This is a genomic window from Nocardioides aromaticivorans (genome assembly GCF_013408525.1).
Taxonomy (GTDB): domain Bacteria; phylum Actinomycetota; class Actinomycetes; order Propionibacteriales; family Nocardioidaceae; genus Nocardioides; species Nocardioides aromaticivorans.
In genome coordinates, this window is record NZ_JACBZM010000001.1 from 3,612,430 (window position 1) to 3,723,138 (window position 110,709).

Below are 110,709 nucleotides of genomic sequence, written 5' to 3' on the forward strand. Positions count from 1 at the left end.
CGCATCTCGTCGGCGGACAGGTCGTCGCGGAAGGTGAGGGCCCCGGCGTGCATCGAGATCTGGGAGATCCGATGGGCGAGCACGTCGTGCATCTCCCGGGCGATCCGGGCGCGCTCGGTGGAGCGGGCCTGGCTGGCCCGCAGGTCGCGCTCGGCCTCGGCGGTCTCCGCGCGCTGGCGCAGGGTCCACAGCAGCTCGCGGCGCGAGCCGATGAACATGCCCCACGCGGTGATCGCCAGCACCACGGCGACGGTGACGGCGAGGTTGAGCCACCAGGGGTCGACCGAGTCGGCGTCGCTGGGCTGGACGGCGTAGTAGACGAGGCTGAACACGACGTTGAGCACGCCGACGGTGATCACCTGCCACCAGCGCCGCCGGGTCGCGAGCGACACCGTGGCGAGGGCCGCCGGTCCCGCCGAGAGCGAGCTGAGCGGAGCCATCAGGATCGTGACCACGGCGATCGCGAACGGCCAGCGACGCCGGAAGGCGACGAGCACGAACGCCAGCAGGCCGACGAGGAGGTCGGTCCAGAACAGCAGCGGGTGCCGGTCGAGCTGGGCATCCATCACGGGTGACCAGACGAGGAGGCCCAGCGCGAGCGCCAGCGCGTAGCGCCACAGGTGCCCGTACCAGCGCAGCCGCGGCTGGTACTCCTCGGGCACGGGCTGGTCCATGGGTCGAGCCTAGGGTCCCGACGGCGGGTGGGGGAGCGTCCCCGGGACGTCGTGCCCCCTACTTAGGTCGGGGTGGGTTCGGGCCGCGGGTCCGATGTTTGGCGAGCCGTCATCGGGCAGGCTGGGGCCATGATCACAGTCGACCGACTCACGGTCTCGTACGGCGCGTTCACCGCCGTCGACGACGTCAGCTTCGTCGCCCAGCCGGGCCGCGTCACCGGCTTCCTCGGGCCCAACGGCGCCGGCAAGTCCACCACGATGCGGGTCATGGTCGGCCTGACGCCGCCCACGCGCGGCCACGTCACGATCGGCGGCCTGCTCTACCGCGACATCCCCAACCCGGGTCGCCACGTCGGCGTCCTCCTCGACGCGGGCGCGCAGCACGCCGGCCGCACCGGCCGCGAGATCCTGGCCATCGGCGCCGAGACCATGGGCCTGCCGAAGACGCGTGTCGACGAGATGCTCGCGCTGGTCGGCCTGACCGACTCCGAGGCCAAGCGCCGGCTGCGCAACTACTCGCTCGGCATGAAGCAGCGCCTCGGCATCGCGCACGCGCTGCTCGGCGACCCGTCGGTGCTGATCCTCGACGAGCCGGCCAACGGCCTGGACCCGGCCGGCATCCGGTGGATGCGCGGCCTGCTCAAGGGGTACGCCGACCGCGGCGGCACCGTGCTGCTCTCGAGCCACCTCCTGCACGAGGTCGAGCAGATCGCCGACGAGATGATCCTGATCGGCCACGGCCGGATCGTCGCGCAGGGCGACAAGCAGACCCTGCTCGCCAACGCCGGCGGCGCCGACGTCGCGCTGGTGACCTCGCTCGACAACGCAGCGCTCGGCGCGGCGCTCACCTCGGCCGGTCACGCGGTGGAGCCTGCGGGCAGCGGCCTCAAGGTCGCCGCCTCGACCGAGCAGGTGGGGCGTGCCGCCCTCGCTGCCGGCGTCGTGCTGACCGACCTCCGGTCCGGCGGCGCCGGGCTGGAGGACCTCTTCCTCGAGCTCACCTCGTCGACCCAGCGCGACGCCTTCCCGAACGGAGTCCCGGCATGAGCAGCCTCGCCGCACCCCCGCAGACCCTCGACGTCTCGAACACCCCGGCGGTGCCGTTCGGCCGGCTGGTCAAGGTCGAGTGGCGCAAGATGCTCGACACCCGCGCCGGGCTCTGGCTGCTGATCATCTCCGCGGGCCTGCTCGCGCTGATCTCGGGCATCGTGCTGCTGGTCGTCGCGCTCGCCGACGTCACCCCGCCGAGCGCCAACGACTGGCTCAACATCATGACCATCCCGGTCTCGATGCTCGTCCCGGTCATGGCGATCACCATCGTCACCCAGGAGTGGAGCCAGCGGACCGCCATGGTCACCTTCGCGCTGGAGGCCAGCCGGCTCCGCGTGGTCCTCGCCAAGCTGGTGGCGGTCATGGCGCTCGGCGCCGCGACGATCGTGCTCGCGGCGGTGCTCGGCCTCGTGGGCAACGTCGTCGGCGCCGCTATCGCCGGCACGGACGCCGACTGGAATGTCACGGTCGGTGCCTTCGGCTGGGCACTGGCGACCCAGGTCCTCTACCTGCTGATGGGCTTCGGCTTCGGCCTGCTGCTCCTGAGCAGCCCGGCCGCGCTCGCGCTCTACTACGTGTACGTGTGGATCCTCGAGGGTGGCGTGATCATCCCCGGCATCATGTACGTGCTGTGGTTCTCGTTCGACTGGGCGCAGTCGATCCTGCCGTGGATCAGCATGCGGCTCTCGATGCTGCCCTTCCAGCTCAGCGACGACGACGTCCGCACGATCGAGCAGGACCTCGGAGCCACCCTCGACACCGGCGCCCTCGGGATCGCCCGCGTCATCACGTCCGTCCTGATCTGGGTGGGGATCCCGCTGCTGCTCGGCACCTGGCGACTGCTGCGCGCCGAGGTGAAGTAGCCCCAGCACTTCACCCACCATTGCCGGACACGTCACCGTGGCGGAGCCTGCTGCTAGCAGGCTCCGCCACGGTTTCTGTCGTGGGCAACGGATACCTGCGCTTCGCCGCCCTCGGCGACAGCACCACGGTCGGCCTCGGAGACCCGGTCCCCGGCGGAGGCTGGCGGGGCTGGGCCCGCCTGCTGAGCGAGGCCCTGCAGGCGTCGTACGACGTCTCCTTCTGCAACGTGGCGATCTCCGGCGCGACGGCGGCGGTCGTGCGCGAGCAGCAGCTGGCCGAGGCGGTCGCGCACCGGCCCGACCTCGCGTCGCTGCTCGTGGGCGTCAACGACACCTTGCGGTCGACCTGGGACCCCGCGCGGCTGCGGGAGGACCTCCTGCACGTCGCGGCCGAGCTGACCGGTGCCGGCGCGACCCTGATGACGGTGCGGTGGCACGACCACGGCAGCATCCTCGGCCTGCCGCGCCTGGTGGTGCGGCCGATCACCGAGCGGATCGAGGTCGTCAACGAGGTGTACGACGAGGTGCACGCGACCTTCGGCGGCCTCCGGCTGGACCTCGCGCTGATGCCCGAGGTGCTGGACAGGGCGAACTGGTCGATCGACCGCTTCCACCCCTCCGAGGTGGGCCACCGGGCCCTGGCGCGGGCGTGGGCCGAGCGGCTGCGGGCCGCCGGCTTCGAGCTGCCGCTGCCCGGTGCGACGCCGGAGGGCGGCTGCCCGCCGAGCTGGCGGCGCGACGTGGCGTGGATGGTGGCCGAGGGCGCTCCGTGGGTGGGGCGTCGCGCGCGTGACCTCGGTCCGTGGGCCGTGCGCAGGGCTGTCGTGGCGATGCGCTGACGCCTCGGTAGGTTGGGGCCCATGAGCACCCGCGAGGACGGCCGCGCCGACGACGAGCTGCGACCCATCACGATCACCCGCAACTGGCTCGACCACCCGGCCGGCTCCGTGCTGGTCGAGTTCGGCCGGACCCGCGTGCTGTGCGCGGCGTCCGCCTCGGAGGGCGTCCCGCGCTGGCGCAAGGGCTCCGGCCTCGGCTGGGTCACCGCCGAGTACGCCATGCTCCCGGCGGCCACGAACACCCGCTCCGACCGCGAGTCGGTCAAGGGCCGCATCGGCGGTCGCACCCACGAGATCAGCCGCCTGATCGGCCGCTCGCTGCGCGCGGTCATCGACAACAAGGTGCTCGGCGAGAACACCATCCAGATCGACTGCGACGTGCTCCAGGCCGACGGCGGCACCCGCACGGCCGCGATCACCGGTGCGTACGTCGCGCTGGCCGACGCCTGCGCGAAGCTCGGCGTCCCCGGCGCGCTCACCGGGTCGGTCGCCGCCGTCAGCGTCGGCATCATCGACGGCGTCCCGCGCCTCGACCTGCCCTATGTCGAGGACGTCCGCGCCGAGACCGACATGAACGTCGTGATGACCGGCGACGGCAAGTTCGTCGAGGTGCAGGGCACCGCGGAGGGCGCGGCCTTCGACCGCGCCGAGCTCGACGCGCTGCTGGCGCTGGCCGAGAAGGGCTGCGCCGACCTCACCCTCCTGCAGCGCCAGGCCCTGGGATCGTGAAGGTCCTCGTCGCCTCGCGCAACGCCAAGAAGCTCGAGGAGATGCGGCGGATCCTGGCCGAGCACCTGACATCCGTCGAGGTCGTCGGCCTCGACGACGTCGAGCCGTTCGAGGAGCCGGTCGAGGACGAGCCGACCTTCGAGGGCAACGCCCTGCTGAAGGCCCGCGCGGGAGTGGCCGCCACCGGCCTGCCGACCATCGCGGACGACTCCGGCCTGTGCGTCGACGCGCTCAACGGCATGCCCGGAGTCCTGTCCGCCCGCTGGTCCGGCCCCCCGAAGGACGACGACCGCAACAACCAGCTGCTGCTCGCGCAGCTGGCCGACGTCCCGGACGAGCGGCGTACCGCCCACTTCGCGTGCGCCGTGGCGCTCGTCCACCCCGACGGCCGTGAGCTGGTCGTCGAGGGGCGGATGGACGGCACCGTCATCCGCGAGGTGCGCGGCAGCGGCGGCTTCGGGTACGACGTCCTGTTCGTCGCCGACGAGCAGCCCGGCCGTACGACGGCCGAGCTGAGCCGCGAGGACAAGGACGCGATCTCGCACCGCGGTCGGGCGCTGCGCGAACTGGCACCGCTGGTCGCCGACTTCCTCGGCTGAGACTTGCGCGTGCCGGAGGCGGGACTCGAACCCGCACACCCGAAGGCACGGCATCCTAAGTGCCGCGTGTCTGCCAGTTCCACCACTCCGGCTCGAGCGCGCCCGAGTCTAGGGCTTCGGCGCAACGACAGCGGGCGAGGCCCGGAGGCCACGCCCGCTGTGCGCTTCGATCAGGGAGGACCCGGTCAGCTGGTCCACACCCAGGTGCTGAGGATCTTGTCGAACTGGTCGAGCACGTCGTCGTCGCCCTCCTTGAGGGAGACGGTGATCGAGTAGCCCTTGTCGCCGCTGATGACCAGGTGCGAGCGCTGGACCACGTTGACACCGCCGTCGTTGGTGCGGGCGATGTTGACCGTCAGCGCGGTCTGGCCGCCGATGGAGACGTTGGCGCCGTCGTTGACCTCCGCGGTGGAGTCGCCGGAGACCAGCGCCTTCTTCCAGTTGTCCTTGAGGTCGTTCGGGTCGGTGTAGCCGTAGGACGACTGGGTCTCGACGATCACGTTGCCGCGGGCGGTGTTGAACGTGTCGCCCCACAGGAAGACCTTGTCGAGGGTCTCGAGGTCGGAGTTCTGCGCCTTGAACTCCTCGGTGCCGTCGGTCCAGCCCTTCGGCACCTGCAGCGTGTAGCCGAGTCCCTCGAAATGGTCGCCGCCGATGTCGGGGACACTGCTGCCGTCGTCCTTGCCGTCGTCCTTGCCGTCGTTGCCGGACGAGGTGTTCTTGTCGTCGCCGCCGGCCTTCTTGTCGTCGTCGCCGCCGAGCGCGACCGCGGCGATGATGCCGCCGACGACCAGCACCAGCACCGCGACGACGGCCGCGATGATGATGCCCGTCCTGCCCTTCTTCTGCGGGGCCGGCTGGGACCAGCCGCCGCCATAGGGCTGCTGGGGCGCGCCGTAGCTGCCCGCGACGGGCTGCACCGCCGGCGCCGGCTGGTGCGGCGGCGACACGATGGGCTGCTGCGGGTGGGCGACCGGCGAGGTGACGGGCGACTGCAGCGGGGGCTGGACCGGCGACTGGACCGGCGGGCCGGGCGGAGGCGGCGGCGCCGCCGTACCGGCGTCCGGGTCGAGACCGGTGACGAGGCCCTCGGGGACCTTGCCGAGCGCGTAGCCGAGCACGGCCACGGCCCACTGGCAGCCGCGTACGTCGGCGCTGCCCCGGTCACGCGCCAGGCGCTGGCCCGCCGACTCGACGGCGTCGGCAGGGTTGGCGCCGCTGTCGAGCATGGTGACCATGCCGTCGAGCGCGCCGAGCCGGACGGCGTCGGTGAGCAGGTTGATCGTCCCACTGGAGGCCTGGCCCTCGTCGAGGTAGTCGTCGAGGGAGCCGCGGAACGCGGTCGCGTCACGGAACAGGTCGTGGCCGTGGTCGCGGGCGAGGTCGGCGAGCGCCTGGTGCAGCTTCATGGATGTCCTTCGGGTGGGTCAGGGAGCTCAGGCCGACAGGCCGAGGTCCCTGCGGAGCTTGGCGACGTGGCCGGTCGCCTTGACGTTGTACTGCGCGAGCTCGATCGCACCGTCGGCACCGACGACGAAGGTGGACCGGATGACGCCCTCGACAATCTTGCCGTAGAGCTTCTTCTCCCCAAAGGCGCCGTAGGCCTTGTGCACGGCCAGGTCGGGGTCGGAGAGCAGGGTGATGGTCAGGCCGTCGCGATCGCGGAACTTCGCGAGCTTCGCCGGGGCGTCCTTCGAGACGCCCACCACCGTGTAGCCGGCGGCCTGCAGCGAGTCCAGCGAGTCGGTGAAGTCACAGGCCTGCTTGGTGCACCCGGGCGTCATCGCCGCCGGGTAGAAGTACACGATCACCTTGCGGTCACCGGAGAGCAGCGACGCGAGGCTCACCTGCTCACCGGTGTCGGAGGTGAGGTCGAAGGCAGGGGCGGTGTCGCCGGGGGAGAGGCGGGCCTGGTCGCTCATGGGATGGGAACTCTCCTGATGGGCAGGTGCTGTTGCAAATGGCATGCAATAAGGTGGTCGTCGTTCGTGACCATCCAACTACATCCATGCCGATGATGTGGGACAGCCTTCCCCGAACAGGAGCAGCGCCATGCACGTGCCTGACGGATTCCTCGACGCGCCGACCTCGGTCGCCACGGGGGTGGTCGCGGCCGCGGGCGTGGGGGTCGCGCTGCGCAAGGCGCGTGCCGAGCTCGACGACCGCACGGCGCCCATGGCCGGGCTCGTCGCGGCCTTCGTCTTCGCGGGACAGATGATCAACTTCCCCGTCGGCGCGGGCACGAGCGGCCACCTGCTCGGAGGGGCCCTGGCCGCCGTGCTGGTCGGGCCGTGGACCGGAGCGCTGTGCATCAGCGTCGTCCTGCTCGTGCAGTCGCTCTTCATGGCCGACGGCGGGCTGACCGCGCTCGGCACCAACATCACGCTGATGGCGATCGTGGGTGCCTTCGTCGGGTACGCCGTCTTCCGGCTCGTGCTCGCCGTGCTGCCCCGTAGGGCGGGGTCGGTCCCGGTGGCCGCGGCGGCCGGCGCGTTCGTGTCCGTCCCGACCGCGGCCGCGGTCTTCACCCTCCTCTTCGCGATCGGCGGCACCGCCGACGTCGCGACCGGCAAGGTGCTGGCCGCGATGGTCGGCTGGCACGTCGTGATCGGGATCGGCGAGGCGATCGTGACCGGCCTGGTCGTCAGCGCCGTGATCGCCTCCCGCCCGGACCTCGTCCACGGCGCGCGGGGCCTGGCCACGCGCGCACCGCTCGTCACCTCGGAGGCAGCCGCATGAGGGGCACCATGACCCGCCAGCGCAGGTTCCTGGCCATCGGCCTGCTCGTCGCCCTGCTCGTCGCGGGCGTCGGCAGCTACTACGCCAGCAGCCACCCCGACGGCCTCGAGTACGTCGCCGGCAAGACCGGCTTCCTCGACAGCGCCGACGACCCGGTCGACACCGGCAGCCCCTTCGCCGACTACGGCACGAAGGGCGTCGACGACGAGCGGCTCAGCGGCGGCATCGCCGGCGTGGCCGGCGTCGGCCTGACCCTGCTCATCGGCGGCGGCCTGTTCTGGGTGCTGCGGCGGCGCCCGGCGCCGCAGCGGCAGGACTGACGGCCCGGCCATGGGCGCAGGTCACGGCCACCGGCTGCACTTCCACGGCCACTCCGTGGTGCACCGCGCGCCGGCGCACCTGAAGGTGCTGGCGCTCCTGGCCTTCGTCCTGGTCGTCGTCGCCACGCCCCGCGACTGGTACGCCGCCTACGCGGTCCACCTCGCGGTCCTGGTCGGCGTCATCGTGGCCGCGCGGGTGCCGTTCGGCTACCTGCTGCCACGGATGGTCATCGAGGTGCCCTTCCTGCTGTTCGCGGGGCTGATCCCGTTCATCGCGGAGGGCCCGCGCGTCGCCGTACCGATGCCGGGCGGGTGGGAGCTGAGCCTCTCCGAGTCGGGGCTGGTCGCGGCCTGGGGACTGGCAGTGAAGGGCACGCTCGGCGTCCTCGCCTCGCTCACGCTCGCCGCGACGACGGAGCCCACCGACGTCCTGCGCGGCCTCCAGCGCCTGCACGTCCCCGACCTCCTCGTGCAGATCATGTCGTTCATGGTCCGCTACCTCGACGTGGTCACCGGCGACCTCGGCCGGATGGTGACCGCGATGCGCTCGCGCGGCGTCGACCCACGCTCCCCGCGGCACTGGCCGGCCCTCGCGCGCACCCTGGGCGCCCTCTTCGTGCGCTCCTACGAGCGCGGCGAGCGGGTGCACCTCGCGATGCTCTCCCGCGGGTACGACGGCCGCCTCCCCGATCCCGAACCGACTGCTGGAGCCGCGCGATGACCCCCGTCCTCGACCTGCAGGGAGTGGCCTTCGCCTATCCCGACGGCCACCAGGCCCTGTTCGGCGTCGACCTGCACGTGCACCCCGGCGAGCGGGTCGCCCTGCTCGGCCCCAACGGAGCCGGCAAGACCACGCTGGTGCTCCACCTCAACGGCATCCTGTCGGCGGAGTCCGGCCACGGCGAGGGCAGCGTGTCGGTCAGCGGGCTGCCGGTGACGAGGAAGAACCTGCTCGAGATCCGCCGCCGCGTCGGCATCGTGTTCCAGGACCCCGACGACCAGCTCTTCATGGGATCCGTGCGGGCCGACGTCGCCTTCGGCCCGGCCAACCTCGGGATCAAGGGCGCGGCCCTGGAGAGGCGGGTGATGGACGCGCTCGAGCAGGTCGGCATGGCCGGGTTCGCCGACCGCCCGCCCCACCACCTGTCCTTCGGGCAGCGCCGCCGGGTGGCCGTCGCGACCGTGCTGGCGATGGAGCCCGAGATCCTGGTGCTCGACGAGCCCAGCTCCAACCTCGACCCGGCCTCGCGCCGCGAGCTCGCCGACATCCTGCGCGGGCTCGACGTGACGCTGCTGATGGTCACCCACGACCTGCCCTACGCGCTGGAGCTGTGCCCCCGGTCCGTGGTCCTCAGTGGCGGCCGCGTCGTCGCCGACGGACGCACGTACGACGTCCTCACCGACGACGAGCTGATGCGTGCCCACCGGCTGGAACTCCCGTGGGGCTTCGACCCGCGCACCGTGCCGGTTGATAGCCTGCCCGGGTGAGTGACACTCCCTCTGACATCGAGCGTGAGATCGAGGAGGCGCGCGAGCGCCTCGCGGGCACGATCGACCAGCTGCTCTACCGCTCGCACCCCAAGACGATCGTCGGTCGCGAGGTGGCGCAGGTGAAGGCGTACTACGTCGACGCCGCGACGGGGGAGCCGCGCACCGACAACATCCTGAAGACCGTCGGCGGCGTGGTGGGCGTCATCGCCTTCTTCGTGGCCGTCCGCGCGATCACGCGCACCCGCTGAGGTGTCCGACAAGACCCCCATCAAGATGCTGCACGACCGCATCTTGTGCGAGACCGACACCGAGGCCGGCGAGCGCCGCTCCTCGGGCGGCATCGTCATCCCGGCCACGGCCGCCATGGGCGCTCGGCGCCTGGCCTGGTCGCGCGCCGTCGCGGTGGGCCCGCACTGCCGCGCCGTCGTGGCGGGGGACCGGGTCCTCTACGACCCGGAGGACAAGGCCGAGGTCGAGGTCTCCGGTGACGTCTACGTCGTGATGCGCGAGCGCGACATCCACGCGGTCGCCGCCGACCGGCTCGGGGACGAGTCGACGGGGTTGTACCTGTAGCCGTCGTGGGAGTTTCACCGGCCGGCCGGTGAAACTCACGCTTGGACGAGGAAACTTCGTCGTCCAAGCGTGAGTTTTGTCGTCCAACTTCGGGAGAATCACCGGCCGGCCGGTGAAACTCCCGCCCCGCTGTGACGTAACCCACAACCACTGGAACACGTTGCACCCGCATGCGCTCCCCCCGCGTGCTGGCCCTGCTCGCTGCGTCCCTCGCCCTGCCCGCCCTGGCGCTCGCCGGGCCCGCTGGCGCCGGGCCCGCTGACGCCAGCCCCAGCCCGTCGGTGGAGGCCCCGGCGCCGTACGACGCGACGATCCGGATCACCGCGCACGGCATCCCGCACATCACCGCGTCCGACTGGGGGTCGCTGGGCTACGGCAGCGGCTACGCGACGGCGTCCTCGTCGATCTGCAACCTCGCAGACACGGTGCTGACCGCGCGGGGCCAGCGTTCGCGGTACCTCGGCGGTGAGGAGCGCTACCGCGACGGCGTCTCGCTGGACGCCACCAACCTGCAGGTCGACGCGTTCGTCACGGACCTGCACAACCGCAAGGTCGTCGAGACGCTGCTGGCCTCGCCTGCCGGTCCCACGACGCGGGCGCGGGCGATGGTGAAGGGCTACACGGCGGGCATCAACCGCTGGCTGCGCGAGAACGAGATCACCGACCCGGCCTGCCGGGACGAGGACTGGATCAAGCCCGACGCGACCGAGCTCGACCTCTGGTACGGCGTCTACATGGCCAACCTGATCGCCTCGTCGGGCAACTTCCTCAAGGAGATCGTCGAGGCGGACCCGCCGACGCTCGACGACCCCGGCCTGCCCGACCTCGGCATCGACCTGCCGCTGCCGACGACCAAGGAGGAGGTCGCGGCCTACGCGAAGCAGGTCGACAAGCAGGCGCTGCTCGAGTCGTTCGGCCAGGACGACGACTTCGGCTCGAACGCCACCGCGATCGGCGGCGACAAGAGCTCGACCGGTCGCGGGCTGCTGCTGGGCAACCCGCACTTCCCGTGGGTCGGCCGCTACAAGTTCACCCAGCAGCACCTCACCATCCCCGGGCGGTACGACGTCGCCGGCGCCTCGCTCATCGGCTCGCCGGTCGTCAACATCGGCTGGAACAAGGACGTCGCCTGGAGCCACACCGTGTCGACGGCGTACCGCTTCACGCCCTACGAGTACCTCACCGTCGGCCCCGGCCCGCTCTACCTGACCGCCAGCGGGCTGCTCCGCAAGGCCGAGCGCCGCTTCGTCGACGTCCAGGTCAAGCAGGCGGACGGCTCGCTGGCGACCGTGCGCGAGGACCTCTGGCGCACACCGCAGGGCTACGTCATCGACAGCCCCTCGCAGTTCATGGGCTGGTCGCCGCTGAGCTTCTGGGCGATCCGGGACGCCAACGCCGAGCACCTGCGCACCATCGACACCTTCCTCGCGATGGGGGAGGCGACGAGCAGCCGCGACCTGCTCGCGAAGCAGGACGCCGGCGGCGGCATGCCGTGGGTCAACACGACCGCGGCCGACCGCCGGGGCGAGGTCCTGTACGCCGACCACAGCGTGGTCCCGCACGTCACGAACGCGATGGCCAACCGCTGCCTCACCCCGGTCGGGCTCCTGCTCAAGACGGTCGCCGGGCTGCCCGGCCTCAACGGCCTGCTGGCCGACGGGCTGTGCAGGTGGGGGACCGACGCGGATGCCCAGCGGGCGGGGATCCTCGGCCCGGCGAAGCTCCCTGCCGTCGTACGACGTGACTGGGTGATGAACGCCAACGACTCGTACTGGACGCCCAACGACAAGGTCCGGCTCGAGGGCTACGCCACCATCATCGGCTGCGAGAAGTGCGCGCGGACGATGCGGACCCGGATGGTCCAGCAGTACGTCGTGGACCGGCTCGCCGTCGGCAAGGAGACGCCGGCGACGCTGCGGGGCCACGAGTTCGAGAACAGGGTGCGTGCCGCCGAGGTGATGCGGGCCGGCGGCAAGCTCGACGAGGTCTGTGCCAGGACTGGGGAGACAGAGGCCTGTGCCGTGCTGAAGGCGTGGGACGGCCATTCCGACACCACGTCGGTCGGCACGCACCTGTTCGAGGCGTTCGTCGAGAGGGCGCCGACCGGGACGAACCTGTGGTCGGTCCCCTTCGACCCGAAGGACCCGCTCAACACCCCGCGGGGCCTGAAGACCGGGACGGCGGTGGTGAAGGCGATGCAGGAGGCCATCGACGCGGTCCGCGACGCCGGTGTGCCCTTCGATGCTGCGTGGGGCACGCTGCAGGTCGCCGGTGACCGGGGCGCGCCGCCGCTGCCGATCAGCGGCGGCAACGGCGACCTGGCCGGCAACGCCAACGCGGTCGCCTCCCGCAACCCGGCGTCCAACACCGACCGCTACAAGCCGATCAGCTACGGCTCGTCGCACATCCAGGCGGTCAGCTACCTGGCCGACGGCTCCGTCGACGCCCGCACGCTGCTGACCTACAGCCAGTACGAGGACCCCGCCTCGCCGTGGTCGTGGGACCAGACGAAGCTCTACTCCCAGGAGCAGTGGGTGCGCTTCCCGTGGACGTCCGCGCAGATCGACGCGGCACTCGTCCGGACGGTGAGCCTCGCCGGGAGCTAGCCTCCACCCCATGTCCGTCGAGGTCGAGAAGCACGGTCCGGTCACCGTCGTCACGCTGTCGCGCCCGGAGGTCCGCAACGCGGTCGACGCCGAGCACGCCCGCCTGCTGACGGAGGCCTTCACGGAGTTCGACGCGGACGAGTCCGCCTCCGTCGCGATCCTGTACGGCGCGCACGGGGTCTTTTGCGCCGGCGCCGACCTCAAGGCCGTCTCCGAGGGTCGGGTCGACGTCGGCGCTCCGGGCGAGGGCCCCGACGCCGGGCCGGCCGGGATGGGGCCGACCCGGATGCTGCTCTCGAAGCCGGTGATCGCCGCCGTGGAGGGGTACGCCGTCGCGGGCGGCCTCGAGCTCGCCGTGTGGTGCGACCTGCGGGTCGTGGACCCGGAGGCCGCCTTCGGCGTCTTCTGCCGCCGCTGGGGAGTGCCGCTCATCGACGGCGGCACGGTCCGCCTGCCGCGGCTGATCGGCCACTCGCACGCCCTCGACCTGATCCTGACCGGCCGGGAGGTCGGTGCCGACGAGGCGCTGCGGATGGGCCTCGCCAACCGGGTCTCCGCCCCCGGCCGGGTGCTGGAGGAGGCGCTGGCACTGGCTGCCCAGCTCGCCGCCTTCCCGCAGACCTGCCTGCGCCAGGACCGCCTGTCGTCGTACGGGCAGCACGGACTGGACCTCGACGCGGCGCTCGCGCTCGAGTGGAAACACGGGCTCGTGTCGCTGTCCGCCGATACCCTCGACGGTGCCTCGCGCTTCGCGGGCGGCGCGGGCCGCCACGGCGCGTTCGAGTAGACATTTCGGGAGGGACGACGTGGTCAAGGGACCCGGGCGCGACCAGCGTGGCCCGATGGAGCGGCTGGTGCGGATCGCTGCCTACCTGCAGGCCCACCCCGAGGTCGGGGTGCTGGGGGAGGAGCTGATCAAGGTCGCCGGGTTCGAGGGCGGCCGCGACGCCGGCACCCAGCTCAAGCGGGAGCTGGGCCACCTGGAGGCCCAGGGCTGGCAGATCGAGAACGTCAACGGTCCCGGCGAGCCGGCGCGCTACCGGATGACCACGGTCGACAACCGGTTGCGGGTCCGGCTCACGCCCGGCCAGCAGGCCGAGCTGCGCCGCGCCGTGCTGCTCGCCCGGCGCGAGGACCTGGTCCAGCGGCTGGGTCTGCCGGCGGGGTCCGCCGGTGACGAGCTGCCCGTCCCGGCCGCCGTACGGGCTGCGACGCCGGACGCGCTGCCCCTGGTGGTGGACGCCGTGCGCGACCACCAGCTGCTGTCCTTCACCTACAAGGGCACCCGGCGCACCGTGCACCCCGAGTCGGTGCGCAACCAGAACGGAACCTGGTACCTCCGTGCCGTCGAGGACGCGGACCTCGCCGAGCCCGTCGTGAAGGCGTTCGTCGTCTCCCGGATGTCGGGTGCCGAGGCACACGCCCCGGGGAGCGCGCAGCGGGTCCCGGCCGTGCGCCACACCGGGCTGCACCCGATGTCGTGGGAGATCGACCCGCCCGTCGAGGTCACCCTCCGCACGCCCGCGCACTACGAGGACGACGTGCGACGCTGGCTCGGCGAGCCCGAGGGCGTCGAGCCCGACGGCGACGGGGCGGTCCGGATGCGCTACCGGGTCACCCACCGCGCGGCCCTGCGCACCCGCCTCAACGAGCTCGGCGACCGGGTCCGCATCGTCGAGCCCGAGGAGGTCCGGGCCGAGGTGATCGCGGCCCTCGACGCCGCACGCGGAGGTTCCACCCGATGAGCACGCCCAAGTACGTCGAGCGGTTCGCCCGCCTGCCCAAGGTCTTCGAGCGCCTCCAGCGCCACCCCGACGGCCTGCCGCTGGAGGAGCTCGCCGCCGACTTCGACATCTCCGTCCCGGCGCTGCGCGAGGAGCTGCTGGCCTTCTACACCGCCGACATCGGCGGCCGGTGGCTGCTGACGCGACCGGAGGTGCTGGAGTTCCTCGGGCCCGACGGCGACACCGAGGACCCGGGCACCGCCGGGATCGTCCGCATCGTCGCCGAGGTGCCGGCCGACATCGGGGTCGAGTACGTCGACGCCGGCGAGCTCGGCCTCGCCTACACCGCCGCGCTGGCCCTCCTCGAGACCGAGCCGGACAACGAGGAGCTCGGCCAGGCCATCGACGTCCTCACCGAGACGATGTTCGGTCCGTCCGCGGCAGCAGGCGGGCCGACGCCCTCCGTCCCGAGCTGGAACCGGCTGCTGCCCGTCTTCCGCGAGGCGCTGTCCGCCGGTCGCGCGGTGCGCATCGTCTACTCCCGCGCCTGGCACCCGGGGGTGACCGAGCGTGAGATCGAGCCCTACCAGCTGGTGCAGACCCGGCGCGGCTGGGAGGTCGACGCCGGTCCCGCCGACGACGAGGGCCGGTTGCGGACCTTCCTGCTCTCGAACATCCGGTCCGCCGAGATCGTCGACCGGTCGTTCACGGCGCCGGACGACGTGGCGCAGCGGCTCGCCGAGCAGCGGGCGACCACCCGGGTGCGGGTGCTGCTGCCGCAGAGCGCCCGCTGGGCGGCCGACTTCTACGCCGAGCAGGTCACCCTCGTCCAGGACGACGAGGAGGACGTGGTCGTCGACCTGGAGCTGCTGCCGCCGGTCGAGCGGCGCGTCGGGCGGCTGCTGCTCGCCTCCGGGCCACTCGCGACGGTGATCGACCCGCCCGAGCTGGACTCGGCGGGCGTCGTCCTCGCCGAGGAGCTGATGGTCCACCACTCGTCGTGAGGCCCCGACGGTCCTAGGCTGCGAGCATGACGCTGGCCCAGAACCTCGTCCGGATCGCCCTCGGCACGACCATGGTGGGAGCGGGGGTGACCCACCTGACGGTGGCCCGGGAGGAGTTCCGGGCGCAGGTGCCGGAGTGGTTCCCGGTCGACGACGACCTGACCGTGCTCGGCTCCGGTGTGGTCGAGATCGGCCTCGGCGCGGCCTTCGTGGCGCTGCCGAAGCGCCGGCGGCTCGTCGGCGGCCTGCTCGCTGCGTTCTTCGTCGCGATCTTCCCCGGCAACATCGCGCAGTACGTCGAGGGGACCAGCGCCTTCGGGCTCGACACCGACCAGAAGCGGCTCGCCCGGCTGTTCTTCCAGCCGGTCCTGGTGCTGCTGGCCCTGTGGGGCGGGGGTCGGCTCGGCCGGCAGCGGGGCGCGGGCGCGGACTGAGCGGCGAGCCGTCGGGAGCGGTTGTCGGCGCCGTGGCCTAGGGTGGGACCCGAGCGGCTCAGGACGGGGGCCGTGCCAGCGGGTCTCGCGACCCCTCGGCCGGAAGGCCCCCTGTGCAACCCAACAGCCCTGTCCTCGTCGAGCTCGACGGGGACAGCCTCCCCGGCCTGTTCCTCAAGGCGACCGCCGACGGCACGCGCCTGCTCGTCACGTTCGAGCAGGACGGCCACGTCTCGACCACCTGGCTCCCGGTCGAGCAGGTGCGGCTGGTCGAGGCGTAGCCGGGTCGGGCTCAGCCCTGGGGCGGGTGGTCCCCGGCCTGTCGCACCTGCTGGTTGGTCGAGTCGACGATCTCCTGCGCGATGGCACGGAGCCGGATGTTGCTCGTCGACGACGCGCGCACCAGGAACTGGAACGCCCGGTCCTCGGTGAGGCGGTAGCGCTCCATCACGATGCCGACCGCCGTGCCGATGGCCTGGCGTGAGGCCACCGACTCCTTGAGCTGGTGCTCGTGGCGCGAGCGGCCGAGCGCGATCGCGGCGTGCGCGGCGAAGAGCTCGGCGAGCTGGATCGCGTCGGGATCGATGCCGGGCTCGACGGCGTAGAAGTTCAGCCCGCCGAGCGCGCCGTCGTCGGTGTAGAGCTGCAGGCCCATCTGGGCGCGCAGACCGAGGCGCGCGACCTCCTCGACGTACCGCGGCCACCGCGTCTCGGTCTCGACGTCCTCCATCACCGTCACGCCGCCGTGGGTGATCGCGTCGTAGCAGGGGCCCTCGCCGAGCTTGTACTGGAGCTCGTCGACCTCCCAGACCAGGCGGCCGGTCCCGGCGCGGGTCTCGATCGTGCCGGAGTGGCCGTTGCCCTTGCCGGTCACGGAGATGCCGACGTGCTCGAAGCCCGGCACGGTCTGCTGGGCGGCGTGCACGATCGCGTCGAGGGTGTGCTCCAGCGACTGCTGGCCGTCGATGGCGCGCGCGGCGTCGGTGAGTGCGGAAGCGATGCGGGTGGTGTCGGACGTCACGGTCCCTCCTCGTCGTGGAGCCTTCGTGGTACCCGCGAAGGGCCCCGTCGATCCGGGAGAACGACAGAGGGCCCGGTCACGTGACCGGGCCCTCCGTGTGCGGTACACCCCCTCGGACTCGAACCGAGAACCCGCTGATTAAGAGTCAGCTGCTCTGCCAATTGAGCTAGGGGTGCATCTGGTGAAGCGAGATGGAACATTACCAGCGGCGGGGCTGGCCGGTGAAATCGGGAGGCCGCCTGGTCAACCGCGGGACTCCAGCACGGCCTGGGCCGCGTTGTGCCCGCCCAGGCCGCTGACCGCCCCGCCCCGACGGGCGCCCGAGCCGCAGAGCAGCACGGCGTCGTACGACGTCTGCACGCCCCAGCGCTCGGCGGGGGTGTCGAGCCGGGCCCGGGCGGGGGCCCACGGCCAGTCCAGGTCGCCGTGGAAGATGTGGCCGCCGGGCATCGCGAGGTCGGCCTCGACGTCCTGCGGGATCTTGGCCTCGATGCAGGGCTCGCCCGCCGGCGTGCGCATCACGACGGACTCGATCGGCTCCTCGAGCACGGCGTCGAGCGAGGCGATCGCGCGGCGCAGGGCCTCGGCCCTGGTCGCCTCGGGGTCGGCGTCGAACAGGCGGGCCGGCGTGTGCAGGCCGAAGTAGGTGAGCGTGTGGGTGCCGGCCGGGACGTCGCCGAGGATCGACGGGTCGGTGAGGGAGTGGCAGTAGACCTCGCCCGGCAGCGGGTCGGGGAGCTCGCCGCGTGTCGCGGCCGCCCACGAGACCTCGAGGTCCGAGGCGGACTCGGCGAGGTGGAGCGTGCCGGCGAACGCGACGGCCGGGTCGATGCCGGAGCGCAGCCGGGGGAGCCGCGAGAGCAGGAGGTTGACCTTGAGCTGGGCGCCCTCGGGCTTGGTGGCGGGATCCTCGCCCTCGCCGAGCAGGATCCGCAGCACCCACGGCGCGACGTTGGCCAGCACGTACCGCGCCTGCACGCTGCGCTCCCGCGTGCCGTCGTGCCACCGGACCTCGGCCCCCTCGCCGGGGCCGCCGGGGAGGATCGCGCTGACCCCGGCGCCGGTCACGATCTCCGCGCCCGCGTCGCGGGCGGCCCCGGCCAGCGCGTCGGTGACCGAGCCCATGCCGCCGACGGGGACCCGCCACTCGCCGGTGCCGTTGCCGATCAGGTGGTAGAGGAAGCAGCGGTTCTGGACCAGGCTCGGGTCGCGCAACGACGCGAAGGTCCCGATCAGCGCGTCGGTGCCCACGACGCCGCGGACGAGGTCGTCGCGGAAGCGCCGCTCGATCGCCTCGCCGAGCGGCCGCTCGACGACGTCGTGCCAGATCTGCGGGTCCACGGCAGCGCGGACCTCGGCGTCGGTGGCCAGCGGCCGGGTCAGGGTCGGCGCGACGGCTCCGGCCAGCCCGGCCACGCCGTCGTAGAAGGCCCGCCAGGCGTCGTACTCGTCGTCGGAGCCGGTGAGCTCGCGGAACGAGCGCCGGGTCGCCTCGCCCTCCTCCCGCTCGACCAGCAGGCCTGTGGCCCGCCCGTCCCGCACGACCGGCGAGTACGACGCCGTCGACCGGCTCACGAGCCGGAGGTCGAGCCCGAGGTCGGTCACCACCTGCTGCGGCAGGAGCGAGACCAGGTAGGAGTAGCGCGACAGGCGGGTCGGGAAGTCCGGGAAGGCCTGTGCCGAGACCGCCGCACCGCCGACGTGGTCGAGTCGCTCGAGCACGAGGACGGACAGTCCGGCGCGGGCGAGGTAGGCGGCAGCAGTGAGGCCGTTGTGGCCGCCCCCGACCACCACGGCGTCGTAGCGCGTCATGGACCGACCCTATGCGCAGGGGGTGGACGGAATAGCCCACCACGGCATATGGTTGACATGGCAACCAATCCGCTCGACCACCACGGAGGTGGATCCCATGCCCGCGATCACCGTTGACGACCTCACCGTCCTGCCGCGCCTGAAGACGCCCGGCCTGGGTGACCAGCCGCGTCCGGTCTGGCAGGTGACCACCGCTCCGCAGGGCTACGAGGGGGAGGGCTTCCCGGTGCGGCGCGCGTTCGCCGGCATCGACATGAAGCACCTCGACCCGTTCATCATGATGGACCAGATGGGCGAGGTGGAGTACGCGCCCGGTGAGCCCAAGGGGACCCCGTGGCACCCGCACCGAGGCTTCGAGACCGTCACCTACATCATCGACGGCGTCTTCGAGCACCAGGACAGCCACGGCGGTGGCGGCACGATCACCAACGGCGACACCCAGTGGATGACCGCCGGCAGTGGCCTGCTGCACATCGAGACGCCGCCGGAGTGGCTGGTCCAGCAGGGCGGGCTCTTCCACGGCATCCAGCTGTGGGTCAACCTCCCGAAGTCCGACAAGATGAACGACCCCCGCTACCAGGACATCCGCTCCGGTGAGGTCGCGCTGCTGACGAGCGACGACGCCGGCTCGCTGGTCCGGGTCATCGCCGGCAGCGTCGACGGGCACGACGGCCCCGGGTCGACGTACAGCCCGATGTCGCTGGTGCACGCGACGATCGAGCCCGGCGCCCGCCTCGACCTGCCCTGGCAGGTCGACTACAACGCCCTGGTCTACGTCCTCAACGGCTCCGGCACGGTCGGTGCCACGGACGCACAGCCGGTGCGGATGGGCCAGACCGCGGTGCTCGGCGCGGGTGACTACGTCACGATCACGGCCGACGAGCGGCAGGAGAGCCGCTCGCCCAAGCTGGACGTGATCGTCGTCGGCGGCCAGCCGATCCGTGAGCCGATCGCGTGGGCAGGGCCGTTCGTCATGAACACCAAGGCCGAGGTCATGGCAGCCTACGAGGACTTCCAGAAGGGTCGCTTCGGCCTGCCGATCGGCGGCTGACGCCGGGGCCCGGGCCGCGGGCTCGTAGGGTCGGGCCATGGCCCGGCTGTTCCGTGACGCGTACGGCGTGCCGCACCTGCGTGCGGACTCGGTGACCGACCTGGCGCACGGTCAGGGCCGGGTCACCGCCCACGACCGCGCCTGGCAGCTGGAGTGGCTGCGCCTGCGGGCGACGAGCGGGACCGCGGCGGTCGTCGGCGGCGAGGTCGCGCAGGCGTGGGACGCCTTCGCCCGCGGGGCGCGTCTGGAGGAGACCGCGCGGCGCGCGTACGACGGCTGCACGCCCGAGACGCAGGCCTTCACGCGTGCGTACGCCGCCGGCGTCAACGCCGGCCTCGCCGCGTCCGGCCCGGCGGCGGTGCCCGAGCTCGCCCACCTGGGCCAGGTGCCGGGGGAGTGGGAGCCGTGGACCCCGATGGCCACCTTCCTCGCCCAGCAGGTGCTCTTCGGGACGATCGGCTCGCAGCTGTGGGACCGCCTGGCGCGTGAGGTGCTCGGCGACGACGCCCGCCTGCTGAGCCACGAGGGTCCGCAGGCCGCCGGCAGCAACGCCTGGGTCGCCGGGGGAGGGCGCACCGCCTCGGGCTTCCCGCTGATCGGGGGCGACCCGCACCGCAACCTCGAGCAGCCGGGGGTCTACCAGCAGGTGCGCCTCGTGTGCGAGGACCCGGACGACAGCTTCGACGTCCTCGGCTACACCTTCGTCGGCGTGCCGGGCGTCCAGCACTTCGCGCACGCGAGCGAGGTGGCGTGGGCGATCACCAACGCCTGTGCGGACTACCAGGACGTCGTCGAGGACGGCTCGGGACTGCCGCTCGGCAACGGGCTCTCGGTGCGGACGGCGTCCTGGGTGCTCGGCGCGCTCGGGTTCGACGCGCTCCTGCCGCTGCTGCGGGCCCGCACCGTGGACGACGTCGACCGCGCCTTCGACCACTGGGTCGAGCCGGTCAACAACCTCGTGATCGCCGACCGCGGCGGTGCGCTGCGCTACCGGATCGCCGGCCGGGTCCCGGTCCGCGACGACGCCGGGGAGTGGGTCGGCTGGCTCGGCGAGCCGAACCGTGCCGACGCCGGCCCCGACGGCGTCCTCGTCACGGCCAACGAGCGCCGCGGCCCGGAGAGCGCCGCGGTGGGCTCGTCGTTCTCCCCGCCGTACCGCGCCGAGCGGATCCGCGCCCTGCTGGGCGATCGGGTCGGGCTCACCGCGGAGGACTTCGCGGCGATCCACGACGACGCCCTGCTCCCGACCGTCGGCCTCCTGTCCCGGCTCGTGCCCGGCGCGTTCGACGACTTCGACGGCGTGATGGCGGCGGACTCCGCGCCTGCCGCGCGCTTCGCGGCCTGGCGTTCCGCGCTGGTACGACGCCTCGCCGCCGAGCCGGCCCTCGCCGGCCTCCTCGCTCCCGGGCCGGCGCACGACCACGGCCCGCTCTTCGCCTGGTCGATGGATCCCGTGGTGCACCTCGGCCTGGCCCTGCCGACCCTCGCCGCCGAGGCGCTGGCCGGGCGAGCGCCGTTCGGGATCGACCTGCCGGCCCTGGCCCGCGCCGCGCTCGACGACATCGCCGGCGCCGATCTCCCGGCGAGTTGGGGCGAGACCCATGTCGCGCAGCCGACCCATGCGCTCGCCGAGGCCGGCTTCGACGCGGGGATCCCGCTCCTGCCGGTCTCCGGTGACCAGGACGCCGTCCGCACGATGGGCTCGTGGCCGGGCATCACCGACGCGGCGACCCGCGGCGCGGTCGCCCGCTACGTCTGGGACCTGGCCGACCGCGGCGCCGGTGGATGGGTCGTGCCGACCGGTGCGTCAGGCCTGCCCGGGCCGCACCACGCCGACCAGCTGCGTCCGTGGCTCGAGGGCCGGCTCCTGCCGATCGTGACCGACTGGGATCAGCTGGTCGAGGACAGCGCCTTCGCGAAGAACGCCTCCGCGTAGGGGTTGTCGTTGTAGCGCTCGACCCGGTCGTAGCCCGCGCGCTCGTACATCGCGATCGCCTCGAGCAGGGTCCCGTTGGTGTCGAGCACGACCCGCACGTAGCCCTGCGCCCGAGCGAGGTCTTCGAGGTGGCGCAGCATCCGCGACCCGAGGCCGGCGCCTCGCCAGTCGCCGTCGACCCACATCCGCTTGATCTCGGCCGTGCCGTCGCCGGCCGCCGGCAGCGGCCGGATGCCGCCGTAGGCCACCGGCGCCCCGTCGGAGGTCGCGATGACGTACGTCGCCCCGGGCTCCGGCGTGTCCGGCCCGCCGGGGTCGAACCCGCCCGGGAAGCGCTCGTCCAGCTCGGCGAAGTAGCGCCGGGTCGCCTCGCGTGCGGCCGGGTCGTCGCTGGCGACCTCGCGGAGGCGGACCGTGGCCGCCCGCACCAGCAGGTCCGCCGTGGCCAGCGCCCCGGCGAGCCGCTCCTGCTGGCGAGGGGTCAGGGGAGCGACCAGCGAGCCGGCGCGCTCCTCGGAGCGACGCTCCAGGTCGTCGTACGCCTGGCGCCCGGCCGGCGTGAGCTCGACCAGCCGGCGCCGCCGGTCGGCGTCGTCGACGACGGTGGCGACCAGGCCGTCGTCCTCGAGCCGGCGCAGCATCCGCGAGAGGTGGCCCGAGTCGAGGTCGAGGAGCTCGCGCAGGTCGCGCACCCCGACCGGTCCGGTGCTGCCGATCTCGAACAGCAGCCGCGACACGGCGAGGGGGCGGCCGGAGCCGAGGAAGGACTCGTCGAGCACGCCGATGCGCTGCGTGTAGGTGCGGTTGAAGCGGCGCAGGACCTCCGTGAGCATTCTCTGACCTTAGTCAGACAATGTTGCGAGGTGCAACGTCGCTCGGCGGCGTAGTGTGGTGCTCCCTCGTCTCGGAAGACTGGAGCCCGTCATGGTCTGGTTGTACGTCGCCCTCGCACTCGTCGTCGTCCTGGCGGCCGGGTTCCTCTACGACCGCCGTCGCCGTGCGGTCATCCGTGGCGACAGTGCGTCGCGCCACCGCGACCTGGGCCGGGCCGTCGAGCACGACAACAGCGGGCTCGAGCGCCGCATCCGCGGCGGACAGGGACTCTGAGGACGAATGCAGATCGGCCGGGCTCAGAGGAGCCCGGCCGATCTGTCTCGGGGTGAGTAACGGGACTTGAACCCGCGACATCTGCGACCACAACGCAGCGCTCTACCAGCTGAGCTATACCCACCATGACCCCGAAGGGCCGGGCAAGAGTGTAGACGCAGTCCGCTCCGAATCAGGAATCGGTGTCGGGATGTGTCGCGCCGAGCCCGGTGATCGAGCCGCCGTGGCGGGCCGCGGCCTCCTTGGCCGCATCACTGTCCGGGCCGGGGAGCGGGACGAAGACGGTGTCGCGGTAGTAGCGCAGCTCCTCGATGCTCTCCTGGATGTCGGCGAGCGCGCGGTGGTTGCCCCGCTTGGTGGGGGCGTTGAAGTACGCCCGCGGGAACCAGCGCTTGGACAGCTCCTTGATCGAGGAGACGTCGACGATGCGGTAGTGGAGGAAGCCGTCGAGCTCGGCCATGTCGCGGGCGACGAAGCCGCGGTCGGTGGCGACCGAGTTGCCGGCGAGCGCGGGCCGGCTGTCGGGAGCGCAGTGCTCGCGCAGGTAGGCCATCACCTGCTCCTCGGCCTCGCGGAGGGTCACGCCCTTCTCCAGCTCGGCGAGCAGGCCAGAGGTCTCGTGCATGTTCCGGACGAAGTCGATCATCTGGTCGAGCGCCTCGGCGGGGGGCTTGATGATGACGTCGACGCCGTCGCCGAGGACGTTGAGGTCGAAGTCGGTCACCAGGGCCGCGATCTCGATGAGGGCGTCGTTGCGGAGGTCGAGCCCCGTCATCTCGCAGTCGATCCAGACCAGTCGTTCGTTCACGATGGTGCACCCTACGCCTGCTCGCCGACGGCCGTGCGCGTGCTCTCAGGTCCCGCTCAGAGGCGGCCACTACTCTCGGCCGCGTGAACGGAACACTGGCCTGGGTGGGCCTGCTCGCCCGGCTGGTGACCGGAGGTGTGTGGCTCGTCGCGGGCGCGCTCAAGATCACCGAGCCGGACGCGAGCATCAACGCGGTCCGCGCCTACCAGCTGCTGCCGTCGTCGCTCGCGGAGGCGGTCGGGCTGGCGCTGCCGGGCATCGAGGTCGTCATCGGTCTCGCGCTCGTGGTGGGCGTGTTCACCCGCGGCGCGGCGGTGCTGTCCGCGCTGCTGTTCGCGGCGTTCATCATCGGCATCGCGTCGGTGTGGGCGCGGGGGATCGAGATCGACTGCGGCTGCTTCGGCGGTGGCGGCGCCGACCCGGGCGCGTCCTCGGCGTACCCGTGGGAGATCGCGCGCGACGCGGCCCTGCTGGCGGCGTCCGTCCTCGTGGTGTGGGTACGACGAACCCGGCTCGCCCTCGATTCCGTACTGTTCGAACCACGCGCCACCGGCGCTGCTGAAGGAGATGGGAACTGATGGCGTCCGACAACTCGAAGGCCACCGCACGCGCGCAGAAGGCGGCTGCGGAGCGGGCCGCGCAGGCGAAGCGGGAGGCCCGGCGCCGGATCCTCACCATCGGTGGCGTCGTGCTCGCGATGGTCATCATCATCGGCGGCTCGGTCGCCTTCAGCCTGGTGAAGAAGAACGAGAGCGACAAGAAGCTCGAGGACGCCGCCAGCGGCCGCAGCGACTACGGCGTGACGATCGGCCCGGACGACGCGCCCAACAAGGTGGTCATCTACGAGGACTTCCTCTGCCCCTACTGCGGTGAGCTGGAGAAGCGCACGCGCGACGACCTCGCCGAGCTGGCCGCGGACGACAAGGTCCAGGTGGAGTACCGGCCCTTCGACCTGCTCAGCCAGCTCGGTGACTACCCGATCCGGGCCGCGAGCGCCTTCTCCGTGGTGCTCGAGAAGTCCGGCCCGGAGGTGGCCAAGAAGTTCCACGACCTGCTCTACGAGAACCAGCCCTCCGAGAAGGACCCGGGCGCCGTGACCAACGACGACCTGGTCGACCTCGCCGTGGAGGCGGGGGCGAAGGAGGCCGACGTCGCGGACGCGATCCGCAACGTCAGCAACGAGGACTGGGTGACCGAGGCGACCGCCGAGGCGCAGAAGGCCGGCGTCTCCAGCACTCCGACGATCCTTCTCAACGGCAAGGTGTTCGACGACGGACGCACGGTCGACGACCTCGCGGAGAACCTGATCGCGGCCCTCGACTGACGGTCCTAGGGTGGGACCGTGCTGAGTTCCTTCATCGCCGGCCTGCCCAAGGCCGAGCTCCATGTCCACCACGTCGGCTCGGCCTCGCCGCGCATCGTCTCCGAGCTCGCCGAGCGCCACCCGGGCACGGTTCCCTCGGACCCCGCCCTGCTGAAGGACTTCTTCGCGTTCCGCGACTTCGCCCACTTCATCGACGTCTACCTCGCGGTCGTCGACCTGGTCCGCACCCCGGAGGACGTGCGCTACCTGACCTACGAGATCGGCCGCGAGCTCGCCGAGGGCCAGGCCGTCCGGTACGCCGAGCTCACCTGCACGCCGTACACGTCGGTCCTGCCCGACGACCCGGACCGGGGCATGCCGATCGAGGCCTACACGGAGGCGATCGAGGACGCCCGGGTCGCGGCCGAGCGCGACTTCGGCCTGGTGCTGCGCTGGATCTACGACATCCCGGGGGAGTCGGGCCTCCCGGCAGCCGACGCGACGCTGCGCTTCGCGCTCGACCACGCGCCCGAGGGGCTGGTCGCCTTCGGCCTCGGCGGTCCCGAGATCGGCGTGCCGCGCGGGCAGTTCGTCCCGCACTTCGCCGCGGCCCGCGCGGCCGGCCTGCACTCGGTCCCGCACGCCGGCGAGACGACCGGGCCCGAGACCATCTGGACCTCGCTGCGCGACCTCGGCGCCGAGCGGATCGGTCACGGCACGTCGGCGGCCGCGGACCCCGCGCTGCTGGCCTACCTCGCCGAGAACCGAATCCCCCTGGAGGTCTGCCCGTCGTCCAATGTCGCCACCCGTGCCGTGGCCTCGCTCGCCGAGCACCCGCTGCCGGTGTTCGTGGAGGCCGGCGTCGTGGTGACGATCAACTCCGACGACCCGCCGATGTTCGGGACCACCCTCAACCGGGAGTACGAGATCGCGGCCGACCTCCTCGGCCTCGACGAGGCCGGCGTGGCCGAGCTCGCCCGGGCCGGGGTCGGTGCGTCCTTCGCTCCCGACGACGTGAGGGCCCGGCTGGTCGGCGAGATCGACGGGTACGTCGGGGCGGGGGTCTGAGCCGTGCCGCAGTCACCCTTCGAGCTCTTCAGCATCGACTCCCTCCTGTCGGAGGAGGAGATCGCGATCCGCGACACCGTGCGGTCCTTCGTCGAGGCGAAGGCGCGCCCGCACCTCGCCGACTGGTACGAGTCGGCGTCGATCCCCGCCCGCGACCTGGCCCGTGAGCTCGGCGGGCTGGGCCTGCTCGGCATGCACCTCGAGGGCTACGGCTGCGCCGGCACCAGCGCCACCGCCTACGGCCTGGCCTGCCTCGAACTCGAGGCCGCCGACTCCGGCGTGCGCTCGCTGGTCTCGGTCCAGGGCTCGCTCGCGATGTACGCGATCTGGAAGTGGGGGTCCGACGAGCAGAAGGAGGAGTGGCTGCCGCGGATGGCCGCCGGCGAGGCGATCGGCTGCTTCGGCCTGACCGAGCCCGACTTCGGCTCCAACCCCGCCGGGATGCGCACCCGCGCGGTTCGCGACGGCGACGGGTGGGTGCTGACCGGCAACAAGATGTGGATCACCAACGGCTCGGTCGCCGACGTCGCCGTCGTGTGGGCGCAGACCGACGAGGGCATCCGGGGGTTCGTCGTGCCGACCGACACGCCGGGCTTCAGCGCGCCCGAGATCAAGAAGAAGATGTCGCTGCGCGCGTCGGTGACCTCCGAGCTGGTCCTGGACTCGGTCCGCCTGCCCGGCTCGGCGGTGTTCCCGGAGGTGCGTGGCCTGCGCGGCCCGCTCTCCTGCCTGAGCGAGGCCCGCTTCGGCATCGTGTTCGGGGCGCTCGGTGCCGCCCGCGACTGCCTCGAGGTGGCGATCTCCTACGCACGCGAGCGGGAGATCTTCGACAAGCCGCTGGCGTCGTACCAGCTCACGCAGGCGAAGCTGGCCGACATGAGCCTCGAGCTCGGCAAGGGCATGCTGCTGGCCCTGCACCTGGGCCGGCTCAAGGACGCCGGCAGGCTGCACCCCGACCAGGTCAGCCTCGGCAAGCTCAACAACGTCCGCGAGGCCATCGCGATCGCTCGCGAGTGCCGCACCATCCTCGGCGCCGCGGGCATCACGCTGGAGTACCCGATCATGCGCCACGCCAACAACCTCGAGTCCGTGCTGACCTACGAGGGCACCAGCGAGGTGCACCAGCTCGTCATCGGCCGGGCCCTGACGGGGGAGGCCGCCTTCCGCTGAGGGCCCCCGGGAAGGCGTCAGCCCCGCGAGGCTCATACCTCCCGCGGGGCCATCTCCTTTGTACGACGCCGAGGTGACGGGCCGGGGGAGGCGCGCCGTCGTCCGGGTGACACCCGGTCGAATCAGCTGCGGACCGCCACGATCGCGAGTCGGGCGGGTGAGCGTGACCGATGGACCACTCTCGCCCACCCGACTGCGCGATGGCGCCCCCGGCAGGAGTCGAACCCGCAACCCTCGGAGTAGAAATCCGCTGCGCTATCCATTGCGCCACGGGGGCCGTGGCCCGAGGGTATCGCCCGTCCGCTCGGACGAGCATCTTGGAATATACCCATGGGGGGTATATGTTCCCGAGTCATGAACCCACGCAACGCCATCGCAGCCAGCGCGACCCTGCACTGCCTGACCGGCTGCGCCATTGGTGAGATCGCCGGACTGATGATCGGTACGGCGGTCGGGCTGTCCAGCGGGCAGACGATCGTCCTGGCGGTGGGGCTGGCCTTCGTGTTCGGCTACCTGCTGTCGTCGCTGCCGCTGGTCGGCGCGGGCATGTCCTTCGGGCGGGCGCTGCGGCTCGTCCTGGCGGCCGACACGATCTCGATCATCGTGATGGAGGTCGTCGACAACGCGGTGATGGCCGCGATCCCCGGCGCGATGGAGGCGGGCCTGGTCGACCCGGTGTTCTGGATCGGCATGATCATCGCCCTCTCGGCGGCGTTCGTCGCGGCCTTCCCCGTCAACCGGTACCTCATCGACCGCGGCAAGGGGCACGCCCTGCACCACGCCCACCACGGTGGCCACGACGGCCACGACGGCGCTGACCACGCCTCGCACGAGGGTCACGCGCCCCACGGAACGGAGCACCACGGATGAACGTCAACACCCTCGCCGCCGGCGTGATCGGCTTCCTGCTCGGCGGGCTCGTCGTGTCGACCGCAGCCTCCCTGGAGGACGACGACGCGGAGCCGGCCCACGGCGTGGACCGACCCGCCGTCGTCAGCGTGCGCTGAGCCCCGCGCCGCAGCGGGCGCGGACCCCCGTCACTCCGGCTTGTGGGCGATGGCGGCGGCCACCGCGTGGTGCACCTCGGGGTGGAACACCGACGGCATGATGAAGCTCGCGTTGAGCTCGTCGTCGCGCACCACGTGGGCGATCGCGTCGGCGGCCCGCAGGCACATCTCGACGGTGACCTCGTGCGCGCGGGCGTCGAGCAGGCCACGGAAGACGCCGGGGAACGCGAGCACGTTGTTGATCTGGTTGGGGAAGTCCGAGCGGCCCGAGGCGACGACGGCGGCGTACTTGGCAGCCTGCGCGGGGTCGACCTCGGGATCGGGGTTCGCCAGCGCGAACACGACCGGGTCGTCCGCCATGGTCGAGATCCACTCGGGCTTGAGGATGCCGGGCGCGCTGACGCCGATGAAGACGTCGGCGCCGACGAGGACGTCCTGCAGGCCGCCGCTGCGACCGTCCTTGTTGGTCAGCGAGGCGAGCTCCCGGTGGGCGGCCGACAGGCCGGCGTCACCGGCGACCAGCGCGCCGTTGCGGTCGACGACCACGACGTCCTGCACGCCGGCGGCCAGCAGCAGCTTGACGATCGCCGTACCGGCGGCGCCCGCGCCCGAGACCACGACCCGGGCGGTCCCGATCTCCTTCTTCACCACGCGCAGCGCGTTGGTGAGCGCGGCGAGCACCACGATCGCCGTACCGTGCTGGTCGTCGTGGAAGACCGGGATGTCGAGGCTCTCGCGCAGGCGGGCCTCGATCTCGAAGCAGCGCGGCGCGGCGATGTCCTCGAGGTTGATGCCGCCGAAGCCGGGCGCGATCAGCTCGACCGCGCGCACGATCTCGTCGGTGTCCTGGGTGTCGAGGCAGATCGGCCACGCATCGATCTCGCCGAAGCGCTTGAACAGCGCCGCCTTGCCCTCCATCACCGGCAGCGCCGCGCCGGGGCCGATGTTGCCGAGGCCCAGGACCGCCGAGCCGTCGGTCACGACGGCGACCGTGTTGCCCTTGATCGTCAGGCGCCGCACGTCGTCGGGGTTCTCGTGGATCGCCATCGAGACCCGCCCCACGCCCGGCGTGTAGGCGAGCGACATGTCGTCACGCGTCTTCAGCGGGACCTTCGAGGCCACCTCGATCTTGCCGCCGAGGTGGATCAGGAAGGTCCGGTCGGAGACCTTGTGCACTTCCACGCCCTCGACCGCGGCGACCGCGGTCTGCAGCTCGGCCGCGTGCTCCGCGTCCGCCGCCGAGCAGGTGACGTCGACCGTGAGCCGGTTGCTGCTCGACTCCGCGACGTCGATCGCCGTCACCATGCCGCCCGCTCCCGCGATGGCGGTCGCGACCTCGCCCACGACGCCGTGGTCGACGGTCGTGTGGAGGCGCATGGTGATGGAGTACGACGAAGCGGTGGCGGTCTTCTTGGGCACGGGTCGAGTGTTGACCCTCGGGAGGGTTACTCGGAAGTCACCGCAACGTAGTGCTCATAGTGTTCACGGGCGGGTCACCCGCGCAGCGCGCCCATCCACTCCTCGATGGCGTCCGGCGTGCGGGGGAGAGCGGCGGAGAGGTTCGCGACCCCGTCGGCGGTGACGACCACGTCGTCCTCGATCCGGATGCCGGTGCCGCGCAGCTCCTCGGGGACGAGCAGGTCGTCGGCCTGGAAGTAGAGGCCCGGCTCGACGGTGAGCACCATCCCCTCGACCAGGTCCGCGTCGCGGTAGGCCTCGGGCGCCGCGTGGCCGCAGTCGTGCACGTCCATGCCGAGCATGTGGCTGACGCCGTGGAGGGTCCAGCGGGCGTAGACCTTCGAGTCGGGCGACAGGGCCTCCTCGACGGGCACGGGCAGCAGGCCGAGGTCGGCGAGCCCGTTGGCGAGCACGACCATCGCCGCATCGTGACCGGCGAGGAACTTCGCGCCCGGGCGCAGCGCCGCGATCGCGGCGTCCTGTGCCTGCAGCACCAGGGTGTAGAGGTCGCGCTGGAGGGTGGTGAACGTGCCGCTCACCGGCAGCGTCCGGGTGATGTCGGCCGTGTAGAGGTTGGGGTTCTCGACGCCCATGTCGAGCAGGATCAGGTCGCCCGGTACGACGGCGCCGGAGTTCTCGATCCAGTGCAGGGTCGTCGCGTGGGAGCCGTTGGCGACGATCGAGTCGTAGCCGATGTCGTTGCCCATCGCCCGCGCCCTGCGGAAGAAGGTGCCCTCGAGCCAGCGCTCACCGTGCTCGAGGACCCGGTCCCACTCGCGGACACTGTCCTCGAAGCCGAGCGTCGTGGCGTCGATCGCCGCCTGCAGCTGCCCGACCTCCCAGTCGTCCTTGACCAGGCGGAGCTCCGAGAGGACCCGCGCGAGCTCGGTGTCGCGTCCCTCGTCGGCGGCGACCAGGCCGTCGACCACGGGAGAGACGCCGCGGTGGACGCGGGTCTTCGTGCCGCTGCCCAGGGCGCCGGGGAGCTCGTCGACGTGGCGCACCTCGATGCCGAGGGCGGCCGACAGCTCGTCGGCCGACGGGCGCTTGCCGGCCCACAGGGCGCCGTACTGCCGGTCACGGAAGAACTCGTCGCTCTCGCGCCCCGCGCGCGGGCGCGCGTAGAGGACGGACGAGCCGTCCGGCTCGACGACCAGCACCGCGTCGGAGGTCTGGTTGCCGCACAGCCAGGTGTGGGCGGTGTCGGGGCGGAAGCGGTAGTCGGTGTCGTAGGCACGCACCTTGTAGCCGCCGCCCGGCAGCACGAGACGCTCGCCCGGGAAGGCCTCGGCGAGACGGCGCCTGCGGTCGACGGACAGGTCGGCCAGCGGGTGGCGCTCGACCTCGGTCGGCCGGTCGTCCCAGCCGGTGCGCATGAAGGCGGCGTAGGCCTCGGGGACCGCCGGGTCGTGCTGCTCGGTCTTGAGCTGCTCGGCCGGCGCGGAAGGGGTGCTCTGGGGGGTGTCCTCGGTCACCTTTCTCACTGTACGCCGCGTCCGGACTTTGCCGATCAGGGGTTGACGGACGCCTCCCGATAGGCTTCCGCCCATGTCAATGGGCCCTCGCAACAGTGTTGCCTTCACGGTCGTCGTGACCGTGGCGGTCACTGTCGGGGCCCTGCTGACCCTGATGGTCCTCGCCCTCTCCGGAGCGCCCGGCACGACCCTGCTCGCCACCGCCCTCGCCGCACTGCCGGTCGGCCCGGTGCTGGCGGCGTACCTCTGGCTCGACCGGTACGAGCCCGAGCCGCGGATCCTGCTCGTCGCGGGCCTGGCGTGGGGCGCCTTCGTGGCCACCATGGCGGCCATCGTCATCCAGGGTGTCGGCGGTCTGTTCGTCACCTTCACCGACACCGCGTCCCTCGCCCTCGCGGCGCCGGTGGTCGAGGAGGCCAGCAAGGGCCTCTTCCTGCTCCTGCTGCTGTGGTGGCGGCGCGCCGAGGTCGACGGGATCCTCGACGGGATCGTCTACGCCGGGATGGTCGGCGTCGGCTTCGCCTTCACCGAGAACATCCTCTACCTGGCGGCGGCCTGGAACGGCACCGACGGGATGGGCCCGGGCGGCTTCGGGGCGGTCACCGGGACCTTCGTGCTGCGCTGCCTGTTCAGCCCGTTCGCGCACCCGCTCTTCACCGCCTTCACCGGCATCGGGATCGGCATCGCCGTGGGCTCGCGCAGCCGGTCGGTCCGTGTGCTGGCCCCGGTCGGCGGGTACCTCGCCGCCGTGCTCGCCCACGGCCTCTGGAACGGCTCCTCGGTCTACGGCTTCGGCGGCTTCGTGGTCGTCTACGCGGTGATCATGCTCCCGGCCTTCATCGGCGTGGTCGCCCTGGCCTGGTGGGCGAGGGAGACCGAGGCGCACGTGCTGCGCATGGCGCTCACCGACGCCGCCGGGCGCGGACTGCTCCCCGCGACCGACATCGGATGGGTGGTGGACCTGCGGGCCCGCCGCGAGGCCCGCCGACACGCACGCCGCGACGGCGGCCCGGCCGCCGAGCGCGCGATGCGCGACTACCAGCAGGCGGCCATCGAGCTCGGCTTCCTGCACCACCGCCTGCTGCGCGGCACCGCACCGCGTGACTGGCAGGCGCGTGGCCAGGACTTTCTCGGTCGCATCCAGGCGGCTCGGCCTCGGATCGCGTTCCCCGGACAGGTGGTACCCCAGCGATGACCCCCGGACACCAGGCACCGACAGGTGCCGACCTCCCCGGCGTGGGCCCCGACGACGGCCGCATGCTGACCGAGGTCGTGCGCCTGCACGGCGCGCTCAAGGCCGCGCCCCTGCCCCTCGACCTCCCCGGCGTGAGCGCGCTGCGCATCGGCCGCGACCACGTCATCGAGCAGCTCGAGGACTACGTCATCCCGCGGCTCACCGAGATCGAGGCGCCGATGCTCGTCGTCGTCGGCGGCTCGACCGGCGCCGGCAAGTCGACGCTGGTCAACACCCTCGTCGGCCACAAGGTCACCACGCCCGGCCTGCTGCGGCCGACCACCAAGTCGCCCGTCCTGGTGCACCACCCCGACGACGCCCGCTGGTTCGGCGCCGACCGCCTCCTGCCGGAGCTGGCCCGGGTGCAGCAGGCGACCGACGACCAGTCCGCGATCCAGCTCGTCGCGAGCCCGCAGGTGCCGCGCGGCCTGGCGATCCTCGACGCGCCCGACGTCGACTCCGTCGACGAGCGCAACCGTGAGCTCGCCGCCCAGCTGCTCGCCGCCGCCGACCTCTGGCTCTTCGTCACCTCGGCGGCCCGCTACTCCGACCAGGTGCCGTGGGACCACCTCAAGGTCGCGGTCGACCGCAACACCGCGGTCGCGCTCGTCCTGAGCCGCACCCCGGCCGACGACGTCGCGACCGTGTCCGTGCACCTCGCCCGGATGATGGCCGCGCGCGGCCTCAAGGACAGCCCGCTGTTCGCGGTGGCGCAGGGCGTCGTCAGCGACGAGGGGCTCCTGCCGACGTCGTACGCGGCGGAGATCCGGGGCTGGCTCGAGGCGCTCGCCGCCGACGCCGCCGCCCGGCGCGAGGTCGTCAACCAGACGGTCGCCGGCGCGGTGCGCACGGTCACCCGCAAGGCGTTCCCGATCGCCGACGCCGCCGGCCTCCAGGTCGCCGCCGTCGGCGACCTGCTCGCCGCCGCCGACAAGGTCTACGACGACGCGCAGGCCGGGCTCGTCGCGGCCGGCTCGGACGGCACCCTCCTGCGCGGCGACCTGCTCGCCCGCTGGCAGGAGTTCGTGGGCAGCGGCGAACTGGTGCGCTCCCTGGAGGCCAAGGTCGGCTTCGTGCGCGAGCGGCTCGTCAACGCGATCAAGGGCAAGCCCCAGCAGGCCGAGCGCGTCGCGGTCTCGATCGAGATGGCCGTCGAGGCACTCGTCGTCGACCACGCCGAGCGGGCCGCCGAGAAGGCTGCGGGGGAGTGGCGTGCCGAGGAGTACGGCGCCGCGCTGCTCGCCTCGACCGACGACGACCTGACCCGCGCCGGCCGCGGCCTGCGCAACCGGGCGACGCAGGAGGTGCGCGGCTGGCTCGACGAGCTCCAGGAGTTCGTCCGTCACGAGGCCGGCGACGCGCGGCACAGCGCCCGCTTCCTCGCCCTCGGCGTGCGGGGACTCTCCGTCGCGCTGGCGGTCGTCGCCCTCGCCGGTGACGAGCCGCAGGGCCAGGCCGCCGAGTCGGTCCGGCTGGGCCGCTCGCTGCTGGACACGATCCTCGGTGCGGGCGCGGCGGGCCGGGTGGTCGACCAGGCCCGCGGCACGCTCGCGCGCCGGCTGACGACCCTGATGGGTGCCGAGCGGGCCCGCTACCTCGCGCCCGCGGCGCAGTGGGAGCTGAAGCCCGATGCGGCCGACCAGCTGCGCCAGGCGGCGCGGCGCGTGGACGACCTGCGGTTCGCCGCGGCGAAGAAGGGAACGGGTGGACACCTGTGACGGATGGTCTCGAGACGGAGGCGACCGGACTGGGCGACCTCGCCACGCGCGGCACGCCCATCGGTGAGCGGGTCGACGGCCTCGGCGACGCCGTGCTGGCGGCGCGGGGCCGGGTGCCCGACGAGCTGCTCGACGAGGTCGCGGCCGCCGCGGACCGGGCCACCGGCCGGCTGAAGCTGTCCGCCCGCCACACCGTGGTCGCGATCGCGGGCGCGACGGGGTCGGGCAAGTCGTCGACGTACAACGCGCTCACCGGCCTCGAGCTGTCGTCGGTGGGCATCCGCCGCCCGACGACCTCGTGGGCGACGGCCGTCGTCTGGGGGAGCCAGGGCGCCGAGGAGCTCCTCGACTGGATCGGCATCCCGCCGCGCCACCAGACCATGCGGGACTCGATGCTCGACACCCGGCGCGAGGACAGCTCGTTCGACGGCGTCGTCCTGCTGGACCTGCCCGACCACGACTCGACCGAGGTCTCCCACCACCTCGAGGTCGACCGGCTCATCGCCGTCGCCGACCTCATGGTGTGGATCCTGGACCCGCAGAAGTACGCCGACGCCGCCGTGCACGACCGCTACTTCAAGCCGATGGCGACCCACCAGGGCGTCATGCTGGTGGCGCTCAACCACATCGACACGGTGCCGCCGGAGCGACGCCAGACCATGGTCGACGACGTCCGCCGCCTGCTCGCCGAGGACGGCCTGCCGGACGTGCAGGTGCTCGGCATCTCGGCCAAGGAGGGCATCGGCATGGCCGAGCTCCGCGCCGAGATCCAGCGCCGGGTTCAGGACAAGCGCAGCACGACCGCCCGGGTCGAGGCCGACATCGCCGCGGCCGCCGGTCGCCTCGAGGCGGCCGCCGGCTCCGCCCCGGTGCGGGAGCTGCCCGCGAAGCGCTTCGATGAGCTCGAGGAGGCGGTGGCCGACGCGGCCGGCGTCTCGGCGGTCGTCGACGGCATCGAGCGAACCCTCGGCAGCCGGGCCCGCGGCGCGGTGACCTGGCCGCCGCTGCTGCTCCTCGGCCGCGGCGGCGGTGACGGCGAGGGGATCGACGCCGATCCGCGGATCGCCCCGCTCGACCGGGCGAGCGTCGACACCGCCGTCCGCGGGCTCGCCGACGAGGCCGGTGACGGCGTGGGCGAGGGCTGGGCCCCGCACGTGCGCGCCGCCGCGACCGGGCACCTGGCCGAGGTGGGCGACCGCCTCGACCGCGAGCTCGGCAAGGTCGACCTCGGCGTCCGGCTCCCGTTCTGGCTCAACCTGGTCCGGCTGCTGCACTGGCTCCTGCTGCTGGCCGCCGTCGGCGGCCTCGGCTGGTGGGGCTACGCCGCCGTCCGCGGTACGACGGACGACCTCCAGCAGGTCGCCGGGTTCCCGCTGCCGGCGGTCGTCGGCGTCGCCGGCCTCGTGCTCGGGATCGTGCTCGCGATCGTCGGGCGCAGCCTGGTCGGCGGCCTGGCCCGCGGGCGTGCCGAGTCCGCCGACGAGCGGCTCCGCGCCGTGGTGCACGAGGTCGTCGATGCCGATGTGGTGCAGCCGGTGAACCGCGAGGTCGCCGCCTACGCGAGCTTCCGCCGCGGGATCGCGGCCGCGCGTCCCTAGCCGCGCGCCCCGCTCGACCGCCACGACGGCCCCTGCTGACCCAGCAGGGGCCGTCGTGCATCCACAACCCGGCACCGTGCGGTGGTTCCTCCACAGGCCGCGGCGGCGGGGGCGACGTGCGTCGTACCCGGGGAGTGGACTGTCCCCTCGACCGGCCACACGGGTGGCCGGACCGAGAGATCAGGAGCTCCGAGATGGCCAACGAGACGATCGTGACGGTGCAGGGGTGGGTCGCCGGCATCCCGATGGTGCGCGAGGTGGGCGGCGTGCCGGTGATCAACTTCCGGGTCGGCTGCACGCCGCGTCACTTCCACCGCGGATCCAACAGCTGGGTCGACGGCCCGACACAGTGGTACGGCGTGAGCGGCTGGCGCCGCCTCGCGACGCACGCCGGGACCTCGCTCAAGCAGGGCGACGCCGTCGTCGTGCACGGACGGCTCAACCACCGCACGTACGTCAACAAGAGCGGTGTCGAGGTCCTGGCGATGGAGATCGAGGCGTTCACGGTCGGCCACGACCTGACCCGCGGCACGGCGTCGTTCACGAAGGCCCCCTCCGCCGGCGTGCCGGCTGCCGACCCCGGCCAAGGAGGTGCGCCTGCTGCTGCGTAGGCTTGGCAGGTGGCTGAATACGTCCTCTCCCTGCGCAACGTTCGCAAGGCCCATGGCGACAAGGTCGTCCTCGACAACGTGACGCTGTCGTTCCTCCACGGCGCCAAGATCGGCGTCGTCGGACCGAACGGCATGGGCAAGTCGTCGCTGCTCAAGCTGATGGCCGGGCTCGACCAGCCCAACAACGGCGACATCGTCCGCGACCCCGATGCCACGGTCGGCATGCTCCAGCAGGAGCCGCCGCTGACCGAGGGCAAGACGGTCCTGGAGAACGTCGAGGAGGCCGTCGCCGACACCAAGGCGAAGATGAAGCGCCTCGAGGACGCCTACATGGAGATGGGCGACCCCGACGCCGACCAGGACGCCCTGATGGCCGAGACCGGCGAGCTGCAGACCGAGCTCGACAACATCAACGCCTGGGACCTCGACAGCCGCCTCGAGCAGGCGATGGACGCCCTGCGCTGCCCGCCCTCCGACGCCCTCGTCGACAACCTGTCCGGTGGTGAGCGTCGCCGCGTCGCGCTGTGCAAGCTCCTCCTCCAGCAGCCCGACCTGCTGCTCCTCGACGAGCCCACCAACCACCTGGACGCCGAGTCCGTGCAGTGGCTCGAGGGCCACCTGAAGTCCTACCCGGGTGCCGTCCTGGCCGTCACCCACGACCGCTACTTCCTCGACAACGTCGCCGAGTGGATCGCCGAGGTCGACCGTGGCTCGATCCACGGCTACGAGGGCAACTACTCGACGTACCTCGAGACCAAGAAGGAGCGCCTCAAGGTCGAGGGCGCCAAGGACGCCAAGCGCGCCAAGATGCTCGAGAAGGAGCTGGAGTGGGTGCGCTCCAACGCCAAGGCGCGCCAGACCAAGTCCAAGTCGCGTCTGGCCCGCTACGAGGAGCTGGCGGCCGAGGCCGACAAGGCCCGCAAGATCGACGCGGCCGACATCAACATCCCGCCGGGTCCGCGCCTGGGTGACATCGTCCTCGAGGCCGAGCACCTCACCAAGGGCTTCGAGGACCGGATCCTCTGGAACGACATCTCCTTCACGCTGCCGCGGGCCGGCATCGTCGGCGTCGTCGGCCCCAACGGCGTCGGCAAGACCACCCTCTTCCGGATGATCACCGGCGGCGAGGAGCCCGACTCCGGCAAGCTGACCGTCGGCCAGACCGTGAAGATCTCCTATGTCGACCAGAGCCGTGGCGGCATCGACCCGAACAAGAACGTCTGGGAGGTCGTCTCCGACGGCCTGGACTTCATCAAGGTCGCCAACTTCGAGATGAACAGCCGCGCCTACGTCGCGTCGTTCGGCTTCAAGGGCCCGGACCAGCAGAAGAAGGCCGGCGTGCTCTCCGGTGGTGAGCGCAACCGCCTCAACCTGGCCCTCACGCTCAAGCAGGGCGGCAACATGCTGCTGCTCGACGAGCCGACCAACGACCTCGACGTCGAGACCCTGTCCTCGCTCGAGGACGCGCTGCTCGACTTCCCGGGCTGTGCCGTGGTCACCTCCCACGACCGCTGGTTCCTCGACCGGATCGCCACCCACATCCTCGCCTGGGAGGGCACGGAGGAGAACGAGGGCGAGTGGTTCTGGTTCGAGGGCAACTTCGCGTCGTACGAGGAGAACAAGATCGAGCGCCTCGGCCTCGAGGCCGCCCGTCCGCACCGCGTCACGCACCGCCGCCTCACCCGCGACTAGTTGTCTGGCACGAGCGCGTCTACGCTCCGGCGGGGGCAGCAAGCTGCCGTCGCTGCGCTCCCGCCGCGCTGCCGCACCGCAGTCGCGTTCCGTAGGTCAAGCCGTGGACTGGCGGCAAGCCGACAGTCCTCGAGCGGGTGCGCGAGTGTGTCACCCGGGTCCGCCCCGGGCGCGGGCTACCTCAGCTCGCGCTCCGGGTGGGCGTCGATCAACCGGTCGCAGACCGCGTCCATGACGCGGCCGAGCGCGTCGAGGTCCTCGGGCGCCACGAGGTCGATGAGTGACTGGCGCACGGTCTCGACGTGGCTCGGCGCCGCCGTGCGCAGCATGGCGTAGCCGTCATCGGTGAGCCGGCAGACGACCCCGCGTCCGTCGTCGAGGGAGCCGGTGCGCCGCACCAGCCCGCTTCCCTCCATCCGCTTCACCGTGTGGGTCACCCGACTACGGCTGTGCGCCAGCGCCGCGGCGAGCTGGGCCATGCGCAGCTGGCCGTCGGCCTCGGAGAGGCGGACGAGGATCTCGTACTCGACGGCCGACAGGCCGTGGTCGCGACGGAGGTCCTCGTCGAGCCGATCGAGGAGCAGCGTCGTCCCGAGCAGGAAGGCTCGCCAGGTCCGCTGCTGGTCCCGGTCGAGCCACCGCGGCTCGAGGCGGTGGGCCACGGCTGCGACACGCTCCTCGCTCATCGGGGCATTCTATGACTTCGCTGTGCGTCGCGGACGGAGGTCCTTGCGCATCACGACCCGCGGGTGGCCGCTGAGCACGGACGTGGTGTCGGCGGCGTGCTCGAAGCCCGCCGCCTCGAAGGTGGCGCGCAGGCCGGCGTAGGCCATCGTCAGGTCGACCTTCGCGGAGCCGTTGTCGAGCGGGTAGGCCTCGAGGACCGGTGCGCCGCCGTCACGCGCGAACTCGATCGCGCCCTCGACCAGCCGGTGGGAGATCCCCTGGCCGCGGTGCCCCGGCCGGACCCGGATGCACCAGACCGACCACACCGGCAGGTCGTCCACGTGCGGGATCTTGCGGTTGCGCGCGAACGTCGTGTCGGACCGCGGCGCGACGGCGGCCCAGCCGACCGGCACGTCACCGTCGTAGGCCAGCACGCCGAGGGGACCGTCCTCGAGCAGCTTCGCCACGAACGCGCCGCGCTCCTGGCCGCGCATCGTGTTGTTGACCTTCGAGGGGATCCGGTAGCTCAGGCACCAGCACACGCTGGCGTCGGGGCTCTTCGGGCCGACGAGCGCCTTCACGTCCTCGAAAACGGCGGCGGGCCGCACCTCGATGCTCATGCACCGAAAGGTACGGCCCGCCGCCGACAGGCTGGTCCGGTCAGGACATGCGCTCCAGGATCATCGCCATGCCCTGGCCGCCACCGACACACATGGTGATCAGGCCGGTGGACTTGTCGTGCCACTGCAGCGAGTTGATCAGCGTGTTCTGCAGGCGGGCGCCGGTCATGCCGAACGGGTGACCGACGGCGATCGCGCCGCCGTTGACGTTGAGCTTCTCGATCGGGATGCCGAGGTCCTCGGCGGAGGGCAGCACCTGCGCGGCGAAGGCCTCGTTGATCTCGGCGAGGTCGATGTCGTCGATCGACATGCCGGCGTGCTTGAGCGCGTTGCGGGTCGCCTCGACCGGGCCGAGGCCCATGATCTCGGGGGAGAGGCCGGAGACGCCGGTCGACACGATCCGGGCGAGCGGGGTCAGGCCCAGCTCGGCGGCCTTCGTGTCGGACATGATCACGACCGCGGCGGCGCCGTCGTTGAGGGCGCAGCAGTTGCCGGCGGTGACCACGCCGTCGGGGCGGAAGACCGGCTGCAGCTCGGAGAGGGCCTCGTAGGTGACGCCGGCGCGCGGGCCGTCGTCCTTGCTGACGACCGTGCCGTCGGCGAGGGTCACCGGGGTGATCTCGCGCTCCCAGAAGCCGTCCGCGATGGCCTTCTCGGCGAGGTTCTGCGAGCGGACGCCGAAGTGGTCGAGGTCCTCGCGCTTGAGGCCGCGGATGCTCGCGACGTTCTCGGCCGTCTGGCCCATCGCGATGTAGATGTCGGGGAGCAGGCCGTCCTCGCGCGGGTCGTGCCAGACCTTGCGGCCCTGGGCGTACTCCTCGGTGCGCACCTGGGCGTCGGCGAAGAGGGGGTTCTTGGTGTTCGGGATGTGGTCCGACGTACCGAACTGGAAGCGCGAGACGGTCTCGACACCGGCGGAGATGAACACATCGCCCTCGCCCGCCTTGATCGCGTGGAAGGCCATCCGCGAGGTCTGCACCGACGAGGAGCAGTAGCGGGTGATGGTCGCGCCGGGGATCTCGGTGCCCATCAGGGTGGTGACGATCCGCGCCATGTTGTTGCCGGCCTCGCCACCGGGCAGGCCGACGCCGAGGTAGAAGTCGTCGACGTCCTTCGGGTCGAGCGCGGGGACCTTGTCGAGGGCGGCCTGCGCGATGAACGCGGTGAGGTCGTCGGGGCGGAAGTCCTTCAACGAGCCCTTGTTCGCGCGGCCGATCGGGGTACGGGCGGCGGAAACAATGACGGCCTCGGGCATGGGCACTCCTCGGTGAGCGGTGGTAGTCGGAACCAGCACAGACTAGTAGGAGTGCATTGGAACAGGTTGCAGTCGTGGCGGACGCCACACTCCCGCCTGACGGGACGTGGTCACCCGCTCCGGCCCCGGTCCCCGCATGGAAGCATCGGGGCGTGCGGCACCGCTACGAATGCCCCCTGCGCTGGGCTGACCTCGACGTGCTCGGCCACGTCAACAACGTCCGATACGTCGACTACCTGCAGGAGGCGCGCAGCGCCTTGCTCCGGGCCTGCCTGCACGCGGCGGGCGTCGAGCGGCAGGAGGGCGTCGGGTACGTCGTCGTCCGGCACGAGGTGACCTTCCTGGCGCCGTTGCTGTTCCGCAGCAGCTCGGTCCTCATCGACTCGTGGGTCACCGAGATCCGGGGCGCGAGCTTCACCCTCGACCACGAGATCTTCCACGAGGCGGAGGACGGCGGCCGGGTCGTCTACGTGCGGGCCCGGACCGTGCTCGCGCCCTTCAGCCTCGAGTCCGGGCTGCCGCGCCGGATGGACGACGCGGCGCGGGCCGCCCTGGCGCCGTACGCCGAGGAGGGCGAGCGCACCCGCCCGCTCAAGGTCGACGTGCCGCGTGAGCACGCGGCGCACTACCCGGTCACGGTGCGCTTCTCCGACCTCGACATCTACCGTCACGTCAACAACGTCGTGTACTTCGAGTACTTCCAGGAGGCGCGGATCGCGCTCTTCGGCAAGCTGCGCGCGGCACTGCGGGAGTTCCCCCGGATCAACGTCGTCGTCGCCCAGACCGACCTCGAGTACGTCGCCCCGATCACCGCGCGCGCCGAGCCCTACGACTGCTGGTCGGTCGCGACCCGGATGGGCAACAAGTCGATGGTCATCGAGTCCGAGATCGTCGACGCCTCCGGAGCGGCGCCGCGCGACGGCGTGCTGGCGAGGTCGCGCGTGGTCCTCGTCTTCTTCGACGCGACGACGCAGCAGTCCGTGACCCCGCCGCCGGGCTACCGCGAGGCGATCGTCGACTCGTTGGGCGGACCGCTCGCCGTGCCGTCGGCCTGACGGCTCACCACCCGGGCGGGAGCCCGGTGAAGTCCGGCTCGCGACCCTCGGCGAACGCGCTCAGCGCCTCCAGGTTGGCCGGGCCGCCCATCAGCTCGGCGAAGGCGGCGTTCTCGCGGTCGCGGGCGTCGCGGATCGCGGCGCGGTGCGGCTCGGTCATGGCCCTCTTCACCGCGACGAGCGAGGAGATCGGCCGGCGGGCGAGCAGGCTCGCGTGCTCGCGGGCGACGTCGAGCAGGCGATCGGCCGGGCAGACCTGCCGGACGAGCCCCATCTCCCGGGCCTCCTCGGCTGAGACCCACTCGGCCGACAGCAGCATCCAGGCGGCGTCCTGGCGGCCCACCAGCGCCGGGAAGAGGTACGACGACGCGGCCTCCGGTGCCACCCCGAGGGACGTGAACGGGCACTTCAGTCGGGCATCGGCCGCGATGAAGGCCAGGTCGGCGAAGCCGAGGATCGTCGCGCCGATGCCCAGGCCGATGCCGTTGACGGCCACGACCAGCGGCTTGGGGAAGTCCACGAGGGCGTCGACGAGCCCGATGAAGCCGTGCTTGCCCCGCTCGAACGTCGGGTCGGTCGCCATCCGGTGCATCTCGAGCAGGTCGGTGCCGGCGCTGAACGCGCGCCCGGCGCCCGTCAGCAGCACCACGGCGACCTGCGGGTCGGTGGCCGCCTCGAGCAGCGCGTCCGCCGTGGCGTCGTACAGGGCCTCGTTGAACGCGTTGAGGGCGTCCGGCCGGTTGAGGACGAGCGTGCGGACGCGGTCCTGGTCGGACACCGTGAGGATCATGGGTCCAGACTAGAACGTGTTCTAGGGCTGCGTCACTCGGTGGTCGCGAGCGGCTCCGGCGCGAGGGCCGACCGCAGCCGGCGCAGCGCCCGGTGGCGCGCGACCCGCACCGCCACCGCCGTCATGCCCAGCGCGCTCGCCGTGCTGGCGACGTCGAGGTCGAGCACCTCCAGGCAGGCGATGACGTCGCGCTCGCGGGGCGGCAGGGAGGCCAGCGCCTGACGGACCCACTCGTCGGCGATCAGCCCGCCCTCGGGTCCGGCGACCGCCTCCTCGGCCTCGGCGGTGATCAGCTCGAGGCCGCGGGACCGGCTGCCGGAGCGGCGCCACGCGTTGGCGCCGTGGTTGCGGGCGATGCCGAACAGCCAGCCCCCGAAGTCGGCGGTGTCGCCGTGGAAGTCCGCGATCCGCTCGGCCGCCACCATCCAGGTCGCGGCCGCGAGGTCCTCGGGCGCCTCGGTCCCGGGCACCGTGCGCGCCTCCAGCCACAGCAGGAGGCGTCCGGCATGGGCGAGGTAGAGGTCGCGCCATGCCAGCGACTCACCGCGCTTGGCCGCGGCGACGCATTCGTCGTCGGCGCGCACTGACGTGTTCCACCCCTGCCTGCCCGTGGCGTCCCGACGTGCCGTCCGGACCTGCAACACATTGTCGCGCCTTCGCGGCGCTTTGGGGAGGGAATCGAGCGGGTGTCTTTACTTTGTGGGGCCGTGTCCGCGGCCGTGGCCACGGCCCGGGCCGGGCCGGTCGCCGTCGGTCCCGCGGCGGTCGTCGGCGCCGCCCTTGTCCTTGTCGTCCTTGGGCGCCGAGCCGGTGCCCAGCGCGGCCGGGTCGCCGAGCTTGGCCGCCGGCCCGTCGTCGGGCGCCTCGGGCAGCCCGGGGAGGTCGGGCTTGCGTCCCTTGTCGTGGCCGACCTTGCGGCCCTTGTCCTTGACCTTGCGCTCGCCGGGGCGCTCGGCCGGGATGCGCGCCCGGTCGATCGCGCGCTCGGAGCCGTCGGCGCGGTCCGAGGCGGAGGAGTGAGTGCCCGGCAGCCCCGGGGACAAGGGGCTGCCGGGCGAGGTGGACACGTCGGGTTGTGGGGTTCCGACGTTTCCGTGACTCGGCGGGCCGGAGGGCTCCTCCTGGGTGGGGCTGTCGGCAGGCGACAGTGGGATGTCGCTGCCGGTTGGGGTGCCCGCTGCCCAGGTCGCCGCCGCGATCACGGCCACGGAGGCCGTCGCGACGATCATGCGGAGTCCAGCCGACCGAGCCGTCTGGGGGGCGACCGGTTGCGAGCTCGCACCGAGCTCGGCCAGGACGCCCAGGAACACCGGGTCGGGCTCGAGCGTCGGCACTGCGACGCGGAGCCGTTCGGTCCGGTGGTTGCTCATCTCTCGATCTCTGCTTCGCGCTGCGTGGTGGTGCTTCCTCGAGGTCAGTCCCCACCCCAGACGGGGACTGGCCTTCACGGGGTACATGTAGCGAGCGGCGCGTGGTGTTACATCGGCTCGGAAATCTTTTCGCGGGCCATCTCCTGGCGCAGCCGCTTCAGCGCCCGGTGGTGGGCCACGCGTACGGCGACCGCGCTGATCCCGAGCGCGGTGGCCGTCGTCGGCACGTCCATGTCGAGCACCTCGCGGCAGGTGACGACGTCGCGCTCACGCTCGGGGAGGGTCGCCAGCAGCCGGCGGGCCCAGTCGTCGGAGGTCGTGTCCGGCTCGGGGCCGGGGACCGTGCCGGTCGAGCCGTTGTCCAGCGGGATCCGGTCGCGTCGTACCGAGCGCCGGTGCGCGTTGACCGACAGGTTGCGGGCGATGCCGAACAGCCAGCCCGCGAACTCCTCGGAGCTGCCGTTGAACCCGGCGATCTTCTCCGCGGCGACCAGCCAGGCGCCCGAGGCGATGTCCTCGGGGCTCTCCTCGCCGGAGGGGCGCCCGCGCAGCCAGACAACGAGACGGGAGGCGTGCGCCCGGTAGAGCTCACGCCATGCATCGGAATCGCCCCGCTTGGCCGCGGCGACGACGTCGTCGTCCGTCGTCACCGCGCCTGGTCCACCAACGCTTCCTGCGGCCGGGGGGAGCGGTGGGCACCGCTGTCGCTGTCGGGAGAGGTCGGGTGCGCGCTGGCGCGGCCGCCGTTGACCGGCGGCAGGCCGGGAAGGTCCGGAACGCCATCGAGTCCCGACGGTTGGGGAACCGACGGGACTACGGTGGGAACGGGCAGCGAGGGGACCTCCGGGAGGTCGACCTCGCCCCCGGGTGGGTCGCCGCTCGGCGGCGACGGGGTCGGACCGCCGGACGGTCGGCCGGACGGTACGCCGCTGTCGCTGGGCTCGGCCGGCGTCGTGGCCTGGCCGGTCTCCTCGCCCGCGGGGTCCGACGCGTCGGTGCCAGCGGGTGAGGTCGGCGCGTCCGAGGGTGGGGTTCGGGCGTCGCCGGGTTGTGGGTCGGTCGGCTGTTGCGTGATGCGTTCCTCGGGGCGGAACGGTGAATCCGTCCCAGGCAGGGCGCCTGCTGCCCACGAGGTCGCTCCGACGGCGATCGCACCCCCCAGCACAATCGCAAGCCGTGCACCAGCCGACCGACCCGGTCGCGCCGCCGGCACCGTCGAGCTTGCGCTCAACTCGGCCAGCTGCGCGAGCAGCACCGGATCCGGATCGGCTGGGCGCACCTCGGCGCGCAGCGTCTCGATCCAGTCCGGACGGGTCATGGTTTCTCTTTCGAGTTGGACCATCGTGAACGGGCCCGATCACGATGGGGAAGGGAATCCCCTCGTGCAGTACCTGTCACGCGGTCGGCTGTGCGTTACATCCTCGCGAAAATCTTTTCGGGCCGCACCCGAACGCCGCATCGCCGGCTGCCGGGCAGGGTCGGCCGGCGGGGTCGGCCGGCAGGGTCAGCCGGCGGTGTTCACCATGAAGTTCGCGGCGTGCGTGACGTACTCCCAGAACCGGGCGTCCTGCTCCGGGGTGAGGTCGACGCTGTCGAGCCCGGCGCGGAAGTGGGTGAGCCACCGGTCGCGGGCGTCGAGGTCCACGGCGAACGGCGCGTGCCGCATGCGCAGGCGCGGGTGCCCGCGCTGCTGGGAGTAGGTCGTCGGCCCGCCCCAGTACTGCACGAGGAACATCAGGAACCGTTCCTCGGCGGGGCCGAGGTCCGCCTCGGGGTACATCGGCCGCAGGACCTCGTCCTGCGCGACGCCCTCGTAGAAGCGGGCGACGATGCGGCGGAAGGTCTCCAGCCCGCCGATCTCGTCGTAGAAGGTCTGCTCCTGCTCCACGTCGTCCATCATCCCTCGTCGCCGGTGGCGGCCTTCGGGGGAGGGGCGTCGTGGTCGCGGCGGTCCTCGCGGTGCCACACCACGCGCTGGGCGAACGGGATCTCGATGCCCTCGTGGTCGAAGCGGGCCTTGATCCGCTGTCGCAGGGCGCGGGCGACGGCCCACTGCTCGAGCGGCGCCGTCTTCACCATCACCCGGATCGTCACCGAGTCGGCCGCCAGCATCTCCACGCCGGTCACCTCCGGCTCCTCGATGATGAGCCCGTTGAACTCCTCGTCCTCCCACAGGTCGTGGGCGACCTCGCGGAGCACCCGCTGCACGCGGGCCAGGTCCTCGCCGTACCCGACGCCGACGTCGACGACCGCCCGGGACCAGTTCTGGCTCTTGTTGCCGACCCGGAGGATCTCGCCGTTGGGGACGTACCAGACCGTCCCGTTGATGTCGCGCAGCCGCGTCATCCGCAGGGTCACGGCCTCGACCGTGCCGTTGGCCTCGCCCACGTCGACGACGTCGCCGACGCCGTACTGGTCCTCGATGAACACGAAGATCCCGGCGAGGAAGTCCTTGACGAGCGACTGGGCGCCGAAGCCGAGCGCGATGCCGATGATGCCGGCGCTCGCGATGATCGGCGCGATGTCGACGCCGAGCTCGCTGAGCACCATCGTGCCGATGACCGCTGCCACGACGAAGGTGATGATGCTCTTCAGCAGCCCGGCCATGGTCGCCGCGCGCTGCTTGCGCCGTGCGGCGACCGAGGTCTCGACCCGCTCGGGCAGCACGCCCTTCTCCGCGCGACTCGCGATCCGGTCGACGACGCGGTGCAGGAGCCAGCGGATGACCAACCCCAGCAGGACCAGCCCGATCACCGCCAGCGGCTTGCCGATCAGCACGTCGGACCACTCCGCGAGGCGGCGGTTGCCGGTGACGTCCCACGTCAGGTCGCACACCTGCTCGCCGTCGGCGCAGGGGTTGACCGCGTCGGTTGCCGTGAGGAGGAGTGAAAGCATCCCGACAGTCTTCCAAATGAGTCGTGACCGGTTGGCGGCCACCACCTGCCCCGGCGGGGCCGGGTGCCGATATCCTCCTCCCGTGACCAGCACTGTTGTACGACGCCTCCTCGCCCTGTGCTCCCTCGTCGGCGTGAGCGCGCTGCTCGTCGTGGCCGGCGCGAGTGCGGCCTCCGCCGACACCCCCGAGCCCCGTCCGGGCAGCTGGGAGCCGAAGCCGGACATCGACGTCCTCCACGCGTGGCTGGTCCTGGCCGGCATCCCGCTGCTGGTGTTCGTCGTCATCACGCTGCTCTTCGTCGCGCCGGCGCTCGCCCGCGGCGCCGACCTCAGCCCCAACGCGCTGGAGCCCGAGAACCAGTGGCTCGGCGGCCCGCGCAAGGCGGCCGGCGAGCTGGCGGCGCCGGACTCCGAGGACTCGAAGGCCGGCGGCGCCGGCGGCAGCTGGTAGTCCGCGGCCATGAGCACCACGGCACTGAACGCGACCGAGCGCGCCGCGCTCGACGTCACCATCCGCAACGCCGAGCAGGCCTGCCGGGCGGAGATCTCGGTCTTCGTCGGTGCTGCCAGCGGCGACCCGCGCGACTTCGCGACCAGCCTGCACAACACGCTCGTGCTCCCGGCGCGCAGCGTGCTCGTGATGGTCGACCCCGACCGCCGGCTGGTCGAGATCGTGACCGGCGGCCACGTCCGCGAGCGGCTCACCGACGACGAGGCGCAGCAGGCCGTCGCCGCGATGACCGAGCGCTTCGCCGAGGGTGACCTCGCGGGCGGCCTCAACCGCGGCATCGAGCTCCTGGGTGAGCTCGCCAAGGACTGAGCCCGCCACCACGACGCGCAACGGCCCGGCACCCCGAGGGGCGCCGGGCCGTTGCCGTGTCCGGGGGCGCTACGAGGCGTCGAACGCCTGGGCGGCGAGCGCGCGGGCCACGTCGGCCCGGCCCTCGCGCACGTAGCGCACCGCGCCCGGGTTGACCGCGTCGGCGTTGGCGGCGAGCCACGCGTCGACGGCCTCGAGCGTCTCCGGGGTGGCGATCAGGCGCGGGAAGATGAACTCCAGCGCGACCGACGCCTTGTGCGCGCCCAGCCGCTCCCAGGTGCCGGCGACGTCGGCGAGGTAGGTCGCGACGTACGGGGCGAGCACCTCCTCCTGGCCGGCCTGCCAGAAGGAGAGGACGACGCTGCGCTGCGTCTCGTTCGGCGTCGCCGGGTCGAGCACGGCCTGCTGCCACGCCCGCTCCTTCGCGGCGGCGGTGGGCATCGCGGCGCGGGCGGCGGCGGACTTCTCCTGGCCGGAGATGGTGTTGTCGCCCGCGAGCTCGGCGTCGATCCGGGCGTCGTCGGCGCGACCGACCCGGGCGAGCGCGGTGAGCAGGCCCCAGCGCAGGTCCTGGTCGATCGCCAGGCCCTCGAGGACGAGCGTGCCGTCGAGCATGCCCTCCAGCTCGGCGATCGCCTCCTCGCTGCGCGCGGCGGCGGCGTAGGCCCGCGCGAACGTCAGCTGGTGGTCGGTGCCCGGCTCGGCTGCCTCGAGGAGGGCGCGCAGGCCCTTCTCCCAGCGGTCGGCCAGCTGGGCACGCGTGGCCGGGGCCGCGTAGAGCGTGACCGCCTGGGCGGCGTACACGGGGATCCGGCTGACGCCCCACGCGTCGGTCTCGCTGCCGATGTTGCCGAGCACCAGCTCGACGTAGTCGGTCGCGGAGAGCTCGGCGTCGCGGGTCATGTCCCAGGCGGCGCTCCACACCAGCGCGCGGGCGAGCGAGTCGTCCAGGTCCGAGAGCCGGGCGATCGCCGTGGCGCGGGAGTGCTCGTCGAGGCGGATCTTCGCGAAGGCGAGGTCCTGGTCGTTGAGCAGGAGGAGCTCGGGCTGGGCCTTGCCGACCAGCTCGGGCAGCTCGGTGCGGGCGCCCTCGACGTCGACCTCGACGTAGTCGGTGCGCACGAGGCGGCCCTCGACGGTGTTGTAGAAGCCGATGCCGACCCGGTGGCGGCGCAGGGTCGGGTGCTCCTCGGGCGCGACCTGGTCGATCGCGAAGGTGGCGTAGGTGCCCTGCGCGGTGAGCTCGAAGGCGGGGGAGAGGGTGTTCGTGCCCGCGGTCTGCAGCCACTCCTGCGCCCAGCCGGTGAGCTCGCGACCGGAGGCCTTCTCGAGCGCGGTGAGCAGGTCGGAGAACTCGGTGTTCGCGAACTCGTGGTCGTGGAAGTACTGCTTGAGCCCGGCGAGGAACGGGTCCAGCCCGACCCACGCGACCAGCTGCTTGAGCACCGCCGCCCCCTTGGCGTAGGTGATCATGTCGAAGTTGACCTCGACCGCGTGCAGGTCGACGTTGTCGGCCGCGATCGGGTGCGTCGACGGCAGCGAGTCCGCGCGGTAGCCGGTCTGCTTGCGGGCGTTGGTGAAGCCCGTCCAGGCGTCCGTGTACGACGTCGCGAGGGCCTCGGCGTGGTAGCAGGCCCATTCGGCGAACGACTCGTTGAGCCACAGGTCGTCCCACCACTTCATGGTGACGAGGTCGCCGAACCACATGTGCGCCATCTCGTGCAGGATCACCGAGCAGCGGAACTCGTAGAACGAGCGGGGCTGGCGGGAGCGGGGGAGGTACTCGTCGCGCAGGGTCACGCAGCCGGCGTTCTCCATCGCGCCCATGTTGTACTCCGGCACGTAGAGCTGGTCGTACTTGCCGAACGGGTAGGGGTAGCCGAAGGCGTCCTCGAAGAACTCGAAGCCCTGCTTGGTGAGGGTGACGATCTCCTCGCGGTCGCGCTCGAGGTACTCCTTGAGCGACTGGCGCGAGTAGTGGCCGAGCGGGATCGTGCCGTACTTGCCCTCGTAGACGTCCTGGACCTCGTAGTAGTCACCTGCGACGACGGCGGTGATGTAGGTCGACATCGGCTTGGTGGCGGGGAAGTTCCAGACCGCGAGCGGCTCGCCCTGCGCATTGCTCGCGCCGGTGGCGACGGGCTCCGGGGTCGTCGCGTTGGAGACGACCTTCCAGTGGGCGGGGGCGGTCACGTTGAACGTGAAGGGCGCCTTCAGGTCGGGCTGCTCGAACGTGGTGTAGACGCGTCGGGCGTCGGGGACCTCGAACTGCGAGTAGAGGTAGACCTTGCCGTCGGCCGGGTCGACGAAGTGGTGCAGGCCCTCGCCCGTGTGGGAGTAGGTGCAGTCGGCCTTCACGACCAGCACGTTGTCGGCCTGCAGGTCGGGCAGCGCGATCCGGCTGTCGGCGTACGACGTCGCGGGGTCCAGCGCCACGCCGTTGAGCGTGATCTCGTGCACCGTCGCGTCGACCAGGTCGGCGAAGGTGCTGGCGCCGGGCTGGCGGCAGGTGAAGGTCAGGGTCGTGGTGGACCCGAAGGTCTCGACGCCGTCGCGGGTCGCGTCGCTGAGGTCGAGGTCGATGACGTAGGAGGCCACGTCGACGAGCGCGGCGCGGGTGGCCGCCTCGTCGCGGGTGAGGTTGGTGCCGGGCATGGCAGTCATCCTCGCATCCGCCCCACATTGTCAGACAACTGACGGTGGCCTCGGCAGTGCGGCGGCGAATCACAACGGTGTAACTTCCAAAAGTCAACGCGACACGCCAGTGATTCGTGGGTTTTTCGGGGTTTTTGTTGCGTTCTGAGGCAGATGTGTCCGATGGTGTTCGACATGCGCAACCGTGGCCCGGTCCTGCGCTGGGGGACGTCCGTCGCCGCCAGCGCCCTGTTCGCGACCCTCCTGGTGGCCGTCGGCATCACCGTCAGGGACGAGACACCGGTCTCACCATCGGCAGGTGTCACCGACCTCTGCAGCGGTTGGAGCGGATGCAACAGCGCCGGCTACTCCGACGCGGGCTACGGCGCGGTCAGCGGGCGGATGTACTGGAACATGTACTCCGGGCACAACTGCACCAACTACGTGGCCTACCGGATGATCAAGGCCGGCATGTCCGCCACGCGCCCGTGGGTCGGCGGCGGCAACGCCAGCGAGTGGGGCCTGTACATGCGCGACATCACCGACCAGGTGCCCTCGGTCGGCTCGGTCGCCTGGTGGGGCCGCTACGACAACGGCAGCGGCTCGGCGGGCCACGTCGGGTACGTCGAGAAGGTCGTCTCCTCCAGCGAGATCATCATCTCGATGGACAGCTGGGGAGGCACCTTCCACTGGCGCCGGATCACCAAGGACAGCGGCCGCTGGCCGACCGGCTTCATCCACTTCGTGGACAAGAAGCTGACCCCGACCGTCACGCCGAAGGTCACCGGCACGCCCAAGGTCGGCGAGGCGCTGCGCCTCGACCCCGGCACCTGGACGCCGTCCGCGAAGCGCACCATGCAGTGGCTGGCCGACGGCGTCGCGATCCCGGGCCAGACCGGCGGCGGCCTGCAGCTGACGCCCGCGCTGGTCGGCAAGAACATCTCCGTCCGGGTCAAGGCGACCCGGTCCGGCTACGACCCGGTCACGGTGACCACGAAGGCGACGGCCGACGTCGCCCCCGGCACCTTCGAGACCGGTGAGCAGCCGGTGATCAGCGGCGAGGCGTTCGTCGACGGCGTGCTCACCGCGACCGCGGGCGGCTGGGACCCGGACGACCCCGCGATCGAGTGGCGCTGGTACGCCGACGGCGTCCGGATCCGCGGCAACGGCGGCTCGACGCTCGCCCTCAAGCCGGAGCACGACGGCGCGATGATCAAGGTCGTCGCCGTGGCCCGCAAGGACGGCTACACCACGGCGACCGCGCCCGCGGCGGCCCAGGTCGGACCCGTGCTCGCCGGCAAGATCACGGTCGCGAAGCCGCTGGCCATCACCGGGACCAACCGGGTCGGCTACCAGCTCAACGCCGTGCCGGGCACCTACGAGCCCGCGGACGTGACCGCGGCGTACCAGTGGCTGCGCGACGGCGTCCCGATCCCCGGCGCCACCCGGTCGCGCTACGTGCAGACCGTCGCCGACGTCGGCGCCACGATCTCGGTCCAGGCCACGCTGACGCGGCCGCGCTACGTCCCGCTCGCCGTCGACGCGGTCACCGCGCGGACCCAGGCGGTCCCGACCCTCAAGGTGGCCACGAGCGGCGGGCGCGGCAAGGCCAATGTCGCGGTCCGGGTCACGGCTCCCGGCGTCGCGCCCGTCGCCGGCTGGGTCGAGGTCACCATCGGCCGGCACGTGCGCAAGGCACAGCTCGTCGACGGACTGGTCCGCGTGACCATCGACGACCTGGCCGTCGGCTCGAAGAACGTCAAGGTCTACTTCCGCGGCAGCAGCAGCGTGGTCGCCAAGCGTGCCACCGCCACCGTGGTCGTGAAGTAGCCGTCGTGGGGTGAGGGGAAACTCCGCAGCGGCGCCGGGAACAACCCGGCGCCGCTGGGGAGTTGAACCAGTCATGAGCACCCCCAACCGAGCAGACCTCTGGTTCGACCCGCTGTGTCCCTTCGCCTGGATCACCTCGCGCTGGCTGCTGGAGGCGGCTCAGGTGCGGAAGTTCGACATCCAGTGGCATGTCATGTCGTTGGCCTACCTCAACAAGGACCGCGACATCCCGGACGAGTACCGCGCGATGCTCGCCCCCGCCTGGGGCCCGGTGCGGGTGCTGCTCGCTGCGCAGCAGCAGTACGGCGACAAGGTCCTCCGCCCGATGTACGACGCCTTCGGCCAGCGGATCCACCTCGAGGGCCGCAAGCTGCACGAGCAGCCCGACGGCGGGCTCGCGCTGATCGCCGAGGTGCTCGAGGAGACCGGCCTCGACGCCTCCCTGATCGAGGCGGCCACCGACGCGTCGTACGACGAGGCCGTGGCGCGCTCCCACCACGAGGGCATGGACGCCGTCGGCGACGACGTCGGCACGCCCACGATCCACGTCAACGGCACCGCCTTCTTCGGCCCGGTGCTCTCGAAGATCCCGCGCGGCGAGGACGCCGGCCGGCTCTGGGACGGCACCGTGGCCGTCGCGTCGTTCCCGTACTTCTACGAGCTCAAGCGCTCCCGCACCGGGGACCTCGACTTCTCCTGAGGACGCCGTTCGGCGGCGGAGGGGACCGGTCAATAGGATCCTCCCCATGACGCATGTCCTCTCCGCCGTCGCCTGGCCGTACGCCAACGGCCCGCGCCACATCGGCCACGTGGCCGGTTTCGGTGTGCCCTCCGACGTCTTCAGTCGGTACCAGCGGATGGCGGGCAGCGACGTCCTCATGGTCTCGGGCTCCGACGAGCACGGCACCCCCATCCTGATCGCCGCCGACGAGGCGGGGATGACCCCGCAGGAGCTGGCCGACAAGAACCACCGGCTCATCGTCGAGGACCTCGTCGGGCTGGGCGTCAGCTACGACCTCTACACCCGCACCACGACCCGCAACCACCACGCGGTCGTGCAGGAGCTCTTCCTCGGTGTCTACGAGAACGGCTACTTCGTCGAGCAGACGACCTATGGCGCCATCTCGCCGTCGACGGGCCGCACGCTGCCCGACCGCTACATCGAGGGCACCTGCCCGATCTGCGGGTACGACGGCGCCCGGGGCGACCAGTGCGACAACTGCGGCAACCAGCTCGACCCCCACGACCTCATCAACCCGCGCTCGAAGATCAACGGCGAGACGCCGGAGTTCATCGAGACCCAGCACTTCTTCCTCGACCTGCCGGCGCTCGCCGACGCGCTGACCGAGTGGCTCGACGGCCGCGAGGCGACCGGGCTGTGGCGCCCCAACGTCATCCGCTTCTCGAAGAACATCCTCGAGGAGATCCGCCCGCGGGCGATGACCCGCGACATCGACTGGGGCATCGCGGTCCCGCTGGACGGGTGGCGGGAGAACCCGACGAAGAAGCTCTACGTCTGGTTCGACGCGGTCATCGGCTACCTCTCGGCCTCGATCGAGTGGGCGCGCCGCTCCGGCAACCCGGACGCGTGGCGCGACTGGTGGAACGACCCCGAGGCCCTGTCCTACTACTTCATGGGCAAGGACAACATCACCTTCCACTCGCAGATCTGGCCGGCCGAGCTGCTCGCCTACGCCGGCAAGGGCGACAAGGGCGGCCAGCCCCGCGAGTACGGCGTGCTCAACCTGCCGACCGAGGTCGTCTCCAGCGAGTTCCTGACGATGGAGGGCAGGAAGTTCTCCTCGTCGAAGAAGGTCGTCATCTACGTGCGCGACCTGCTCGCGCGCTACCAGCCGGACGCCTTCCGCTACTTCGTCGCCGCTGCCGGCCCCGAGAACCAGGACTCCGACTTCACCTGGGCGGAGTTCGTCCGTCGTACCAACGACGAGCTGGTCGCCGGCTGGGGCAACCTGGTCAACCGCACGGCCAACCTGATCGCCAAGAACTTCGGCGAGATCCCGGCCGCCGGTGCGCTGACCCCCGAGGACCAGGCGGTCCTCGACGCGACCGAGGCCGCCTTCGGCACGGTGGGCGACCTGATCGGCCGGCACCGCCAGAAGCAGGCGATCGGCGAGGCGATGCGCGCGGTCGCGGAGGTCAACAAGTACGTCTCCGACACCGAGCCGTGGAAGATCAAGGAGGACCCCGAGCGCCTCGGCACGGTCCTGCACGTGATGGCCCAGTGCGTCGCCGACCTCAACCTCCTGCTCAGCCCGTTCCTGCCGTTCTCGGCCAACGAGGTCGACAAGGTCTTCGGTGGCGCCGGCACGATCGCGCCGATGCCGCGGATCGAGGAGGTCGCCGACCTCGACGACCCGGAGCGGTCGTACCCGATCATCACCGGCGAGTACGCCGAGGTGCCCGCGTGGCAGCGGCACCCGGTCGAGGTCGGGCGGCCGGTCGCGAAGCCGACGCCGATCTTCACCAAGCTCGACACGGCGATCGTCGACGAGGAGCTGGCCCGGCTGGAGGGCTGATGCTCGCGCAGCTCGCCGACCTCGGCACCCGGAAGTTCTGGCGCGCGACCGGCCGTCCGGTCGACCTCGACGGCGAGCACTCGTGGCTGCGGGCGCCGACGAGCAGCGGCCCGGTCGTCCGCGACGGATGGCTGGCGGCCGAGGCCGCCCTGCACGGTGGGTACGTCGACGACGAGACCCCGGGCGCGGGCCTGCTCCCGTCGATGGCGGACCTCGACGGTCCGGGCTTCCGGGCCGCCGACCTGCGGCCGCAGGTGCGGGACTTCTACGAGCACACCGCCGACTGGCACCTCGAGGCCTGGAGCTCGTGGGCGCCGTGGGCCTGGCCCGGCGGTGAGCTGGTCTCGCGGTTCTTCGGCAAGCGGGTCGAGCAGCTGGCCCTGCCGATGCGGCCGCTCGACGTGGCGCACGGCATGGAGTCGCGGGTCCCGGTGATCCGCGACGCCGACGGCCGGCAGGTCGCCGCCGGCTGGCTGCGGACGCTGCGGGCGACGGGGGAGTTCGTGTTCAGCGGCTGCTACTCGACGCGCACGCTGCCCGGCGCCGCCCGGCCCTCGGTCCACGTCGCCTTCCCGCTCGAGTCCGGCAACGTCCAGGTGTTCCTGCAGCCGCAGGTGCGGGCCGACGGATCCCTCCTCCTCTCCTCGCCGGCGGGGGAGTTCGGCGCGGACGGTGCCTATGTCGTCGTCGAGGACGGCTCGACCCACGCCTCCCGGATGCCGGTGCACGAGACCTTCCACGTGTACGTCGACGACCGTGGCGTGCTGCGCACCGACCACGTGCTGCGCCTGTGGGGTGCCACGGCGATGCGGCTGCACTACAAGCTCGAGCGGAGCGCGTGAAGGTACGCCTCTCGTCGTACGACCGATCGCCCCGGCTCGCCTAGTCTCAGCACCATGGGCACCGCCTTCCTCCTCACCTCGCTCGTGATCGTCGCGACGCCGGGCACCGGCGCGCTCTACGCCATCGCCGCCGGCCTCACCCGGGGCACCCGCGCCGCGGTCCTGGCCGCCCTCGCCGGCACCCTCGGCACGATCCCGCACATGGTCGCCGCGATCACCGGCCTGGCCGCGCTGCTGCACGCGAGCGGGGTCGCCTTCGCGGTCCTGAAGTACGCCGGCGTCGCCTACCTGCTGTTCATGGCGTGGTCGACCTGGCGCGACCGCGGCGTGCTCGCCGTGGACGAGGAGTCCGCCGCGACCTCCTCGACGCGCGCGGTGCTCGTCTCCGGCATCACGCTCAACCTGCTCAACCCGAAGCTGACCATCTTCTTCTTCGCGTTCCTGCCCCAGTTCGTGCCGGCAGGCTCGGGCGCCGTGCCCACGATGCTCGGGCTGAGCGCGGTCTTCATGGCGATGACCTTCGTCGTCTTCGCCGTGTACGGCGCCTGTGCGGCCGCCGTCCGCGACCAGGTCCTGGCGCGGCCCACGGTCGTCGACCGGGTGCGCAAGGCCTTCGCCGCGAGCTTCGCGGTGCTGGCCGGCCGGCTGGCGCTCGAGTCGCGCTGATCTCCTAGCCTTGCGGTCATGGCCCTGCACCCCCAGGCCCGCCAGGCGATCGAGGACGCCGCAGGCGAGCTCCCCGTCACCGACCCGTCGTACGACATCGCCGCGGCGCGCCACCAGGCCCGCGTCGCGGCGGCCGCCCAGGAGAAGGTGCCGATCGGCGAGGTGCGCGACGTCGACGCCGGCGGCGTACCGGCCCGGCTCTACCTCCCCGAGGGGTACGACGCCGTGGTGGTCCACGCGCACGGCGGCGGCTTCGTCTTCAACGACGTCGAGGTGCACGACGCGGCCGTCCGTCGCTTCGCCGCGATCGCCGGGGCCGCCGTGCTCAGCGTCGACTACCGGCGCCCGCCCGAGCACCGCTTCCCGGCCGCGCCCGACGACCTGACGGCTGCGGTCGCCTGGCTCGCGACCCAGCCGGAGCTGGCCGGCCTGCCGACGTTCGCGCACGGCGACAGCGCGGGCGGCAACCTCGCCCTGGTCACGGCCCTGCGCCATCCCGGCCGGTTCGCGGGCGTCGCCCTGATCTACCCCTTCCTCGACCCGACGGCGGCCTTCGACTCCTACCGCACGGCCGCCGACGGCTTCGAGCCGAGCGAGGCGGCCTGGTACTGGCAGCAGTACGCGTCGCCGGACGACCTGGCCGACCCCGACCTGGCCCCGCTGCTGTCCGACCGGCTCGGCACGCTGCCGCCGACGCTGGTCACGACCGCCGAGCACGACCCGCTGCGTGACGAGGGCGAGCACCTCGTGCTGCTGCTCGCCGAGGCCGGCGTCGAGGTCGTCGGCACCCGCTACCTCGGCCAGCTCCACGGCTACTGGCGACACGCGTCGGTGTTCGACGCCGCCGAGCCGACGATGCGGCAGGTCGGCGGCTGGATCCGGATGCTCGTCGAGCGGGCGCGAAGGACCGCCGGCTAGCCCGGGTCGACGACCTCCAGCGTCCCGTCGTCGCGCTGCCACAGCCCGGCGACGTGCATCCGGCGCAGGCCGCCGACCCGGTCCCACGCGTGGTAGACGAGCCGGAGCGACTTCCCGTCGACGAACCCGGTCGCGCCGCCCGGACCGGGGTTGCCCGTCGTGGCCGTGGTCAGCAGCGGGGCGCCGTGGTTCTGCCGCACGCACGGACCCTCCGGCCCCGCGCAGATGGCGTAGCCGGTCGCGTAGTCCGCCCGCTCCCACGAGTTGCCGGAGTAGAAGAGGTAGGTCACGCCGCGGAACTGGACCATGCTCGGGTTCTCGATCGTGTCGCCCTCCCACGCCTCGTCGAGGGTGAGCAGCTCGCGCGTCTCCGAGCCCTCGGCGAAGCCGGTGCCGTCGGCGTTGAGCCGGCGGACGAACAGGCCGGCCGGGCGCCGGTTGACGACGCCCGAGAACTTCCACAGCAGCCACGGTCGCCCGGTGCTGTCAACGAAGACGTCCGGGTCGATCACGCCGAGCTGCGCCTGGCCGTAGCAGAGCGGCTCGCCGACCGGCCGGAACGGGCCCGCGGGGGAGGGACCGCGCGCCAGGCCGATGCAGTTGTGCCGCTCACCGCCGCTGGTGCCGGCCTGCGCGGCGTACGCCGCCGTCCACCCCTTGCCGACCTTGCCGACGCCGGGTGCCCACAGGCTCTGGCCGCCGCCACGGGAGCGCACCCAGCCGGCGGGCTGCAGCGGGTCGACCTTGCGGCCGGCGCCGTCGGTCAGCGGGGTCCACGTGCGCAGGTCACGGGAGACGAGGGTCGGCAGGCGCAGGTGGGAGGTGTTGGTCGCGTAGGCGTACCAGCGCCCGTCGGCACGCACGATGTCCGGGTCCGCGAAGTAGCCGCGGTACGCCACGCCGGGGCGCCAATGCTCGCTCCCGGCGGCGACGTCGATCGGCGCCGGCCGATTCTGCTGCGGGAGCTGCTGGGCCAGCCGCTCGGCGAGCTTGGCGAGGTCCTGCATCTCGCCGGCGAGCACATCGCTCGGCAGCACGGTCGGCACCGCGGTGGGCTCGGGGATCAGCGGCGCCTCGGACGTGGTCGGGCCCGCCTCCGGCGTACCCTCGCTGCTCCCGCTGCAGGCCGAGACGGCCAGCGCCACCGTGGCGAGCACTCCCGCCAGCGCGCGACCTCGCATGCTTTCACTCCCTCCCGCGCCGACACCCTAGACTGCCGAGAGCCATGACTGAGCCTGTTGCGCGCCCTGCCGAGACCGTCGCCGAGGCCGAGGACGCCCTGCTGTCCCGGTGGCCCGAGACGCGGCTGGAGCCCTCGCTCGACCGCATCCGGGCCTTCACCGAGCTGCTCGGCGACCCGCAGCGCGCCTACCGGTCGATCCACCTGACCGGGACCAACGGCAAGACCTCGACCTCGCGGATGATCGACGCCCTGCTCCGCGCCCTCGACCTGCGCACCGGCCGCTTCACCAGCCCGCACGTCGAGCGGATGGCCGAGCGGATCAGCGTCGACGGCGAGCCGCTGGACGACGAGGCCTTCGTGCGGGCGTTCAACGACGTGGCGCCGTACATGCACCTCGTCGACGAGGCCGAGGCCCACCCGCTCAGCTTCTTCGAGGCCGTCGTCGGCATGGCGTACGCCGCGTTCGCCGACGCGCCCGTCGACGTCGCCGTCGTCGAGGTCGGGATGGGTGGCTCGTGGGACGCGACCAATGTCATCGACGCCGACGTCGCGGTGGTCACCCCGATCGCCGTCGACCACGCCAACTACCTCGGCGGCACGCCCGCCGAGATCGCGCGCGAGAAGGCCGGGATCATCAAGCCGGGCTCCGTAGCGGTGCTCGCCCAGCAGACGGCCGAGGCCGCCGCCGTCCTCCTCGAGCGGGCCGCCGAGGTCGGCGCGACCGTCGCCCGGGAGGGCCTCGAGTTCGGCGTCGTCGCACGCGCTGCCGCCGTCGGTGGCCAGGTCGTGACCCTCCAGGGCCTCCGGGGCCGGTACGACGACGTCTTCCTCCCGCTCTACGGCGCGCACCAGGCGCAGAACGCCGCGGCGGCGCTGGCCGCGGTGGAGGCCTTCCTGGGCGGCGAGGAGCCGCTCGGCGACGACGTCGTCCGCGGCGCCTTCGCCGAGATGACCTCGCCGGGCCGGCTCGAGGTGATCCGCCGCAGCCCGACGATCGTGCTCGACGCGGCCCACAACCCGCACGGAGCCGAGGCCACGGCCGCCGCGCTGGAGGACTCCTTCCAGTTCGACCCGCTCATCGGCGTCATCGGCGTGATGGGCGACAAGGACGCCGAGGGCCTGCTCGCCGCGTTCGAGCCGCACCTGGCCCACGTCGTGGTCACCCAGAACTCCACCGAGCGGGCGATGCCGGCCGACCGGCTGGCCGAGGTCGCGCGCGAGGTGTTCGGCGAGGACCGGGTGAGCGTCGTACCCCGGCTCGCGGACGCGATCGACGAGGCCGCGGCCCGCGCCGAGTCCGCCGGTTCCGACGCGCTGAGCTCCGGAGCCGTGCTGGTCACGGGCTCCGTCGTGACGGTCGGGGAGGCGCGGGTGCTGCTGGGCGGGCTCAAGTGAGCGGCACGGAGCAGCCCGACCAGGTCGCACCGGTCGACCCGGAGCGGGAGAAGTCGCCGCGACGCGGGATGTGTGCGGCCGTGCTGACGCTGGAGGCGATCGCGGTCGCGCTGTCGGTCCCGGTCATGATCACGATCTCCGACGTGAGCCCCGCGCTGGCGCTCTCGCTGGGGCTCGGGCTCGCCGTCCTGTGCGTCCTGGTCGCGGGGATCCTGCGGCGGGAGTCCGGCTACCGGGTCGGCCACGCGCTGCAGGTCGGCGCGGTCGCGCTCGGCTTCCTGGCGCCCATGATGTTCGTCGTCGGGGGCCTGTTCGCCCTGCTGTGGGGCACCGCCTACGGCCTGGGCCGCAAGATCGAGCGGGAGCGGGCCGAGGCGTTCGCCGAGTACGACCGCCGCCGCGAATCGGGGGAGTAACAGGCGCTCGGTAGAGTGGCGCCGTGCCTGTGATCATCGACAAGCTCCTCCGCATCGGAGAGGGCAAGATCCTCCGCCAGCTCGAGGGGATCGCGAAGGCGGTCAACGCCATCGAGGACGACTTCAAGGCGATGTCCGACGACGAGCTGCGCGGCATGACGGACGAGTTCCGCAAGCGCCTCGCCGACGGCGAGGACCTCGACGACATCATGCCCGAGGCGTTCGCGACGGTCCGTGAGGCCGCCCGCCGCGTGCTCGGCCAGCGTCACTTCGACGTCCAGGTCATGGGCGGCGCGGCGCTGCACATGGGCAATATCGCCGAGATGAAGACCGGCGAGGGCAAGACCCTCGTCTCGACGCTGCCGGCGTACCTCAACGCCCTCGAGGGCAAGGGCGTCCACGTCGTCACGGTCAACGACTACCTCGCCAAGTTCCAGTCCGAGATGATGGGCCGCGTCCACCACTTCCTGGGCCTCTCGGTGGGCGTGATCCTGCCGAGCATGCGCCCGGCGGAGCGGTGCGTCGCGTACGCCTGCGACATCACCTACGGCACCAACAACGAGCTCGGCTTCGACTACCTGCGCGACAACATGGCCTCCTCGCTCGAGGAGTGCGTCCAGCGCGGCCACAACTTCGCCATCGTCGACGAGGTCGACTCGATCCTCATCGACGAGGCGCGGACCCCGCTGATCATCAGCGGTCCGACGCAGGACGAGGTCAAGTGGTACGGCGAGTTCGCCAAGATCGCGCAGAAGCTCACCAAGGACGTCGACTACGAGGTCGACGAGAAGAAGCGCACGATCTCCGTCCTCGAGGCCGGCATCACCAAGGTCGAGGACCACCTCGGCATCGAGAACCTCTACGAGTCGGCCAACACCCCGCTCATCTCCTTCCTGCATAACTCCATCAAAGCCAAGGAGCTGTTCCGCAACGACAAGGAGTACGTCGTCATGGAGGGCGAGGTGCTCATCGTCGACGAGCACACCGGCCGCATGCTCGCGGGTCGCCGCTACAACGACGGCCTCCACCAGGCCATCGAGGCCAAGGAGGGCGTGAAGGTCCGCGAGGAGTACCAGACCCTCGCCACCGTCACCCTCCAGAACTACTTCCGCCTCTACGAGAAGCTCTCCGGCATGACCGGTACGGCCCTCACCGAGGCGTCCGAGTTCGACAAGATCTACGGCCTCGGCGTCGTCCCGATCCCGACTAACAAGCCGATGCAGCGCATCGACCAGGCCGACCTCGTCTACCGCACCGAGGAGGCCAAGTACGACGCCGTCGTCGACGACATCGTCGAGCGCCACAAGAAGGGCCAGCCGGTCCTGGTCGGCACGGTCTCGGTCGAGAAGTCCGAGTACCTCTCGCAGGCGCTGAAGAAGAAGGGCGTCGCCCACTCGGTCCTCAACGCGAAGGTCCACGCCGAGGAGGCGAAGATCGTCGCCCTCGCCGGCCACAAGGGCGCGGTGACCGTGGCCACCAACATGGCCGGTCGAGGCACCGACATCATGCTCGGTGGCTCGGTCGAGTTCCTCGCCGACCAGGAGCTGCGCAAGCAGGGCCTCGAGCCGACCGGCGAGACCGCGGACGAGTACGACGCCGCGTGGCCCGCGATGGTCGAGCGGTTCAAGGAGGAGGTCGCCAAGGAGCACGACGAGGTCCGCGACCTCGGCGGGCTCTACGTCATCGGCACCGAGCGCCACGAGTCGCGCCGCATCGACAACCAGCTCCGTGGTCGCTCCGGCCGTCAGGGCGACCCGGGCGAGAGCCGCTTCTACCTGTCGCTGCAGGACGAGCTCATGCGGCTCTTCAAGTCCGACTGGGTCGACCGCGTCCTGCTGCTGCTGAAGATCCCGGACGACGTCCCGATCGAGAACAAGCGGGTCACCAACGCGATCGCCAACGCCCAGGGCCAGGTCGAGTCGCAGAACTTCGAGTCCCGCAAGAACGTCCTCAAGTACGACGACGTGATGGACCGGCAGCGCAAGGTCATCTACGGCGAGCGCCGCGAGGTGCTCGAGGGCGTCGACCTCGAGGAGCAGGTCCGCACCTTCATCGACGACGTGGTCAGCGGCTACGTCAACGGCGCGCTCGACGAGTTCTCCGAGGAGTGGGACCTCGAGCAGCTCTGGACCGACCTCAAGCAGTTCTGGCCGGTCTCGATCTCGTGGAAGGACCTGGTCGAGGACGCCGGCTCGCAGGCCGCGCTGCACAAGCCTGACCTCGTCGAGGCGCTGAAGGCCGACGCCCACGCCGCCTACGACCGCCGCGAGGAGGAGGTCGGCGAGGAGGTCGCCCGCGAGCTCGAGCGCCGCGTCCTGCTGTCCGTGCTCGACCGCAAGTGGCGCGAGCACCTCTACGAGATGGACTACCTCCGCGAGGGCATCTACCTGCGGGCCTACTCGCAGCGTGACCCGCTCGTCGAGTACCAGCGCGAGGGCTTCGACATGTTCGCCGCCATGATGGACGGCATCAAGGAGGAGACCGTCGGCTTCCTGTTCAACCTGGAGGTCCAGGTCGAGCAGGAGGAGGAGGTCCACTACCACGCCGACGGCTCCCGCCACGCGGGTCCGATGCACGAGGGCGCGTTCGCCGAGCCCCCGGTCGGCGTCGTCGAGGGCGGGCTCAGCCTGGACAAGATCGCGGACGGCCTCGAGGGCGGCGCGCCCAAGGCGGCCCCCAAGGTCAGCGCCAAGGGCCTCGACACCCCGAAGCAGCCGCAGAACCTCTCCTACTCGGCTCCCGACGAGACCGGTCACGAGGAGGTCCGCGGCGCCGGCGCGGCGAGCAACGCCGACGACGAGTTCGCCGACGTGGGCCGCAACGCCCTGTGCCCCTGCGGCTCGGGCAAGAAGTACAAGCGGTGCCACGGTGCGCCGGGCGGTCCGACGGGTGTCGCCCTGCGCGGCTGAGGACCACGTGAGAGTTTCACCGGCCGACCGGTGAAACTCATGGTTGGACGATGAAACTTCGTCGTCCAACCATGAGTTTCGTCGTCCAAGTGCGGGAGTTTCACCGGCCGGCCGGTGAAACTCCCGCACTGGCCATCTACTGCAGCGTCATCCGCGGCTCGCCGTTGAGCAGGCCGGTCGCGGTGCGCACGCAGGCGCCGCCCTTCGGCGTACCGGCGTTCCACGCCTGGCGCACGCAGCTGCGCACGGCGAGCTGCCCCCAGTAGTTCGGGTGCAGCGACTCCTGGATGTAGTACGGACTGTCGCCGGCCGTGGTGACGGTGCGGATCTGGTTGACCCACTCGGTCCGGTCGACGGCGCCCGCGGAGGTCCAGTTCGCGATGCCGACCTCCTCGTAGAGCCCGACGCCGGTCTCGCACAGGCGCCGGCCGTTGAAGGTGCTCGCGAGGTCGAGCACCTTGCTGTTCGTGATGCCGGCCTGGGTGATGGCGCCGGTGACCGTGCTGTTGATCTTGGGCAGGGCCGTGTTGTTGGCCCAGTCGGCGTCAGCGTTCCAGAAGCCGCAGCCGCCGGTGTCCTGGCGCGTGTAGCCGCTCTGGCTGTAGCGGAAGCCGGAGCCGCCGGGGATCGGCGACGGGTAGGTCTGGACCAGCATCGTCCACTGGGTGTCGGCGTAGCCGGCGTTGCGCATCGCGGTGCGGATGTTGGTCAGGGCTCCGGCGATCCTCGTCTTCACGTTCGCGACGTTGGTCGTGGTGAAGTTGCTGGTGACGCTGCTGTCGTCGTAGCAGTAGTCCTTCCACCACGACGGTGAGAGCAGGAAGTCCTGCACGCACTGCTGGACGATGCCTGCGAAGTTGAAGTCGTTGCCACCGATCGAGACGACGACCATCCTCACGTTGTGCGTGCCGGCGAAGGTCTGCAGGGCGCGCGCCTGGCCGACGCCCTCGGCGCCGCTGTAGAAGTCGAGCCCGGGCTTGAACTCGTCGCCCGTCGCCGTGGCGGTCTTCGCGCCGGAGCAGGCGAGGTTGAGGCTGCCGACGCCGCCGCCGATGTGGATCTCTGCGCTCTTCGAGCGGTGGCAGCGGTTGATCGCCTCACCGGTCCCGCTGGCGTTGTCGTAGTAGGCCGTCGAGCCGAGGGCGTCGGCCCGCGCGCTGCTGCTGTTGGACGAGCCGGCCCAGCGACCGGCCTCACCCGAGATGTAGGAGTCGCCGACCGAGACGACGTAGGGAGTGCCGACTCCGGGGCCGTCGGCGTGGGCGGGGGATGCGGTGAGCGGGGCGACCAGCGTCGCGCCGACGGCAGCCAGGGTGGCCGCGAGTGCACGGATCATGGACGGAAGATAGTGACCGAGGTCACATCTGAACAAGGGTCAGGTTCGAGAGCTCCTGGGGGACATCCGCGACCTGCCCGGAGAAATCGTCAGGAGAAGTCGAGCGCGGTGCAGATCCACCGCTGGTCGCTGCGCTCGAAGCGGACCGCGATCGCGCGCGACCGCTCGCCGTGGCGCACGTGGACCCCGCACTCGACGATCCCGTCGGTCACGAAGCAGGCGTGCACGCTGCGGACCTTCGGGCGCACCGGCTGCACCTGGGCCAGCCCCGGCTGGTGCCCACCCGCGCGGGCCACCAGGTGTGCGCGGAGCCGCAGGTCGGCGTACACCTCGGGGGTGGTCCAGCGCACCAGCTGGGACACGGGCCGGTCGCCGCCGACGATCTCGACGACGGCCTGGGCGAACCGGTGGGTCCACTCCTCGATCGTGCGTCGCAGCCGCCGGTCGATCGGTACGACGGCTGCCCCGGGCCGGCTCGACGACGGTGAGGTGGCCGGAGGTGGCCCCTGCCGGGGGAGCAGGGCCAGGGCGAGGGTGCCCTGGGTGGGGGCGACCGGGACGGCCCGGCGGACGCCGACGAGGTCGCTCGGTGATGCGGTCATGGTGCTCTCCTGTCGTGGTGTTCAGTGCGGCGGCAGGCGGAGCTGCTGCCCGGGCTGGAGGAGGTCGGGGTCGGCGCCGATGACGGCGGCGTTGAGCGCGTGGACCCGGTGCCAGTACGACGCCACGTCGGCCGCCGACGCGTCGGGGCCCAGGGTCCGGGCGGCGATCGCCCACAGGCTGTCGCCGGGGCGGACTGGCACGGTCCGCTCGTCGCCACGGTCGTCGGTCACTGCGCCGGTGGGGTGGGCGGAGTCGGCCGAGTCGGTGGGACCGGCGGAGCCGGCGGCGCCGGTCGCGCGGTCGGGCAGCGGCAGGCCGTCGAGGGAGGGAGCGGGGCCGTCGCCGCCGGTGGCCGCGGCGGGGCCGGCGACGGCGACCACGCCACAGGCGGCAAGGAGGAGGGTGCGTACCGGACCGATCCGCCGGCTGGTGCGGCCGGTGCGGAGGGTCGCGCCGGGGGAGCGCAGCTGGTGCCAGGCCACGTCGGTGGTCGTCAGCCACAGCAGCACCGCGGCGACCAGGGCGGCCGCCGCGCAACCGCCGACCAGCAGGTCGGCGAAGCTCGCCTGCGGCCGCAGCAGCCCGAGCGCCGGGCCGGCCGTCCGCCCCAGCGCGACGGCGCCGGCGGTGACCGCCACCCACAGCAGTGCCGCGCGTCGCCGTACGGCAGAAGTCGCATCGTCCATCCCGAGAACCTTTGCGTTTGCTTCCGTTTGATTCAGGATGTACGGTTTGAGCGCATTCGTCAAACGTCTGTCCACAGGCCCCGGCCGCGCTGCGCTCCCGCGGCCGTGCGAAGGTGGACGCATGGGTTGGGAGGACGAGCTGTTCGCGCTCTTCGACGACCTCGAGGACCAGGCGAGCGCCCTCCACGCGGCCGACCGGCTCGCCGAGGTGGCCGACCGCAGCCGCGCCGAGTACCAGCGGGTCACGCTGGCCAGCCGCCTGATGGCGAGCATCGGCACGGCCGTGACCCTCGGCCTGCGGGGCGTCGGCCCGGTGTCGGGCACGGTCGAGCGGGTCGCGGACGGCTGGCTGCTGCTGTCCGCAGGAGAGCACGACTGGGTCGTCAACGCTGCCGCGGTGACCGCCGTCGAAGGGGCGTCGGTCCGCTCCGTCCCCGAGCTGGCGTGGTCACCGCTGACCCGGCTGGGCCTCGCCTCCGCGCTGCGCCGGATCGCCGAGGCGGGGGAGGAGTGCGTGGTCCACCTCGCCGACGGAGGCCGTCACGACGGCGTCCTGCGCCGGGTCGGGGCGGACTTCTGCGAGCTCGTCGAGGGTGAGGACCGGCGTACGGTGCTGATCGCCTTCACGGCGCTCGCCGCGGCTCAGTCGCGCGCGTGAGGCCACCGATCGGGCAGGAACTGCAGCTGGCTGGCCGGCAGGTTCAAGTGGTCTAAGCAACGCTGATTGAGGTGGTGTTGCTGATGGGCATGCGGGTGATCGGTGAGGACGTCCGCGAGGAGTTCTACGACTTGGTCTGTGCGGGGATGCCGCTGATCACGGCTGCGGCTGCTGTCGGCGTGTCCCGCGGGACCGCGCTGTCGTGGTGGCAATCCTCGATTCCCATGTGGCCGAAGAACTCATCCAAACCGGGCGGGCTGGCAGACACCGCACCGACACGGACGATCGGCGATCCCCGCCTGGCCGACCGCAGACGACGCTCGTTGTCGAGCGAGGACCGCTCAGTCATCGCGGTCGGGCTGCGGATGGAGCTGTCCTACGGCCAGATCGGCGCCCTGATCGGCCGGAACAAGTCGGTGGTGAGTCGCGAGGTCGCCCGCAACCGCGGACCGGATGGCACCTACTGGGCGCCTGTCGCACATCGTGCAGCCCACGAGCGTCGGCGGCGGCCCAAAGAGTTCCGGCTGATCGCCGAGTCGCGCCTGTGCCGGCGGATCGAAGCCTGGATGGACGACGGTTGGTCACCGAAACTGATCGCCCGGGTGCTGCGCGAGGAGTCACCACACATGATCATGGGCCGGGTGTCGCACGAGACGATCTACCAGGCGCTCTACGTCCAGACCCGCGGGTCGTTGCGCAAGGACCTCTACCGACAGCTGTCGACCAAACGGCCCCACCGGCAGGCCCGAGGCACCGGCCGGCGTGGTCCCTCGCCGTACAAGGAAGCGTTCAAGATCAGTCAGCGTCCTGCCGAGGTCACCGACCGTGCCGTGCCAGGCCACTGGGAAGGCGACCTGATCATGGGCCCTCCTGGCACTCCCGCGGTCGGGACCCTGGTGGAGCGCTCGACCCGGTTCACGATCCTGTTGCACCTGCCCGGACGTCACGACGCGGAGTCCGTCGCGGCGGTGATGATCCGCGAGATGGGCGAGTTGCCCGAGCACCTGCGCCGCTCGCTGACCTGGGACCGTGGCACCGAGCTGGCTCGCTACGACAAGATCCAGGTCGAGCTCGACATGCCGGTCTACTTCTGCGATCCCCACTCGCCGTGGCAACGCGGGACCAACGAGAACACCAACCGGCTCCTGCGGCACTGGCTGACCAAGGGCACCGACCTGTCCCGGTTCACCGCAGCCGACCTACGCCGGATCGCTGCGACCCTCAACGCCCGACCACGCCCTACGCTGGACATGCGAACCCCAGCCCAAGCGCTGGACGCACTGCTGTCAAACCCGGCAGCAGCATGACCGTTGCTTACACCGATTGACCTTCCAGCCTGAAGTGTTGCGGATTGGTCCCAAACCGCAACAAGTGACGTCACCACGACGCCACCGGTGACGTCGCCCCCGCTACGTCGCGTCGATGTCGTACGGCGGCCGCTCGCCCTCGGCCAGCGGCTCGGGGCGCTCGACGTCGGGCGCGTCCTCGCGGATGACGTCCTCGAGCTCGTCCAGCTCGGCCATCGCCTCCGCGATGTGCTTGCGGACGATCGCGCGCGGGTCGAGGTCGGACAGCTCGAGGTCGGCGTACTCCGGGCCGAGCTCGTTGCGCAGCTCGTCGCGGGCGTTGTTGGCGAACTTGCGCAGCTCGCGGATGAAGCGTCCGGCCTGCTGGGCGAGCTCGGGCAACCGGTCCGGGCCGAAGACGAGCACGGCGAGGAAGGCGATGACGACGAGCTCGCCGAAGCCGATTCCGAACATCGTGGTCCCCTGCCTGGCCCGCGCCGTGTCGCCCGTGTGGTCCGTGTCGCCCGCGTGGTCCGGATCAGAACTTGCTGGTCGGCGTCAGGCCGAGCTGCATCCCGGCCAGGCCGCGGCCGCGGCCGTCGAGCCGGTCGGCGATCGCGGTGAGCGCGGTGGCCGCCGGTGAGGTCGGGTCCGACTCGACGATCGGCTTGCCGGCGTCGCCGCCCTCGCGCAGCGAGACGTCGAGGGGGATCGAGCCGAGCAGCGGGACGTCGTACCCGAAGCGCTGCGACAGCGTCTCGGCGACCCGGTCGCCGCCGCCGGAGCCGAAGATCTCCAGCTTGTGCTCCTTGCCCTCGGCCGCGCAGTGGGGGCAGGGGAGGTAGGACATGTTCTCGACGACGCCGACGACGCGCTGGTGCATCATCGAGGCCATCGTGCCGGCCCGTTCGGCGACCTCGGCGGCCGCCTCCTGCGGGGTGGTCACGACGACCACCTCGGCGCCGGGCAGGTGCTGGCCCAGCGAGATCGCCACGTCGCCGGTGCCCGGGGGCAGGTCGAGCAGCAGGACGTCGAGGTCGCCCCAGTAGACGTCGGCGAGCATCTGGACGAGCGCGCGGTCGAGCATCGGTCCGCGCCAGGCGACGACCTGCTCGCGCTTGGGCTTGAGCATGCCGATCGAGATGACGGAGACGCCGGAGGCCGTCGGCACCGGCATGATCAGGTCCTCGACCTGGGTCGGGCGGGAGTCGGCGACGCCCAGCATCGCCGGCACCGAGTGGCCGTAGATGTCGGCGTCGACCACGCCGACCTTGCGGCCGGCCTTGGCCAGCGCGAGGGCGAGGTTGACCGTCACCGACGACTTGCCGACGCCGCCCTTGCCGGAGGCGATCGCGAAGACCTTGGTGAGCGAGCCGGGCTTGGCGAACGGGATCTCCCGCTCGGCCTGGCCTCCGCGCAGCGTCTCGTGCAGGCCGGAGCGCTGCTCGGCCGTCATCACGCCGAGCTCGACGTTGACGTTGGTCACGCCGGGGACGGCGGCGACCGCGGCGGTGACGTCGCGGGTGATGGTGTCCTTGAGCGGGCAGCCGGCGACCGTCAGCAGCGCCTTGACCGAGACGACGGAGCCACCGTCGCCCGGCGCGATGTCGACACTGTCGACCATCCCGAGCTCGGTGATCGGCCGCTTGATCTCCGGGTCGTTGACCCGGCTCAGGGCCGTCATGACCTGCTCGACGGACGGGAACTGCTGCGCACTGCTCACGACACGCAAGTCTAGGCAGTGGGCGGCTGGGACTGTTCCTCGGCGTCCTCGTGAGACGCCGCACGATCCTCCTCGCGCTCCTCGGCGCGCTCGTCGAGGTCGGCGAGCAGGGAGCGCAGCTCGGAACGGATGTAGTCGCGGGTGGCGACCTCGCCGACCGCCATGCGCAGCGACGCCATCTCCCGGGCGAGGAACTCCATGTCCGCGTGGGCCCGGGCGTCGGCCTGCCGGTCCTGCTCCGCGACCACCCGGTCACGCGCCTCCTGGCGGTTCTGCGCGAGCAGGATGAGCGGGGCGGCGTACGACGCCTGCAGGCTCAGCATCAGGGTCAGGAAGATGAACGGGTAGTCGTCCCAGCGCAGGTCCTCGGGCGCGGCGAGGTTCCAGCCGACCCACACGACGACGAACAGAGTCATGTAGATGAGGAAGGTCGCGGTGCCCATGAACCGCGCGAACTGCTCGGCGAAGATGCCGAACGCGTCCTTGTTGAACGTCGGGCGCCGGACCAGCTGGCGGCGCTGGTCGCGCGGGGTGTCCAGCCGCTCGGCGGTGGGGCGCGTGCTGCTCATCGCGTGCCCCCGGTCCGCGACGAGCGCGCCCGGTCGCGCCAGTTGGTCGGCAGCATGTGGTCGAGCAGGTCGTCGACGGTGACGGCGCCCAACAGGCGCTTGTCCTCGTCGACTACCGGCGCCGCCACGAGGTTGTACGTCGCCAGGTGGGCCGCGACCTCCTCGATGGTCGACTCGGGGCGCAGCGGCTCGAGCGAGTCGTCCAGCGCCCCGGCGACCAGGGTCGAGGGGGGCTCGCGCAGCAGCCGCTGGATGTGCGCGACGCCGAGGAACTTCCCCGTCGGCGTCTCCAGCGGCGGGCGGCACACGTAGACCAGCGCCGCGGCGGCCGGGGTCAGCTCCGGGTTGCGCACGTGGGCGAGGGCGTCGGCGATGGTCGCGTCCGGGCCGAGGATCACCGGCTCGGAGGTCATCATGCCGCCGGCGGTGTCCTCGACGTAGGACATCAGGCGGCGCACGTCCTCGGCCTCCTCGGGCTCCATCAGCTCGAGCAGGATCTCCGCGGTCTCGGGCGGCAGGTCGCGGACCAGGTCGGCGGCGTCGTCGGGGGACATCTCCTCGAGGACGTCGGCGGCACGCTCGGAGTCGAGGCCCTTGAGGATCTCGACCTGGTCGTCCTCGGGCATCTCCTCGAGGACGTCGGCGAGCCGCTCGTCGTCGAGCGCCAGCGCGACGGCGGTCCGCCGCTCCGCCGGCAGGTCGTGCAGGATGTTGGCCGCGTCGGCGGGCCGCATCTCGTTGAGGGCGGCGATCAGGTGGGTGGCGCCCTGGGTGTCGTCGACCCGGCTGAGGCCGGTCACGTCGCGCCACTCGACGACATGGGTCTGGCCCCGGCGGCGGAAGCCCTTGGACGGCTCGGCCACCGCGACCCGGCTGAGCACCCAGTCGCGGTTGCGCGCGGGCTCCATCGCGACGTCGTACACGGAGCCGGTGACGCCGGAGTCCTTGATGGTCACGGTGCGGTCGAGCATCTGCCCGATCACGAGCGTCTCGGTCGAGCGCTGCTCGAAGCGGCGCATGTTGAGCAGCCCGGTCGTGTAGACGTGGCCGCTGTCGATATTGGTCACCCGCGTCATCGGGACGAAGATCCGGCGCCGGCCGAACACCTCGGCGACCATGCCGAGCACGCGCGGCTGGGTCCCCTCAGCGCGCATGGCGACGACGAGGTCGCGGACCTTCCCGACCTGGTCCCCCTGGGGGTCGAAGATCGGGAGTCCGACCAGCCTGGCCGCGAACACGCGGGACGGGGTGGTGCTCACGCTGGCCAACGCTACCGCCGGACCGCGCGAACCCGGCTCCGGCGCCCCGCATGGCCACTACGCTTGCTCCATGGGTGCACGAATGACGGCCTGGGCGGGCCTGGCCACCGCCGCGACGCTGCTCCTCGCGGGCTGCGGATCCGACGACGACGGCACGGCCGACGACACCAGCTCGCCGACCGTGACCACCTCCGAGTCCTCGACGGCCGCTTCCGCGACCCCGTCGCCGACCACCACGCCGGCCCCGGCCGGCACGCCGGAGTGCGCCGACGTCTGGCAGGCCGGCGGCAAGCTGCCGCGGGCCTACGGCGGTTGCGCCGCCGACGGGCTGCTCGTCGCGCCCGACGGGCTGGGCTGCTCCTCGGGCCAGACGATCGTGCGGTACGACGAGCGGTTCTGGGCCGTCCGTGGCGGCACCATCTCCGGCGGGGACGTTGCGCTCACGCAGTCGAAGGAGTACAAGGACGCGGTCGCTACCTGTCGCGGATGACGTTTTCGCCTGTCACCGTGGGTTAAGGTACCCGGCGTGGGAGGGCCCGGTCCGGCCCTTGGGCAGCAACGGCGTTGCCAACCAGCATCCGGTACCCAAAAGGACCCTCGGAGGTCGTTCAACGTGCGTCGCCTGCTCTTGGTGCTCGTGACTGTCGTCCTGTTCCTGCCACTCGGTCGGGCGGTCCCAGCCGCCGACGCGAGCCCGGTGGTCGAGCAGGTCGCCCCCGCCCGCGCCGCTGCCGCTGCAGCCGGTCCCTACACGTGCTGGCGCTCCGCGACCGCCACGTGCCGGATCACCGGGGGTGTCACGTTCAGCTCCGCCAACGGCACCCGCGCGCAGAAGTGGGCGATCATCAACAAGATCATCTCGACGATCCGTCGGACGCCGTCGAGCGGCTCGATCCAGATCATGAGCTGGAACATCATGTCCGACTCCGCCGTGAGCGCGCTGATCGACGCCGCGCAGCGCGGTGTCCGGGTCCGCGTGATCATGGACGCGGCCAACCAGAGCCGGGACGTCCCGAACCCGGGCTTCACCAAGCTCGTGCGCGGGCTGCGTGCGGCCAACGCGGCCAAGTCGTCGAAGTTCCCGACCAGCCGCTACAGCTACGCGAAGAAGTGCGCCGGCTCCTGCCGTCGCGGCGTCGCCGCGTCCGCGCACTCGAAGTACTACATGTTCTCCAAGGTCGGCGCCTCGCGGAACGTCGTGATGCAGGGCTCGGCCAACCTGACCAACGCCGCCGCCGGCAACCAGTGGAACGACCTCTACACCTACGTCGACAACGCCGGGCTCTACAAGTGGGTCAACGGCGTCTACAACCAGATGTGGCGCGACCAGTACGTCAGCCCCACCTGGGTGTCGTACAAGCAGCCGACCTACGAGCTCCACTTCTCGCCGCGCCTCAGCGGTGAGACGGACCCGCTGACCTACCAGCTCCAGCACGTGACGTGCACCGGAGCCTCCGGCGCCGGCACGAGCGGTGGCCGCACCATCATCCGCGCCGCTCCGGACGTCTTCCGCGGCACGTGGGGCATGACGGTCGCCAAGGAGTTGCGTCGCCTCTGGAACAACGGCTGCAACGTCAAGGTCGGCTACACCGTCATCGGCGTCGACGTGAAGAAGTACCTCACCAGCACCGCCGGCCGCGGCCCGGTCCCGCTGCGCCAGCTCGCCCAGGACGCCGACGGCGACGGTGAGTTCGACAAGTACTTCCACCTCAAGGCGTGGACGATCAACGGCCGCTCCGACGCCAGCGGCAGCGACGACAAGAGCTACTGGTGGACGCTCCAGGGCTCCTCGAACGTCTCGGACCTGTCGAAGATCTCCGACGAGAACATCGGCGTCTTCAAGTACCGTTCGGTCACCCTGAAGTACCAGAACTACATCGACACCTGGTTCACGAACCCGCCGCGTAGCCGGCCGCTGCTGCCGGGCATCGACCCCGCGAAGGTCGACCCCTACGCGAACATGGAGATGGACTGACCGTGGCCGACCTGACCGGGCGGGCCGTCGCGACGGCCCGCCGGGTCGTCGGGAAGGTCGGACGCACTCGGGTCGTCCGCGTCGACGACACCGGCATGGGACTCGTCGTGCACGGCGAGGACCGCGTCGTCGACGTCCTCTTCGACGGCCGGCGGATCTGGTCGTTCTGGCTGGTCCGCGACACCGTGCGCGTGCCGCGGAGCCTGAGCCGTCGTACGGTCGCGTGGCCGGACCGGATGCGTCCCTACCTCAAGGGCCGCACCGAGCTGGTGTTCCGCGACCACGTGCTCGGTGCCGACATCGGGCGCTTCGACCAGCAGTTCGGTGACTCCGACGCGCGGGTCGCGTTCGTCAACGCCCAGGGCCTGGAGATCAGCCTCGACAAGTCGGGCCGGTTCAGCCCGACCTTCGGTGGCCGCACCGCCGAGCAGCTCGAGCCGCTCCTCGACGCGATGGACACCGTCATCGCCATGCTCGCCGAGCTCGACGTGCAGGCGTTCCCGGCCTACGGCACCCTGCTGGGCGCCGTACGGGAGGGGCAGTTCCTCGGCCACGACTCCGACGCCGACCTCGGCTACGTGTCGCGGCACACGGTGCCGGTCGACGTGGTCACCGAGTCCTACCGACTGCAGCGCGCCGTCAGCGAGCGTGGCTTCGCGACCTACCGCTACAGCGGCGCCGCCTTCCGGATCGACGTGGAGGAGAGCGACGGCTCGGTGCGCGGGCTCGACCTCTTCGGCGGCTTCATGGACGGTGGCCGGCTCTACCTGATGGGTGAGGTCGGCACGGACTACGACGAGAGCTGGCTCCACCCGTTCGGCACCTGCACGCTCGCCGGCCGTGAGTACCCGGCCCCGGCGCGTCCGGAGAAGCTCCTGGAGGCGATGTACGGCGCCTCGTGGCGGGTTCCCGACCCGGCGTTCAAGTTCGAGACGCCGCGGTCCACGACGGTGCGCCTCAACGACTGGTTCCGCGGCATGACGGTCTACCGCCGCGAGTGGGAGCGCAAGCTGGTCGGTGCCGGCGGCCGGGTCCCCAAGCCGGTGCCCTCCGGGCTCGCGCGGTACGTCGCCGGCCAGGCCCCCGAGGGAGCCGAGGTCCTCGACGTCGGCGCCGGCCTGGGCGTCGACGCGCTGTGGCTCGCCGTGCAGGGCCGGAAGGTCACCGCGTACGACTACGTCACCCGGGCCAGCCGGGGCGCGCTGGTCGGCGCGGAGCGCCGGGGCGTGGACCTCACGTCGCGGCCGCTGAACCTCACCGACTTCCGCTCCGTGCTCAGCGAGGGCGCCCGCGTCGTGCGCGAGCCGGGGGAGCGGGTGATCCTCGCCCGCCACGTGCTGGAGGCGACCAACCGGACCGGCCGTGAGGGCCTGATGCGCTTCGCCTCGCTCGCGTTGCGCGGCGGCGGCACGCTCTATGCTGACGTCTGGACGGGGGGCGGGGAGCCGCCGTTCGGGCTCCGTCCGGTCGCGATCGACCACCTGGTCGAGCTCACCGAGCGACACGGTGGCGCGGTCCTTTCCATGGATCCGGTCCCTGCAGAGGACGGCTCCGAGAACCAGATCCGACGATGGGTGGCACAGTGGGCGTGAGGGTTGGCCGGGCGGCGCGGAACGAGCTCGACGAGCTCCGCGCCCGGGTCGAGGGCATCGAGGCGTCGATCGCGGAGCTGCGCCGCCACCACCTGCGGCTGGCGGAGCTGACCGACCTCGTGCAGGAGCTGCTCGTGCCGCTGGCGAGCCGCGACGAGGACCGCGTCAACGCGGCGATCGACAAGTTCCAGCAGGGCATGTAGCCCGCCGGGGACGGGTTCCGACATGGCGAAACGGGTCTTCCTCCACATCGGCCTGCCCAAGACGGCCACGAGCTATCTCCAGACCATCCTGTGGTCCTCGCGGGACCAGCTGCGGGCCGAGGGCCTGCTGCTGCCGGGCACCGAGCGCCGCGACCACCTGTGGGCCAGCCGCGTGGTCCGCGAGGGCGACGCGATCCGCAAGCGCCCGGAGCGCGAGCAGACCTCGTGGGACCGGCTGCGCGCCGAGCTCGCGGCCTGGGACGGCGACGGCCTGGTGAGCCACGAGTTCTTCGCCGCGGCCAGCGCCGAGCAGGCCGTCGCGATGGTGGAGGCGCTCGCGCCGGCGCAGGTCGAGGTGGTCGTCACGGCCCGGGAGCCGCTGGGCCTGTTCACGGCCAGCTGGCAGGAGAGCCTGAAGAACAAGGCCACCACACCGATGGCGGACTACTCGCGCACGGTCTCGCCGAACCCCACCGCGATCTGGAACTGGCGCACCCTCGACCTGCGGCTCGTCCTCGAGCGGTGGTCGCAGGCCGTGCCGCACGACCGGATCCACGTGCTGCCGCTCGACCGGACGGCGCCCCGCGACGAGATCTGGCACCGCTTCGGCGGCCTGCTCGGGCTGCGCACCGCCGACTACGACCTCTCGCAGTCGTTCCCCAACGAGTCGATGGGCGTGGTCGAGGCCGAGGTGCTGCGGCGGGTCAACGCCCACCTCGACTCCTTCGACAAGGCCTTCGACCGCGGCGTCTACATCCGCACCTTCCTCGCCGACGAGCGCCTGGTGCCGCGCAAGGGCGAGCCGTTCTGGCCCTATCCCGACCAGGTGGCCGACTGCCGGGAGCGGTCCGTCGCCGCGATCGACTACCTCACCGCCCGCGGCGTGGACGTGGTGGGCGACATCGAGCACCTGCGGGTCCCCGAGGAGCTGCCCGTACGGCGGACGCCGGACTCGGTGACGGAGGCGGAGGTCGCCGCGGCTGCCACCGAGCTGGTCGCCGTGCTGCTGGGCGACGTCCGCGACCTGCGCAACGCCTCCCGCAAGGGTGACGACGTCAGCCGGCGCCCTGGACGGTCGCTGTGGCGGAGACGTAGTGGTGGTCGCTGACCCGTCGGGCCACCGGTGACTTGTCGTTCGAGAAGTTGCTGAAGGACACCTGGTTGGTCGCGACGATCCAGTCGACGGGCATGCCGCCCGGCGGGCGGCAGCCACCCGAGGTCGAGCCACCCACGGCGGCGACCATGCCGGTCTGCGGGAGGACCCGGCAGAAGAACGCCTCGCGGTCGTTCATGTCGCCGGTCAGGAAGATCGGGATGCCGTCCTTCTTGAGGCGGTTGACCGTGGCGGCGGCGGTGTTGTGGCCGGCCGCGCGACTGCCGGCGTACTGTCCGCCGCCGGCGGACGCGTGCATGTTGAGGAAGTAGAACTCGAGGTTCGTCTTCTTGTGCCGCAGGCGCACGATCGGCTGCATGCGGGTGCCGTGCATGAAGGTGATGTAGAAGGCGTCGCCCGAGACGAACTCGAAGACGTCGGGGTCCCAGATGACCGAGTTGTCGGGGTCCGACCCGCCCGGCCACGCCTTGAACCCGAGGCCCGAGGTCAGCCCGGCGAGCTGCCCGGACTTCACCTCCTGCAGGCCCACCACGGAGACGCCCGAGTTGCGGATGTAGGCGACCTCCTGCGGGGTGCGCCAGCTCGAGCTCGGCCACGACGCCTGCTCGCCGCCCGCGTCCGTGTGCTGGCTGGCCAGCACGTTGAAGGTCGCGATCCCGAAGGAGACCTCGCGGATCCGGGTCTTCTGCGACTCCGCGGCGACCCGCAGCTCCTCCAGGTCGCCGCTCTTCGGGTCGCCGTCCTTCGGGGGCGCGGCCGAGTCGGAGAGCGGCTCGATCAGCTGGCCGTCGACCTCGCGCTCGTCGGCGTCGTGGCGCTCACGGGTCGGGTCGGCGGCCTGGGCGACGTCCGCCTGGGCGGCGACGGGGTCGGTGGCGGCGTCGGGTGCGCCGCCGTCCCAGAAGATCGCCACGCCCAGCAGGAGGGCTCCGAGCACGATCACGGCGACCACCGGGATGAGCTCCGAACGCGCGGCGTGACGCCGTGGTCCGGAGTGCTCGGGCATGGCGGGTACCCTACCCGAGGCCCTGCGCAGGAGCAGGGTTCGCGGCAGGTCCCGGTCGACCGGCCGAGACGTCGTGACCCGAAGTGACCAGGAGGACTGTCGTGGCGGACACGCGGTCCTTCCGCTCCGACATCCAGGGCCTCCGCGCGCTCGCGGTCGGCCTGGTGATCCTCGCCCACGCCGGCTTCCGCACGGCGTCGGGCGGATTCATCGGCGTCGACGTCTTCTTCGTGATCTCCGGCTTCCTCATCATCGGGCTGCTGGTCCGTGAGGCGGGGGAGTCGGGACGCATCTCGATCCTCGACTTCTACGCGCGCCGCGCGCGCCGGGTGATCCCGGCCGCGACGATCGTGCTCGTGGCGACGGCCGTCGCCTCGGCGTACGTCCTGCCGCTGGTGCGCGGTGCCGAGGTCATCAAGGACTCGGTCTGGGCGGCCTTCTTCGCCGCCAACATCCGGTTCAGCCTGGTCGAGACCGACTACTTCTCCCAGGGCGAGCCGCCCTCGCCGGTCCAGCACTACTGGTCGCTGTCGGTCGAGGAGCAGTTCTACATCGTCATCCCGCTGCTGCTGCTCGCCGTGGCCGTGGTCGTACGACGCCGCGCCGGCGAGGCCGCGGAGGCGGACCGGGTGCGGGTGCTCCGGCGCACGGTCTTCGTGGTCCTGGCCGCGGTGACGCTGTCCTCGCTCGCGTGGTCGATCCACGTGACGGCGACGAGCCCGACCGGTGCCTACTTCTCGACCGCCGCCCGCGCCTGGGAGCTCGGCATCGGCGGCCTCGCGGCGACCCTCGTCTGGGGCCGGGCGCCGAGGCTCGGCCGCTGGGCCACCGAGGCGGTCCTCGCCGTGGGCCTGGCGCTGATCGCGTTCGCCACGCTGCGCTTCGACGCGCAGACGGCGGTCCCGGGCAGCGCTGCGCTGGTGCCGGTGCTGGGGTCCGCGCTGATGCTGGCCGCGGGCAGCACGACGGGTGCCTCGTCGACGTACCTCTTCCGGTTGTTCTCGATCGCTCCGGCGCGGGTGGTGGGGGACTGGTCCTACTCGCTCTACCTGTGGCACTTCCCGGTGCTTCGGCTGTGCGAGGAGTACTGGGAGGAGCCGCGCCTGTCCAAGCCGCACCTGGCGGTCGCGCTCGTGCTGATCTTCGCGCTGAGCGCCGCCAGCTACCACCTGGTCGAGCAGCCCTTCCGCAAGGGCGTGCGGTGGCGGCCCCGGCTGCGGGCGATCACGCTCTACCCCGTGAGCCTCGCGATGGTCGTGGTCACGGCGGTGGGCGCCCACGCGTGGGTCGACGGCCAGATCGCCGCCCTGGAGGACAACCCCGGCATCGCGGTCTCCGACTACGGCCGCGACGCGCTCAGCAAGGACCCGACGGTCGCGCTCGTCGAGGCGTCCGTGCTCGCCGCGCAGGACGACCGACCGGTGCCCGGCGGCCTGGAGCCGGCGCTGGGGTCGGTGCGGGAGTCGGTCGCGCCGCTGGGCGACTGCGACTACCGCACCGGCACCCGCAAGCTGTGCGCCTTCGGCGACCCGGACGCCGAGCGCACCATCGCGCTGATGGGCGACTCGCACGCGCGCCACTGGAGCCCGGCGATCGACGCGATCGGCAGGGAGCACGGCTACCGCGTCTACGTGTTCGTCTACAGCGGCTGCCCGGCGATCACCTTCACCCGGCTGACCGACGGCGGGCGACCCTGGACCGAGTGCGCCGACTTCAAGGAGTGGGCGCTGGGCCAGGTGCGGGAGCTGCACCCGGACCTCGTCGTGCTCGCCAACAACGCCTACCAGTCGGCGGCGATGAAGAAGCGCCAGGTCGGCGCCCTGCGCGACCAGCTCGAGCTGCTGCGGCCGCTCGCCGGCAAGGTTGCGATGATCGGTGACAGCCCGAAGCTCCCGAAGGCGCCCGGCACCTGCATCTCGGAGCGCGACGTCGACCTCGGCGACTGCCTCCAGGAGCCCGAGACCGGTCCGACCCGGATCCAGGGACAGTTCCGCCAGACGGTCGAGGACCTCGGCATGACCTGGGTCGACGCCCGCCGCTGGTTCTGCGCCGAGGACCGGTGCCCGGCGGTGATCGGCAATGTCGTCCCCTTGCGCGACCGCGAGCACGTGACGGTCGAGTACTCCACCCTCCTGGCCGACCCGATCGCCGCCGCCCTCGGCATCGCCGAGGGCTGATCCCGGAACCCGGTCCCGGCCTTCCTCAGGTCCGCTCCGCGCGCGCCGATCGACTCGTGTCGGTCGGCTTCTCGCATTTGTGGTGCCTTTCGGAATTACATGGTTGTGATTATCCGAATTACACGTTTGTAGTTATTCGGTTCCTATTGCGAGAGTCGAAAGTGACTGATGAGATTCATGTGACTTTTGTTGTTTAGAGGCGATGGTCTCAATGAGGGGAATGAGCGAATGCGCCAGCGGTTCAGCGGAGTACGGCGACTGGCAACCGCCCTGGCAGTCGGGGCCTTGGGCCTCGCGGTGCTGCCCGGGCTGGCCGGCGGGGGTGACCCCGTCCGGCTCGCGGCCACGGACACCTGCACCACCACGCGGGCCTTCCAGATGGTCGAGGCCAACATCAAGTCGGGGATGACCCAGGCCCAGACGAAGGCCGACCTCGCGAAGGTGTTCGCCGACAAGCCGGACTTCGTCGCGATGAACGAGGTCGCCGGCCGCTCCGACGCGATGCTGGCGCCCGCGGGCTACGCCATCTGGCGCACGCCGGGTCGCTACACCGGCGCCAACCCGGTGGTGTGGCGCACCGACCGCTGGAACGTGATGGCGCAGGGCACCATGTACATCTCCAACGTCGGCGGCAAGCTCTCGACGCAGACCACCGAGCTCGGCATCCGCTATGCCAACTGGGTCACCCTCAAGTCGGTGGACGGATGCCAGACGATCTCGGTCGTCTCCTACCACGTGGCGCCGAAGACCGAGCCGATCGGCGACCTGCTGCTCCCGTCGGTGGAGAAGCTGGGCGGCCTGGCCAACCAGCTCGCGGCCGACGGCCCGGTGCTGCTCGCCGGTGACCTGAACCAGCACTACCGTGGCCGCCTCTACCCGCGGACCCTGCTGTCGTCGTACCTGATGACGCCGACGTGGGACATGACCGGGACGATGCTGCCGACCCACACCAAGGCCACGATCGACTACATCTTCGTGCGCAACGCGGCGCAGTTCGCCGTCACCCGGCAGGTCACCCGCGACCTCTACTCGGACCACAACGCGGTCGTCGCCAACCTGACGCTGAACCCGCGGATCACGGTGGCGCGCACCGCTCCGACCTTCGTCCGGGGCCACGTCGTCAACATCCCGACGTCGACCAGCGCGGTCTCGCGACGCGCCGTGATCAGCCGGGTCATCAAGGCGGTGGGGCTGGCCCCGGCCGGCGCGACGGTCCAGGTCGCGACCCAGCGCCTCGGCGACCCCGTCGTCCTCAACGCCCTGCGCAACGCGTACAAGCGCGGCGTCAACGTCCAGCTGGTCACCACCAACGCCCACCTCTCCACCCAGGAGAAGGCGCTGATGTCGCTGCTCGGCACGTCGAAGACGCGCACCTCGTGGGCCGTCCAGCGCCCCTGGCGCGAGAGCGCCGGGCTGCCGGCCACGGCCGTGATGGTGAACCGCACGGCCGACGTGCAGCTCCTCGGTGTCCAGGTGGACCAGCCGCTCGACTACCGGATGGCGCTGCGCCTGGCCCGCGGCCAGTTCACGCTGGAGAAGGAGGACTTCCTTGCCCTCCGCGCCGGCTTCAGCCGGCAGATCCGATAGGTGGCGCCGAGCACGCTGACAGGTTGATCCGGTAGACATTGCCGCGTGACGCGGCTCTACCTCCACATCGGCCTGCAGAAGACGGGCACGTCGTACCTGCAGAACCTCTGCTGGAGCTCGGTCGACGAGCTGCGCGGCCAGGGCGTCACGATGGTGCCGGAGGGGCGCATCGAGACCTTCTGGCTCGCGCTCGACGTGCGCCAGCGGATCGACGCGCACGACGTGCCGCGGGTGGGGCGCTCCGTCGAGCTGCTGCCGGAGCAGTTGGCCGCCGTGACCACGCCGTCGGCGCTGATCACCCACGAGACGCTGGCCTCCGCTTCGGCGGCCCAGATCAGCCGGTTGCTCGAGGCCTGTGCGGGTCACGAGGTGCACGTGGTCGTCACCGCCCGCGACATCGGACGACAGGTCCCCTCGCTGTGGCAGGAGGGGCTGAAGGCCGGCCGCTCGGACACGCTGGAGGAGTACGTCGCCGAGCTCCGCGGTCCCGACGGCCGGTCCGGCACGGTGTGGCGCCGGCTCGACCTCGGGGGCGTGCTGGGGCGGTGGGCGCAGGCCGTCCCGCCCGAGCGGGTCCACGTGGTCACCGTGCCGGGGCCGAACGGACCTCGTGAGGCGCTGCTGGAGCGCTACTGCGCCGTGCTGGGCGTCGACCCCGGCGCGCTCGACCCGGACAAGGCCGGTCCGGGCAATCCCGGCCTGGGGGAGGCGGAGGCCGAGCTGCTGCGTCGCGTCAACGAGCGCGTGCCCGACCGCTACCGGCGCCGCGTCCCCTACGGCGAGGTGGGCAAGCGCTGGTTCGCGATGGGCATCCTCGCCCGCGCCGGCTCGGCGCCGGTCCGGCTCGGCCGGGCACACGAGGAGTGGTGTCGCGAGCGGGCGGAGGAGTCCGTCCGCGTGATCGGCGAGCTCGGCTGCGACATCGTCGGCGACGTGGCCGACCTGCTCCCCGACAGCGACGTCTTCGAGGACACCGGCGGACCGGACGAGGCCGCGGTGCTGGAGGCCGCGACCCGCGCGCTCGGTGCGGTGCTCGAGGAGCGCCTCGAGCAGCGCCTGGCCCGCCGGGCCGGGGCGACCGCGGCCGCGCAGCCCGGGGCGGCCCCCACCCCCCGCGGTGTACGACGGGCGCTCGGCGCCGTGCGCCGTCGGCTCGGCCGCGGCTGAGCCCCGGCGGCGACTCAGCCTGGGCCCCGGCCGACCTCAGCCGCGGGCGGCCAGGCCCTTGCTCGCCGCCACGCCGCGCTTGACCGCGGCGCTGGCCACCTGGCTCGCGACCTGGCCGGCGACCTGGCTCGCGGCCTTGAGCTGGTCGCCGACCTGCTGGGTGGCGGCCAGCGGGGCGAGCAGCTGCTCGGCGCGGCCGAGCAGGCCGTCGGCGCGCTGCACCACGGTCTGGAAGTCGCCGACGGTGCCGTTGAAGCCGGCCACGCTCTCGTTGAACTGGTTCAGCGCGGCGGTGAAGTCCACCAGCAGGGCGCCGAAGGTGTCAAGCGTGACGTTGAGCCGGTCGGCCGTCGCGTCGAGCTTGTTGATGGTCTGGTCGACGTCGAGCACCGTCCGGATCCGCGAGCGCCGGCCGGGGTCGCCGGCCGGGTCACCGCCGGTCGGGTCGTGGGCGACGGCGGGGCTCTGGACGTCGTACTCGCTCATGGGGGACAGGCTAGGTGAACCGGCGCAGGGGCCTTCGGTGACGTGCCTCACGTCACGGTCTCGCCCCCCGTTCGGAGGGTCCTGTGGCGGCTACTCGCGGGTATTGTTCGCTGGCGGTACCACCAGCGAAAGGGAAGCGATGCCGAAGCTCTGTCAGACCGAGGGACTCACCGAGGACCAGACCGAGATCCTGAAGGCCGTACGCGTCTTCGTGGACGAGCAGATCATCCCGGTCGCCCAGGACCTGGAGCACAAGGACGAGTACCCGCAGGACATCATCGACGGGCTCAAGGAGCTCGGCGTGTTCGGCCTGACCATCCCCGAGGAGTTCGGTGGTCTGGGCGAGTCGCTGCTGACCTACGCCCTCGTGGTCGAGGAGATCGCCCGCGGCTGGATGAGCGTGTCGGGCGTCATCAACACCCACTTCATCGTGGCCTACCTGCTCATGCAGCACGGCACCGAGGAGCAGAAGCAGAAGTACCTGCCCCGCATGGCGACCGGCGAGGTCCGTGGCGCGTTCTCGATGTCCGAGCCGGGCCTCGGCTCCGACGTGTCGGCCGTGTCGACCAAGGCGACGAAGCAGGACGACGGCTCGTACTCCATCACCGGCCAGAAGATGTGGCTGACCAACGGCGCCACCTCGACCCTGGTCGCGCTGCTCACCAAGACCGACGAGGGTGCGGACTCGGTCTACAAGAACATGACCACCTTCCTCGTCGAGAAGGAGGCCGGCTTCGGCGAGACCGCCCAGGGCGTCACCGTCCCCGGCAAGATCGACAAGATGGGCTACAAGGGCGTCGAGACGACCGAGCTCATCCTCGAGGGCCACCAGATCGCCGCCGACCAGATCCTCGGTGGCGAGCCGGGCAAGGGCTTCTTCCAGATGATGGACGGCGTCGAGGTCGGCCGTGTCAACGTGGCCGCCCGTGCGTGCGGCCTGGCCTGGCGCGGCTTCGAGCTGGGCGTGGCCTACGCGCAGCAGCGCAAGACGTTCGGCAAGGTCATCGCCGAGCACCAGGCGGTGCTCTTCCGGATCGCGGAGATGGCGACCAAGGTCGAGGTCGCGCACAACATGATGGTGCGCGCCGCCCGCCTCAAGGACACCGGCAAGCGGATGGACGTCGAGGCCGGCATGGCCAAGATGGTCGCCTCCGAGTACGCCAACGAGGTCGTCGAGGACTCCTTCCGGATCCACGGCGGCTACGGCTACTCCAAGGAGTATGAGATCGAGCGCCTGATGCGCGAGGTCAAGTTCATGCTCATCGGCGAGGGCACCTCCGACATCCAGAAGATGATCATCGGCCGCAGCCTGCTGAAGGACTACAAGCTCTGAGCAGCTGACTCCGCGACGGGCCGCCCCACCGGGGCGGCCCGTCGTCGTTTTCGCCGGCCCCGCCTCGGTAGGGTCGTCCGCGTGATCGCGACCGTCAGCACCGTCAAGGACACGCTCGCCAACGTGCAGCGGTTCGTCCGCGGCAACCTCGCCGGAGGCGTCGACCACATGGTCGTCTTCCTCGACGGCCCGGACCCCGAGGTCGAGGCCTGGCTCGCGAGCCAGGAGCACGTGACCCACCTGGTCGCCGACGACGCGTGGTGGGGCGGCAAGCGGCCCGCCGACCTCAACAACCGCCAGCGGATGCACGCCAACATCGCCAAGGCGGTGCTGACCGTCGTACCGGGCGTCGACTGGCTCTTCCACGTCGACGCCGACGAGATCTGCCAGATCGACCGGGCCGCGATCGACGCCGTCCCCCCGTCGTACGACGCCGTGCGGCTCGCGCCGCTGGAGGCGGTCAGCCGCAAGCACTGGGACGGCAGCCCCACCTGGTTCAAGAAGCTGCTCGACGAGCCCGACCTCAAGCTGCTCGAGGTCCTCGGCGTGATCGAGAAGCCGGCCAACGGCCATCTCTTCCACGGCCACGTCGAGGGCAAGACGGCCACTCGGCCGCGCCTCGACCGCTGGCTGACCATCCACCGCACGGTCGACGAGAAGCGCGACGAGGTGCCGCACTTCACCGCCCCGGGGCTCACCGTCCTGCACTACGAGTCGTACTCGGGCGAGGACTTCGTCCGGAAGTGGAGCGCGATGCTGGCCGCCGGGCCCGAGATCAGCCTTCGGCCCGTGCGCGAGCGCACCAAGGCGGCGGTGCAGGCGCTGATCGGCAAGCCGCTGACCCCCGAGCTGCGCGAGCAGTACCTCACGCGGATCTTCGAGGCGACCACCGAGGACGACTTCGACACGCTGCGCGAGCTCGGCCTGCTCGTCGAGGCCGACCCCACGCAGGGCACCCACACCCCGCAGCTGCTGGAGACGCGCGACCAGCTCGCCGAGGCCCTCGCCGCGCTCGCCGACCAGCCCAAGGACGCCTTCGGGGTCTGCAAGCCGGCCGGGCCCGTCCAGGAGGTGCTCTCACACCTTGGAGCCGGTGACGGGAAGAAGTCGTGGTGGCGGAAGAATGGCCGCTCGTGAGCGCCAGCAAGACGAACCCCGGCAACTTCTTCGAGGACTTCACGATCGGCCAGCGGCTCGTCCACGCGACGCCGCGCACCGTCACCGAGGGTGACCGGGCCGTCTACGGCTCGCTCTACCCGACCCGGTTCGCCGTGCCGTCGTCCGCGTCCTTCGCCGCGTCGGTGGGCCTGACCCAGCACCCGGTCGAGGAGCTGATCGCCTTCCACATCGCCTTCGGCAAGACCGTCCCGGACATCTCGCTCAACGCGGTGGCCAACCTCGGCTACGCCGAGTGCCGCTTCCACCAGCCCGTCGTCCCCGGCGACACGCTGTCGACCACCTCCGAGGTGATCGGCCTCAAGCAGAACTCCAACCGCAAGAGCGGCGTGGTCTACGTCCGCTCGACCGCGACCAACCAGCGCGGCGAGGTCGCCCTGGAGTGGGCCCGCTGGGTGATGGTGCACAAGCGCGACCTCGACGCACCCGCGCCGGAGGCCGTCGTACCGGACCTGGCGCCGGCGGTGGCCGCCGCCGACCTGGTGCTGCCCGCCGGCCTCGACTTCTCCGGCTACGACTTCGCGGCGGCGGGGGAGCCTCACCGCTTCGACGACTACGAGGTCGGCGAGAGGATCGACCACGTCGACGGCGTCACGCTCACCGAGTCGGAGCACCAGCAGGCCACCCGCCTGTGGCAGAACACCGCCAAGGTGCACTTCAACAAGGAGGCGCGCCCCGACGGCCGCAACCTCGTGTACGGCGGCCACGTCATCTCGATGGCGCGCGCGCTCTCCTTCAACGGGCTCGCCAACGCCCAGCTGGTCGCGGCGATCAACGCCGGGGCGCACACCTCACCGGCCTTCGCGGGCGACACCGTCTACGCCTGGTCCGAGGTGCTCGACAAGGCGGAGACCCCGGTCCCCAGCGTCGGCGCCCTGCGCCTGCGCCTGGTGGCGACCAAGGGCCGCGACGAGTCGATGACGCTGCGCGGCGAGGACGGCAAGTACGCCGAGGGCGTGCTCCTCGACCTGGACTACTGGGCGCTCATCCCGCGCTGACCGGGGTCACCTGCACGTTGCTGATCGTGTAGGTCACCTCGTCGTCGACGGCGTTCTCGATCTGGTCGATCACGACCTTCGTCGGGTGGTCCGTGCCGGCGGGCCACGTCACGTCGGCCTTGAAGACGGTCGGGTCGTTGGCCTTCGCGATCAGGTCGTTGATGCCCAGCCGGGCGAAGTCCGGCGCCTGGGTGCCCTTGCCCGGCTTGGTGAGCCGGACCGCCGAGGTGACCTCGCCGTCGGCGACGGTGACCCGGAGCGGACCGGTCAACGGGCAGAAGCACAGAACCTCGAGGCGGTAGGTGTAGTCGGTCGCCGCGAAGGCCGGCCACTGCTGCGTGGTCGGGTCGTCGGTGGGGTCGCCCGTGGGGTCGCCGGTCGTCGTACCGGACGAGGGGGCGTCGCTCGCCGGGTCCGCGGCCTTCTCGTCGTCCTCCCGACCGCAGGCGGACAGGCCGAGCGCGAGCACGGCGGCGAGGGTCGGCAGGGCGGCGCGGCGGATCTGCATGGTGCTCATGATGCCTGTGACGGGTGGCGAGGCGCCCAGGTTCCCCACCGGTCTGGACCACCCTTCCGCACCGGGGGTGGAACGTGTTCTCATTTTCTGGACGCAGGGCGTGACCCCGGTCACACGCCGTCGTTACTCTGATAGAGGTCTCATCGAGACTTCGGATCCCGGCATTGCTCCCGAAGGGATTGGGTCTTGTCTCTGGTACGTCTCGCGCGCCTCGTCGGCGCGTCGCTGCTCGTCCTCCTCCTCGCCGCGTGCGGCTCCCAGCTCGACCCGGACACGGTCGCGCGGGCCAGCGGTGACACCAACGGCTCCGGGAACGGAGGCCAGGGCGTCGCCGACGGCGGCACCGGCGACACGGGCGCGGGTGGGGACACCGGCGCGGACGACGGTGCGGCGGCCGGTGGCGACACCGGGTCCGGCTCCGGCTCCTCCGGCTCCGGCGGCACGGGCTCCTCCGGCTCCGGTGGCAGCACCGGCGGCGGTGGCGGGAAGGGCTCCGCGACCGGTGGGGTCAAGGCCGGCTCGTGCGCCGGCTTCAAGAACCAGAAGGGGATCACCGACAAGACGATCACCCTCGCCAACATCTCCGACATCTCGGGCCCGGTGCCCGGCATCTTCGAGTCGGCGCAGCAGGCCACGGCGGCGTACATCAAGTACTTCAACGCCACGGGCGGCATCTGCGGGCGCAAGCTGGAGCTGGTCAACCTCGACAGCCGCGCCGACGCGGGCGCGGACCAGCAGGCCTACGTCAAGGCGTGCGACAACGCCTTCGCCGCGGTCGGGTCCATGTCGGCCTTCGACAGCGGCGGCGCCGGGACCGCGAACGCGTGCGGCCTGCCGGACCTCCGGGCGGTGACGGTCAACCCGGAGCGCCAGGCGTGCAAGTCGTGCTTCGCGGCGTACGCCATCCGGACCAACATCATCCCCGACTCGGCCGCGAAGTGGCTCGCCCAGAAGTACCCGAGCGCGGTGAAGAACGCGGCCGTGATGTACGTGAACGCCGGCGCCGCGCCGGTCAACGCCAAGAGCATGGCGGCCGGCTACGAGAAGGGCGCCGGCTGGGACGTGAAGTACCTGCAGGGCATCGACGTCGCGGAGTTCAACTACGCGCCCTACGTCCAGCAGATGAAGGACAAGGGCATCAAGGCCGTCGCCTACCAGGGCCCCTACCAGTTCGCGGTCAAGCTCAAGCAGGCCATGCAGCAGCAGGGCTTCAAGCCGGACTTCTACCTGCAGGACCCGACGATCTACGACCGTCGCTACCTGGACCAGGCGGGCAGCCTGGCCGAGGGTGACTACATCTACGCCGCGAACGACCTGTTCGAGAACAAGGGCAACGCCGAGGTGCAGCTGTACCTGTCGTACCTGCAGCAGGTGAAGCCCGGCGCGATCCCGAACTACTACGGTCTCTACGCGTGGTCCGCCACCCGGCTCTTCGTCGAGAAGGCGATCGCGCTGGGCGGCAAGCTCAACCGCGCGTCCCTCGTCCAGGCGGTGCGCAGCACGACGAACTGGACCGGCAACGGCGCGCACACCCCGATGAACCTCGGCTCCGCGAAGACCCCGCCGTGCCTCAAGGTCGCGCAGTACAAGGGCGGTCGGTGGCAGCAGGTCTCGCCGGGCTCCTACATGTGCGGCCGGGTCGTGGACACCGGCATCGGCGGCTGAGGCGGACTCGACATGGGCTCCTTGTTCGCCTTCACGCTGCTGGGCCTGTTCACCGGAGCGGCGTACGCGATCATGGCCTCCGGCCTGGTGCTGACCTACACCACGACGCGGGTCTTCAACATCGCCCACGGCGCGTTCGGGATGGTGCTGGCCTTCACGTTCTGGGACTTCACCCAGCGCCAGGGGCTGCCGACCCTGCTCTCGTTGTTCCTCGTGCTCGGGGTGGTGGCGCCCGCGATCGGCTGGTTCATCCAGCGCTTCGTCACCCGCGGGCTGGGGGAGGGGCCGGTCTCGGTCGCGCTGGTCGTGACCGTCGGGCTGCTGGTCGGCCTGATCGGCCTGGCCCAGCAGATCTGGAAGCCGGAGGCGCGGGTCCTGCTGCCGTTCTACGCCGACACCGGGTGGCAGCTCGGCGACACCTACATCACCGCCCACCAGGTCGTCACGATCATCTGCTCGGTCGTCGTCGCGGTCGGGCTCTACCTCCTGCTGAACCGCACCCGGATCGGTACGGCGATGCGGGCCTCCGTCGACAACCCCGAGCTGCTCAAGCTGTTCGGCGGCCGACCGGACACGGTCGCCGCGCTCGCCTGGGCGATCGGCATGTCGCTCGCCGCGCTCGGTGGCATCCTGCTGACGCCGGTCGTCGGCCTCGACTACTACGCCCTGACGCTGCTGGTCATCAACGCGTACGCCGCCGCCATGCTGGGCCGGCTCAAGAGCCTCCCGCTGACCTTCGCCGGTGCGATGGGCCTGGGCATCCTCGAGTCGTGGGCGGTCGCCTACCTGCCCACCGACGGCTTCTGGTCCACGGTGCGCCCGGTCATCCCGGCGCTGTTCCTGTTCGCGATCGTGGTGCTGATGCCACAGGCGCAGCTGCGCATCGGCCAGGTGAAGGGCATCATCGCGGCTCCGGTGCCCTCGGTGACGAAGGCGGTGGGCTCGGGCGCCGGGCTGCTCGCGGTGGCCTTCGTGCTGATCTCGCTGGTGTCGCGGGCCGACGTGCTGCTGATCGGTGTCGCGGCGACGTACGCGATGGTCATGCTGTCCCTCGTCCTGCTGACCGGGTACGGCGGCCACGTCTCCCTCGCGCAGTTCACCTTCGCCGGCGTCGGCGCCCTGGCCTACGCCAAGCTCGACGAGCCCAACCTGTTCGGGCTCGCGATGGCCGCGCTGATCTCCGCGGCGGTCGGCGCCCTGGTCGCGCTGCCGGTGCTGCGGCTGACCGGGCTCTACCTCGCCCTGTCGACCATGGCCTTCGCGGTGCTGATGGACAAGATGATCTTCCAGGCCGAGTTCGCCTTCAAGTTCAACGGCACGCTCGCCACCGAGCGGCTCTCGATCCTCGGCGTGCGGATCGGCAGCGACACGTCCTACGTGTGGTTCATGGTCCTCTGCTTCGTGCTGATGGGGCTGCTCCTGCTGTGGCTGCGCCGAGGCGCCCTGGGCCGGATCCTGATCGCGATGCGCGACAGCCCGTCCGGCTGCGGCACCCTCGGGCTGGACCTGCGGTGGTTCCGGGTCGGGCTGTTCTCGCTGTCGGCCGGCATGGCCGGCCTCGCCGGCGGCCTCTTCGCCGGACTGCGCGGGACGGTCGGCGCCGCGGACTTCCTCTACTTCCAGTCGCTGCTGGTGCTGCTGCTGGCGGTCGTCTTCGGGGTCACCTCGGTGACCGGCGCCCTGCTCGGCGGCACCGCGCTGATGCTGCTGCCGGTCTGGCAGTCCTCGCAGCCCGAGCTGGCCGGCCTGCTGTTCGCCGTCCTCGGCTTCGGTGCGGTCCTGCTCGGCCGCGACCCCAACGGGATCGCCAACCACCTGTTCAAGCTCGGCCGGTGGGGGACCGGGCGGGTCCTGCCGCGCTGGGAGGAGCAGCTGCGCGAGCGGCTCAACGGGCTGCTCAAGGCGACCCGGCCCGAGCCCGCCCGCTCGATCGACGCCCTGGTCGATGCCGGCATCGAGGAACCGAAGGGAGTGGGCTGACATGGGTCGACACAGCTCCTCGGCACTGCTCGAGGTCGACGACGTGATCGTGAGGTTCGGCGGCGTCACCGCGGTCAACCGCGCGACCTTCAGCGCCCACCGCGGCCAGATCACCGGGCTGATCGGGCCCAACGGCGCCGGCAAGACCACGTGCTTCAACGTGATCACCGGGCTGCAGAAGCCGACGTCGGGGCGGGTCCGCTACCAGGACCGCGATGTCACCCGGTGGCCGGTCCACAGGCGGGCCAAGCACGGCGTCGGGCGCACCTTCCAGCGGCTGGAGGCCTTCGGCTCGCTGACGGTGCGGGACAACGTGCGCGTCGCGCGCGACATCCACGGCGGCCCGCTCGCGTGGGTCCGCCCCTCCGGACGGTCCGCGCTGGAGATCGACGTACTGCTGGACCGCGTCGGCATCGGGCAGTACGCCGACGAGCGGGCCGACTCGATCCCGACCGGCACCGCCCGGCTGCTCGAGCTCGCCCGGGCACTGGCCTGCAACCCGCAGCTGCTGCTGCTCGACGAGCCCTCCTCCGGGCTCGACGAGTCGGAGACCGACGCCTTCGGCGACCTGCTCAAGGACCTCGCCGCCGAGGGCGCCGCGATCCTCATGGTGGAGCACGACATGGACCTGGTGATGGCGGTCTGCGACGACATCCACGTGCTCGACTTCGGCCAGATCATCGCCTCGGGCGCGCCGGCCGACATCCGCACCGACCCCGTCGTGCAGCGCGCCTACCTCGGCTACGCCGAGGTGGACCACTCCGGCGACGGGGAGATCGACCACACCACCGAGCTGGGAGTCGTGTCGTGAGCGTCCCGATCCTCGACGTCGTCGACCTCCACGCGGCCTACGGCCGGATCGAGGTGCTGCGCGGCGTCGACCTGTCCGTCCCCAAGGGCGCGGTGATGGCGCTGCTGGGGCCCAACGGCGCCGGCAAGTCCACGTTGGTGAAGGTGATCAGCGGGCAGAAGCAGGCGGCGTCCGGCGACATCCACCTCGCCGGCGTCCACGTCAAGGCCGGCAGCAAGGGCACCGGCCCCGACGACCTCGCCCGGGTCGGGCTGTGCACGGTGCCCGAGGGCCGCTCGGTGTTCCCGAACCTCACGGTCGAGGAGAACCTCCGCCTGATGTCGTATGCCGGCGTGCCGGCGGGCGCCGTCCTGGAGACCGCCTACGGCTACTTCCCGCGGCTCCACGAGCGGCGCAACCAGCTGGCCGGCACGATGTCGGGTGGCGAGCAGCAGATGCTCGCGATGTCGCGGGCGCTCGCCTCCGACCCGGCCCTGCTGCTGCTCGACGAGCTCTCGATGGGGCTGGCGCCACTGATCGTCGAGGAGCTCTACGACACCGTCGCGCAGATCGCGGCGTCCGGTGTCTCCATCCTGTGCATCGAGCAGTTCGCCCGCACCGCGCTGCGGGTGTCCGACTACGCGGCCGTCATGTCCGGCGGCCGCATCGTGGCGACCGGCGAGCCCGGCGAGATCCTCGAGACCATGGCCGACGTCATCCTGGGAGGGGCAGCATGACCCGTCGAAACCAACGCAGGACCCGACTCCTGATCACCGGCGGGATCCTCGCGTCCACGCTCCCGCTGACCGGGGCGCCCCTGGCGGCCCAGCCCGCGCAGGCCGCGGACGGGGAGCCGTCGTACGGCGGCTTCACGGCCCAGGCCTGGTCGAGCCCGGTCCGGATCGAGGTGTTCGAGCCGAGCCTGCCGATCCCCGTCGACGCCGGCATCGCCCAGCTGGAGTTCGACATGGGCTACAGCAAGGTGAAGGCCGACTCCGGCATGTCGAGCGGCCGCTCCAGCCTGTTCTGGCCCGGCGACCCGGTCGGCGAGGGCCTCAAGACCTTCGCCGAGCAGCTCGGCCTGCCGCCGACGCCCCTCACCGAGAACGGCTACCCGGTCCAGGTGAACTCGCAGTACCCCGGCGACACCCCGACCCAGAAGGACAACAAGATCCCGGGGACGATCCAGCAGACGACGTCCGGTGACCGTACGGCGATCGCCGAGACCGGCTTCTCGCCCGACGGGGCCGTGCTCGGCCCCGACGAGGACGGTGGCGGCGGCGGGGGCTCCGGCAACCCGGTCACCGACCTCACCGACCAGCTCCAGGGCCTGCTCACCGGTGGGCTCGGCGGTGCCAAGGCGACGGCCGCCCCGGGCAACCCGCTCGGCCTCATCGTCGACGTCGACGGCTACGTGTCGGTCAGCAAGATGGACGCGACCGGCGCCAACAAGGCGGCCCCGGTCTCCACGGTCTCCCGGTCCACCCTCGGTGAGATCCGGCTGCTCGGCGGCCTGATCACCCTGGGCGGGGTCGAGACGGTCGCCCGCGCGACCACCGACGGCGCGACCGGCAAGGCCAGCGGCAAGGCGGTCTACGGGAAGATGGCGATCGCCGGCCAGGAGTTCGGCTTCGGTCCCGACGGGGCCATCGTCAGCGGCAAGACGATGCCGATCCCCGGCCTGCAGGACCTTCCCGCCAACGCGCTCGAGCAGCTCGGCATCACGATCTCGGTGCCGAAGCCGGTCCGCACGGTCGAGGGCGACCAGGCCACCAGCGAGTCCGCCGGCCTGCGGATCACCATCGACACCAAGCTCCTCTCGCCGCTGCTCAAGGCGCTCCCGCTCAGCACCATCACCAGCCTGATCCCGGACATGCCCGGCCAGGCCGGCCAGCTCAAGGGCGTCCTGTCGGGCCTCTCGACGCTGTCGCCGAAGATCGTGCTCACCGTCGGCGTGGCCCGGGCGAGCGTCGACACGGTGCCCCCGATCGACGTCCCGCCCGTCACCCCGGGCGGGACGGTGACCCCGCCGACGACCAGCACGCCCAAGCCCGCGGCCGGCTCGGTCGGCGTACCTCCGGCTGCCGGTGCTCCGGCCCCCGCCGGCGCCGCTCCGGCGCCCGCCGCCGACACGCCGGTCGCCGACCTCGTCGACGCGGCCCCGGCCAGCTCGGGCCTGCCGCCGCTGGGCTCGATCCCCGGCATGCTCCTGGTCGCCGCATTCCTGGCGGCGGCCATCGCGGGCAGCTGGTTCCGACGGCTCGGCGCCGCCGCCCTCGGCGCCGGTGCCCCCTGTGCCCACGGCCTCGAGAGCGGCCTCCCCGACCTCCGCAAAGCCTGATCGAAAGGTCTGAGCCATGACCGTCTCCTCCACCCCCGCCAGCGGTGCCCGGACCGGAAGCCTCGGGGCCATGCCGAAGGCGGGCCAGTCCCGCTCCGGGATCGCGCCGCTGAAGAACGACAACGCCGCCCTGCTGCAGGTCGTGCTCTTCTGGGTGGGCGCGATCCTGCTGCCGCTCGGGCTCGTGGTCATCGTGCTCGGCTGGTACGGCGCCGCGAACACGCCGTACCAGTACGACCAGCTGTCCTACCTGGTCTCCGGCGGCCTGCTCGGCCTCGGGCTGACCTTCTGCGGCGGGTTCCTCTACTTCGGGGCGTGGCTGGCGCGGATCGCCGCCGACGGACGGGAGTCGTCGAAGCGGCTGGCCGACACGCTGCTGCTGCTCGCCGAGGTCAGCGCCACCGGTGCCACCACCGACGCGAGCGGCGTGGACCTGGGCGCCATCCCGGTCACGGCCGGCGACGGGACGACCATGCACCGCCGTGACTGCGCCCTGATCGCCCATCGCGACGACCTGGCGCCGGTCGGCGAGGCCAACGCGCACCTCACCGCGTGTCGGGTCTGCCGGCCGGGATCGAGGTAGTGGAACGATGCCGGGTGTGGACGTCGCGACGGAGACACCGCCAGGGGCACCGCCCGGCACGTTGCTGAGCGCCAAGGGCACCCGGCTCAACCGTCGCGGCCTGGAGACCCGGCGGCTGCTGCTGCGCGAGGCGGTCCACTGCCTCGCCGAAGGCGGTCCCGAGGCCGTCAGCGCCAACGCGGTCGCCCGGCGGGCGGGCGCGACGTGGGGCACGATCCAGCACCAGTTCGGCGACGCCGACGGGCTGTGGGCGGCCGTGCTCGACCACATCGCCGGTCTCGCCGGCTTCGCCGAGCTGGTCGTGCCGGCCCACCCGAGCGTGGCCGACCGGGTGGAGGCCGTCATCGACCTGATGTGGCGCTCGGTCCAGCTGCCGACCGCGGCCGCCTTCTACCAGCTCCGGTCCGGCCTGCCCCACCGCCGCGACCAGCTCGAGGAGTCCTTCCCCCGCACCGCCCAGGCGATCGCCCGCTGGGACGAGGAGTGGGCCGCCCTGTGCGAGCGCTCCTTCGCCGGCCTCGGCCTCGACGCGAGCAAGGTGATGCGGGTGCGACACCTGCTGCCGAGCGCGCTGCGCGGGCTCTTCGCCGAGGGTGGCCTCGGTGGCTACGTCGACGTCGAGGAGGCCCGGCAGGGCCTCAGGGACGCGCTGACGGCCTACCTGACGAGCTGACCGCGGCGCCGGCACCGGCCGTGGACGGGGTGCTGAACCACCGGGCCAGCGGCAGCAGCGCGAGCACCAGCACGGTCGGTACGACGAACCCGAACCGCAGCTGGTCCTGGCCGACCACGCCCGTGAGCACCGCGCCGAGCAGGCCGCCCACGTAGTTGAACTGGTTGAAGCGGGCGATCACCGCGTCCACCCGCTCGACCGAGCCACCGGCGATCCGCGCGGCCGCGGAGAAGCTGAGCGGCGCGACCACCGAGATGCCGGTGCCGACGACCGTGAAGCCGAGCACGGCGACCGGCCAGGACGGGGCCACGCTGACCACGACCAGCCCCGCCGAGGCGACGACCGCCCCGACGCGCAGGACCGGCACGGCGCCGTACTGCTGCACGAGGCGGTCGCCGGCGAGCCGGACGAGGAGGCTGGCGAGCAGGTAGGGCAGCGTGGCGAGGGCGACCCAGCGCGACGGCGCGTGCAGCACCTCGTCGATGTAGACCGCGCCCCACGTCTGGGCGGCGGTGTCGACCATGTAGAAGACCACCATGCCGAGGCCGACCATCAGGATCGGCCGCCACGGCACGCCCGGCAGGTCGCCGCCGGCGGCGTGGTCGAAGGCCCGGCTCGCCTCGCGGGGCAGGAAGCCGGCGGCCGCCATGGCGACGGCCACGACGCCGATGAGCGCCGACCAGCCGAGGTCGAGGTCCGCCGTGGCGAGCGTGGTCGCGGCACCCAGGAGCCCGCCGAAGGTCCACCCGCCGTGGAAGCTCGGCAGGATCGGCCGGCCGTAGGCCCGCTCGATGGCGACCGCCTGCATGTTGGTCGACGCGTCCACGACGCCGAGCGCGACGCCGTACACGCCGACGCCGAGGAGGTACGCCGCCCACACGGGCGCGGCCAGCATCAACCCCGCGCCCGCACCCACCAGCACGAGGCCGGCGCGCAGGAGGTGGGCGCTGGAGGTGCGGGGCGCCAGCCGCTCGGCGACGACCGAGCCGAGGCCTGCCAGCAGCACGATCGCGAGCAGCACGGCCGAGACGCCGAGCTCGCCGAGGTCCCATCGGTCCTTGATGTCGGGCAGCCGGGTGGTGAGCCCGATGAACACGAAGCCCTGGGTGGCGAAGGCCCCGGCGACGGCGAGGCGGCGGCGGGCGATCGGGACCCCGGCTTCTGGCATGTCCGGATCCTGCCACTGCCGCGGGGCAGCGGCGCGGCGACTGGCAGGATTGGGGCCATGGCCGACACCGTGACCCTCGTCCGCCACGGCGCCACGGAGTGGAGCGTGTCGGGGCAGCACACCTCGACGACCGACCTGCCGCTGCTGCCGGAGGGCGAGCAGGGCGCGCTCGACGTGGCGGCCCGGCTGGAGCGGACGAGCTTCGCGGAGGTGCTCACCAGCCCGCTGAAGCGCGCCCGCCGCACCGCCGAGCTCGCCGGCTTCCCCGACGCGGAGATCTGCGACGACCTCGTCGAGTGGCGCTACGGCGACTACGAGGGCCGCCGTACGGCGGAGATCCGCGAGGACGTGCCGGGCTGGACGCTCTGGACCCACGGCGCCCCGGGCGGCGAGTCGGCCGACGAGGTCGCGGCGCGCTGCGACCGCGTCGTCGAGCGGATCCGCGCCGCGTCCGGTCCGGTCCTCGTCTTCGCGCACGGCCACGTGCTGCGCGTGCTGACCGCCCGCTGGCTCGGCCTGCCCCCGTCGGAGGGACGCCTGTTCCGGCTGGACACCTCGACGATCTCCGTGCTCGGCCACGAGCGCGAGACGCCGGTGCTGCTGCGCTGGAACTCCTGACGCCGTCGCGGCCCGGCGCGGCGGTACTTGACGAACCCGCGTTCGCGCAGCACGGTGGCGGACATGTCCAGCGAGCAGCAGGGCGCCGCGGGCGGCGTCCGGGTCGAGTGCCCGCGCTGCCCCGCGCCGGTCGCCGAGACCGGTGACGGACGCTGGTCGTGCCCCGAGCACGGCATCGTCGTCCCGCTGTGGCGGCCCACCGGTTCGTCGTACGACGCCTTCGCAAGCCACCTGCAGCGCGTCGGCGGGTTCCCGACCTACCTCCCGTGGCCGCTCGGACCGGGCTGGAGCGTCACCGACTTCGCCGCGGTCGCGACCGGCGACGGTGAGGCTCGGGCGACGATGACCTGCGTGTCGGGGTCCAGCCAGCTCGACGGGCCGGTCGACGTGATCGTGGTCAGCGAGGAGCCGGGGACCGGCTTCGGCGCCCGGGTCGCGGGACTCACCGAGGAGGGGGCCGCCCGGCTCGACCCCGGCCACGAGATCGGCGACGGGCCGGCCCCGGTGCGGGTGCGCGTCGACCAGCACCCGGTGGGCCTGTGGCCGGTGTCGGTCAGCGCGACGCCGGGGGAGTGGGACCGCTCGGTCGTCGCCGGCGAGGCCGGCGGACGGTGGCTGTGGCTGGTGCTGCGACCGGCGTCGGCGATCCTGCTGCTGCGCGACGACTGGATCCTGCGCGACGTCTCCGCGACCGGGCCGGGCCTGGTGGCGCTGCCGTTCGGCGGCGCGGCACCCCCGTGGTGACCACGCTCACCGCGACGACGCGTCGTTGTCTGACAATCCGCGGCACTAACCTCGTCCAGTGACGATCGACCTCCACACCCACTCCCGCGTCAGCGACGGCACCGCCGCGCCGCGCGACCTGGTGCACGCCGCCAAGGCAGCGGGCCTGGACGTCGTCGCGCTGACCGACCACGACACCACGCTCGGGTGGGACGAGGCGGCGGCCGCCGCCGAGGAGGTCGGCATCGGGCTGGTCCGTGGCATCGAGGTCAGCACCCGCTTCCACGACGCCGGCGTGCACCTGCTGGCCTACCTGCCCGACCCCGCCGACGCCGCGCTGCAGGCCGAGCTGGCCCGGATCGTCCAGGGCCGCGAGGACCGCGTGCCCACCATGCTGGCGCGCCTGCGCGACCTCGGCATCCCCGCCACCGAGGAGGCGCTCGCCGCCTCCGCGGGCGACAGCGAGATCACCGGGCGCCCCCACGTGGCCGACCTGCTGGTCCGCCTCGGCGTCGTCCGCGACCGCGACCAGGCCTTCGCCGAGTACCTCTCCGACGGCGGCCCCGCCTTCGTCGACCGGTACGCCGCCGACCTGGTCGAGATGATCGCGCTGGTGCGCGGTGCCGGTGGCGTCCCGGTGATCGCCCACCCGTGGGGACGCGGCTCGGCGCACGTCCTGGACGAGCCCGCCATCGTCGTACTCAAGGAGGCGGGGCTGGTCGGCCTCGAGGTCGACCACCTCGACCACGACCCGCACTCGCGCGGCCGGCTGCGCGAGATCGCGGGCCGCCTCGACCTCGTCGTGACCGGCTCCAGCGACCACCACGGCACCGGCAAGACGGGCCACGACCTCGGCTGCGAGACCACGGCGCCCCACCAGCTGGCGCGGATCCTCGACCTGGCCGCGACCCTCGGGTCGCCCACCACGATCGTCGGAAGGGAGGACTGAGCATGGTCGAGCACGTGCTGCTCGTCGAGGTCTTCGTGACCCTCTTCGTGATCATGGACCCGGTCGGCACCGTGCCGATCTTCCTGTCGCTCACGGCCGGCCGCAGTCCGGCGACGGCCCGCCGGGCCGCGTGGCAGGCGGTCGCGGTGTCCTTCCTCGTGATCACGCTGTTCGCCTTCTTCGGCCAGCAGATCTTCAACTACCTGCACATCTCGCTGCCCGCGCTGCAGTGCGCCGGCGGCCTGCTGCTGCTCCTGGTCGCCCTCGAGCTGCTGACCGGCAAGGAGGAGGAGCACAAGGCCAGCGGGGACGCGAACATCGCGCTCGTCCCCCTCGGCACCCCGCTCCTCGCCGGGCCGGGCGCGATCGTCGCCACGATGCTGTTCGTCCAGGACATCGACGACTGGGCCAGCGGCATCTCCGTCGCCCTCGGCATCGTCGCCGTGCACCTCGCCCTGTGGGCCGCGATGCGCTACTCCCTGCCCATCCTGCGTCTGATCCGCGAGAGCGGCGTCCTGCTCGTCACCCGCATCGCCGGCCTCCTGCTCTCGGCCATCGCGGTCCAGCTCGTCGCCGACGCCGTCCGCGCCTTCATCGCCGGCGAAGGCTGATCCCGCCCCGCCGACTTGCCACTTTCCCGCGCCGAGTTGCCACTTCGGCCGGTCGACTTGCCACTTTGTCCCGTCGGGCTGCGCCGACCTGGCAACTCGACCCGCGAGAGTGGCAACTCGACCCGCGAGAGTGGCAACTCGACCCGCGAGAGTGGCAAGTCGGCGGAGAGGGCTACTTGCGGCCGAGGGACTGCAGGCGCTGCAGGGCCGAGCGGGGGACCAGTCGGGTCACCGTGACGATCGCCTTGTAGCGCTTCGAGGGGATCGACATCGCGCGGCCCTTGTCGAAGTCGGCGAGGGCGTCGCGGACCAGGCGGTCCGGCTCGAGCCACAGGGGCTTGGGGGCGGAGGAGTCGCGGTCGATGCCGAGGCGCTCGTGGAACTCGGTCTTCACGAAGCCGGGGCACAGGGCCATCACGGTGACGCCCTGGGGGGCGTACTCGGCGTGGGCCCACTGGCTGAAGGAGTTCACCCACGCCTTGGCCGCGCTGTAGGTGCCGCGCGGCAGGAAGGCCGCGACGCTGGAGACGTTGATGACCCCGCCGCGGCCGCGCTCGACCATCCCGCCGAGCGCCGCGTGGGTGAGTCTCAGGACCGCGCGGACCAGCACGTCCTGCTGGGCCTGCTCGACGTCGAGCGGGTTGTCGAGGAAGCGCTCCTTGAGCCCGAAGCCGGCGTTGTTGACCAGCAGGTCGACCGGGCGGTCGCGATCGGCGAGCCGGGCCTCCACGGTGCCGAGCTGGCCCGCGTCGGTGAGGTCGGCGGAGAGCACCTCCACCCCGACGCCGTACGACGACCGGAGCTCCTCGGCGACGGTCGCGAGCCGCGTCGCGTCCCGCGCCACGAGGACGAGGTCGTCGCCACGGGCGGCGAGCTGGCGGGCGAACTCGAGGCCGATCCCGGCGGTGGCGCCGGTGACGAGTGCGGTCGACATGGCGCCAGTCAACACCAGACGACCCATCGTCCGGCATGATGTCCCTTGATGAACGCGAAGGCCCCCCGCTCCACGATCCTGGCTGTCGCCAACCAGAAGGGTGGCGTCGCCAAGACGACCTCCGTGGCGTCGATCGGTGCGGCCCTCGCCGAACGGGGCCAGAAGGTGCTGCTCGTCGATCTCGACCCCCAGGCCTGCCTGACCTTCTCGCTGGGCATCGACCCCGAGGACCTCGAGCTCTCGGTCCACCACGTGCTGACCAAGGGCACGGCGGTCGACGAGGTGATCATCGAGACCGAGGACGGCGTCGACCTGCTCCCGGCCACGATCGAGCTGGCCCGCGCCGAGGCCGACCTGCTGACCCGCACCGGCCGCGAGCACGTCCTGCGCGGCGTGATGGAGGACCTCGCCGCGTCCGGCACGCACTACGACTGGGTGCTGCTCGACTGCCCGCCCTCGCTGGGCGTGCTGACGGTCGCCGCGCTCACGGCCGCCAACGGCGTGCTGATCCCGCTGCAGTGCGAGACCCTGTCGCACCGCGGCGTCGGCCAGCTGCTCGACACCGTGCACGACGTACGCCGCTTCACCAACCGCGACCTCGCGGTCTGGGGCGTCCTCCCCACCCTGTACGACGGCCGGACCAACCACGCGCGCGCGGTGCTCGACACCATCTCGGAGACCTACGACCTCGAGGTCGTCGAGCCGCCGATCCCGAAGACGATCAAGTTCGCCGAGGCGCCGGCTGCCGGCCGCTCGATCCTCGCGACCAGCCGCAGCAGCAAGGGTGCGCAGGCCTACCGGGACGTGGCCGGCTCCCTCCTCGACCGGGCGGCCCGCTGAGCCGTGGGCGCACACCGGGCACAACCCCAGGGCCGCCACCGGGCACCGGTGGCGGGCAAGCGGAGGGCGACGAAGGTCCGCCCCCGCTACGGCCGGATCACCGCCCTGGGCGCCTCGGTCGCGGTGACCGCCGTGGCCGTCGCCGGCGGGTTCGGCCTGCTGCCCTCGGGCGGTGACCGCTCCGACGCCGCGGCCTCGCTCACCACGACGGCCCAGGAGTCGGCGCCGAAGGCCAGCCCCGAGCGCACGGACGCCCGTGCGTCCACGCCGAGCCGAGGGCTCGTGGACGTGGACGGCAGCCGGATCGCCGCCCTGAGCGAGACGACCGGCCTGCCCCCCGACTCCGGCGAGGGCAGGCGGATCGTGTTCAGCGAGGGCCGCCAGCGGGTCTGGCTGGTCGACGACTCGGGCAAGATCGTGCGCACCTACCTCGTCTCGGGCAGCCTCACCGACAACCTCTTCGAGGGCACTTACTCGGTCTACTCCCGCAGCCGCAACGCCGTCGGCATCGACGACTCGGGGACGATGGAGTACTTCGTCCGATTCACCCAGGGCACCGGCGGTGCCGCCATCGGCTTCCACACGATCCCGGTCGACGAGGGCAAGCCGGTCCAGACCCTGGGCCAGCTCGGGACCCCGCAGTCCCACGGCTGCATCCGCCAGGAGCGCAGCAACGCGATCGCGCTGTGGGAGTTCGCGCCCATCGGTACGACGGTCGTCGTCACGGCCTGAGAACGGCAGTCGGCGCGGACCGGTTGCCCGGTCCGCGCCGACGACGCGTTGCTGGTGCCTGCCTCAGGCGGTCTGCGACTCCGCGGCGCCGCTCTGGTTGCCGGCGCCAGCCTGGCCGCCCGAGCCGCTGCTGCGGCGACGACGGCGGCGGTTGCGGATCGCGCCGGCGGGGCGCTCGGCACCCTCGCCCGCGCCCGACTCCGACGAGGCCGACGAGGCCGCGGAGGTCGCGGGCTTCTCGCCCTCGACCGGCTGGCCGCCGCGGGTGCGGGTGCGCGTCCGGTTGCGGTTGCGCTCGCCGCTCGGACGACGCTCACGGTCGCCACCACGCTCGCCGCGCTCACCACGGTCTGCGCGCGGCGCCGGCGGGGCCGGGGGAGCGATGCGCCCCTTCGTGCCCGGGGCGATGCCCTGGTCGTGGTAGAGGTGCTCGGAGGTGGAGTAGGTCTCGACCGGCTCGTCGAAGGGCAGGTCGAGCGCCTTGTTGATCATCTTCCAGCGGTGCACGTCGGTCGCGTCGACCAGCGTGATCGCGATGCCGGAGGCGCCGGCGCGGCCGGTGCGGCCGATCCGGTGGACGTAGGTCTTGTCGTCCTCGGGGCAGGTGTAGTTGATGACGTGGCTGACGCCGGCGACGTCGATGCCGCGGGCGGCGACGTCGGTCGCGACGAGGACCTGGATCTTGTCCTCGCGGAACTTGGTCAGCGCCTTCTCGCGGGCCACCTGCGCCATGTCGCCGTGCAGCGGGCTGGCCTTGAAGCCGCGCTCGACGAGGTCGTCGGCGACGCGCTGGGCCTGGCGCTTGGTGCGGGTGAAGATGACGACCTTGCCGGCGTCCTCGGCCTGCAGGACGCGGCCGATGATCTCCGGCTTGTCGAGGTCGTGGGCCAGGTAGATGAACTGCGCGGTGGCGGGCACCGTCGCGTTCTCGTACGACGACTCGGCGCGGATGTTCATCGGGTGGCGCATGTGGATGCGGGCCAGCGCGACGATCGCGGACGGCATGGTGGCCGAGAACAGCATCGTCTGCCGGGTCTCGGGGGTCATCCGGAGCAGCTTCTCGACGTCGGGCAGGAAGCCGAGGTCGAGCATCTCGTCGGCCTCGTCGAGCACGAGGGCGTGCACGTGGGAGAGGTCGAGGACGCGGCGGTTGGCGAGGTCGATCAGCCGGCCCGGCGTACCGACGACGATGTCGACGCCGGCCTCGAGGGCCTCGATCTGGGGCTCGTAGCCGACGCCGCCGTAGACGGTGAGGACGCGCAGGCCGCGGTCGGCCGAGGCGAGGGTCAGGTCGCTGGAGACCTGGAGGGCGAGCTCGCGGGTCGGCGCGACGATGAGCGCCTGCGGCTTGCCCTGCGGGATCTCGGCGTAGTCGGGGTCGGACGGCGCGATGCTGCGCTGGATGACCGGGATGCCGAAGGCGAGGGTCTTGCCGGTGCCCGTGCGGGCCTGGCCGATGAGGTCGGTGCCCAGGAGCGCCACGGAGAGGGTCATCTCCTGGATGGCGAACGGGTGGATGATGCCCGCGCGGTCGAGCGCGTCGCAGATCTGCGGCATGACGCCGAGGTCGCGGAAGGTGGGTGCCGCGGCCTCGGTGGTGGCCTCGGTGGCCTCGCTGGACGCAGCAGTGATGTCGTTGGAAGTCAGTGTTCTGTTCGCTTTCGTGAGTGTCGTCGGCCGGGTGGCAGGCGCCAGAATCAAAGCGGCCGATTCACACTCAGCCGCGCACATACGTGGGCAGGTTGCCCGGGCGGGCCGGTCACGATCGGGGGACCGGACTGGCTCTCGCCGTACATCATCGTACTTGTACGCTCGGCGCATGGCTGAATCCGCCGACGCGACCCCGCTGACCGCCGACGCCGACCCGGCCTACCGGGAGGCCGTCGTCGACCTCCTGGCCGCGATCGCCTACGGCGAGATCTCCGCCTTCGAGCGGCTCGCCGAGGACGCCAAGCTCGCGCCGAGCCTCGCCGACAAGGTCGACCTGGCCAGCATGGCGAGCGGCGAGCTGACCAAGGTGCACGCGCTGTCGGACCGGATCCGGGCGTTCGGCGCCGACCCGTTCGTGGCCATGGAGCCCTTCCGTGAGCCGCTCGACGAGTTCCACCGCCACACGGCCCCGGCCGACTGGTACGAGGGCCTGGTGAAGGCGTACGTCGGCGACGGCCTGGCCAACGACTTCTACCGCGAGATCGCGGCGTACCTCGACCCCGAGACGCGCGACCTGGTCATCACGTCGATGGAGGAGGGCACCCACGCCGCCTTCGTCGTCGACCGCGTCCGGGCCGGCATCGAGCAGGACCACCGGCTGGGCGGCCGCCTCGCGCTGTGGGGCCGCCGCCTGATGGGGGAGGCGCTCACCCAGGCGCAGCGTGTGGCCGCCGACCGCGACGCGCTCACGGCGCTGCTCGCCGGAGGCACCGACCGGCCCGGCCTCGACCTGGCCGCGCTCGGCCGGATGTTCACGCGGCTCACCGAGCGGCACATGGAGCGGATGGGCGAGCTCGGGCTCGACGCCTGAGGCGAGTGCCGGATGAGCGCCGAGGACGCCCGCGCGATCGAGCGCCTGCTCTTCGCCTACGCCGACGCCGTCGACGCCGGTGACCTCGCCGCCGTCGGCGAGCTGTTCCGCGAGGGACGGATCTGCGGCGAGACGCCGGACGGTCCGGTGACCCTCGCGGAGGGGAGCGCGGCGGTCGAGGCGTTCTACCGCTCCCTCGTCCGCCTGTACGACGACGGCACGCCCCGCACGCGGCACGTCACCACCAACGTGGTCGTCGAGACCGATCCGGGCGGCGAGGCGGCGAGCGCCGCGTCGACGTACACGGTCTTCCAGGCGACCGACGCGCTGCCCCTGCAGGCGATCATCGTCGGCCGCTACGCCGACACCTTCCGGCGGGCCGACGGTGCGTGGCGCTTCGAGAGCCGCACGATGCGCGCGGACCTCACCGGCGACCTCAGTCAGCACCTGCTGCGCTGAGCCGCTCGCCGGCCCTGGCCTCGGGCGCCCATCCGGGCGGTCCGAAGACGTAGCCGGCCCGCTCCCTCCACGAGCCGGCGTTGCGGACGTTGCGGGTGATCTGGGCGTAGTCGCCGTACTGGAGCTTCAGCAGGTTGTAGGTCTCGACCTTCTTCGTGAGGCCGTAGGTCGGGCGGTGCAGCTCGGGCTGGAAGGTGCCGAACATGCGGTCCCAGATGATCAGGATCCCGGCGTAGTTCTTGTCGAGGTACTCCGGGTCCGAGCCGTGGTGGACGCGGTGGTGCGACGGGGTGTTGAAGACCAGCTCGATGGGGCGCGGGAGCCTGCCGATGGTCTCGGTGTGCACGAAGAACTGGAAGACGAGGTTGAAGCCGAAGGCGACGTAGATCGTCCACGGCGAGAAGCCGAGGAAGGGCAGCGGCAGCCAGAAGAAGAACTCGAACCAGGGGTTCCACTTCTGGCGCAGCGCGGTCCCGAAGTTCATGTACTCGCTGGAGTGGTGGGCCTGGTGGGCGGCCCACCCGACGTTGACCCGGTGCACGAAGCGGTGCGAGAGGTAGAAGCCGAGGTCGACGGCGACGATGACGGCCGGCCAGTACCACCACGCGTCGGTGGGGAGCTCGAACGGCGCGAGGTGCACGAAGACCAGCGTGTAGACGAGGAACGAGCCGACCTTGAACGCCAGCGTGAACACGAGGGAGACCAGGCCCATGGCGAGGCTGGTGCGGGTGTCCCTGCCGAGGTAGCCCGTCGGCGGCTGCCCGGTGACGGGGTCGTCGTCGTGGTCGAGCCACTTCAGGGCGGCGAGCTCGATCAGGATCGTCAGGAGGAAGAACGGGATCGCGTAGGTCACCGGGTTCTTCATCGGGTCGAGCAGGTCGTGCATCGGGTCTCCTTGAATTGACTCGTGGGTAAGTTACCACGGAGTCAATTCCCCCGGTAGGGTGATCCGCATGACCTCTGCACGCCGCTCGGGCACCAAGGGCGTCGCCCGGGCCGACCGGGAGGAGCAGATCCTCGACGTCGCCGGCCGGGTCTTCGGGGCGCGGGGCTTCGCTGCCACGTCGGTCGCCGACATCGCCCGCGAGGCCGGCATCTCCAAGCCGCTGATCTACCACTACTTCGGCTCCAAGGAGGGCCTCTTCGAGCGCTGCCTGCGCGAGGCCGCCGACCTGCTGATCGGTGAGATCGAGCGCTCGGCGGGCCTGGGTGCCGTCGGCCTGCGCCGCGCGCTGGTCACCCTCGACGGCGTCTTCGTGGTGCTCGCGGAGCGGCCGTGGGCCTGGGCCGTCGCCAACGACCCGACCGCGCCGACCACCGACGGAGCAGGGGAGCTGGGCGGCTCCTACCGTCGGCGGCTCGAGGAGCTGGCGCGCGAGGGCGTCGGCGAGCTGTTGTCGCTGGCGGGCGACGACGACGTCCTCGACCTGGACGCGATGACGACCGTGTGGAGCAACGTCTTCGCCTCGCTCGTCACCTGGTGGTGCGAGCACCCCGGCATCGCGCCGGAGGAGATGAGCGCGCGGTGCGAGCGGCTGTTCGGTGCGGTCTTCGGAGTCGTCCCCGAGTCGCCGGCCCGCGACTGATCAGTGGCTGACCACGGCGGATGCGAGCGCCCCCGCCATCAGTAGTCCCACGGCTGCCAGCACCACGATGCCCCCCGTGAAGCCCGGGAGCGTCGAGTTCGTCCGCAGCGCGATCTCGGTCCGGGTCCAGCGGTGCCACCCGACGCCGAGCGCCACGGCGGCGACGAGCACCAGCCCCAGCGAGAGGAGCAGCCGCGCGGTCACCGAGAACTCCAGCGCCGGCGAGCTGACCGCGACGGCGCCCGCCACCAGCGCGAGCGAGGTGCGCAGCCAGGCCAGGAAGGTCCGCTCGTTGGCGAGCGAGTCGCGCGCCTCGGGCTCCTGCCCGGCGTCGTACACCCAGTGCGGGCGGCGGCTGCGGGGCCGGTTCTCGGGCTCGGTCACGGCACCAGCATGCCGGGTCGGCTCCGCGCCCCGTCGGGGAACGTCCGGAACGCGCGGTGGGCGCTGCCGGAAGCAGGCCGCCCGGCGCACTAGTCTGGTCCGCGACGTCCCCCGCACCGGAAGGCACATCTGAAGTGGCAGCCATCGAAGCCGTCGGCGCTCGCGAGATCCTCGACTCGCGCGGCAACCCCACTGTCGAGGTCGAGGTCCTCCTCGATGACGGGTCCTTCGCCCGGGCCGCCGTGCCCAGTGGCGCGTCCACCGGTGCCTTCGAGGCGGTCGAGCTGCGCGACGGCGGCGACCGGTACGCCGGCAAGGGCGTCCAGCAGGCAGTGACGGCCGTGATCCAGGTGCTCGGCCCGGCCATCGAGGGTCTCGACGCCGCGGACCAGCGCCTGATCGACCAGGTCATGCTCGAGGCCGACGGCACGCCCAACAAGGCCCAGGTCGGCGCCAACGCCATCCTCGGCGTCTCCCTGGCGGTGGCCCGCGCCGCGGCCGACTCGGCCGACCTGCCGCTCTACCGCTACGTCGGCGGCCCCAACGCGCACCTGCTGCCGGTCCCGATGATGAACATCCTCAACGGTGGGTCGCACGCCGACTCCAACGTCGACATCCAGGAGTTCATGATCGCGCCGATCGGTGCGCCCACCTTCCGTGAGGCGCTGCGCGTCGGCGCCGAGGTCTACCACGCGCTCAAGTCGGTGCTGAAGGACAAGGGCCTGGCCACCGGCCTGGGCGACGAGGGCGGCTTCGCGCCCAACCTCGAGTCCAACCGCGCCGCCCTCGACCTGATCGGCGAGGCGGTCGCCAAGGCCGGCTACGAGCTGGGCAAGGACGTCGTCCTCGCGCTCGACGTCGCCGCCTCGGAGTTCTTCGACGACGGCGCCTACACCTTCGAGGGCGCCAAGAAGTCGGCCGACGAGATGATCGCCTACTACGCGGACCTCGTCGCCAACTACCCGATCGTCAGCATCGAGGACCCGCTCAACGAGGACGACTGGGACGGCTGGAAGGCCATCACCGACGCCCTCGGCGACAAGACCCAGCTCGTGGGCGACGACCTGTTCGTCACCAACGTCGAGCGCCTCCAGCGCGGCATCGCCGGCGGCCAGGCCAACGCGCTGCTGGTGAAGGTCAACCAGATCGGCTCGCTGACCGAGACCCTCGACTCCGTCGACCTCGCGCACCGCAACGGCTACCGCTGCATGATGAGCCACCGCTCGGGCGAGACCGAGGACACCACCATCGCCGACCTCGCGGTGGCGACGAACTGCGGCCAGATCAAGACCGGCGCCCCGGCGCGGTCCGAGCGGGTGGCGAAGTACAACCAGCTGCTGCGCATCGAGGACGAGCTCGGCGACGCCGCCCGCTACGCCGGCGCCGCTGCCTTCCCGCGCTACCAGGGCTGAGCCCACCGGAGCCTGAGCCATGGCCGACGAGCGCCGTACGTCCCGCAAGCCGGGCCGCCCCGCAGCGGGGCGGTCCGGGCCGCGGTACGCCGAGCGCCTGAAGGCCGAGCGCAAGAAGGCCGCCCGCGACCGTGAGGCCGCGTTGGTGCGCGCCCGCGCCGAGCACCAGCGCAGGTCCCGGCTCACCGGCCGGGCCGCGATCCTGGTGCTCGTGCTGGCGGTCCTCGCGGTCTCCTACGCGTCGTCGCTGCGGGCCTACCTGCAGCAGCGCGACCACATCGACGCCCTGCAGAGCCAGATCGACGACCGCAAGGCGACCATCGCCGACCTCAAGCGGGAGAAGGAGCGCTGGCAGGACGAGGAGTACGTCCGCCAGCAGGCCCGCGCCCGCTTCGGCTACGTGCCCAAGGGGGAGACGCCCTTCGTCGCCCTCGGTCCCGACGGCCAGCCGATCGACGCCTCGGCCGAGCTCGGCGACCCGTCGACGGTGGCCGATCCCGACGAGCGCTCCTGGTACGACGAGGCGTGGGACTCGATGAAGCTCGCCGGCAACCCGCCCACGAAGGTGCCCGCTCCGAAGGACGAGATCGAGGCGCCGAAGGAAGACCTGAAGGACCCAGCAGAGTGACCGAGCGCGAGACCGACGAGGCCATCATGGCCGCCCAGCTCGGTCGTCCGGTCCGGGGCGTGCACGCGATCGGGCACCGCTGCCCGTGCGGCAACCCGGACGTCGTGACGACCGAGCCCCGGCTGCCCAACGGCACGCCGTTCCCGACGACCTACTACATGACCTGCCCGCGGGCGACCTCCCGCATCGGCACGCTCGAGGCCGAGGGCGTCATGAAGGAGATGCAGGACCGGCTGACCGCCGACCCGGAGCTGGCCGCGAGGTACCAGGCCGCCCACGAGGCCTATCTCGCCGACCGGGCGGCCATCGCCGAGGCGGGCGGCTTCGACGTGCCCGAGATCGAGGGCATCTCCGCCGGTGGCATGCCCACCCGCGTGAAGTGCCTGCACGTGCTCGCGGGCCACGCCCTGGCGGCGGGACCGGGCGTCAACCCGTTCGGCGACGAGGTCCTCGAGATGCTCGGCGAGTGGTGGGCGAAGGGGCCGTGCGTGACGGTCGACGAAGCCGTCGCGTCCGAGTGATCGCGACCTCCCGGTGACCGGCCCGATCGCCGCGATCGACTGCGGCACGAACACCATCAAGCTGCTGGTCGGCAACCCCGCCGACGACCCCGAAGGCGTGCGCCGCGAGAGCCGGATGATCCGGCTCGGCCAGGGCGTCGACGCCACGGGCGTGCTCGCGCCCGAGGCGCTCGAGCGCGCGTTCACCGCGATCGACGAGTACGCCGCCATCATCGCCGACGCCGGGGTCGAGCGGCTCCGCTTCTGCGCCACCTCCGCCACCCGCGACGCCGGCAACGCCGCCGTCTTCACCGCTGGTGTCCTGTCCCGCCTCGGTGTCGTGCCCGAGGTGCTGTCGGGGGAGGAGGAGGCCCGCCTCGCGTTCGACGGCGCCGTCCGCGGGATCGGTCACGCGGTCCCCGGGCCCGTGCTCGTGGTGGACATCGGCGGCGGCTCGACCGAGCTGATCCTGGGCGACCCAGCGGCCGGACCGACCGCCGCGCACTCGATGGACATCGGGTCCGTCCGGCTGCACGAGCGCCACGTGCGGCACGACCCCGTCGACGTGGTCGAGATCGCGGCGATCGTGACGGACATCGACGCCGCGCTCGACGCCTGCCCGGTCGACCCGGCTGCGGCGGCCACCGTGATCGCGGTCGCCGGCACCAACACGACCATCGCGGCCGGGGTCCTGGACCTGCCGTACTACGACCGCGACCTCATCCACGGCCGCGAGCTCGCCGTCACCGACGTGCAGCGCCTGGTCGGCCGGTTGCTCGCGATGAGCGTCGCCGAGCGTCGCGCCCTGCCGTGGATGCACCCGGGCCGCGCCGACGTGATCGACGCCGGCGCGCTGATCGTCTCGATGGTGCTCGGCCGGATCGCCGTCCCCTCCGTCACGGTCGCGGAGACCGACATCCTCGACGGGATCGCCTGGTCCCTGCTGTGACCGATCCCGGCGAGGCGATGGCGCGGCTGGACGCACGCGTCGTCCGCTGCCGGAGGTGCCCCCGCCTGGTGGCGTGGCGGGAGCGGGTCGCCCGGGAGAAGCGGGCGGCGTACGCCGACGAGGTGTACTGGGCGCGCCCGGTGCCCGGCTTCGGGCCGGCCGACGCCCGGATCGTCGTGATCGGGCTCGCCCCCGCCGCCCACGGCGCCAACCGGACCGGGCGGATGTTCACCGGCGACCGCTCGGGGGACTGGCTGTTCGCGTCGCTGCACCGCGTCGGGCTGGCCAACCAGCCGACGAGCACGCACATCGGTGACGGGCTGCAGCTGCACGACGTGCGGATGGCCGCGCCCATCCGCTGCGCCCCGCCGGCCAACAAGCCGACGCCGGAGGAGCGCGCCAGCTGCGCGCCCTGGCTGGACCGGGAGCTGGCGATCCTGGCGCCGTCGGTGCGGGTCGTCGTCGCGCTGGGGGCGATCGGATGGGACGCCTCCCTGCGGGCGCTCGGCCGCGCGGGCTGGGTGGAGCCGCGCCCGCGCCCGCGCTTCGGGCACGGCGCCGAGGTGGTGCTCGCTCCGGCGTCGCGCCGCTCCCGTCGTACCGACGTCACGCTGCTCGGCTGCTTCCACCCCAGCCAGCACAACACCTTCACCGGCCGGCTGACCGAGCCGATGACCGACGCGGTGTTCGAGCGCGCCCGCGAGGTGGCGTCTGCCTGAGGGGCTGGGATGATGAGGCCCGTGAGCAACGACCTGTACGCCGTCACCGTCCTGGGCCACGACCGGCCGGGCATCATCGCCGAGACCACGGCGGGCCTCGCGGAGCTGGGCCTCAACATCGAGGACTCCACGATGACGCTGCTGCGCGGGCACTTCGCGATGATGCTGCTGTGCCGTGGCACGGTCGAGGCGCCGGCCATCGAGGGTGCGCTCGCGTCGCTCGCGGCCGGCGGTGACCTCGACGTCTCGGTGCGCCCGGTGGCCGATGAGGTCGCGCCCGGCGCCGGGGGTACGTCGTGGGTGCTGACCGTGCACGGCGGCGACCGCCCCGGCATCGTCTCCGAGGTGGTCGGCCAGGTCGCGTCCGCGGGCGGCAACATCACCGACCTGACCACGCGCCTCGCGGGCGACCTCTACCTGCTGGTCGCCGAGCTGGACCTGCCGGTCGGCGCCGACGTCTCGGCGGTCGAGGGTGCCATCCGTGCCGCGGCCGAGCGGGTCGGCGTGACGGCCACCCTGCGCGCGGCCGAGGCCGACGAGCTGTGAGCAGTGAGCGCGTCACGGCCTGGACCGAGGCCGAGCTCGGCGTCGAGGGCCGCGTCCTCGACGTCGTGAAGGCACCGGCCGGCGTGCTGTCCGCGCGCGGTGCCGACGTCGACCCGACCTCGGCCGAGATCGTCCAGCTCGCCGCCGACCTCGTCGCGACGATGCGGGTCAGCCCCGGCTGCGTGGGCCTCGCGGCCAACCAGGTGGGGGTGGGCGTCCGGGTCTTCTGCGTCGACGTCACCGAGCACCCGAAGTCCCGCACCCTGCACGGCACCTTCGTGCTCTGCAACGCCGAGGTCGTCGAGTCGAGCCGCAACGAGAAGGCCCGTGAGGGCTGCATGAGCGTCCCCGACTTCACCGGCGACGTGAAGCGCGCGTCGCGGCTGACGGTCCGTGGCCAGCTGCCGGGCACCGGTGAGCAGGTCGAGTTCG

At 72.0% G+C, this 110,709-nt stretch carries 115 protein-coding genes and 4 tRNA genes (2 of these 119 cut by a window edge); 79 read left to right on the plus strand and 40 right to left on the minus strand.

The annotated features are described in order from the left end of the window. Window positions 1-674: the 5' portion of a sensor histidine kinase gene (locus BJ993_RS17320; RefSeq protein ID WP_179650219.1), read on the minus strand. It extends 556 nt beyond the left edge of the window; 674 of the gene's 1,230 nt are visible here — the first part of the coding sequence; the start codon lies at window positions 672-674; its stop codon lies off the left edge, out of view. A 129-nt stretch (window positions 675-803) separates the two neighbouring features. Between BJ993_RS17320 and BJ993_RS17325 the strand changes: the two genes are divergently transcribed. From BJ993_RS17325 to rdgB, 5 genes are all read left to right on the plus strand, one after another. After that, window positions 804-1,721, plus strand: coding sequence for an ABC transporter ATP-binding protein (locus BJ993_RS17325; RefSeq protein WP_036540766.1), 918 nt, complete (start codon window positions 804-806; stop codon window positions 1,719-1,721). Beyond that, window positions 1,718-2,587: an ABC-2 transporter permease gene (locus BJ993_RS17330; RefSeq protein WP_036540768.1), complete on the plus strand. Its 870-nt coding sequence runs from the start codon at window positions 1,718-1,720 to the stop codon at window positions 2,585-2,587. The genes BJ993_RS17325 and BJ993_RS17330 overlap by 4 nt, the downstream gene beginning before the upstream one ends. Before the next feature lie 80 nt (window positions 2,588-2,667). Beyond that, window positions 2,668-3,426, plus strand: a complete 759-nt coding sequence (locus tag BJ993_RS17335; RefSeq protein ID WP_179650221.1) for an SGNH/GDSL hydrolase family protein — start codon at window positions 2,668-2,670, stop codon at window positions 3,424-3,426. 21 nt (window positions 3,427-3,447) lie between these two features. Then, entirely contained in the window at window positions 3,448-4,155 is a 708-nt protein-coding gene (rph, locus tag BJ993_RS17340; RefSeq protein ID WP_179650223.1) for a ribonuclease PH, read from the plus strand. Beyond that, the gene (rdgB, locus tag BJ993_RS17345; RefSeq protein ID WP_179652392.1) at window positions 4,149-4,754 is read left to right on the plus strand and encodes an RdgB/HAM1 family non-canonical purine NTP pyrophosphatase; all 606 of its coding nucleotides are present in this window, start codon (window positions 4,149-4,151) and stop codon (window positions 4,752-4,754) included. Before rph ends, rdgB begins: the two co-directional genes overlap by 7 nt. Window positions 4,755-4,764: 10 nt before the next feature. Here the strand turns inward: rdgB and BJ993_RS17350 are convergent. From BJ993_RS17350 to bcp, 3 genes are all read right to left on the minus strand, one after another. Then, window positions 4,765-4,846, minus strand: a tRNA-Leu gene (locus BJ993_RS17350). Between the two features lie 93 nt (window positions 4,847-4,939). Further along, window positions 4,940-6,163 (minus strand): hypothetical protein, encoded by a 1,224-nt coding sequence (locus BJ993_RS17355; RefSeq protein ID WP_179650225.1) that lies wholly within the window; start codon window positions 6,161-6,163, stop codon window positions 4,940-4,942. 27 nt (window positions 6,164-6,190) lie between these two features. Next, window positions 6,191-6,676 carry a thioredoxin-dependent thiol peroxidase gene (gene bcp, locus BJ993_RS17360; RefSeq protein ID WP_179650227.1) on the minus strand — a complete coding sequence of 162 codons (486 nt, stop codon included), beginning with the start codon at window positions 6,674-6,676 and terminating at the stop codon, window positions 6,191-6,193. 130 nt (window positions 6,677-6,806) lie between these two features. On the opposite strand from bcp, the gene BJ993_RS17365 reads away from it, so the two are divergent. The 12 genes from BJ993_RS17365 to BJ993_RS17420 all read left to right on the plus strand — a co-directional run bounded on the left by BJ993_RS17365 (window position 6,807) and on the right by BJ993_RS17420 (window position 15,926). Then, window positions 6,807-7,493: an energy-coupling factor ABC transporter permease gene (locus BJ993_RS17365; protein WP_036540780.1), complete on the plus strand. Its 687-nt coding sequence runs from the start codon at window positions 6,807-6,809 to the stop codon at window positions 7,491-7,493. Next, window positions 7,490-7,813 (plus strand): PDGLE domain-containing protein, encoded by a 324-nt coding sequence (locus tag BJ993_RS17370; protein WP_218864735.1) that lies wholly within the window; start codon window positions 7,490-7,492, stop codon window positions 7,811-7,813. Before BJ993_RS17365 ends, BJ993_RS17370 begins: the two co-directional genes overlap by 4 nt. A gap of 10 nt (window positions 7,814-7,823) precedes the next feature. After that, on the plus strand, window positions 7,824-8,534 hold the full coding sequence (gene cbiQ, locus BJ993_RS17375; RefSeq protein ID WP_179650228.1) for a cobalt ECF transporter T component CbiQ: 711 nt from the start codon (window positions 7,824-7,826) through the stop codon (window positions 8,532-8,534). Next, window positions 8,531-9,301 (plus strand): energy-coupling factor ABC transporter ATP-binding protein, encoded by a 771-nt coding sequence (locus BJ993_RS17380; protein WP_036540787.1) that lies wholly within the window; start codon window positions 8,531-8,533, stop codon window positions 9,299-9,301. The genes cbiQ and BJ993_RS17380 overlap by 4 nt, the downstream gene beginning before the upstream one ends. Then, a complete protein-coding gene (locus BJ993_RS17385; RefSeq protein ID WP_036540789.1) occupies window positions 9,298-9,552 on the plus strand; it encodes a DUF3618 domain-containing protein in 255 nt (84 codons plus the stop codon). Before BJ993_RS17380 ends, BJ993_RS17385 begins: the two co-directional genes overlap by 4 nt. Before the next feature lie 25 nt (window positions 9,553-9,577). Continuing rightward, on the plus strand, window positions 9,578-9,877 hold the full coding sequence (locus BJ993_RS17390; RefSeq protein WP_179652394.1) for a GroES family chaperonin: 300 nt from the start codon (window positions 9,578-9,580) through the stop codon (window positions 9,875-9,877). Between the two features lie 170 nt (window positions 9,878-10,047). Then, on the plus strand, window positions 10,048-12,483 hold the full coding sequence (locus tag BJ993_RS17395; RefSeq protein WP_179650230.1) for a penicillin acylase family protein: 2,436 nt from the start codon (window positions 10,048-10,050) through the stop codon (window positions 12,481-12,483). A 10-nt stretch (window positions 12,484-12,493) separates the two neighbouring features. Continuing rightward, a complete protein-coding gene (locus tag BJ993_RS17400) occupies window positions 12,494-13,270 on the plus strand; it encodes a crotonase/enoyl-CoA hydratase family protein (RefSeq protein WP_179650232.1) in 777 nt (258 codons plus the stop codon). Between the two features lie 19 nt (window positions 13,271-13,289). Continuing rightward, the gene (locus BJ993_RS17405) at window positions 13,290-14,228 is read left to right on the plus strand and encodes a WYL domain-containing protein (RefSeq protein WP_036540797.1); all 939 of its coding nucleotides are present in this window, start codon (window positions 13,290-13,292) and stop codon (window positions 14,226-14,228) included. Continuing rightward, window positions 14,225-15,211, plus strand: coding sequence for a WYL domain-containing protein (locus BJ993_RS17410; protein ID WP_036540799.1), 987 nt, complete (start codon window positions 14,225-14,227; stop codon window positions 15,209-15,211). Before BJ993_RS17405 ends, BJ993_RS17410 begins: the two co-directional genes overlap by 4 nt. A gap of 26 nt (window positions 15,212-15,237) precedes the next feature. Further along, complete coding sequence (locus tag BJ993_RS17415) at window positions 15,238-15,645, plus strand: DoxX family protein (protein WP_036540800.1); 408 nt, start codon at window positions 15,238-15,240, stop codon at window positions 15,643-15,645. Window positions 15,646-15,758: 113 nt separating this feature from the next. Next, complete coding sequence (locus tag BJ993_RS17420; protein ID WP_179650234.1) at window positions 15,759-15,926, plus strand: hypothetical protein; 168 nt, start codon at window positions 15,759-15,761, stop codon at window positions 15,924-15,926. A gap of 11 nt (window positions 15,927-15,937) precedes the next feature. Here BJ993_RS17420 and BJ993_RS17425 read toward each other — a convergent pair whose 3' ends face one another. The 3 genes from BJ993_RS17425 to BJ993_RS17435 all read right to left on the minus strand — a co-directional run bounded on the left by BJ993_RS17425 (window position 15,938) and on the right by BJ993_RS17435 (window position 18,478). Continuing rightward, the gene (locus BJ993_RS17425; RefSeq protein WP_179650235.1) at window positions 15,938-16,666 is read right to left on the minus strand and encodes an ANTAR domain-containing protein; all 729 of its coding nucleotides are present in this window, start codon (window positions 16,664-16,666) and stop codon (window positions 15,938-15,940) included. A 103-nt stretch (window positions 16,667-16,769) separates the two neighbouring features. After that, window positions 16,770-16,842: transfer RNA gene (locus BJ993_RS17430), tRNA-Lys, on the minus strand. A gap of 67 nt (window positions 16,843-16,909) precedes the next feature. Then, on the minus strand, window positions 16,910-18,478 hold the full coding sequence (locus tag BJ993_RS17435) for a phytoene desaturase family protein (RefSeq protein ID WP_179650236.1): 1,569 nt from the start codon (window positions 18,476-18,478) through the stop codon (window positions 16,910-16,912). A gap of 97 nt (window positions 18,479-18,575) precedes the next feature. Between BJ993_RS17435 and BJ993_RS17440 the strand changes: the two genes are divergently transcribed. After that, on the plus strand, window positions 18,576-19,529 hold the full coding sequence (locus BJ993_RS17440; protein ID WP_036540803.1) for a pirin family protein: 954 nt from the start codon (window positions 18,576-18,578) through the stop codon (window positions 19,527-19,529). A gap of 37 nt (window positions 19,530-19,566) precedes the next feature. After that, window positions 19,567-21,465 carry a penicillin acylase family protein gene (locus BJ993_RS17445; protein WP_179650237.1) on the plus strand — a complete coding sequence of 633 codons (1,899 nt, stop codon included), beginning with the start codon at window positions 19,567-19,569 and terminating at the stop codon, window positions 21,463-21,465. Here BJ993_RS17445 and BJ993_RS17450 read toward each other — a convergent pair. Then, entirely contained in the window at window positions 21,420-22,298 is an 879-nt protein-coding gene (locus tag BJ993_RS17450) for a helix-turn-helix domain-containing GNAT family N-acetyltransferase (protein WP_036540810.1), read from the minus strand. The genes BJ993_RS17445 and BJ993_RS17450 overlap by 46 nt on opposite strands. 91 nt (window positions 22,299-22,389) lie before the next feature. Between BJ993_RS17450 and BJ993_RS17455 the strand changes: the two genes are divergently transcribed. Further along, on the plus strand, window positions 22,390-22,572 hold the full coding sequence (locus BJ993_RS17455) for a hypothetical protein (protein ID WP_036540813.1): 183 nt from the start codon (window positions 22,390-22,392) through the stop codon (window positions 22,570-22,572). A gap of 51 nt (window positions 22,573-22,623) precedes the next feature. Here the strand turns inward: BJ993_RS17455 and BJ993_RS17460 are convergent. Both BJ993_RS17460 and orn read right to left on the minus strand, forming a co-directional pair. Then, window positions 22,624-22,696 (minus strand) — tRNA-His (locus BJ993_RS17460). Window positions 22,697-22,744: 48 nt separating this feature from the next. Continuing rightward, window positions 22,745-23,380, minus strand: a complete 636-nt coding sequence (gene orn, locus BJ993_RS17465) for an oligoribonuclease (protein WP_036540815.1) — start codon at window positions 23,378-23,380, stop codon at window positions 22,745-22,747. Window positions 23,381-23,463: 83 nt separating this feature from the next. Between orn and BJ993_RS17470 the strand changes: the two genes are divergently transcribed. The 4 genes from BJ993_RS17470 to BJ993_RS17485 are packed head-to-tail and all read left to right on the plus strand — an operon-like array spanning window position 23,464 to window position 26,921. Continuing rightward, a complete protein-coding gene (locus tag BJ993_RS17470) occupies window positions 23,464-23,958 on the plus strand; it encodes a MauE/DoxX family redox-associated membrane protein (protein WP_051931390.1) in 495 nt (164 codons plus the stop codon). Continuing rightward, window positions 23,958-24,704, plus strand: a complete 747-nt coding sequence (locus BJ993_RS17475; RefSeq protein WP_179650238.1) for a DsbA family protein — start codon at window positions 23,958-23,960, stop codon at window positions 24,702-24,704. The genes BJ993_RS17470 and BJ993_RS17475 overlap by 1 nt, the downstream gene beginning before the upstream one ends. An 18-nt stretch (window positions 24,705-24,722) precedes the next feature. Then, a complete protein-coding gene (locus BJ993_RS17480; RefSeq protein ID WP_308645614.1) occupies window positions 24,723-25,751 on the plus strand; it encodes an adenosine deaminase in 1,029 nt (342 codons plus the stop codon). 3 nt (window positions 25,752-25,754) lie between these two features. Then, window positions 25,755-26,921: an acyl-CoA dehydrogenase family protein gene (locus BJ993_RS17485; protein WP_179650239.1), complete on the plus strand. Its 1,167-nt coding sequence runs from the start codon at window positions 25,755-25,757 to the stop codon at window positions 26,919-26,921. A gap of 201 nt (window positions 26,922-27,122) precedes the next feature. On the opposite strand, the gene BJ993_RS17490 is transcribed toward BJ993_RS17485, so the two are convergent. Beyond that, window positions 27,123-27,198, minus strand: a tRNA-Arg gene (locus tag BJ993_RS17490). Between the two features lie 77 nt (window positions 27,199-27,275). Here BJ993_RS17490 and BJ993_RS17495 point away from each other — a divergent pair. Continuing rightward, window positions 27,276-27,791: a DUF4396 domain-containing protein gene (locus BJ993_RS17495; RefSeq protein ID WP_179650240.1), complete on the plus strand. Its 516-nt coding sequence runs from the start codon at window positions 27,276-27,278 to the stop codon at window positions 27,789-27,791. Beyond that, a complete protein-coding gene (locus BJ993_RS17500; protein ID WP_179650242.1) occupies window positions 27,788-27,928 on the plus strand; it encodes a hypothetical protein in 141 nt (46 codons plus the stop codon). The genes BJ993_RS17495 and BJ993_RS17500 overlap by 4 nt, the downstream gene beginning before the upstream one ends. A gap of 30 nt (window positions 27,929-27,958) precedes the next feature. Here the strand turns inward: BJ993_RS17500 and BJ993_RS17505 are convergent, their stop codons facing one another. Both BJ993_RS17505 and BJ993_RS17510 read right to left on the minus strand, forming a co-directional pair. Beyond that, window positions 27,959-29,305 (minus strand): NAD-dependent malic enzyme, encoded by a 1,347-nt coding sequence (locus BJ993_RS17505; RefSeq protein WP_179652398.1) that lies wholly within the window; start codon window positions 29,303-29,305, stop codon window positions 27,959-27,961. A 116-nt stretch (window positions 29,306-29,421) separates the two neighbouring features. After that, complete coding sequence (locus BJ993_RS17510) at window positions 29,422-30,861, minus strand: aminopeptidase P family protein (protein ID WP_036540829.1); 1,440 nt, start codon at window positions 30,859-30,861, stop codon at window positions 29,422-29,424. A 73-nt stretch (window positions 30,862-30,934) separates the two neighbouring features. On the opposite strand from BJ993_RS17510, the gene BJ993_RS17515 reads away from it, so the two are divergent. From BJ993_RS17515 to ettA, 5 genes are all read left to right on the plus strand, one after another. Further along, window positions 30,935-32,056, plus strand: coding sequence for a PrsW family intramembrane metalloprotease (locus BJ993_RS17515; RefSeq protein ID WP_036540831.1), 1,122 nt, complete (start codon window positions 30,935-30,937; stop codon window positions 32,054-32,056). Beyond that, complete coding sequence (locus BJ993_RS17520) at window positions 32,053-33,813, plus strand: GTPase domain-containing protein (RefSeq protein WP_242530555.1); 1,761 nt, start codon at window positions 32,053-32,055, stop codon at window positions 33,811-33,813. Before BJ993_RS17515 ends, BJ993_RS17520 begins: the two co-directional genes overlap by 4 nt. Then, the gene (locus tag BJ993_RS17525) at window positions 33,810-35,411 is read left to right on the plus strand and encodes a GTPase (RefSeq protein ID WP_308645615.1); all 1,602 of its coding nucleotides are present in this window, start codon (window positions 33,810-33,812) and stop codon (window positions 35,409-35,411) included. The genes BJ993_RS17520 and BJ993_RS17525 overlap by 4 nt, the downstream gene beginning before the upstream one ends. Window positions 35,412-35,605: 194 nt before the next feature. Further along, complete coding sequence (locus BJ993_RS17530) at window positions 35,606-36,022, plus strand: single-stranded DNA-binding protein (protein ID WP_179650246.1); 417 nt, start codon at window positions 35,606-35,608, stop codon at window positions 36,020-36,022. A 9-nt stretch (window positions 36,023-36,031) separates the two neighbouring features. After that, window positions 36,032-37,714 carry an energy-dependent translational throttle protein EttA gene (gene ettA, locus BJ993_RS17535; RefSeq protein WP_179650248.1) on the plus strand — a complete coding sequence of 561 codons (1,683 nt, stop codon included), beginning with the start codon at window positions 36,032-36,034 and terminating at the stop codon, window positions 37,712-37,714. 176 nt (window positions 37,715-37,890) lie between these two features. On the opposite strand, the gene BJ993_RS17540 is transcribed toward ettA, so the two are convergent. From BJ993_RS17540 to BJ993_RS17550, 3 genes are read right to left on the minus strand one after another with little or no spacing between them, the layout of a single operon-like run. Then, complete coding sequence (locus tag BJ993_RS17540) at window positions 37,891-38,400, minus strand: MarR family winged helix-turn-helix transcriptional regulator (protein WP_179650250.1); 510 nt, start codon at window positions 38,398-38,400, stop codon at window positions 37,891-37,893. A gap of 9 nt (window positions 38,401-38,409) precedes the next feature. Continuing rightward, window positions 38,410-39,000 (minus strand): GNAT family N-acetyltransferase, encoded by a 591-nt coding sequence (locus BJ993_RS17545; protein WP_036540836.1) that lies wholly within the window; start codon window positions 38,998-39,000, stop codon window positions 38,410-38,412. A gap of 40 nt (window positions 39,001-39,040) precedes the next feature. Next, window positions 39,041-40,255 carry an acetyl-CoA C-acetyltransferase gene (locus BJ993_RS17550; protein WP_179650252.1) on the minus strand — a complete coding sequence of 405 codons (1,215 nt, stop codon included), beginning with the start codon at window positions 40,253-40,255 and terminating at the stop codon, window positions 39,041-39,043. Window positions 40,256-40,407: 152 nt separating this feature from the next. Here BJ993_RS17550 and BJ993_RS17555 point away from each other — a divergent pair, with 152 nt between their 5' ends. Next, the gene (locus BJ993_RS17555) at window positions 40,408-41,310 is read left to right on the plus strand and encodes an acyl-CoA thioesterase (protein WP_179650254.1); all 903 of its coding nucleotides are present in this window, start codon (window positions 40,408-40,410) and stop codon (window positions 41,308-41,310) included. A 4-nt stretch (window positions 41,311-41,314) separates the two neighbouring features. On the opposite strand, the gene BJ993_RS17560 is transcribed toward BJ993_RS17555, so the two are convergent. From BJ993_RS17560 to BJ993_RS17590, 7 genes are all read right to left on the minus strand, one after another. Continuing rightward, a complete protein-coding gene (locus BJ993_RS17560; protein ID WP_036540841.1) occupies window positions 41,315-42,100 on the minus strand; it encodes an enoyl-CoA hydratase/isomerase family protein in 786 nt (261 codons plus the stop codon). 32 nt (window positions 42,101-42,132) lie between these two features. Then, entirely contained in the window at window positions 42,133-42,684 is a 552-nt protein-coding gene (locus tag BJ993_RS17565; RefSeq protein WP_179650256.1) for an RNA polymerase sigma factor, read from the minus strand. A gap of 108 nt (window positions 42,685-42,792) precedes the next feature. Next, the gene (locus BJ993_RS17570; RefSeq protein WP_179650258.1) at window positions 42,793-43,470 is read right to left on the minus strand and encodes a hypothetical protein; all 678 of its coding nucleotides are present in this window, start codon (window positions 43,468-43,470) and stop codon (window positions 42,793-42,795) included. Window positions 43,471-43,577: 107 nt separating this feature from the next. Continuing rightward, a complete protein-coding gene (locus tag BJ993_RS17575) occupies window positions 43,578-44,120 on the minus strand; it encodes an RNA polymerase sigma factor (RefSeq protein ID WP_036540848.1) in 543 nt (180 codons plus the stop codon). Next, on the minus strand, window positions 44,117-44,788 hold the full coding sequence (locus tag BJ993_RS17580) for a prolipoprotein diacylglyceryl transferase (RefSeq protein ID WP_179650260.1): 672 nt from the start codon (window positions 44,786-44,788) through the stop codon (window positions 44,117-44,119). Before BJ993_RS17580 ends, BJ993_RS17575 begins: the two co-directional genes overlap by 4 nt. A 186-nt stretch (window positions 44,789-44,974) precedes the next feature. Next, window positions 44,975-45,367, minus strand: coding sequence for a globin (locus BJ993_RS17585; RefSeq protein ID WP_036540851.1), 393 nt, complete (start codon window positions 45,365-45,367; stop codon window positions 44,975-44,977). Then, complete coding sequence (locus BJ993_RS17590; RefSeq protein ID WP_179650262.1) at window positions 45,367-46,365, minus strand: mechanosensitive ion channel family protein; 999 nt, start codon at window positions 46,363-46,365, stop codon at window positions 45,367-45,369. The genes BJ993_RS17585 and BJ993_RS17590 overlap by 1 nt, the downstream gene beginning before the upstream one ends. Before the next feature lie 82 nt (window positions 46,366-46,447). Between BJ993_RS17590 and BJ993_RS17595 the strand changes: the two genes are divergently transcribed. Both BJ993_RS17595 and BJ993_RS17600 read left to right on the plus strand, forming a co-directional pair. Beyond that, a complete protein-coding gene (locus tag BJ993_RS17595; RefSeq protein WP_179650264.1) occupies window positions 46,448-46,816 on the plus strand; it encodes a hypothetical protein in 369 nt (122 codons plus the stop codon). Between the two features lie 9 nt (window positions 46,817-46,825). Next, window positions 46,826-47,185, plus strand: a complete 360-nt coding sequence (locus BJ993_RS17600) for a DUF5130 family protein (RefSeq protein ID WP_179650265.1) — start codon at window positions 46,826-46,828, stop codon at window positions 47,183-47,185. A gap of 69 nt (window positions 47,186-47,254) precedes the next feature. Here BJ993_RS17600 and pepN read toward each other — a convergent pair whose 3' ends face one another. Beyond that, a complete protein-coding gene (gene pepN, locus BJ993_RS17605; protein WP_179650267.1) occupies window positions 47,255-49,840 on the minus strand; it encodes an aminopeptidase N in 2,586 nt (861 codons plus the stop codon). Window positions 49,841-50,002: 162 nt separating this feature from the next. Between pepN and BJ993_RS17610 the strand changes: the two genes are divergently transcribed. The 6 genes from BJ993_RS17610 to BJ993_RS17635 all read left to right on the plus strand — a co-directional run bounded on the left by BJ993_RS17610 (window position 50,003) and on the right by BJ993_RS17635 (window position 56,612). Then, window positions 50,003-51,649, plus strand: coding sequence for a CHAP domain-containing protein (locus BJ993_RS17610; RefSeq protein ID WP_179650269.1), 1,647 nt, complete (start codon window positions 50,003-50,005; stop codon window positions 51,647-51,649). Window positions 51,650-51,722: 73 nt separating this feature from the next. Then, entirely contained in the window at window positions 51,723-52,349 is a 627-nt protein-coding gene (locus BJ993_RS17615; RefSeq protein WP_179650270.1) for a mycothiol-dependent nitroreductase Rv2466c family protein, read from the plus strand. Window positions 52,350-52,395: 46 nt separating this feature from the next. Next, complete coding sequence (gene metG, locus BJ993_RS17620; RefSeq protein ID WP_179650271.1) at window positions 52,396-54,186, plus strand: methionine--tRNA ligase; 1,791 nt, start codon at window positions 52,396-52,398, stop codon at window positions 54,184-54,186. After that, entirely contained in the window at window positions 54,186-55,028 is an 843-nt protein-coding gene (locus BJ993_RS17625; RefSeq protein ID WP_179650272.1) for a hypothetical protein, read from the plus strand. The genes metG and BJ993_RS17625 overlap by 1 nt, the downstream gene beginning before the upstream one ends. 54 nt (window positions 55,029-55,082) lie before the next feature. Continuing rightward, window positions 55,083-55,694 carry a LysE family translocator gene (locus BJ993_RS17630; protein ID WP_179650273.1) on the plus strand — a complete coding sequence of 204 codons (612 nt, stop codon included), beginning with the start codon at window positions 55,083-55,085 and terminating at the stop codon, window positions 55,692-55,694. Window positions 55,695-55,712: 18 nt separating this feature from the next. Further along, window positions 55,713-56,612, plus strand: a complete 900-nt coding sequence (locus tag BJ993_RS17635) for an alpha/beta hydrolase (RefSeq protein WP_179650274.1) — start codon at window positions 55,713-55,715, stop codon at window positions 56,610-56,612. Here BJ993_RS17635 and BJ993_RS17640 read toward each other — a convergent pair. Beyond that, window positions 56,609-57,793: a glycoside hydrolase family 43 protein gene (locus BJ993_RS17640; RefSeq protein ID WP_179650275.1), complete on the minus strand. Its 1,185-nt coding sequence runs from the start codon at window positions 57,791-57,793 to the stop codon at window positions 56,609-56,611. The genes BJ993_RS17635 and BJ993_RS17640 overlap by 4 nt on opposite strands. A gap of 44 nt (window positions 57,794-57,837) precedes the next feature. On the opposite strand from BJ993_RS17640, the gene folC reads away from it, so the two are divergent. The 3 genes from folC to secA are packed head-to-tail and all read left to right on the plus strand — an operon-like array spanning window position 57,838 to window position 62,515. Beyond that, a complete protein-coding gene (folC, locus tag BJ993_RS17645) occupies window positions 57,838-59,190 on the plus strand; it encodes a bifunctional tetrahydrofolate synthase/dihydrofolate synthase (RefSeq protein WP_036540875.1) in 1,353 nt (450 codons plus the stop codon). Next, complete coding sequence (locus tag BJ993_RS17650; protein ID WP_308645616.1) at window positions 59,187-59,606, plus strand: DUF4233 domain-containing protein; 420 nt, start codon at window positions 59,187-59,189, stop codon at window positions 59,604-59,606. Before folC ends, BJ993_RS17650 begins: the two co-directional genes overlap by 4 nt. A gap of 23 nt (window positions 59,607-59,629) precedes the next feature. Continuing rightward, a complete protein-coding gene (secA, locus tag BJ993_RS17655; RefSeq protein ID WP_179650276.1) occupies window positions 59,630-62,515 on the plus strand; it encodes a preprotein translocase subunit SecA in 2,886 nt (961 codons plus the stop codon). Between the two features lie 136 nt (window positions 62,516-62,651). Here the strand turns inward: secA and BJ993_RS17660 are convergent, their stop codons facing one another. The 3 genes from BJ993_RS17660 to BJ993_RS26370 all read right to left on the minus strand — a co-directional run bounded on the left by BJ993_RS17660 (window position 62,652) and on the right by BJ993_RS26370 (window position 65,140). Further along, a complete protein-coding gene (locus BJ993_RS17660) occupies window positions 62,652-63,851 on the minus strand; it encodes an SGNH/GDSL hydrolase family protein (RefSeq protein WP_218864736.1) in 1,200 nt (399 codons plus the stop codon). Between the two features lie 89 nt (window positions 63,852-63,940). After that, window positions 63,941-64,453 carry an Rv3235 family protein gene (locus tag BJ993_RS17665; protein ID WP_051931406.1) on the minus strand — a complete coding sequence of 171 codons (513 nt, stop codon included), beginning with the start codon at window positions 64,451-64,453 and terminating at the stop codon, window positions 63,941-63,943. A gap of 21 nt (window positions 64,454-64,474) precedes the next feature. Beyond that, entirely contained in the window at window positions 64,475-65,140 is a 666-nt protein-coding gene (locus tag BJ993_RS26370; protein WP_179650278.1) for a LysM peptidoglycan-binding domain-containing protein, read from the minus strand. A 121-nt stretch (window positions 65,141-65,261) separates the two neighbouring features. Here BJ993_RS26370 and BJ993_RS17675 point away from each other — a divergent pair, with 121 nt between their 5' ends. Both BJ993_RS17675 and BJ993_RS17680 read left to right on the plus strand, forming a co-directional pair. Then, window positions 65,262-65,798, plus strand: a complete 537-nt coding sequence (locus BJ993_RS17675) for a hypothetical protein (RefSeq protein WP_179650280.1) — start codon at window positions 65,262-65,264, stop codon at window positions 65,796-65,798. Between the two features lie 83 nt (window positions 65,799-65,881). Continuing rightward, window positions 65,882-67,105, plus strand: a complete 1,224-nt coding sequence (locus tag BJ993_RS17680) for an IS30 family transposase (protein WP_179652406.1) — start codon at window positions 65,882-65,884, stop codon at window positions 67,103-67,105. 102 nt (window positions 67,106-67,207) lie between these two features. Here BJ993_RS17680 and BJ993_RS17685 read toward each other — a convergent pair whose 3' ends face one another. The 4 genes from BJ993_RS17685 to BJ993_RS17700 form a co-directional block, all read right to left on the minus strand. After that, window positions 67,208-67,558 carry a sec-independent translocase gene (locus tag BJ993_RS17685; protein WP_036540882.1) on the minus strand — a complete coding sequence of 117 codons (351 nt, stop codon included), beginning with the start codon at window positions 67,556-67,558 and terminating at the stop codon, window positions 67,208-67,210. A 64-nt stretch (window positions 67,559-67,622) separates the two neighbouring features. Further along, the gene (locus BJ993_RS17690; RefSeq protein WP_036540885.1) at window positions 67,623-68,768 is read right to left on the minus strand and encodes an Mrp/NBP35 family ATP-binding protein; all 1,146 of its coding nucleotides are present in this window, start codon (window positions 68,766-68,768) and stop codon (window positions 67,623-67,625) included. A gap of 50 nt (window positions 68,769-68,818) precedes the next feature. Then, entirely contained in the window at window positions 68,819-69,376 is a 558-nt protein-coding gene (locus BJ993_RS17695) for a DUF1003 domain-containing protein (RefSeq protein ID WP_051931410.1), read from the minus strand. Next, window positions 69,373-70,635, minus strand: a complete 1,263-nt coding sequence (locus BJ993_RS17700) for a magnesium transporter MgtE N-terminal domain-containing protein (RefSeq protein WP_036540888.1) — start codon at window positions 70,633-70,635, stop codon at window positions 69,373-69,375. Before BJ993_RS17700 ends, BJ993_RS17695 begins: the two co-directional genes overlap by 4 nt. 70 nt (window positions 70,636-70,705) lie before the next feature. Between BJ993_RS17700 and BJ993_RS17705 the strand changes: the two genes are divergently transcribed. From BJ993_RS17705 to BJ993_RS17725, 5 genes are all read left to right on the plus strand, one after another. Then, entirely contained in the window at window positions 70,706-71,125 is a 420-nt protein-coding gene (locus BJ993_RS17705) for a hypothetical protein (protein WP_179650282.1), read from the plus strand. A gap of 141 nt (window positions 71,126-71,266) precedes the next feature. Then, a complete protein-coding gene (locus BJ993_RS17710) occupies window positions 71,267-72,610 on the plus strand; it encodes a phospholipase D-like domain-containing protein (RefSeq protein WP_179650284.1) in 1,344 nt (447 codons plus the stop codon). A gap of 2 nt (window positions 72,611-72,612) precedes the next feature. Next, window positions 72,613-74,202, plus strand: a complete 1,590-nt coding sequence (locus BJ993_RS17715) for a class I SAM-dependent methyltransferase (RefSeq protein WP_179650286.1) — start codon at window positions 72,613-72,615, stop codon at window positions 74,200-74,202. Then, the gene (locus BJ993_RS17720; RefSeq protein WP_051931414.1) at window positions 74,193-74,405 is read left to right on the plus strand and encodes a DUF6752 domain-containing protein; all 213 of its coding nucleotides are present in this window, start codon (window positions 74,193-74,195) and stop codon (window positions 74,403-74,405) included. Before BJ993_RS17715 ends, BJ993_RS17720 begins: the two co-directional genes overlap by 10 nt. Before the next feature lie 22 nt (window positions 74,406-74,427). Next, window positions 74,428-75,513 carry a hypothetical protein gene (locus BJ993_RS17725; protein ID WP_179650288.1) on the plus strand — a complete coding sequence of 362 codons (1,086 nt, stop codon included), beginning with the start codon at window positions 74,428-74,430 and terminating at the stop codon, window positions 75,511-75,513. Here the strand turns inward: BJ993_RS17725 and BJ993_RS17730 are convergent. Then, complete coding sequence (locus BJ993_RS17730) at window positions 75,461-76,525, minus strand: endonuclease/exonuclease/phosphatase family protein (protein ID WP_179650290.1); 1,065 nt, start codon at window positions 76,523-76,525, stop codon at window positions 75,461-75,463. The two genes, BJ993_RS17725 and BJ993_RS17730, sit on opposite strands and share 53 nt — an antisense overlap. 101 nt (window positions 76,526-76,626) lie before the next feature. On the opposite strand from BJ993_RS17730, the gene BJ993_RS26645 reads away from it, so the two are divergent. The 3 genes from BJ993_RS26645 to BJ993_RS17745 all read left to right on the plus strand — a co-directional run bounded on the left by BJ993_RS26645 (window position 76,627) and on the right by BJ993_RS17745 (window position 81,456). Further along, window positions 76,627-78,702, plus strand: a complete 2,076-nt coding sequence (locus tag BJ993_RS26645; RefSeq protein WP_179650292.1) for an acyltransferase family protein — start codon at window positions 76,627-76,629, stop codon at window positions 78,700-78,702. Between the two features lie 285 nt (window positions 78,703-78,987). Beyond that, window positions 78,988-80,289, plus strand: coding sequence for an endonuclease/exonuclease/phosphatase family protein (locus tag BJ993_RS17740; protein ID WP_179650294.1), 1,302 nt, complete (start codon window positions 78,988-78,990; stop codon window positions 80,287-80,289). A gap of 45 nt (window positions 80,290-80,334) precedes the next feature. Beyond that, a complete protein-coding gene (locus BJ993_RS17745) occupies window positions 80,335-81,456 on the plus strand; it encodes a hypothetical protein (RefSeq protein ID WP_179650296.1) in 1,122 nt (373 codons plus the stop codon). Window positions 81,457-81,492: 36 nt separating this feature from the next. Here BJ993_RS17745 and BJ993_RS17750 read toward each other — a convergent pair whose 3' ends face one another. Then, window positions 81,493-81,942 (minus strand): hypothetical protein, encoded by a 450-nt coding sequence (locus BJ993_RS17750; RefSeq protein ID WP_179650298.1) that lies wholly within the window; start codon window positions 81,940-81,942, stop codon window positions 81,493-81,495. Between the two features lie 139 nt (window positions 81,943-82,081). Between BJ993_RS17750 and BJ993_RS17755 the strand changes: the two genes are divergently transcribed. The 3 genes from BJ993_RS17755 (at window position 82,082) to BJ993_RS17765 (ending at window position 85,449) form a co-directional block, all read left to right on the plus strand. Then, window positions 82,082-83,275, plus strand: coding sequence for an acyl-CoA dehydrogenase family protein (locus tag BJ993_RS17755; RefSeq protein WP_036540909.1), 1,194 nt, complete (start codon window positions 82,082-82,084; stop codon window positions 83,273-83,275). Window positions 83,276-83,356: 81 nt separating this feature from the next. Further along, window positions 83,357-84,412: a glycosyltransferase family 2 protein gene (locus BJ993_RS17760; RefSeq protein ID WP_179650300.1), complete on the plus strand. Its 1,056-nt coding sequence runs from the start codon at window positions 83,357-83,359 to the stop codon at window positions 84,410-84,412. Beyond that, entirely contained in the window at window positions 84,409-85,449 is a 1,041-nt protein-coding gene (locus BJ993_RS17765; protein WP_179650302.1) for a MaoC family dehydratase, read from the plus strand. The genes BJ993_RS17760 and BJ993_RS17765 overlap by 4 nt, the downstream gene beginning before the upstream one ends. Here BJ993_RS17765 and BJ993_RS17770 read toward each other — a convergent pair. Then, window positions 85,436-85,966, minus strand: a complete 531-nt coding sequence (locus tag BJ993_RS17770; RefSeq protein WP_179650304.1) for a DUF6174 domain-containing protein — start codon at window positions 85,964-85,966, stop codon at window positions 85,436-85,438. The genes BJ993_RS17765 and BJ993_RS17770 overlap by 14 nt on opposite strands. A gap of 186 nt (window positions 85,967-86,152) precedes the next feature. Here BJ993_RS17770 and BJ993_RS17775 point away from each other — a divergent pair, with 186 nt between their 5' ends. Genes BJ993_RS17775 through BJ993_RS17805 form a run of 7 tightly spaced genes read left to right on the plus strand, consistent with a single transcriptional unit; the run spans window position 86,153 to window position 93,998 of the window. Continuing rightward, entirely contained in the window at window positions 86,153-87,631 is a 1,479-nt protein-coding gene (locus tag BJ993_RS17775; RefSeq protein WP_179650306.1) for an ABC transporter substrate-binding protein, read from the plus strand. Between the two features lie 12 nt (window positions 87,632-87,643). Continuing rightward, window positions 87,644-89,611, plus strand: coding sequence for an ABC transporter permease (locus BJ993_RS17780; RefSeq protein ID WP_179650308.1), 1,968 nt, complete (start codon window positions 87,644-87,646; stop codon window positions 89,609-89,611). A 1-nt stretch (window position 89,612) separates the two neighbouring features. Next, entirely contained in the window at window positions 89,613-90,422 is an 810-nt protein-coding gene (locus BJ993_RS17785; RefSeq protein WP_179650310.1) for an ABC transporter ATP-binding protein, read from the plus strand. After that, a complete protein-coding gene (locus tag BJ993_RS17790; protein ID WP_179650312.1) occupies window positions 90,419-91,138 on the plus strand; it encodes an ABC transporter ATP-binding protein in 720 nt (239 codons plus the stop codon). The genes BJ993_RS17785 and BJ993_RS17790 overlap by 4 nt, the downstream gene beginning before the upstream one ends. Then, window positions 91,135-92,742 carry a hypothetical protein gene (locus BJ993_RS17795; RefSeq protein WP_179650314.1) on the plus strand — a complete coding sequence of 536 codons (1,608 nt, stop codon included), beginning with the start codon at window positions 91,135-91,137 and terminating at the stop codon, window positions 92,740-92,742. The genes BJ993_RS17790 and BJ993_RS17795 overlap by 4 nt, the downstream gene beginning before the upstream one ends. 16 nt (window positions 92,743-92,758) lie before the next feature. Continuing rightward, window positions 92,759-93,325: a hypothetical protein gene (locus BJ993_RS17800; protein ID WP_036540922.1), complete on the plus strand. Its 567-nt coding sequence runs from the start codon at window positions 92,759-92,761 to the stop codon at window positions 93,323-93,325. A 16-nt stretch (window positions 93,326-93,341) separates the two neighbouring features. After that, complete coding sequence (locus BJ993_RS17805; RefSeq protein ID WP_218864738.1) at window positions 93,342-93,998, plus strand: TetR/AcrR family transcriptional regulator; 657 nt, start codon at window positions 93,342-93,344, stop codon at window positions 93,996-93,998. Here BJ993_RS17805 and BJ993_RS17810 read toward each other — a convergent pair. Next, window positions 93,964-95,166 (minus strand): MFS transporter, encoded by a 1,203-nt coding sequence (locus BJ993_RS17810; RefSeq protein ID WP_179650318.1) that lies wholly within the window; start codon window positions 95,164-95,166, stop codon window positions 93,964-93,966. The genes BJ993_RS17805 and BJ993_RS17810 overlap by 35 nt on opposite strands. Before the next feature lie 57 nt (window positions 95,167-95,223). On the opposite strand from BJ993_RS17810, the gene BJ993_RS17815 reads away from it, so the two are divergent. The 4 genes from BJ993_RS17815 (at window position 95,224) to BJ993_RS17830 (ending at window position 98,067) form a co-directional block, all read left to right on the plus strand. After that, window positions 95,224-95,784, plus strand: a complete 561-nt coding sequence (locus BJ993_RS17815) for a histidine phosphatase family protein (RefSeq protein ID WP_036540927.1) — start codon at window positions 95,224-95,226, stop codon at window positions 95,782-95,784. Between the two features lie 63 nt (window positions 95,785-95,847). Further along, window positions 95,848-96,528, plus strand: a complete 681-nt coding sequence (locus tag BJ993_RS17820; RefSeq protein WP_242530560.1) for a DUF6758 family protein — start codon at window positions 95,848-95,850, stop codon at window positions 96,526-96,528. Between the two features lie 58 nt (window positions 96,529-96,586). Continuing rightward, on the plus strand, window positions 96,587-97,456 hold the full coding sequence (locus BJ993_RS17825; protein ID WP_179650320.1) for a PHP domain-containing protein: 870 nt from the start codon (window positions 96,587-96,589) through the stop codon (window positions 97,454-97,456). A gap of 2 nt (window positions 97,457-97,458) precedes the next feature. Then, entirely contained in the window at window positions 97,459-98,067 is a 609-nt protein-coding gene (locus tag BJ993_RS17830; protein WP_036540932.1) for a MarC family protein, read from the plus strand. Between the two features lie 172 nt (window positions 98,068-98,239). On the opposite strand, the gene BJ993_RS17835 is transcribed toward BJ993_RS17830, so the two are convergent. Further along, window positions 98,240-99,001: an SDR family NAD(P)-dependent oxidoreductase gene (locus tag BJ993_RS17835; RefSeq protein WP_036540934.1), complete on the minus strand. Its 762-nt coding sequence runs from the start codon at window positions 98,999-99,001 to the stop codon at window positions 98,240-98,242. 48 nt (window positions 99,002-99,049) lie between these two features. Between BJ993_RS17835 and BJ993_RS17840 the strand changes: the two genes are divergently transcribed. Then, entirely contained in the window at window positions 99,050-99,841 is a 792-nt protein-coding gene (locus BJ993_RS17840) for a ParA family protein (protein WP_036540936.1), read from the plus strand. Window positions 99,842-99,889: 48 nt separating this feature from the next. Beyond that, window positions 99,890-100,573, plus strand: a complete 684-nt coding sequence (locus tag BJ993_RS26650) for a L,D-transpeptidase (protein ID WP_179650322.1) — start codon at window positions 99,890-99,892, stop codon at window positions 100,571-100,573. A 63-nt stretch (window positions 100,574-100,636) separates the two neighbouring features. Here the strand turns inward: BJ993_RS26650 and BJ993_RS17850 are convergent, their stop codons facing one another. Next, entirely contained in the window at window positions 100,637-102,304 is a 1,668-nt protein-coding gene (locus tag BJ993_RS17850) for a DEAD/DEAH box helicase (RefSeq protein ID WP_179650324.1), read from the minus strand. 88 nt (window positions 102,305-102,392) lie between these two features. Between BJ993_RS17850 and BJ993_RS17855 the strand changes: the two genes are divergently transcribed. Both BJ993_RS17855 and BJ993_RS17860 read left to right on the plus strand, forming a co-directional pair. Continuing rightward, window positions 102,393-103,094 carry a ferritin-like fold-containing protein gene (locus BJ993_RS17855; RefSeq protein ID WP_036540939.1) on the plus strand — a complete coding sequence of 234 codons (702 nt, stop codon included), beginning with the start codon at window positions 102,393-102,395 and terminating at the stop codon, window positions 103,092-103,094. Between the two features lie 12 nt (window positions 103,095-103,106). Next, window positions 103,107-103,553: a nuclear transport factor 2 family protein gene (locus BJ993_RS17860; RefSeq protein WP_036540941.1), complete on the plus strand. Its 447-nt coding sequence runs from the start codon at window positions 103,107-103,109 to the stop codon at window positions 103,551-103,553. On the opposite strand, the gene BJ993_RS17865 is transcribed toward BJ993_RS17860, so the two are convergent. After that, a complete protein-coding gene (locus BJ993_RS17865) occupies window positions 103,531-104,439 on the minus strand; it encodes a sterol desaturase family protein (protein ID WP_179650326.1) in 909 nt (302 codons plus the stop codon). The two genes, BJ993_RS17860 and BJ993_RS17865, sit on opposite strands and share 23 nt — an antisense overlap. Window positions 104,440-104,506: 67 nt before the next feature. On the opposite strand from BJ993_RS17865, the gene BJ993_RS17870 reads away from it, so the two are divergent. Further along, window positions 104,507-105,139 (plus strand): TetR/AcrR family transcriptional regulator, encoded by a 633-nt coding sequence (locus BJ993_RS17870; RefSeq protein WP_179650328.1) that lies wholly within the window; start codon window positions 104,507-104,509, stop codon window positions 105,137-105,139. Here the strand turns inward: BJ993_RS17870 and BJ993_RS17875 are convergent, their stop codons facing one another. Continuing rightward, window positions 105,140-105,523, minus strand: a complete 384-nt coding sequence (locus BJ993_RS17875) for a YidH family protein (protein ID WP_036540949.1) — start codon at window positions 105,521-105,523, stop codon at window positions 105,140-105,142. Window positions 105,524-105,657: 134 nt separating this feature from the next. Between BJ993_RS17875 and eno the strand changes: the two genes are divergently transcribed. The 7 genes in view from eno to BJ993_RS17910 are tightly spaced (at most 26 nt apart) and all read left to right on the plus strand, a layout consistent with a single transcriptional unit that may run on beyond the window. Beyond that, on the plus strand, window positions 105,658-106,935 hold the full coding sequence (eno, locus tag BJ993_RS17880) for a phosphopyruvate hydratase (protein ID WP_179650332.1): 1,278 nt from the start codon (window positions 105,658-105,660) through the stop codon (window positions 106,933-106,935). A 19-nt stretch (window positions 106,936-106,954) separates the two neighbouring features. Next, window positions 106,955-107,563 carry an FtsB family cell division protein gene (locus BJ993_RS17885; protein WP_179650334.1) on the plus strand — a complete coding sequence of 203 codons (609 nt, stop codon included), beginning with the start codon at window positions 106,955-106,957 and terminating at the stop codon, window positions 107,561-107,563. A gap of 26 nt (window positions 107,564-107,589) precedes the next feature. Then, window positions 107,590-108,084 carry a DUF501 domain-containing protein gene (locus BJ993_RS17890; protein WP_179652408.1) on the plus strand — a complete coding sequence of 165 codons (495 nt, stop codon included), beginning with the start codon at window positions 107,590-107,592 and terminating at the stop codon, window positions 108,082-108,084. A 13-nt stretch (window positions 108,085-108,097) separates the two neighbouring features. After that, window positions 108,098-109,012: a Ppx/GppA phosphatase family protein gene (locus BJ993_RS17895; protein ID WP_179650335.1), complete on the plus strand. Its 915-nt coding sequence runs from the start codon at window positions 108,098-108,100 to the stop codon at window positions 109,010-109,012. Continuing rightward, on the plus strand, window positions 109,009-109,731 hold the full coding sequence (locus BJ993_RS17900) for a uracil-DNA glycosylase (protein ID WP_308645617.1): 723 nt from the start codon (window positions 109,009-109,011) through the stop codon (window positions 109,729-109,731). The genes BJ993_RS17895 and BJ993_RS17900 overlap by 4 nt, the downstream gene beginning before the upstream one ends. Window positions 109,732-109,752: 21 nt before the next feature. Then, window positions 109,753-110,277: a glycine cleavage system transcriptional repressor gene (locus tag BJ993_RS17905; protein ID WP_308645618.1), complete on the plus strand. Its 525-nt coding sequence runs from the start codon at window positions 109,753-109,755 to the stop codon at window positions 110,275-110,277. After that, window positions 110,274-110,709 carry the 5' portion of a peptide deformylase gene (locus BJ993_RS17910; RefSeq protein WP_179650337.1) on the plus strand. 119 nt of this gene lie beyond the right edge of the window, so 436 of the gene's 555 nt are visible here — the first part of the coding sequence; it begins with the start codon at window positions 110,274-110,276; its stop codon lies off the right edge, out of view. The genes BJ993_RS17905 and BJ993_RS17910 overlap by 4 nt, the downstream gene beginning before the upstream one ends.

Excerpts from the sequence above, each read along its gene's own strand:
- BJ993_RS17770 (WP_179650304.1), bottom strand. The coding sequence starts at position 85,966 with ATGAGCACCATGCAGATCCGCCGCGCCGCCCTGCCGACCCTCGCCGCC.
- BJ993_RS17680 (WP_179652406.1), top strand. The coding sequence starts at position 65,882 with ATGGGCATGCGGGTGATCGGTGAGGACGTCCGCGAGGAGTTCTACGAC.
- BJ993_RS17380 (WP_036540787.1), top strand. The coding sequence starts at position 8,531 with ATGACCCCCGTCCTCGACCTGCAGGGAGTGGCCTTCGCCTATCCCGAC.
- rph (WP_179650223.1), top strand. The coding sequence starts at position 3,448 with ATGAGCACCCGCGAGGACGGCCGCGCCGACGACGAGCTGCGACCCATC.
- BJ993_RS17370 (WP_218864735.1), top strand. The coding sequence starts at position 7,490 with ATGAGGGGCACCATGACCCGCCAGCGCAGGTTCCTGGCCATCGGCCTG.
- BJ993_RS17625 (WP_179650272.1), top strand. The coding sequence starts at position 54,186 with ATGCTCGCGCAGCTCGCCGACCTCGGCACCCGGAAGTTCTGGCGCGCG.
- BJ993_RS17785 (WP_179650310.1), top strand. The coding sequence starts at position 89,613 with ATGGGTCGACACAGCTCCTCGGCACTGCTCGAGGTCGACGACGTGATC.
- BJ993_RS17695 (WP_051931410.1), bottom strand. The coding sequence starts at position 69,376 with ATGAGCAGCACGCGCCCCACCGCCGAGCGGCTGGACACCCCGCGCGAC.
- BJ993_RS17550 (WP_179650252.1), bottom strand. The coding sequence starts at position 40,255 with ATGCCCGAGGCCGTCATTGTTTCCGCCGCCCGTACCCCGATCGGCCGC.
- BJ993_RS17890 (WP_179652408.1), top strand. The coding sequence starts at position 107,590 with ATGGCCGCCCAGCTCGGTCGTCCGGTCCGGGGCGTGCACGCGATCGGG.
- BJ993_RS17475 (WP_179650238.1), top strand. The coding sequence starts at position 23,958 with ATGGCGTCCGACAACTCGAAGGCCACCGCACGCGCGCAGAAGGCGGCT.
- BJ993_RS26370 (WP_179650278.1), bottom strand. The coding sequence starts at position 65,140 with ATGGACGATGCGACTTCTGCCGTACGGCGACGCGCGGCACTGCTGTGG.
- BJ993_RS17410 (WP_036540799.1), top strand. The coding sequence starts at position 14,225 with ATGAGCACGCCCAAGTACGTCGAGCGGTTCGCCCGCCTGCCCAAGGTC.
- BJ993_RS17610 (WP_179650269.1), top strand. The coding sequence starts at position 50,003 with ATGGTGTTCGACATGCGCAACCGTGGCCCGGTCCTGCGCTGGGGGACG.
- BJ993_RS17395 (WP_179650230.1), top strand. The coding sequence starts at position 10,048 with ATGCGCTCCCCCCGCGTGCTGGCCCTGCTCGCTGCGTCCCTCGCCCTG.
- BJ993_RS17570 (WP_179650258.1), bottom strand. The coding sequence starts at position 43,470 with ATGAGCAACCACCGGACCGAACGGCTCCGCGTCGCAGTGCCGACGCTC.
- BJ993_RS17865 (WP_179650326.1), bottom strand. The coding sequence starts at position 104,439 with ATGCACGACCTGCTCGACCCGATGAAGAACCCGGTGACCTACGCGATC.
- BJ993_RS17330 (WP_036540768.1), top strand. The coding sequence starts at position 1,718 with ATGAGCAGCCTCGCCGCACCCCCGCAGACCCTCGACGTCTCGAACACC.
- metG (WP_179650271.1), top strand. The coding sequence starts at position 52,396 with ATGACGCATGTCCTCTCCGCCGTCGCCTGGCCGTACGCCAACGGCCCG.
- BJ993_RS17885 (WP_179650334.1), top strand. The coding sequence starts at position 106,955 with ATGGCCGACGAGCGCCGTACGTCCCGCAAGCCGGGCCGCCCCGCAGCG.
- BJ993_RS17440 (WP_036540803.1), top strand. The coding sequence starts at position 18,576 with ATGCCCGCGATCACCGTTGACGACCTCACCGTCCTGCCGCGCCTGAAG.
- BJ993_RS17855 (WP_036540939.1), top strand. The coding sequence starts at position 102,393 with ATGGCTGAATCCGCCGACGCGACCCCGCTGACCGCCGACGCCGACCCG.
- BJ993_RS17520 (WP_242530555.1), top strand. The coding sequence starts at position 32,053 with ATGACCCCCGGACACCAGGCACCGACAGGTGCCGACCTCCCCGGCGTG.
- BJ993_RS17675 (WP_179650280.1), top strand. The coding sequence starts at position 65,262 with ATGGGTTGGGAGGACGAGCTGTTCGCGCTCTTCGACGACCTCGAGGAC.
- BJ993_RS17730 (WP_179650290.1), bottom strand. The coding sequence starts at position 76,525 with ATGCCCGAGCACTCCGGACCACGGCGTCACGCCGCGCGTTCGGAGCTC.
- BJ993_RS17450 (WP_036540810.1), bottom strand. The coding sequence starts at position 22,298 with ATGCTCACGGAGGTCCTGCGCCGCTTCAACCGCACCTACACGCAGCGC.
- BJ993_RS17545 (WP_036540836.1), bottom strand. The coding sequence starts at position 39,000 with ATGAGCATCGAGGTGCGGCCCGCCGCCGTTTTCGAGGACGTGAAGGCG.
- BJ993_RS17835 (WP_036540934.1), bottom strand. The coding sequence starts at position 99,001 with ATGTCGACCGCACTCGTCACCGGCGCCACCGCCGGGATCGGCCTCGAG.
- BJ993_RS17660 (WP_218864736.1), bottom strand. The coding sequence starts at position 63,851 with ATGATCCGTGCACTCGCGGCCACCCTGGCTGCCGTCGGCGCGACGCTG.
- BJ993_RS17530 (WP_179650246.1), top strand. The coding sequence starts at position 35,606 with ATGGCCAACGAGACGATCGTGACGGTGCAGGGGTGGGTCGCCGGCATC.
- BJ993_RS17690 (WP_036540885.1), bottom strand. The coding sequence starts at position 68,768 with ATGACGGCCCTGAGCCGGGTCAACGACCCGGAGATCAAGCGGCCGATC.
- BJ993_RS17810 (WP_179650318.1), bottom strand. The coding sequence starts at position 95,166 with ATGCCAGAAGCCGGGGTCCCGATCGCCCGCCGCCGCCTCGCCGTCGCC.
- BJ993_RS17455 (WP_036540813.1), top strand. The coding sequence starts at position 22,390 with ATGGTCTGGTTGTACGTCGCCCTCGCACTCGTCGTCGTCCTGGCGGCC.
- BJ993_RS17840 (WP_036540936.1), top strand. The coding sequence starts at position 99,050 with ATGAACGCGAAGGCCCCCCGCTCCACGATCCTGGCTGTCGCCAACCAG.
- BJ993_RS17445 (WP_179650237.1), top strand. The coding sequence starts at position 19,567 with ATGGCCCGGCTGTTCCGTGACGCGTACGGCGTGCCGCACCTGCGTGCG.
- BJ993_RS17365 (WP_036540780.1), top strand. The coding sequence starts at position 6,807 with ATGCACGTGCCTGACGGATTCCTCGACGCGCCGACCTCGGTCGCCACG.
- pepN (WP_179650267.1), bottom strand. The coding sequence starts at position 49,840 with ATGCCCGGCACCAACCTCACCCGCGACGAGGCGGCCACCCGCGCCGCG.
- BJ993_RS17400 (WP_179650232.1), top strand. The coding sequence starts at position 12,494 with ATGTCCGTCGAGGTCGAGAAGCACGGTCCGGTCACCGTCGTCACGCTG.
- BJ993_RS17665 (WP_051931406.1), bottom strand. The coding sequence starts at position 64,453 with ATGACCGCATCACCGAGCGACCTCGTCGGCGTCCGCCGGGCCGTCCCG.
- BJ993_RS17850 (WP_179650324.1), bottom strand. The coding sequence starts at position 102,304 with ATGTGCGCGGCTGAGTGTGAATCGGCCGCTTTGATTCTGGCGCCTGCC.
- BJ993_RS17580 (WP_179650260.1), bottom strand. The coding sequence starts at position 44,788 with ATGACCCGTCCGGACTGGATCGAGACGCTGCGCGCCGAGGTGCGCCCA.
- BJ993_RS17585 (WP_036540851.1), bottom strand. The coding sequence starts at position 45,367 with ATGGACGACGTGGAGCAGGAGCAGACCTTCTACGACGAGATCGGCGGG.
- BJ993_RS17640 (WP_179650275.1), bottom strand. The coding sequence starts at position 57,793 with ATGCGAGGTCGCGCGCTGGCGGGAGTGCTCGCCACGGTGGCGCTGGCC.
- BJ993_RS17800 (WP_036540922.1), top strand. The coding sequence starts at position 92,759 with ATGACCGTCTCCTCCACCCCCGCCAGCGGTGCCCGGACCGGAAGCCTC.
- BJ993_RS17820 (WP_242530560.1), top strand. The coding sequence starts at position 95,848 with ATGTCCAGCGAGCAGCAGGGCGCCGCGGGCGGCGTCCGGGTCGAGTGC.
- BJ993_RS17615 (WP_179650270.1), top strand. The coding sequence starts at position 51,723 with ATGAGCACCCCCAACCGAGCAGACCTCTGGTTCGACCCGCTGTGTCCC.
- BJ993_RS17630 (WP_179650273.1), top strand. The coding sequence starts at position 55,083 with ATGGGCACCGCCTTCCTCCTCACCTCGCTCGTGATCGTCGCGACGCCG.
- BJ993_RS17495 (WP_179650240.1), top strand. The coding sequence starts at position 27,276 with ATGAACCCACGCAACGCCATCGCAGCCAGCGCGACCCTGCACTGCCTG.
- BJ993_RS17500 (WP_179650242.1), top strand. The coding sequence starts at position 27,788 with ATGAACGTCAACACCCTCGCCGCCGGCGTGATCGGCTTCCTGCTCGGC.
- BJ993_RS17685 (WP_036540882.1), bottom strand. The coding sequence starts at position 67,558 with ATGTTCGGAATCGGCTTCGGCGAGCTCGTCGTCATCGCCTTCCTCGCC.
- BJ993_RS17870 (WP_179650328.1), top strand. The coding sequence starts at position 104,507 with ATGACCTCTGCACGCCGCTCGGGCACCAAGGGCGTCGCCCGGGCCGAC.
- BJ993_RS17415 (WP_036540800.1), top strand. The coding sequence starts at position 15,238 with ATGACGCTGGCCCAGAACCTCGTCCGGATCGCCCTCGGCACGACCATG.
- folC (WP_036540875.1), top strand. The coding sequence starts at position 57,838 with ATGACTGAGCCTGTTGCGCGCCCTGCCGAGACCGTCGCCGAGGCCGAG.
- BJ993_RS17540 (WP_179650250.1), bottom strand. The coding sequence starts at position 38,400 with ATGAGCGAGGAGCGTGTCGCAGCCGTGGCCCACCGCCTCGAGCCGCGG.
- BJ993_RS17390 (WP_179652394.1), top strand. The coding sequence starts at position 9,578 with ATGCTGCACGACCGCATCTTGTGCGAGACCGACACCGAGGCCGGCGAG.
- BJ993_RS17560 (WP_036540841.1), bottom strand. The coding sequence starts at position 42,100 with ATGATCCTCACGGTGTCCGACCAGGACCGCGTCCGCACGCTCGTCCTC.
- BJ993_RS17515 (WP_036540831.1), top strand. The coding sequence starts at position 30,935 with ATGTCAATGGGCCCTCGCAACAGTGTTGCCTTCACGGTCGTCGTGACC.
- BJ993_RS17860 (WP_036540941.1), top strand. The coding sequence starts at position 103,107 with ATGAGCGCCGAGGACGCCCGCGCGATCGAGCGCCTGCTCTTCGCCTAC.
- BJ993_RS17705 (WP_179650282.1), top strand. The coding sequence starts at position 70,706 with ATGGGTGCACGAATGACGGCCTGGGCGGGCCTGGCCACCGCCGCGACG.
- BJ993_RS17435 (WP_179650236.1), bottom strand. The coding sequence starts at position 18,478 with ATGACGCGCTACGACGCCGTGGTGGTCGGGGGCGGCCACAACGGCCTC.
- BJ993_RS17750 (WP_179650298.1), bottom strand. The coding sequence starts at position 81,942 with ATGAGCGAGTACGACGTCCAGAGCCCCGCCGTCGCCCACGACCCGACC.
- BJ993_RS17780 (WP_179650308.1), top strand. The coding sequence starts at position 87,644 with ATGGGCTCCTTGTTCGCCTTCACGCTGCTGGGCCTGTTCACCGGAGCG.
- bcp (WP_179650227.1), bottom strand. The coding sequence starts at position 6,676 with ATGAGCGACCAGGCCCGCCTCTCCCCCGGCGACACCGCCCCTGCCTTC.
- BJ993_RS17325 (WP_036540766.1), top strand. The coding sequence starts at position 804 with ATGATCACAGTCGACCGACTCACGGTCTCGTACGGCGCGTTCACCGCC.
- BJ993_RS17755 (WP_036540909.1), top strand. The coding sequence starts at position 82,082 with ATGCCGAAGCTCTGTCAGACCGAGGGACTCACCGAGGACCAGACCGAG.
- BJ993_RS17600 (WP_179650265.1), top strand. The coding sequence starts at position 46,826 with ATGAGCACCACGGCACTGAACGCGACCGAGCGCGCCGCGCTCGACGTC.
- BJ993_RS17590 (WP_179650262.1), bottom strand. The coding sequence starts at position 46,365 with ATGCTTTCACTCCTCCTCACGGCAACCGACGCGGTCAACCCCTGCGCC.
- BJ993_RS17725 (WP_179650288.1), top strand. The coding sequence starts at position 74,428 with ATGGCGAAACGGGTCTTCCTCCACATCGGCCTGCCCAAGACGGCCACG.
- cbiQ (WP_179650228.1), top strand. The coding sequence starts at position 7,824 with ATGGGCGCAGGTCACGGCCACCGGCTGCACTTCCACGGCCACTCCGTG.
- BJ993_RS17815 (WP_036540927.1), top strand. The coding sequence starts at position 95,224 with ATGGCCGACACCGTGACCCTCGTCCGCCACGGCGCCACGGAGTGGAGC.
- BJ993_RS17830 (WP_036540932.1), top strand. The coding sequence starts at position 97,459 with ATGGTCGAGCACGTGCTGCTCGTCGAGGTCTTCGTGACCCTCTTCGTG.
- BJ993_RS17505 (WP_179652398.1), bottom strand. The coding sequence starts at position 29,305 with ATGCGCCTCCACACGACCGTCGACCACGGCGTCGTGGGCGAGGTCGCG.
- BJ993_RS17795 (WP_179650314.1), top strand. The coding sequence starts at position 91,135 with ATGACCCGTCGAAACCAACGCAGGACCCGACTCCTGATCACCGGCGGG.
- BJ993_RS17355 (WP_179650225.1), bottom strand. The coding sequence starts at position 6,163 with ATGAAGCTGCACCAGGCGCTCGCCGACCTCGCCCGCGACCACGGCCAC.
- BJ993_RS17635 (WP_179650274.1), top strand. The coding sequence starts at position 55,713 with ATGGCCCTGCACCCCCAGGCCCGCCAGGCGATCGAGGACGCCGCAGGC.